A 115,343-nucleotide genomic window follows, 5' to 3' on the forward strand; every position below is an offset into this window, starting at 1 on the left:
GCATGCCCTCAGCTTGGGGTCATACTCGCCTACTGGAAACAGACTGGCGTTTAATCACCCAAGAATCCCATTGCTTTAGCTGTGGGAGTGTCAAATCTTGTTTTTATGGTAGATTCAAAAGCGAAGCAGGATCTACTAAAAAGCGCCAAGAGCCTCAGGATCACATACAGTACATTGGGTTTCAGAAAAACGAAGACGCTGGTTTTCACTGGTGAGGAAGGAACGTCCTGACAAGCTTCTTCTTGGGATATGTCAGACATTTTCTTTCATAAAATATGTGGTAGTAAAAGGAAATCCAGCAGAGTCTGATGCATCTGCTGGATTTTGTTTTTGAGAATCATGGATTAACCGTATCAGGAACGTGGACTTCAATGCAATCCAAAACAAAAATAGAGACCATTGCCAAATTGATAATTTTAAGAATTCCACCTCATTTCATCTAAAAAATTGTAAGAAATCATACTATCTCATGGTACAATTACATTAAATTATCACAATTTTTGATGATTCATTCATGGTGAAATAGGAGGTTCTATGAAAAGATTATTCGATGGCATGGTGAAGATGTTCCGAGGGATGCTCCTGGCGCTTTTACCTGCAACAGCACTTTCACTTTATCTATTTCGAGAAAAGGCACTGTTTCTGATTCTGGTGGGGGTATCAGTAGCTGTGTTCTCCGAAGCACTTTTTCAGTTCATTTTTAAAAGAAAGTATACGTTCAAAGATGGAGGTGCTGTGGTAACAGGTCTGCTTCTGGCACTGTCCGTTTCCCCATCTACACCTCTATATGTACTGGCTATTTCTACAGCGGTGGGGATGATTTTCGGGAAGCATGTATTTGGAGGTTTTCCGAAAAATTTATTCAACCCTGCACTCTTTGGACGATTATTCCTTGTGCTGGCATTTCCAACAGCTATGACGCCTTGGCTCTCTCCTGTGGATCTGCAGTCTACCGCAACACCTCTTCGAGTATTGAGAGACACTGGCTCCACATCCACTTCCATTTGGAACCTTTTCATCGGAAACATCGGTGGAAGCATTGGTGAAGTATCTGCACTGCTGCTGCTTGTTGGGGGTGCCTATCTCATTCGGAACAAGTATGCCAACTGGAGAATTCCAGCAGCGGTTTTGTCCACCATGGCTGTGGTTGCGGTCCTTAGTGGCCAGAACCCACTGTTTCATTTATTCTCCGGCAGTGCAATCTTAGGTGCATTCTTCATGGCCACAGATCCTGTCACATCGCCAAAGTCAGACCAAGGCAGATGGATATTTGGTATTGGGGTAGGGTTTCTCATCATGGCCATGAGATTATGGGGATGGGTGCCAGAAGGAACCACCTTCGCCATCATCGGTATGAACTACCTGGTTCCTTTCATCAATACTGAAATGACCAGATTGAAATCACCAAAAGCAGTGTAACCTTCGCTGTGGATCATACGCATGTAGTATACTGGTCACGCTTCGTGAAAATTAAAAATCCTTGGGCTCCCTTTTATAAAGGTCTGCCCAAGGATTTTTATGATTATCTATGTGAAAATGCTCTCCTAGAGAACGCCATCCCCACGTAAGAAGGCAATCTCTTCTTTATAGAGATTTGTTTTTTTATCCAGCCAAGGAGTTTCAAGAATCACAGGCTTCCCTTTAGCCACTTCATGATGGACGATGTACTTCAGTGCTTCTGCGCCAATCTGGTCTTTTCCTTTGGGGTTGTCCTCCAAAGCGCCAATGTTTGCATGACGGTCCTTTCTGGCACCTCTTTTGTTTAAGGATCCATTGATATGAAAAACCTTCAAGCGTTCCAGACCAATGATCTCGTCAAACTCTTTTATGACACCATCAAAATCATTGATGATGTCATAGCCGCTGTCATGGGTATGGCAGGTATCAAAGCAGACTCCTAGTTTTTCTTTATGATCCACCAGCTCGATGATTTTTGCAAGCTCTTCAAAATTTCTTCCGATTTCCGTTCCTTTTCCAGCCATGGTCTCCAGGCAGATGAAAGGCTGAGTGTCTTTGTCCAGCACCATATTAAGGCCTTCAGCGATCTTTTGGATACCGTAGTCCACATCCATATCGGTGAACGCACCAGGATGAAGCACCATATACTGAGAGCCTAAAGCTGTGGTCCTATCCAGTTCAATCTTCAGAAAATCCGTTGCCAGATTGAAGATTTCGGGTTTATAGGACGCCAGATTGATGATGTAGGGGGCATGGACCACGAAGTCGGAAAGATTATGTTCTTTCATAAAGGCATGGCCTTCCATGATTTTCATGGTTTCAACGGGAGATCTTCTGGTGTTCTGGGGGGCGCCTGTATATATCATAAAGGAAGTGGCGCCATAGCTGTAAGATTCCTTCGCAGCACCGATGAGACCATCCTTGATTGAGACATGGGATCCGATTTTCATATGCATTATTCCTCCTGAGATCTTCTATACATTCAGTATACCTCAAAAAATGAATTTTGTGTTATTGAATTACATGCTATTTATGTAACAGGAACAGAATCTTTAGCTTTTATTCTGTTCTTTACTGCCCATAGATTGGAGGAGAATGTTTTTCGGGGGAATCTCTTTCGTTCTTTTGCCATGTTGATATCTGATGAAATGGTGCGATAATAATAGTATAAACCTTGAAGGGTGTTTGAAGTCCTAGCATATCCTATTTGGGGAACCATCAAGTATTCGTACGAATAAAAGATCTTATTCTTTTTGTTTTTACAACTTGTTCTCTGACCTAGACTGTATTGTGGGACTGATTCACTGATTCAGTAAATAAATATTAAATCAAAAAAGGAGCGGATGAAAAATGTCAGCAAAAAAGAAATTCACGGTAGAAGAAGCAAGGGAGTATGGAGAAAGGCTCGGCATCGACTGGAAAAGATTTGACGTGGAGGAGTTCCGTGTAGGCATGGATGTGGAGCTGGAACATGGCAGAGCAGATGATCTCACCAATGTGACCAATGACGACCCCCTTACCACCGCAAAAATAGCCTTGGCACATCTTAATGAGTTCCCGGATTACTATACAAGGCTCATGAAGATGGAGAAAGAAGCGGAAGCCTACTGGGAAGGAAAATAGATAAGAGATCTGCACTAAAGTGATGCAATAGCACATAACAAAGAGGTTTGGAAAGTGCGGTTTAAAGACTAAAGATAAAGAAAAGAGAAAGAGAGGAATACCAATGAAGAAAAAAGAACTGTCTCAGTACTTGGACTAGAAGGCGGAAGAGGTGTTTTCTATTTCGCAGGATCTCTATAATTATCCAGAGATTTCTGGCGAGGAGAAGCAATCCTCTGAAAAGTTTAAAATGATTCTGAAAGAACAGGGATTCCACATCCATGAGTTTCCAGAAGAAGAGCTGAAGTATGCATTTTATGCAGAATATGGAAAAGGACACCCGATGGTGGGGCTTCTTGGGGAGTATGATGCGCTGCCAGGGCTCTCCCAGAAAGGCGGAAGCATGGTGAAAGAAGCAGTGGGCGCTTCTGAACCAGGACACGCCTGCGGTCATAACCTCATTGGAACCAGCGCCTACGCCAGTGCCCTTGCCGTAAAAAAATATCTGGAGGACACAGGCAAGGAAGGGACAGTGAGATTTTATGGATGTCCCCAGGAAGAGCTTCTGGATGGCAAAGTGCTCATGGCGAAGTATCATGCATTTGAGGGCTGTGACGCTGGTTTTTCGTACCATCCGTGGAATGCGAATTTTCCTGTATATCAGGGTTTTCTTGCCATGAACAATCTGAAATTTCATTTTACAGGAATCTCCTCCCATGCAGGACAGGCACCGGGGCAGGGCAGAAGTGCGCTGGATGCGGTGGAGCTTGCCAACATGGGCGTCAACGTCATGAGAGAGCACGTTATAAGCTCTGCAAGGATCCACTATGTCATCACAAACGGAGGAGAAGCTCCCAATATCGTACCAAAAGAAGCTTCCTCCTGGTATTATGTGAGAGCGCCTCACAGAAGGGATGTGAATGAGATTACGGACCGTGTCCTGAATTGCCAGAAGGGGGCTGCCCTAATGACAGATACAACCCTATCTTATGAGAAGGTGGGAGGCTGCTACGAAATCCTTCCAAACCATGTGCTTTTTCAGCTGGCCCATCAGAACTTCCATGAAATGGAAATGAGTCCCTATACCGAAGAAGAAAAAAATCTTGCGAAAGTCCTCTCCATGTCGCTACCAGAAGAGCAGCTGAAAAAGGACCGGGAAGTCCTGGGCATGGAGACTGAAGGAAGCTACATCCATAAAGAGACCTTATCCATAGAGGCAGCCAAGAGCTACCCCATTTCAGGTTCTTCTGATATTGGAGATGTCAGCTGGCTCATGCCGTTCAGTGCAATCTTTACAGCAGCCTGGCCCCTGGGCGTCAATGCCCATACCTGGCAGTCCGCCTCTGCTTCTGGAAGCTCCCTGGGGCAAAAGGGCATGCTCTATGCAGCAAAGATCATGGCAGGGATGGCGGTGGATCTCATGGAAAAACCGGAGATTCTTCGGGAAGCGCAAGAGGAGTTCAGAAGTCGTACAGAGGGAAATCCTTATGTCAGTCCCCTGGGGTAGTGGATGGACACCGTAGTCGGAAGTACCAGTTAAAATCATATTTAATATTGAAAATGAATCTAAGAACTGGAGTGGAAAGCGATGCAAAATATTGTCATCACAGGGAGTACCCGTGGGATTGGATTGGCCATGGCCATAGCGTTTTTGAAGAAGGGGTGCCAAGTGACTCTTTCAGGCCGTGGTGAAGAACTTGCACCGTCTGTAAAAGAGCAGCTGAAAGAGTTTGAAAAGAGCTGCCATTATGTATGCTGCGATGTGACGAAAAAAGACAGTGTAGAGAATCTCTTTGAGGAATCCAAGAAGAAATGGGGCAACGTGGAGATCTGGATCAACAACGCGGGACGGAACACGCCCCATGTGTTTTCTTGGGAGACTGGAAAAGAATATACAGACAGTGTGATTCTCACCAACCTTCTGGGGATGGTCTATGGCAGTCAGGTTGCAGCCAAGGGAATGCTGTTGCAGGGCCATGGGGCCATTTACAGTATGGAAGGCTTGGGTTCCAACAAGATGATCCAGGTGAAGACCATTCTGTATGGCACCACAAAATCCGCCCTGACGTATTTCATGAAAGGCCTCGCGAAAGAGCTGGAAGGTACGGGAGTGATCGCAGGCAGACTCTCACCTGGCATGATGCTCACGGATTTCATTACAAAGATGCCAGATGGGGGCACTGCTGAGCTTTTCCAGAATAAAGAGTTCAAAAAGATTTTTAATATACTTGCAGATAAACCGGAAACCGTCGCAGAGTTTTTCATCCCCAAGATTCTCACCAATAGAAAAAATAACGCAAGAATCACCTGGCTTACTGGAAGAAAATCTGCCTGGAGGTTCATGCAGGCGCCGTTTCGTAAAAACAGGCTCATATAAGAAGCATCAGATCATAGGGTGCTTTGCCTGGAGGGAAGTGTACGGTGTTTTGGTGATGAAACACCCAGGGAAAGGATAAAATATGAAGAGAACAGAAGTGACTGTAAGAAGACCAAAGAAAGAAGAGACTTTCCAAATAGAGGAGTTTATGAGAGTTGTTCTCGTGGATACCTATCGAAAAGAACAGATAGATGAGAAGATTTATGACCTTCAAGAGGAGCTGGCTTCAAAAAGGGCGTATCTGGCCTCCTATTTTGAAAGTGGAGGTGAGGATCGCTATTTTCTAGTGGCAGTTTCTGGCAACAATATTGTAGGCACCATGGAGTTTGGGAAGCAGAGCGCTCTCCTTAAGGAGCTGACAAAGGGAGAACTGAAAGAAGTGCCGGAAATGGGCACCGCTTTTGTCCATCCGGATCATCAGGGTCAGGGCATAGCCACAACGCTTTTGGAAGAGCTGAAAAGAGAACTGAGAAGGCGAGGCATCAGGGAGTTTTGCCTCGACAGCGGATATCAAAGAGCCCAGAGAATCTGGAAGAAGAAATTTGGTTCACCTCGTTATACGTTTGAGAATTACTGGGCTGAAGGCGTTTCTCATGAAATCTGGATTGTGAAGATCTGAAGAAGATAGAAACAGTAGATATTAGAGGAGAGCTGACGTTTCTGAAGCTTTGGTGCCAATGAGCATGCTGCTGCAGCTGGACTGAGAGTCCCTGGTTTTGGCCAGATTTGACAGAAAGATCTGATATTCGTATTACTTGGGAAGAGTCTTTGCAGGAGACCGCAGACGAGAGGATATTTGATTTGGCAATCTCTGGTTACCTCGATGATCTTCTTTTAGAAGACTGAAGAGAATTGAAAACTTAAGTAAGAAGCAGGGAGAGTGATCATAAATGATAATTCAGGATTTTTGGCATCGATTCTTGATTGAAAAGCGTTTGCCCCCAGATAGTACATACTTTGATTGTTTCCATTTTGAGATCACAGAAAAATGGGCAGAGGAGCTTCTTCGCTTGGTGCTCCTTGGGCAGAAAAAAGCCACGGCCAGCAGTCTTTACGCTTTTGAGAAGGAAAATCTGAGGCTTCCGGAAGTGGGAGATTTCAGCATTGTCACAAACTGGGCGGGGGAGCCCAAATGCGTTATCCGGATAAGTAAAGTACGGATTCTTCCGTTTCGTGAGATGACCTATGACATCTGCAAGCTGGAGGGAGAAGATGATACTCTGGCGTCCTGGCAGAGGGGCCACCAAAGGTTTTTCACAGAAGAAGGCCAGGAACTGGGGTATGAGTTTACAGAAGATATGCCCGTGGTTTTTGAGGAGTTTGAAGTAGTTTATCAGGAACCCTGATCGATTTACTTGAAGGAAAATATAAGGGGATGATGTAGTGGAATTTAAAACTCTTGATGAAGTACAGCTGGAGAAGATACACGAAGCTTTTGTGGATGCCTTTTCCGACTATCAGGTAAAAATGGACCTGCCTTTCTTAAAGTTTCATCATATGATGAATAGAAGAGGTTTTTCACCGGAACTCTCCTTGGGTGCTTTTTCTGATGGCAAGCTTGTGGGATTTGTTTTAAACGGACATCGAATTTATGAAGGGAAGAAGACCGTGTATGATATGGGCACCGGTGTAGTGAAAAGCCATCGAAGGCAAGGGATCACCACGAGGATCCTGAAGGAGCTGGAACCTGTCTTGAAAAACAGCGGCATGGAACAGTACCTGCTGGAAGTGCTTCAGGAGAACACCTCTGCTTATGATCTGTATCTGAAGCAGGGGTTTCAGGTGACAAGAAGTTTTCTTTGCTATCGTATTCCAAAGGACAAGGCAACGTGCCAGAGGACCCAGGAAGTGCAGCGCCTGTCCTTAGAAAATCTTGAAGAGATGAAAGTATTCTGGGATTTTATCCCATCCTGGCAAAACTCCATCGCGTCCATAGAAGCTGTGAAAGAGACCTTCTGCTTCTCCGTGGTGAAGGAGGAGGAGAAGGTGGTGGGATACGGGCTCATTGATAAGCTAACAGGTGATATTCCGCAGCTGGCTGTGAATAAGAGCCATCGGGGACAGGGCATCGGTGGCAGTATCCTTCAGGATCTTCTTCTTCAGACGGAAGCTCCACAGGGCATACTACTTAATGTAGAAGAAGGGGCAGGAAGTATGGTTCAATTTCTAAAAGCCTGTGGTGCTGAAAATACTGTAAACCAGTTTGAGATGGTGAAGATGTTATAACTATAAAGCTGCTCGTCAAGTCTTTCAGAAAGTGCAATTTTTGGAACGCAATCACGCATCAATCTGAGCCTTATTAGCTACTAGAAAAGGATGGAGGAGAGGCCCGTGTCAGATTTTTCAAAAGAAGTAGAAAGCTACAAAGAAGTCTTGAAGGCGTACAATGTGCAAGAAATTTACAAAGAGATCATTCTCTATATGAGATTCTTACGGCAGGACTTTCAAAAAGAGAATGAGAGCTTCAGGATAGGTGGTCTCTATGAAGGGCTCATGGACATGACCTATTTTTCCATTGCCACCGACAGGCTCCTTCAGAAGAAGCTGAAGCTGGCCCTGGTTTTTGTCCATGGAAAAGGAAGTCTGGAGATGTGGATTTCTGGTCAGAACCGGGAAGTGATGAAAAAGTACCGGACTTATTTTTCGGCGGATCCTGGATTTTTTCTGCCGGCCTTTCATGAAGAAGACAATGAAGATGCTCTCCTGGAGTTTACCTTGGCAGAGGGAAAAGACCTGCCGGAGAAAGAGGATGCCTATAAGGCAGTTGCACCGATGGTGAAGAATATCCTTGAACAGATGGAGAAGCAGTTAGAAAATCTGGACTGATCTTTTCGGCATCAAAGTTTCAGAAGAAAAGCCCTTGTAGAACAGGCACCACGGATTCCTTGCATTCCATAAAATGCAAGGAATCTATGAATGTATAAGGTTCAGTCTCAGGAGTTTTCGGGCTACTGCCCGTGTTTTGGATTCTTTTAGGATGAGGATAGAATTTAATGTTGACATATGTCAATATAAGAGCATACTAAAAAGGAATACTTTTACAGGATTCAAATCATCTATTCTAGAAAGAAGGTAACATTATGAGCGAAACCTGCAACTTAAACTGTGGCAGCTGTTCTGAGGATTGTGCAGAGCGGAAAGCAGACCCACAGGACTTTAGAGAAGAACTTCATGCCATGAGCAGTGTGAAAAAAGTCATCGGCATTGTCAGCGGCAAGGGTGGAGTAGGAAAATCCCTTGTGACCTCACTCCTGGCCGTCACCATGAACAGAATGGGCTATCAGTCCGCCATTCTGGATGCGGACATCACAGGTCCCTCCATTCCCAAAGCATTTGGGTTGAAAGGAAAGGCACCTGTTACAGAAATGGGGGTAATGCCTGTGACCACAAAAACAGGCATTGATGTCATGTCCATCAACCTCCTCCTGGAGAAAGAGACAGATCCGGTGGTCTGGAGAGGACCCATTCTTGCCAATACCGTGAAGCAGTTCTGGCAGGATGTGATCTGGAGAGACATTGACTATATGTTTGTGGATATGCCTCCTGGGACTGGGGATGTTCCGTTGACGGTATTCCAGTCCATCGCTTTGGATGGGATCATCGTTGTGACTTCTCCCCAGGAACTGGTATCCATGATCGTGGAAAAGGCAGTGAAGATGGCAGAGATGATGAAGGTGCCCATCTTGGGACTGGTGGAGAACATGTCCTACTTCCGGTGTCCGGATAACGGAAAAGAGTATCAGATCTTTGGGGAGAGCCATATAGAAGAAGTCGCTGCGAAGCATCATCTGGATGTGCTTGCAAAAATGCCCATAGACCCTCTGATTTCAGAGCACTGTGACAGAGGCTCCATCGAAGAGTATGAGGCCCAGTGGCTCTATCCAGTGGCAAGAATCATAGAATAACCGAGTAGTGAGAAGGGAAGCGGACAGAGCTTCCTTTTTTTTGCAGTCAAATAAGAAGTGGGAGCAAAAGGTCCATGGACTTCATTGACAGCCTTGTGTAGAATGATAGTAATAGAGAAAGAAGGAGAAGAAGCATGAGAGAAGAATCAAATAATGCCTACCGCTTTATCAGAGCGTATAATGAGCTGGACCATTTTATGGATGTGAAGCTGAACAGGGATAGAAGATTCAATTCCTATTATCAGAGAATCATAGAGCTTTCCAAAAGAGACAGCACCTTCAGAAAACATAAGCTGATCCTTCATTCCTTCGGGGAGCTGAGAAATGCCATTGTCCATGATTTTGGCAGGGACAATATGGAGATCATCGCGGAGCCACATCTGAAACAGGTGGAGCTTTTTGAAAGGATCCTTCGAGAAGTCATGGATCCTCCCAAAGCTCTGGATACCATAGCTATACGATTCAAAAATCTTTATACCGCTTCCTTGGAGGCTCCTGTCCATGAGGTGATGAAAACCATGACCAAGGAAGGATTCTCCTACGTTCCCGTCATGGAAGAAGGGAAAATGCTGGGCGTGTTCAGTGATGAGACCATTTTCCAGTATGTGAGACAAACGGGGCATCTGGATCTTCGGAACGGCTTCAGACTAAAAGATCTGGTTCCTTATCTTAAGATGGAAGCCCATGAGAAGGAGTACTTTCAGTTCGCCTCCAGAAGAGAGTCCGTGGCGGATCTGGAAGAAAGGCTGGTGAATTCTTCCAAAGGGGACAAAAGACTGGAAGTGGTTTTTCTAACAGAAAACGGAAGCCTAGACGAGAAGCTTCTCGGTATGGTCACCTTATGGGATCTGGCTAAAGGTGCGTTTCAGGAGAGTGAAGAGGATTCTTCGAAAAAATAACAAAGGATGGAGAAACATATGAGTATAGAAAATCTAGACCATCATCTGACAAGAAAAGAAGGGGAGAAGATTCCGCTTCTCATAGATTGTGATCCTGGCATCGATGATGCCATTGCGCTGATGATTGCCAGGGCCTCAGACGCATTTGAGATCAAAGGGATCACCTCAGTTTCAGGGAATCTTGATATTGAAACGACCACAAAGAACATTGAGCTCTTTGCGAAAGTTCTGGAGCTTGAAGCAGTCCTAGCCAGAGGCGCTTCTGAGCCTCTGGTGAAAGGAAAGTTCTCAGCAGAAGAGGTTCACGGAAGCGATGGACTGGGCGGCGCTTCCAGTCTTTTTGGGGTTTCTCTGACGGGAGATAGAATCCAGCAAAATGCAGTAGACACCATGCGGAAGCTTCTTCTGGACGAGGAGAGAAAAACAGCCATGGTAGCCATTGGCCCCTTGACCAACATCGCGCTGCTTCTAAAGACCTATCCGGAAGTGAAAGAAAAGATCCGTGTCATCAGCATCATGGGAGGAACCCTAGAGGGAGGCAATGTGACGCCGCTGAGTGAATTCAACTTTTATGTGGATCCCGAAGCAGCTTCCATCGTCTTTCAAAGTGGGGTGCCTTTGATGTTATCAGGACTTCATATGACCTTGGATGCAACCATTTCAGAAGAGAATCTGGAAGAAATCCGGAATCATCCTGGTGTTCTTTCAAAGCCTGCAGCCAATATGCTGAAGAACTATCCGGGCACAGCACATCCCTTGCATGACCCTTGTGCAGTCTTAGCGCTGTCCCATCCGGAGATCTTCACCTATGAGGATCTGACAATACATATTGACACCAGGGAAGGAGCTTCCCAGGGCATGAGTTATAAAGATGAAAGGCCCTGGGTGGAAAAAGAGCCAAACTGCAGAGTGCTTATGAAGATTCATCAGGAGCAGTTCAGGAGAGTGCTGGTGGAGGCTTTGGCTTTTTGAGCACCAAAATTGACTGTAGAACAAGAAAAAACTCTGAGGGCTTTATCCTCAGAGTTTTTTTAAGGTGTTAGAAAAACTTCACGCGGTTTTCCAGGGGAAGGAATGCTTTGGTAAAGGGTTCAGATGTAGGGGTGCCAAAGGGCATCTGGGCGATGAGCTTCCAGCTGGAAGGGATTTGCCACTCTTTTTTCACATCCTCTTCTATGAGTTCCGTATAGTGCTGAAGGGAAGCACCGAATCCTTCCGTCTCCAGGGTGTTCCAGATAATGAACTGGCTTATGCCGCTGGCCTGGTGGGACCAGACAGGGAAGTTGTCCTTATAGAGCTCAAACTGCTTCTGAAGAGATGTGATGACGTCCATATCCTCATAAAAGAGGACCGTTCCGTAACCGCTTTTAAAAGAATCGATCTTGTCGCTGGTTGCTTGGAACTGTTCTGAAGGGACTACTTTTTGAAGAGCTTCTTTTGTCAGGTCCCATAACTTGTCATGCTGCTTATTTGTGAGGACCACCACTCTTGTGCTTTGAGAGTTCATGGCTGAAGGGGTATGCTTCACTGCTTCCTCAATGAGGGACTTCAGTCTCTCGTCTGAAATAGGACTCTCATCCTTGATGCTGTAATAGCTTCTTCTTTTTGCCACGGAGGCAAGAAAATCGTTGTGCATATCTGATATTCTCCTATCGTTTCTATCTGCAAATTGCATTGCGTGTTATTTTATTTTATACAATATATTATACCGGATCTTTCAGTATTTTCAAGGGGAAAAGGCTCTAGTAGAGGGTTCTTTCAGGGTTTTTCTACTTTGATAAATGCAAAGGATTTCTTTTATGAAGATATTTTTCAGTTGACATATGATAAAATGGTATATATTGATTCTATGAGGCGCAATGCGCCTGGAAGAGAGTGAGAATGCATGAGAGTGGGTATTTTTGTCGGAGCGGTGGTCTTTATGGCACTGTATGTCATTTCCGTAATGTATCTTGGCAGACGGGTTCAGGAAGGCTTTTCTTGGATGCTGCCTGAAAAAAGCAGATGGATGTTCTACATGCTTATGATGGTACTGGCATTTTCCATGGTCTTTGGCATGCTGCCCATTTCCTATGGACTGAAACGGTTTTTTGGCACCCTGGGTGCCTATTTCATGGGGTTTTATGCTTATGGGCTGATGCTGTTTCTGGTAAGAGACGGACTGCGGATTCTTGGAAAACTCGTAAAAATAAAAGGAGAACTGGCTGGGGTGAACGTACTGGCAGCCTCTTCCTTCCTCATAAATGTCTTTTCCCTGGCCCTTGTTGTCTATGGTACGATTCATGCAGGAAACATCAAGACCGTAGCCTATGAGGTGGACTCCTATGCGCAAAGCCTTCCAGAAAAGATGAAAATTGTTCTTTTGAGTGATCTTCACCTGGGAGCGGTGGGCGGTGAGAAAAGGCTGCCGGAAATCTTAAAGAAGGTCCAGGCAGAAGAGCCGGACCTGGTGCTCATTTCGGGAGATATTTTTGATGATGACTTTATGCTTCTAAGAGATCCTGAAAGGGCAAAAAAACTATTTCAAGAGATAGAGTCCACCTATGGCATCTATGCTTCTTTGGGAAACCATGATGGCGGGAAAACCTATCCCAAGATGCTTCAGTTTTTAGAAGAAAGCGGCATCACGGTGCTCCAGGAGGAGCATCAGGTGGTGGCAGATTCCTTCGTCATCCTGGGAAGGCTGGACCCTTCACCCATTGGCGGTTTTGGTGGAAGAAAGAGAAAAGAAACGAAAGAGGTTCTTTCTTCACTTCCGGAAGGTCTGCCGGTCATCGTACTGGATCACACACCATCCCATGTGGAGCAGTATGGCAAAGAAGTGGATCTCGTGCTGTCGGGCCATACCCACAAAGGACAGATCTTTCCTTTCCAGCTGGGCACAAAGCTCCTCTTTGAAGTGGATTACGGATTTTACCAGAGAAATGAAGAAGCTCCCGTTTATATCGTCACCTCCGGGGCAGGCACCTGGGGACCTCCCATGCGAGTGGGCACCAACAGCGAAATTGCAAGTATTATGCTACAAAGAGTGAAATAGGAGAATAGATAAATGAGATGTGAGTAATATCAGAGAATGAAGGAGAGGATAAGATTGCATGATAGAAGAATACTAACGAAAGATGAAATAGAAAAACTTCTGGAAATCCTGAAAAACAGGTTTGAACGCAACAGCCACCTTCATAGAAGCTTAAAGTGGGAAGAGGTTCATCGCGCACTTCTTCATGATGCATCTGCCATGTGGTCTCTTTCTCAGATGGAAGCCACAGGGGGAGAACCGGATGTGGTGACGTTGGAAGAATCCAGCAGCACTTTGGTCTTTATGGATGTAGCCAAAGAAAGCCCGAAAGGCAGAAGAAGTCTCTGCTACGATACGGAAGCTCTGGAAAAAAGAAAAGCGAATAAACCACAAAACAGTGCCATGGGACTTGCGAAGGAGATGGGAATCGAGCTTCTCACAGAAGAGGAGTATAGAAAAGTCCAGGAAATGGAGAAGCTGGATCTGAAAACCTCCAGCTGGGTGAAAACCCCGGAGGAGATTCGCAAGCTTGGAGGAGCTGTTTTCTGTGACCGAAGATACAATACGGTGTTCACTTATCACAATGGGGCAGATTCCTATTATGGATCCAGAGGATTCCGGGGAAAACTGCGGATCCAGAGAACCTGAGGGTTCTTTGTAATGGGCTCTTCGGCGGAAGAGCCCTTAATTTTTCGCAAATTGTCATAAAAACAAACAGTTCCATCTGCCAAATTGACAATAGGGCTATACCTATTCTATTCATTGCATAATGTTTTCTGAATTCCTTGAAAACGGTTTATTTTTCGGTTATTATGTTAGTGAATTAACAAACAATCCTACGGGGTAGGGAACACAGAAAACAGGAGGGGAAAACATGAAAAAAATACTAGCACTGCTGCTTGCAGCCACCATGTCCTTAGGGCTATTTGCCTGTAAGGGAAATGAGGCGGAAACACCTGAAGAGACACCAGGTGGAGAGACCAAAACACTCACTGGTACTGGAGAAGGGTATGGCGGAGAAGTAAAAGTCACCGTGACCATGGAAGGAGACACCATCAAAGAAGTGGTGGCAGAAGGACCTAATGAAACCGAAGGTATTGGAACACCAGCTCTGGAGCAGCTTCCAGCGAAGTTTGTGGAAGCCAATTCCTGGGAAGTGGATGTCATCGCTGGCGCTACATGGACAAGCAACGGACTCATCTATGCCATGAAGAATGCGCTGGACCCAACTGCGAATCCATGGCCCATGGCAGAAGAAGAGGAAGAAGAAGGAAATGTGGAAGCATCTGACGTGTTCTTTGGTTTTGGCGTAGCGAATATGCCAAGAAAAGGACCTGGTGCAGATGACAAGGAAGTGCAGGTCTGGAGCATCAACCAAGTGCTGGCAGGGGCTCTTTTTGACGGAGACGGCAAGATCCTCCATCTTCTGGTGGACCAGGTGGAAATCGCCTCACCAAACTATGATGGAGCAGGTATGCCTCACATCAGCGGATGGCCAGGACAGACTGGATACAACATTGATGAAAACCACGATGAGAACGTGGATGGCGTCACCGAAAATACAGAAGACCTGTTCCTGAAGGAAGTTTCTGAGTGGATGACCAAGAGACAAAGAGGCTCAGACTATAAAATGGGCATGAGTACATGGGAAGAGCAGATGGACAGCTATCAGAAGCTCTTTACAGGTAAAACCGTGGAAGAGATTGAAGAATGGTTCACAAAGTATACTTCAGATCTCAATGGCAGACCACTGAAGGATGGATCCGACAAGCCAGAAGACAAAGCAAAGTATGATGCGCTGACTGCTGACGAGAAAGCCATGCTAGCAGATGTCACCAGCGGAGCGACCATGAGTCTTAATGACGGACACGGAAACATCGTAGAAGCCATCAAGCTGGCTTATGAAAACCGTGAAGGTCTTGAAATTACAGAAGCAGAATCCAGAGGATTCGGTGTATCCTTTATGCCTAGAGTAGGTCCAGGTAAAGACGACCAGGATGTGCAGGTATACAGTTTCAACCAGGTATTTGCCAGCACCCTGTTTGACAAGGACGGCAAGATTGTATCACTGCATGTGGATCAGATGGAAGTAGCAACACCAAACTATGACGGTGATGGCATGCCTCACTTCAGCGGATGGCCAGGACAGGGCGGCTACAACTACGATGAGAACCATGATGAGAAGGTGGATGGAAAGACCGAAGACACTGAAGAGAATTTCTTCAGTGAAATCCAAGGCTGGAAGACCAAGCGTGAAAGAGGTTCAGACTATAAAATGGGTATGAGCACTTGGGAGCAGCAGATGGATGCCTATGAAGAGCTCTTCATCGGTAAGACCGTGGATGAAATCGAAGATTGGTTTGAAAAGTACACTTCAGATCTCAATGGCAGACCACTGAAAGATGGTTCCGACAAACCTGAAGACAAGGCTAAGTATGATGCTTTGAGTGCAGAAGACAAAGCAATGCTTGCGGATGTCACCAGCGGAGCTACCATGAGCCTGAATGACGGACATGGAGACCTCATTGCAGCCATTAGAGCTTCCTATGAGAACAGAATCACCATCAATCTGTCTGTAAAATAAGCGAAATATCAAAAGTAACGGCTTCTTGTGAGGCCGTTCTTTTTATGATGGATGATATTTTGTATGGAACGCTTCGCCTTTTGGGGTATACTATAGAAAAAAAGTTAGGTGGAATGGTATATGGCAGAAACGACAACGGGAAAGGAAAACTTCATGGACCTCTTTATCCCTGAAACCAGGGAGGACCTGGAGGAAGTGAAGCAGCTGTTTCTTCAATATGAGAAATCAACAGGAGTCAATCTTTGCTTTCAAGGGTTTCAGGAAGAGCTGGACCATCTTCCGGGAAAATATAGAGAACCAGAAGGCGTCCTTCTCCTTCTGAAAATCTGCGGGAAGGCAGTAGGATGCTGTGCGTTGAGGCCCTTAGAAGAAAAAGTCTGTGAACTGAAGAGGCTTTATATTATGGAAGAACACCAGGGGAAAGGACTTTCCAGAATCCTCATGGAGAGAATCCTGAAAGAAGCGAGGGTCAGGGGATATGAGAAAATCAGGCTGGATACTTTGTCAGTCATGAAGCCAGCCATCCATCTCTATCAAAGCTACGGATTTCAAGAAATATCCGCCTACATTTACAATCCGCTTCCCGGTGCTCTCTATTTTGAGAAAGTGCTGGGAGAAGAAATTTAGACAGGCGAGGGAAGCTTTATGAAAACAAGACTGATCATACTGGATGGACCTTCTACAGTAGGAAAGTCCAGCCTTTCAAAAAGTATCTACCATCAGCTGAAAGAACGATATCACACAAAGTGGCTCCATGAGGAGTGCAGTGATCATCCAATCGGGACAGGAGAGTTTGAAAAGGGCGACCTGACCACAGCAGAAGGCATGGAGAAAAACAGGAAGCATATGATAACGAAATGGAGTGAACTGGCAAAGAGGATTCAGGAGGAAGATACGATCTATATTCTGGAAGGGTGCTTTCTGCACGCTCTGGACCGGTATCTAATTGGGAGTGTATGGACTGAAAAAGAAATCGATGCCTACTTTGTGGAAATTGGCAAGATTCTAGAGCCGCTTCATCCTTTCTTTGTGTTTCTTCATCGGGAGGACCTCAGACAGAGCTTTGAAAAAGCTTTTCAGGCACGGGGAAACTGGTGGAAAGATTTGATCCTGAAAGCGCCTGAGCCCTGCGGATATTTCAAAAATCATCCTTATACAGGAGAAGAGAGCATCTTTGAAAGTATCCATTATGAGCAGCAGCAGATGGACCGGGTGTTTCAAAGACTTTCTGGACACAAGCTGAAGATGGAAACTTCAGAAGAAAACTGGAAGAAGTATACAGAAGTGCTGTTGAAAGCCTTGGGGGTTCCCTATGAGGAGAAGAACCTCCAGTGCCAGGACATTCAAAGCTACGTGGGCACTTATGAGTCCCATGGAGGACACCGCTGGAGCATCTCATGGGATGCGGAGAAGAAGCTTCTCTATTCCTCTTTGTTCTGGCCATATATGCCCATGGAAGTTCTGGGAGACAGAACTCTGGGGCTTTTGTCTTTTCCCGTGACGCTTCGGTTCAGCGACACTCTGAGTACCTTTCAGGTGGAAGGGAATTATGATTGGGACCTGAATGGAGAACTCTACCATAAACGCTAGAACGAAAAAATCCTGAAGGCTCAAGTTTCGTCATGAAACCATGGACTTCAGGATTTATCAGGCTTCGGGTCAAGGAAGGAAAGAGGGAAGATCTGTTAAGAAAAATCCGATGGACTTTTCTCTTTTCTTCTGGTTGGACCAGCCAATGACATAAGCCTTCTTTGCCTTCTGTTTTTTTACAGATAGAAGCTTTTCATACCCTCGGATGGCGTTGTTACCGCCAAGGAAGGCAAATGGGAAATACTGCGTGACAAAAACATATACAGCCATGGATGGAGGCATAACGGTATTGTTGATGAAATACTGCATCACGGGAGACAGCTGGAATCCCCAGACAGGTGCTCCAAGGATCAGGGCGTCGAAGCCTTTCACTTCCGGCATGGATGAAAGTTTCACTTCAGACACCTTTGAAGCATCAGGATTCAGGGGAGAAAGGGGGAAGATCGTGACCTCATGACCACGCTTCAGGAGACTTTCTTTCGCTTTTTCTGCCACAGAAAGTGTATTGCCGGTTTTGGAGTGAATGACCAGGGCGATTCTCATTTTTATCCCTTCTTTATCAGTATTTTTTTAAAATTTCCTTATGATATTTTTACAATTACATCGTACACCAGAAGAGAGGAAAGTCAATGGGGCTGAGGAAGAATGAAGGAAATGGTGCTCTGATTTTTCCGTGCTTCTTCTTCAGAATTGCAGAAGAGTTCACGATAATTTGTGAAACTGAACAGGATTCTTCCTGATTTCCTTTGATTGACTAACAATTTCATAAAAATTTGTCTAAAGCATCACAATAAATGAAATCCTATTGCTGATTGAGCACAATAGTGATATGATTTTTATGAGCAAACGATTACAAACAAACCACAACGGCGTGGATTCATAGGTAAGCAATGGGGCTTCAGGAGATTACGTAATGTATTTTCTGAGCCATTTTTTATGGAAGGAGAAGCTTTGTGGTGGAAAACAAAACAAGGATCATACAAGAGTTTGTGCCGGGTAAGCAGATTACCATCGCGCACATCATCGCAAACCCCAGAAAAGAGATCTACCGGAAGATGGGACTTGTGGAAGAGTCCTCAGGGGCCATCGGCATTCTCACCATCACCCCGTCAGAAGCCTCCATCATCGCTGCCGATGTGGCTTCAAAAGCAGCCGGTATCGAGGTGGGATTCATTGACCGCTTCAGCGGAGCTCTTCTCATCACAGGAGATGTGGCCAGTGTGGAAGCTGCCATATCTGCCATCGTGGAGATTCTGGAGACGGTGATGGGATTTACGCCATCACCCATCACAAGAACTTAGGAGGACGAATCTTGAAAAAGATGATGCTCATTGGAAGAACAGACAGCGGCAAGACGACATTAGCGGATGTTCTTCAAAAAGGATACTCGGATGCAAGAAAAACACAATCCATTGAAACCGTGGGGACCATCGTGGATACTCCCGGAGAATTTGCAGAAAATAGAAGACTTTATCGAGCACTGCTCATCACGTCCTACGATACGGATGTGGTGGCCATGGTCATGGATGCGGGAGAGAATCATACGCTCTTCCCGCCAAACTTTGCCTTGGCCTTCAACCGGGAGGTCATAGGTATTGTCACAAAAAAAGACCTAAATTCTGACACCGCTTATGCAGAGTCTTCTTTGCTGAAGGCAGGCGCTGAAAGGCTTTTCATCGTCAGTGCCCATACCGGTGAAGGGCTGGAGGAGCTGAAAAAGTATTTGTCATATAAGGAGGAATCCAGTTGAGACCGAGAATTGTTATTGCAGAAGATGAATCCATCACCAGAATGGACCTGGCGGAAATCCTCACGGAAGCCGGCTACCAGATTGTGGGCCAGGCTGCGGATGGGTATGACGCCATTGAAATCTGCAGAAAGCAGAGACCTGATCTTGTGATCATGGATGTGAAAATGCCCATCATGGATGGGCTGCAAGCCACAGAAAACATCATGGGCGAACGGCTTGCCGGATGCATCCTGATGCTCACAGCCTATAATGACGGAGAATTTGTGAACAAAGCCAATGATCTGGGGGTCATGGGATATCTGGTGAAGCCCATCGAAGAAAAGACACTGATTCCGGCGGTGAAGATCGCGCTCCGAAGGCAAGAAGAGCTTCATCACTATAGAAGCAAGGCGGAAGAAGTGGAAAAGAAACTGGAGGAGAGAAAATGCATTGACCGGGCCAAAGGTGTCCTCATGGACAAGAATGGATTTACGGAAGAAGAGGCGTATGCTTATCTTCGGAACGTCAGTATGAAAAAAAGGTGCAGCATGGCGAAGATCTCTGAGATGATTCTTCGTTCTCATGTGTAGGAAAGGAGCAGAAGATCATGCTGAGAAATCTCTGCAAGACCCATACACAGCTCAGTGATGCGGAAATCACCTATCTGGAGGCTCTGGAAGGATTTCTGCCGCTCATTGCGGAGATGGTGGATGCAGATATCTTCATCGACTGCATGACAAGAAATCCGGATGCGGCCATTGTGGTGGCAGAGGCCAATGCCAAGCACTCCATGTATCAGGATACGGTGGTGGGGCAGCTGGCCTACCGTAAAAACGAACCCGCCGCTTTGCGAACCCTTGATATTGGCATTCCCACCTTTGAGCTGAAAGCCATCACCCAGGAAGACATTGCTGTGAAGCAGAATGTGGTGGCCATCCGGTATGATGGAAAAGTCATTGGGGTCCTCATCATGGAGCGGGACGTCACAAGAGACTATGCGGACAAGAGAAACATGCAGATACTTCAGGAGACTGCAGAGCAGCTGGCTCAAGCGCTGATGGTTCAGAACGCCGCCAGAAACAATGCAAATCATATCACAAACTATGTGGCGGATGCGATCCTCATTGCGGATCAGCAAGGCCACATCATCTATACAAATCCAGGGGCCCAGAAGCTGTACGAGTCTCTGGGATACCGGGACAATCTTGTGGGCATGCATTTTGACAATGTGGTGCTGGACAGCAGCACCCTTCAGGAAATCAGAGACAAGGAATATCTGGAGATTGATGAGGTAAGGATCGGAAGCCTGGCGCTGAACATCAAGTACTCCATCATGAAGCAGAACAATCAGGAAGTAGGGCTTGTGGTCCATGTGCGGGACATCACTGAGGTGAAGAACAAGGAGAAGGAACTGATATTAAAATCTGTGGCCATCCGGGAAATTCATCACAGGGTGAAGAACAACCTGCAGACCATCGCATCGCTTCTTCGGATCCAGTCCAGAAGAATCACCGACGAGAATGCAAAAAAAGCCTTTGATGAGAGCATCAGCAGAGTGCTTTCCATCGCTGTGACCCATGAGCTTTTAGCGCAGAACGGGGTGGACGATGTGGACATCAAGGACATCCTTACAAATATCGTGAAAGGAGCCATGCTCTTTTCAAACTCCATGCATTTTCACCTCAATGTGGAAGTGAGAGGAGACAGCGTTTCCATCAACTCTGAAAAAGCCACATCCATCGCTCTGGTGGTGAATGAACTGGTGCAGAACTGTGTGGAGTATGCTTTTGTGGGACGTTCGGAAGGAAATATCTATATCACCATTGAGAAGGGCGAGTATGCCTCCGTGGTCACCGTGGCAGATGACGGCATAGGATTTCAATCCAGCAAAGTAAAGATGGGCAGCCTTGGTCTTAGCATCGTGGAGCAGCTCATCAAAGACAAATTGAAAGGGGACCTCTTCATAGAATCAGGAGACTTGGGGACCCACATCCGGTTTGATTTCATGCATACCTGATGGAAGACCGCTGTATGGTGTTCCGCATATATAGAAACAGAACACAATGATGTGTTTAAAGACTGTGGCATAGGCGCCGCAAAAGAGTGAAGTACTGCTTTGCTTTTTTGCGGCTTTTTCTTTGTAGAGGAAAGGAGGGAGCACAATGTGAGAGAAAGTCTTGTCAGTGTAGGCATCGATGTCGGCACATCCACCACTCAGATCATTTTTTCGAAGATTCAGGTGGAAAATATGGCTTCAGGAGCCAGGGTGCCGGAGTTCAAAATTGTGGACAAAGAGGTGATCTATCGGGGAGACATTTATTTTACACCACTTCTGTCCAGAACTCAGATTGATGAGAAGAAACTCCAGGCCATCATTGCCAAGGAGTATGAGAAATCAGGCATACATCCGGAGAACGTGGACAGTGGAGCTGTGATCATCACTGGGGAAACCGCACGAAAAGAAAATGCGGAGAAGATCATGAAAAGCCTGGTTCATTTTGCCGGAGAGTTTGTGGTGGCCACAGCAGGACCGGACCTGGAAGGGATCCTTGCTGGAAAAGGATGCGGTGCAGCCCAGGTATCCGACAAGGAAGGAAAGTATGTGGTGAATCTTGACATCGGGGGCGGCACCACCAACATTGCAGTCTTTAAAGACGGAGAGCCTTTGGACACAGCATGTCTTGATATCGGAGGCAGACTCATTTACTTTGATGACGCCGGCCGAGTGGATTATGTGTCAGAGAGCATACAAAGACTCGCAAAAGAAAGAGAGATCCCTTTATATGAAGGGATGGTCCGGGATGAGAAGGTCATTACGGATGTGGTGGAAGCCATGGCAGAAGTGCTCTTTGAATCCATCACCCTGAAAAAATCCAGAACTCTGGATCTCACCATGAGCAGGAAAGGAAAACTTCTCCGGAAGGAAACCCCCATTGAGCTGGTGAGTTTCTCTGGAGGTGTGTCCGATTATATTTACTTCCATGAAGAAGAAAAGGAGATCTACCGGTATGGAGACATCGGGATTCTTCTGGGAAGGGCCATACGAAAACGCTTTGAGAAGAGCCATCTGGAACTGATGGTGCCCAAGGAGACCATCATGGCCACGGTGGTGGGCGCTGGAACCCAGACGATGGAGCTCAGCGGCAGCACCATCACCTTCACAGGAAACCTGTTCCCCATAAAGAATCTCCCCATCGTCGCCCTCACAAGAGAAGAGGAGGCCTCAGAGAATCTTCCTGAGATTCTGAAAGAAAAGCTCTCCTGGTATACCCTGGAGGACGGGAAAGACCTCATCGCCCTCTTTCTTCACGGCAAGAGGAACATGCCTTATCAAGAGGTGGAGAACCTTGCGAGAATCATCACAGAAGCGTTGGAAGAGCACTATCAGGACGCGGAGCCCTTCATCATCCTTGTGGAGGAGGATCTTGGAAAAGTCCTGGGTCAGAGCATACTGCTTCAGATGAAAAAAAGAAGGGACATCATTTCCATGGATGGCATCAAAGTCGCCAGCGGCGATTATATCGACATCGGAAAACCCATCGGAAATGGATCCGTATTATCGGTCATTATTAAAACCATAGTATTCAATTATTGAAAGAGGTGAATTAACACATGAATTTGAAAACCAAATTGTTCGGCACAGTCTATCAGTTCGGTTCTGTGAAAGAAGTCCTCGCAAAAGCCAATGAGGAGAAATCCGGCGACCAGCTGGCAGGCATCGCAGCTGAAAATTCCACGGAACGTGTTGCAGCCAAAGAGGTACTGTCCCATCTGCTGCTCAGCGATCTGAGAAACAATCCTGTGGTCCCCTACGAAGAGGATGAGGTCACAAGAGTCATTCAGGACGCTGTGAATGAAACCATCTATAACGAAATCAAAAACTGGACTGTCGGGGAACTTCGTGAATGGCTGCTCAGCTATGACGCTACCCCAAGAAAGATCAGAAGGATCAGCGCAGGCTTAACCAGTGAAATGGTGGCAGCTGTCGCAAAACTCATGAGCAACATGGACCTGATCTATGCAGCAAAGAAGATCCGGGTGCAAGCCACCTGCAACACCACCATCGGTCTGGACGGCACACTCAGCATCAGGCTTCAGCCTAACCACACCACAGACAATCTGGATGGTATCGCCATTTCCGTCTACGAAGGTCTCAGCTATGGAGCTGGGGACGCGGTCATCGGCCTCAATCCGGTGGATGATACGGTGGACAATGTAAAAAGAGTACTGGAGCTTTTCAAGTCCATTAAGGACAAATGGGAGATTCCTACCCAGGCTTGCGTGCTAGCCCATGTGACCACTCAGATGGAAGCCGTCAGGCAGGGAGCCCCTACAGATCTCATTTTCCAGAGCATCGCCGGTTCCCAGAAGGGAAATGAAGCCTTTGGTATTGATGTGGCCATGCTGGATGAGGCAAGAGCCCTGGTTTTGAAACATGGCACAAGCCATGGAGAAAATGTCATGTACTTTGAAACAGGACAAGGTGCAGAGCTTTCTGCTGATGCCCACTTCGGTGCAGACCAGGTGACCATGGAAGCCAGATGCTATGGACTTGCAAAGCGCTACAAACCATTCCTCGTGAATACTGTGGTAGGATTCATCGGCCCTGAATATCTTTATGACAGCAAACAGGTCATAAGAGCTGGTCTGGAAGACCACTTCATGGGTAAACTCACTGGAATTCCAATGGGTGTGGATGCCTGTTATACAAACCATATCAAAGCGGACCAGAATGACATCGAAAATCTGGCCATACTGCTCACCGCCGCAGGATGCAACTACTTTATGGGCATCCCCAACGGTGACGATATCATGCTGAACTACCAGTGCACCAGCTACCACGATGGGCCAAGTCTCAGAGAACTTCTCAATCTTTCCCCCATCAAGGAATTTGAATGCTGGATGGAAAAGATGGGCATCCTGAAGGATGGCAAACTTACAGAGCGCGCTGGAGATGCATCCATATTCTTGGATTGAGAGGAGGGAACTAGTAATGATTACAGATCAGGAATTAAGAGCAGTCATTGAAAAAGTCATGAGAGAAATGGGCAAAGAAGAAAGCAGCGGAGAAAAGAGTGCTCCTGTGGATGACGGCACCATCCGGGACATCACTGCAAAACCCATTCAGGAAGTGTTCTATGTGCCAAACCCCAAGAACAGAGACCAGTACATGAAGCTGAAAAAGAAAACACCAGCCCGTGTAGGAATCTGGAGAACCGGTCCCAGAAACACCACAGAGACGCTGCTCCGCTTCCGTGCAGATCACGCCGTAGCTCAGGATGCAGTATGGTCCCATGTGGATGAAAACTTCCTGAAGGAGCTGAATCTGCCCACGGTACAGACAAAGATCCACGATAAAGAAGAGTACATCACAAGACCAGACCTCGGCAGACAGTTTGATGAGGAGAACACGAAGAAAATCAAGGAGATTGCGAAAGCGAAGCCAAGAGTGCAGATCATCGTTTCTGATGGCCTCAGCTCCACGGCCATTGAAGCCAATCTCAAAGATATTCTGCCTGCCATCCTGAGCGGACTGAAAGGATACGGCATCGAGTGCGGCACTCCGTTTTTCATCAAATACGGCCGTGTGGGCTCCATGGATGAGGTCTCCCAGGCACTGGATGCAGAGCTCACCATTCTTCTCATTGGAGAAAGACCAGGACTTGCCACAGGAGAAAGTATGAGCTGCTATATGACCTACAGAGCTTATCCGGGAATTCCCGAAGCCAAGAGAACTGTAGTATCAAACATCCATAAGGAAGGTACACCTGCCACAGAAGCAGGTGCACATATCGCTTCACTCATCAAGATCATGCTGGAAAAGAAAATGACCGGTGTGGGTCTTAATCTATAAGAACAAGGAGGGAATAAACCGTGAAATACGATAAACTGCAACCCAGCATACTCAGTATGAAAATCATCCCCAATGTGAATCCAGATATGGTAAAGGAATTTAGTCTTCCCGAAGGCCATATGAGTCTTGGGCTCTTCACATCCGACTGTGATGATGTTTCCTACACAGCCCTGGATGAAGCCACAAAGAAAGCTGATGTGAAGGTGGTCTACGCCAAATCCTTCTATGGTGGCGCAGCCAATGCCAATACGAAGCTTGCCGGTGAAGTCATCGGCATCATCTCCGGACCTAACCCTGCTGAAGTGAGAAGCGGACTCAATGCCATCGTGGACTTCATCGAAAATGAAGCTGCCTTCTACAGCGCCAATGAGGATGACACCATCGCCTACTATGCGCACTGCATTTCAAGATCCGGATCCTATCTGTCCCAGGTGGCAGGTATTGAAGAAGGCGAAGCCATTGCTTATCTCATCGCACCACCACTGGAAGCCATGTATGCTCTGGATGCCGCACTGAAAGCTGCTGATGTGAAAATGGCCGCATTTTATGGCCCTCCATCGGAAACAAACTTCGGCGGCGGTCTTCTCACTGGCAGTCAATCCGCCTGTAAAGCAGCCTGCGACGCGTTCCAGGAAGCCGTCTGCTTCGTCGCCGACCAGCCTACAAAGTATTAGTTCAATAGGAAGGTGAAAAGATGAAAAACAGCGCACTTGGTCTCATAGAGACATATGGTTTTGTAGGCGCTGTGGAAGCGGCGGATGCAGCATTAAAAGCAGCAGAAGTATTTGTGGTGGATCTTGTGAAGGTCAAGGGAGGCATCATGACCCTGACCCTTCAAGGTGAAGTTTCTGCGGTAAAAGCATCGGTGGATGCCGGTGCAGCCTCAGCAGAAAGGCTTGGAGTTCTTCTTTCCAGTCATGTGATTCCAAGACTGGATGAGGAAGTATGGCCTATGGTTCTGAAAAAAGAGAAAGAAGAAGAGCCCTCTCCGGAAGATCCCGTGGAAGATAAGAGAAGTGAACCATCTCCCGCGAAAGAAGAAAGCGAAGAAGAACCACCTGTGGAGCCCATGGAAGAAGACGGAAGCCAGAATGTGGAGAAGTCACTTCCGAAACAGGAGCACTTCACAAAAGACATGATGGAGAAGCTGAAAGTGGTGGAACTAAGACGCATCGCCCGAGGCGTGGAAGGCATTGCCATCCCGAAAAATCAGATTAAATTTGCAAACAAAGAAACACTACTGAAAGAAATCATCGCAGCGCAGGAAAGGAGGGGTAAATCGTGACAGTATTAGATCGGGATCTGGCATCCCTGCAGGAGATGCGGGATCTTGTCAGAAAAGCAAAAACTGCGCAGAAAGAGTTAAAGAATTACAGTCAGGCGGAGGTGGACCGGGTGGTCTTTGCTCTGGCCAGACGTATGGACAAAGAATCGGAAGCCTTGGCAAAAATGGCGGTGGAAGAGACGGGATACGGCAATGTGCCGGATAAGACTGTTAAAAACCTGGTGGCTTCGAGACTCCTTTATGAGAGCATCAAGGACATGAAGACCGTGGGATTCATCCATGAGGATGCGGAAAAGAAAATCTATGAGATCGGCATTCCTGTGGGAATCATCGCAGGCCTTGTGCCTTCCACCAATCCCACCTCCACGGCCATCTACAAAGCCATCATCTCGCTGAAGGCGGGAAATGCCATCGTGCTTTCACCGCACCCTGCAGCCAAAGGATGTATCCTGGCTGCGGTGAACCTGATGAAGGAAGTCCTTCGGGAGGAGCATGCACCGGAAGATCTCATTGGATGCATCTCTATGCCCACTCTGGAGGCTACCGACGGCCTCATGAAACATGAGGATGTGAATCTTATTTTAGCCACGGGCGGATCCGCCATGGTGAAAGCTGCCTACAGCTCCGGAACGCCAGCCCTGGGGGTAGGACCCGGAAATGTGCCGGTATTTGTGGAAAGAACAGCAGATCTTGCTCTGGCCGCCAAAAGAATCGTTCAGGGAAAATCCTTTGACTACGGCACCATCTGTGCTTCAGAACAGTCTGTGGTCATCGAAGGCGCTGTCATTGAACCCATGCTGAAAGAGCTTCAGAAAGCGGGGTGCTATTATCTCAGTTCTGAAGAGAAAAAGCTTCTGGATCCTGTGGTGCAGACACCACGGGGGACACTGAACACAAAAATCGTTGGAAAGTCTGCTTTGGAGATTGCAGAAATGGCGGGACTGAAAGTGCCGCCAGAGACGAAAGTGCTCCTGGCAGAAGAAACAGGCGTGGGTAAGGACTACCCATTCTCCCGAGAAAAACTTTCCCCACTTCTGGCTCTCTATGTGGAACCGGACTGGCAAAGAGCCTGTCTCCGGTGCATTGAGATTCTGGAGTACGGTGGAGAAGGACACTCCTTAGGGATCCATTCCAATAATGAATCCATCATCAGAGAGTTCGCCCTTCGTAAGCCTGCATCCAGAATCCTCGTCAACACTTCCACCACCCATGGAGCTGTTGGCGCCACCACCAATCTCATGCCCGCATTGACCCTTGGCTGCGGAGCCATTGGAGGAAGTGCCACATCAGACAATATCTCTCCGCTCAATCTCATCGATGTACGCCGTATGGCCTATGGTGTGAGAGAGGTGGAAGATGTCATAAAGAGCTCAGAAGCCTTAGATAAAACTTCTTCAAGCGTAGCCAGTGATCTGGATCTGGAAGAAGTGGTCCGCAAGATCCTTCGGGAAATGACAAAGTAAATGAAAACCTGGTATCAAAACAAAAAAATAAGAAGTAGTAAAAATTAGGAGGAAATGAAAATGGCAAACACAAACGCACTGGGAATGATCGAAACAAAGGGACTCGTCGGAGCAATCGAGGCAGCAGATGCTATGGTTAAGGCAGCCAATGTCACACTCATCGGAAAAGAGCATGTGGGCGGAGGACTTGTGACCGTTCTTGTACGTGGAGACGTAGGGGCAGTGAAGGCAGCAACAGATGCCGGCGCAGCAGCAGCGGAGAGAGTGGGAGAACTGATTTCTGTCCATGTGATCCCAAGACCTCATCAGGAAGTGGAACTCATTCTTCCAAAGAAACAGGAAATCTAATTCACACAAAGACTGTGAAGAGGGACCGCTTAGGCGGTCCCCGGGTTCACAAAGGAAGGATGTGAAGAAATGGCCGTACTAACCGAATCGAAACTTCGGACAAAATGGAAAAATGAAAAATTCAAAGAATATGTGGCGGGAAAAGATGAAGTGATCACCCCTTCTGCCAGAGAATTTCTGAAGGAGAAGGGCGTGGCGCTCATTGTGAGTGAGGAAGCATCGCTGAAGGAGCCCCAGGCTATTCATAAAGTGCCCCATCCGGTGCACGAAAGAGAGGCCACCTCCAATGCTCCTGAGGATCCCAAGAAATACAAAAATTTCTATACGGGCGAATATTACAGCAAAAAACCGGAAGCCATGACCCAGCTTTATGCGAATCTTCTGGTGTATAAGGATGATCCGAGGATCGAGTTTCGAGGGCGGATTGACTCTCTGGAAGCAGAGTTCCTGCGTGGAATGCTTCTTCTAAATCATGAGAAAGACGAGCGTCTTTATAAGGGGCTGAAGGATGCTTACCTTCACCTTCGGAAAATCATGCGGGCAGAAGTCCTTGGAGATCCGCTGAAAAGTTTTGAGCTGCTCGGCATGGACTATGAGGAAGTAAGAAGAGTCACCCACAGACCCAGTGACTTCTTCAGTGGAGGGCATCTGGTGCTCACAGGAGGAGAAAGACCTGCGGTGATCCACCTGAACTGCCTCCGAACGAGAGTCCGTGAAGTGGAGATCATCGCGGTGAAAGCGTTCAAAGAAGAGCTGGAAACCCATAGAAACGACATCGTGGAGAGCCTCAACAGACTTTCCAGTGCAGTATACTATCTGATGCTTCTTGCCCAGTACGGGCAGGGAGAGTAATGTTTTTTGGAAAGGAGGAGGCAGCCATGATGGAAGAGATCATCCGGAAAGTGCTGGAAGAGCTGAAATCACTGGAAGAGAAGAATGGAATGAAAAAGAAAATGATGGTTCTTTCCAGAGACGCTGCGTCTTGTGAGAAAATCACAAACCGGTTTTCGGATACGTATATTGTGACCTTTGCGGAGAGCTTCAGAGAAGAGGATGCGCCGGATGCCCTGATGCTGAAGGACCTTTCACCAGATCATCTGATGCTTCTTGCAGAGGGAAAAAACGGATGTCTGGGACCGGTGATGGAATGGCTCATGGCCGGGAAGCCTGTATACCTGGAGGTGGACAGCCTGGTCCATGTGCAAAAGAAAGAAACCTGCAAAAAGGCGCTGTTTGATCTTTATGAGAGTGCTGTGAAGCGTCTGGAAAGTTACGGAGTGCTTCTGGTCAAAGAAGAGAAGAAATTTAGAGAAGCTCCAGGGTCAGGAAAAGGGACAGAAAGAACTCTCGTCACAGAAAGTGAAGTCAAGAAATGGATCTTGAAAGGGGAAAAGACGATTTGTGTGACAAAACAGACACTGATTACCCCTTTGGCAAAGGATCTCATGAAAGAATATGGTATCTGTACCGTAGTGAAGGAAGGAGGAGAGGACCATGCTGACAGGTAAAGTGGTGGGGAACGTCTGGGCCACCAAAAAAGAGCCCTCACTGAACGGACTGAAGCTTCTTATTGTCAGTCCTTATGACCCCCGAACAGGAGAAACATCCAGGGCTATTGTTGCCGCCGATGTGGTGGGAGCAGGCATTGGAGAGCTTGTCATTGTGGTCAGTGGAAGTTCTGCCAGAAAGATTCTCGGACGGGAGGATATGGCTGTGGACGCCACCATTGTGGGGATCATTGATGAAGTGGAAGTGGAGGCAGGTGATGGGATTTGAGTTTTCTTGAAAATATCTATTTGGCAGGAGTCATAGGAGAAGGTGGAGCGGGATTTCCCACCCACATCAAATATGCATCTTCCCCCAAATATCTTCTCATCAACGGTGCAGAATGTGAACCGCTGCTCTATACGGATAAGTTTCAGATGGAAAACTATTATAAAGAAATGCTGGCAGCCATACAGGCAGCAAAGATTTTTCTGAAAGCGGAACGTGCTGTGCTGGCCACGAAAAAAAGATATGAGGATCTCATCGGTCTTTTTACGCAGGAAATCAAGGACAAAAATTATGATATTGAAATCTTCTCCATGGAGAACTTCTATCCTGCAGGGGATGAGCAGATCACCATCTATGAGGCCTTTCAGAAGGCAGTGCCTGCAGGGGGGATTCCCCTTCATGTGGATATTGTCGTCTCCAACATCGCCACTATGAAAAGTATCTATGATGCCCAAAATGGCATTCCCGTGACAGATAAATACCTGACGGTCACCGGTGAAGTAAAGGAACCCAAGGTCGTGAAAGTGCCCGTAGGCACGCCCCTTTCAGAAGTCATTGAAAAAGCCGGCGGCAGTACGCTGGATGAGTATATGATTCTCACGGGTGGTCCCATGATGGGAAAATTTGTGACCCAGGAGGAAGCGGAGGATGTGGTGGTTCGAAAAACCACCGGAGGCATCCTCATCGTACCGAAGCATCATGCTCTGGTGCAAAGAGGGACCAAGTCCCTCACCGCCATCAAAAACGAAACCAGGGCAGCCTGTATACAGTGCAGTTTCTGCACCCAGTACTGCCCGAGATATCTCATCGGTCACCCGCTGCATCCCCATAAGATCATGCGTGCCTTTGGCATTCATGATGTGTATGATGAGCGGTTTGCGGAAGCGCTTCTCTGCTGTGAATGCGGCATCTGTGAGCTCTTTGCCTGCCCTATGAATATCTCTCCAAGAATTGTCAATGTGTTCCTGAAACAGGAACTGAGGAAAAACGGCATCCGGATGAGCTTTGAAACAGGACCGGTGCAGCCGGAAAGAGAAAACCGTTATGTCCCAGTGGACAGGCTTCTTTCAAGACTGGATATCAGAAAATACTATGATCTTGGAAAACCTTCCTATCTGGAGATAGAAACGGATCAAGTGAGAATCCCACTGGGCCAGTATATCGGGAAACCAGCTGTGCCTTGTGTGAAAGTAGGGGATTTTGTGGAGAAAGGCACACTCATCGGAGACCTTCCAATGACAGATCATGGATCCAGAGTGCATGCATCTATCTCCGGCAGAGTCACCGCAGTAGACGACGCCGTGACGATTGTGCGTGAAAGGAGGGAAAATGCATGAAAACCATCGGTATGCTGGAGTTCACCAGCATCTGCAGAGGAATAGAGGCCTGTGACGCCATGGTGAAGGCAGGGGATGTGACGCTCATCACAGCCAAGACAGCCTGTCCAGGTAAGTACATGATTCTTGTCACTGGAGATGTGGGCGCGGTGAAATCAGCCGTGGAAGCGGGAGAAGCTGTGGGGAAGCATTATGTGGTGGACCGTCTGGTTCTCGCCAATGCTCATCCGCAGACCATCAGAAGTGTACAGGGATTTCAGGATGTGCAATTCTTTGATGCCCTCGGTGTCATGGAGTTTTATTCCCTCACCAGCGCAGTGTCCGCGGCTGATGCTGCTGTGAAATCAGGTCTCGTCCAGCTCATTGAAATACGGCTGGGTATGGCCATCGGCGGAAAGGCTTTTGTGACCCTGACAGGAGATGTGGGGTCTGTAAAAGCTGCCATCGAGGCAGGGAAGCGTGTCTCTGCCAAAGAAGGGCTTCTACTGGAGTCTGTGGTGATCCCATCACCGACCAAAGAGCTCTATGATGCATTACTGTAAGAGACTAGGAGGGTACACCATGAAAAAATGTCTCGTTACAAAGGAAAATCTGAGAACACTTCTGAAGCCGGATGCCAAATGCTTTGTGGCTGAAAAGGGAACCATTTTAACCCCTGGAGCCATGGATTATCTGAGAGAAAAGCAGATCCGCATTGTCTATGGGGAAGAAGTGTCCGTAGAAAAAAAGGAGGAATGTCCCTGCGTGAAGGAAGAGGATCTTGCGCTGCGTATTGAGCGGATTCTCACGAAGGAATTTTCAGTCACAGACCCGGCACTTGCAGAAAAAATCGCTGTGATACTACGTAACAAATAGGGGGGATTAAAATGAATATCAGTACCATTATTATTTACATCATGGTGGTCTTCATGGCACTGGGTGCTTTAGACAAGATCATCGGCAACAAATTTGGACTCGGAGAGAAGTTTGATGAAGGTATCATGGCCATGGGTACTCTGGCTGTGGCTATGGTGGGTGTTGTTTCCATTGCACCGGTCCTGGCGAAAATTCTCGGACCCATCATTGAACCGGTCTACACTTTCCTTGGCGCTGACCCCGCCATGTTCGCCACCACTCTTCTAGCCAACGACATGGGCGGATATCCTCTGGCTATGGAACTGGCAAAAACCCAGGAAGCAGGACTTTTTGCAGGACTTATTGTAGGCGCCATGATGGGACCTACCATCGTATTTACCATCCCTGTCGCCCTGGGGATCATTAAGAAAGAAGATCATCCTTATCTGGCCAAGGGAATCCTTGCCGGTATCATCACCATTCCCATCGGTTCTTTTGTCGGTGGACTTGTGGCTGGGTTCAGCCTGGGCATGGTTGTTGCGAATCTGGTGCCCATCATCATCGTTGCAGCACTCATTGCAGTGGGTCTCTGGAAGATGCCTGACAAAATGATCCGAGGCTTCAACCGCTTTGGTCAGGGTGTTGTCATCGTCATCACCATTGCCACCGCAGCCATCATCATCGAGACCCTTACAGGTCTTGTGGTGATTCCTGGTATGGCACCCATTTCTGATGGTATTCAGATTGTTGGAGCCATCGCCATCACTCTTGCAGGTGCTTTCCCAATGGTTTATGTGATTACGAAGGTTTTCAAAAAGCCTCTTATGGCTGCTGGAAAACTTCTTGGCATGGGCGATGTGGCCGCAGCCGGTATGGTGGCGACCCTTGCCAACAACATTCCAATGTTTGGTATGATGAAGGACATGGACAACAGAGGTAAAGTCATCAACACAGCATTCGCCGTCAGTGCGGCCTTCGTTTTTGGAGACCATCTGGGGTTCACGGCTGGTGTCAACCGGGAAATGATTTTCCCAATGGTTGTGGGTAAACTGGTGGGTGGTATCACCGCGGTGATGCTGGCCATGATGCTGACCCCTAAAAATGCAGCAGCGGATCTAAAAGAAGAGTCCGATGTGAAGGAGTCTTAGAAAGCGAGGGATCAATATGCAAATCAGTCAGGAACAGCTGGAGGCTGTCATCCGTAAAGTGCTACAGGAGCAGATGGCTGGCCTTACAAAGCCCATGGAAAAATGTGTGGACAAAACGAGCGGTGTTCTTGTGGTGAAGGGAAGAAGCGTAAGACCAGAACCTTTTGACACAGGAAAACCAGGCACAAAAGTGTTTCTGTCTGATGTGATGACCCTGGAAGAAAGTCCCCGTCTTATGGCGGGCATCATGGAAATGGAGGAGTCCAGTTTTCCCTGGACTCTCCAGTATGATGAAGTGGACTATATCATCGAAGGGGTACTGGAAATCAAAATTGGAGATGCAGTGATCCGGGGAGAAGAAGGAGACATTCTCTTCATCCCCAAAGGCAGCTCCATTTCCTTTGTCGCACCAGGCAAGACCAGATTTATGTATGTCACGTATCCTGCCGACTGGGCAGAACAGGAGTAGATGTGTATGAGCAGGTATGAATTTCAGATGGGCCCCACAGTCTGGTACGGGAAATACAGCCTGCGGAAACTTTACGGCCTGTCTTTTAAAAAAGTATGCATCGTCACCGACAAATCCATGGTTTCTCTGGGGATGCTGAAGCCGCTGGAGAGAATCTTGAGAGATCTTAGTGTATCTTACCGCATCTTTGATGAGGTGGAGCCTGATCCATCATTAGACACCATTCTCAGCGGTCTTTCACATATCCTTGTGACCAAACCGGATCTGCTCATCGCTGTGGGTGGCGGCTCTGTCATCGATGCAGCGAAAGCCATCATGTTCTTTTGCCTGAAAGTGAAAGAAGAAGTGATCAAACCGGAAAAAATCCTGAAGCCTTATTTTGTGGCAGTGCCCACCACCAGTGGAACAGGGTCTGAAGTGACCTCCTACTCGGTGGTCACAGATACGAAAAACGGGCTGAAGATCCCTCTAAAAGATGCGAGGATGCTGCCGGATGTGGCGGTGCTCGATCCTATTTTTACAAGTACGCTGCCTCAAAAAGTCATCGCCTACGCAGGACTGGATGTCTTTACCCATGCCATAGAAGCCTATGTGTCCCGGGAACACCATCTGATGTCGGATCATTACAGCTTGGAGGCTGTAAAGCTCGCATCCGCCTCTTTGCCCGAGATGTATGAAAAGGTCAGTGAGGACGAGGCCCGGATGGAGGTCCATCTGGCGTCGTTCTACGCAGGGCTTGCTTTTGAGAACAGCGGCCTGGGACTTACCCATGGCATGGCCCATGCTCTTGGCGCCACCCATAAGATTCCCCACGGACTTGCCAATGCCATGCTGCTTCTTCAGATCATCCGGTACAACCGGCAGGAGGAAGTGTATGGCCATGAGACCGGCAAGCGGTATGACGCTTTAGGAAGCAGCATGGTCTTCAGAAAATCCCCGTTGTGTGAGGCAAAGGGGATGGAAGAGAAACTGAGACAGCTGAAGGCGTTTCTGGGGGTTCCAGGAAGCATCAAAGAGTGGGGCATATCGGAAGAGGCATTTATCAAGAGTATTCCGGGTATGGTGAAAAAGGCCATGGCAGATTTCACCACGGGAAGCAATCCAAGAAAACCAAAGCCGGAAGATCTCGTCAGGCTTTATCTCGAATCCTACTATGGCATCTGAACTGCTGAAAATATAAAAGGGTGATGAAATGGCGGAGAAACTGCAATCTGCAAATGAGAAAATCAGAGCACTGGAATCTGTGGAGAGAAACACCAGTCTTCCAGAAAAGAATGAGAAGATCAAAGTAGGCGTGGATCTTGGCACTGCCTATATAGTTCTGGTGGCGCTTGGAGAAAACAACAGGCCTCTGGCGGTGGAAATGCAGTATGCCCAGGTGGTCCGGGATGGACTTGTGGTGGACTTTGTGGGAGCACGTCAGATTGTCGTAAAACTCAAGGATAAACTGGAGGAAAGGCTCGGCAGAGAGCTTCATCATGCAGCCATTGCAGTGCCTCCAGGCACCCAGGAAGCCGACTGCAAAAGTCATAAATATGTGGTGGAAGGCGCAGGGCTCGACGTCATAGAGATTCTGGATGAACCTACCGCTGCCAATGGGGTGCTAGGGATTCTATCCGGAGCCATTGTGGACATCGGTGGAGGCACCACAGGAATCTCCGTGCTTCAGGAAGGCAAAGTGGTCTATGTGGCAGATGAAGCCACCGGTGGTGTGCATCTGAGCTTGGTGCTGGCAGGACACTATAAAATCCCCTACGAAGAGGCAGAGAACCTAAAGAAGGACAAGGAAAGGCACCAGGAAATCCTTCCAGTGGTGCGGCCGGTGCTGGAGAAAATGGCCAGTATCGTGAAGCGTCATGTATCAGGGTACGCCATTGACAACATTTATCTCGTAGGAGGCACCTGCTGCCTTACGGGCATGGAGAAGGTTTTTCAGGACTATCTCAGCATTCCTGTCCATAAGCCTCAAAATCCCTTCCTGGTGACGCCTTTGGGCATTGCACTGGGCAGTGGTGAGCAGTAGAATGAAATAAAGAAAAAGGTTCCCTCTGACCCATGGATGAGATCTATAGCATCCAGTCGTCAGAGGGAAATTTCTATGGTTCTATGTATTTATGTGAAGGAGTGCAAAGCCTTATGAATGTTTATAAAAAGCCCAATCTCATGCTTCCTGTCAGTCTGCATGATGCCCGGGTGGAAAAGATCACCTTTAAAGCGGGGGAGAACCCTTTGTCAGGAGAACTGATCCTGTATTTCCCAGAAGGATTCAGAGCAGAGGTGAATAAAAAGTGGATTGCCACGGGGCCTGGTGAAGTGCGCTTTGGCGGCATCGACTGGGACTTTTCAGCGATCCGCTATTATGAGGGAGACTCTGTCAAGGAGAGGTCCTTTGAGGAGTTTAAGGAGGATCTAACCGAAAGCAGCTGGGAGATCGTGGATGAAAGCTATGGTTATAACCGCAGTGTGTTTTCAGGGTACCGCTATCAGGACGGTTTTTTCAGGGTAGAGATGGAGATCTATCATTTCAAAGAAACAGAATACCACTATGAGGAACCCATGATGGAAAATGAGGTGATTCCTTCTCTATAAGTCTGTATTATTATGAAGAGAATCTGTAAAGACCGGAATCAGGACATCGCCAGATACAGGGGTCCATTTTGGATAACTTTGCATGAAAACTCTGGAATTTCTGTATAAAAGTGTCTTCAGATGAATTATTCATTGATTTATACAGAGGATTGAGAAATGCTTGCTGTTGTGGCCATTCTATAAATAAATTCTTAATGAAGTAAAAGTTATACATCCAAATGAAGAATTATGCATGTATATCGTTGTATTGTCAGGTCGTATATGGTATCCTAAGCAACGTTGTAAAAAAAGGAGGCCTATGCATGACAAATAAATTGAAATTTATCTTTTTATCCACCTTTGGATTCATTTTTTTCCTGATGCCATTTACCATACAAGGAGAAAATAAGATCCTCATCTCCCATATTGTCAGTTTTGTGACTGGAAGTTTTCTTGAACCTTTCATGATGTTCACACAGGCCTTTGCCTGGTTTGTGCTGCTTATGACTGCAGTTTTTATGTTCTATACGTCTAAGAATGAAAAATGGAATGAGATCTTTAAAGCGAGTCCATTCAATGTTTTATTAAGAATTGCCGGTTCTTTTCTCTACCTCATGGTGCTGAACGGCTGGTTTGAAGGAACTTCCATTGGAAACATGATCCTGGACCCCAATACCGGTGGTCTTATGGCAGGAGAAGGCGGACTTCTCACAACACTCTATATCACCTTTTTTGTAGGAATTCTGGCGCTTCCACTCTTGACTCATTTTGGTATCGTAGAGTTTTTGGGAGTCCTTCTTGGTCCCGTCATGGAGAAAGTTTTCCGCGTGCCTGGATATTCCACCGTGGATGCCATCGCTTCCTTTGTGGGAGATGGCACCATCGGTATTGTTCTGACAGACCAGCAGTACCAGAGAGGGTACTATAACAAGAGAGAAGCGTATATCATCGCCAGCAGTTTCTCCATTGTGGGCATCGCCTTTGCGTCCGCTGTGGCAGAAGAACTGGGATTCAGCAGTATATTCCCCATATTCTATGGATCCATTGCCCTCATCACAGTGGTACTAGCTTTCATCATGTCCAGAATGCCCCTGAAGAAATTCCAGCCAACTTATTATGCAGGGATGGAACCGAAGAAAAAAGAGGTGCCCCAAGGAAGCAGCATTCTGGCCCATGCATACGAAGAGGCTCTGCAGCAGGCGGATTCTGCAAAGATCTTCAAGGTGATTCTTGAAGCGCTGAAAAATATCCTGAACATCTACGTGGGCTTTCTGCCCACCATCATGGCCATTGGCACCCTTTCTCTGATCATTGCGGAATACACCCCATTTTTTGACATCATCAGTGTTCCGTTTTTATATTTCTACCAGTTCATTGGCTATGCCAAAGATGTGGCAGCTTCTATGGCGCCAGCCTCCGTGGCAGGATTTGCGGATATGTATCTGCCAGCTCTTTTCATCAGCGGGTCTGCCTCGGAAGCATCCAGATTTTTCATCGGAGTTCTGGCCTTCACCCAGCTGGTGTTCATGTCTGAAACCGGTATGATCTTAGTGAAGACCAAGATTGGCATGAGTTTTCTCGATGTGGTGAAGCTGTTCCTCTTCAGAACCCTACTATCCATACCGCTCCTGATCTTGATCACACAGATTCTGGGTGCTCTGGGGATCCTTTCGTTTTAACTGACCTTTGAAAAGAAAACATATACATTGAGATGATATTTATAAAAACGCAGTTCCTGTGCAAGAAAGAACTGCGTTTTTCGGCTGTCCGCAGGTTTTTATTGTGCGAGAAGGTATCAGAAAAGAATACATCCGATAGCAAATGGATGGCGCTGCTGATATAATGAAATCAATTGAAAACATGGAACAGAATACAGGAGGAGCACCAGCTCCAAAGGCCAGGAGCTTCCTGACAGTATGGTATTGGGGGATACGATGTATATTGCAAGACAGCCGATTTTCAAAGTGAATATGGATGTGTACGGATATGAGCTTCTTTTTCGTGCGAAAAAGGAGTCTGTAGCTTATGATGGGCTTTCAGCTACCTCCGCCACAGCCAGTGTGATTTCAGGTCTCATGGAAGAAGGGTTTTCCACCATAGTGGACAATAAAAGAGCGTTCATCAATTTCAATGAAGAGCTTCTCACGTCCGATGTGCTGGAACTTATAAATAAGGATACCCTTGTCATTGAACTTCTGGAAACTGTAGAAGTGAACGATTCCATCAAAAACAGAATGAAGGAGCTGAAAAGCGCAGGATATGAGATTGCCCTGGATGACTTTCAGGAAGACTACAAAGGGTATCCTTTGAAAGAATATGCAAAGATCATCAAGTTTGATCTTATACGGACACCTTTGGAGTCCATCCGGGAGAGTGTACGGGATGCTCTTTCTGAAGGAAAGATACTTCTGGCAGAAAAAGTGGAGACAGAATCGGAGTTTCTTCTGGCCAAGTCCATGGGATTCAAACTTTTCCAGGGGTTTTTCTTCTCCAGACCCACCATTGTGGGCAAAAACAAAGCAGTGAGAGCCAGCACTCAGAATCAGTATCTCAGGATATTCAAAGAACTTCAGAAAGAAGAGCCTTCTTTTCAGGTTCTCGCAGAAATCATCGAGAAAGATGTGGCTCTTTCTTATAAACTGCTGCGGGTGATCAAGGAGAAATCTCAAGGAGATCTGGTGTATTCGATTAAAAAAGCCTTAAGCTATATGGGACTGAAAGAGCTGGACCGGTGGATCAGAATCCTTATGATACAGGACCTGGGTTCAGAAAAGCCCAAGGAGCTGGTCTATGTCTCCCTCATCCGGTCGAAACTGGCTGAAGAGATTGCTGTATCCACGCACCTGAAAAATGCCAGATATGAGGCGTCCATGATGGGGCTTTTCAGTACCTTAGATGCACTTCTTGATATGGATATGGAGGAAGCGCTGAAAGGCGTGAATCTTTCACCGAGAGTCTCTTCTGCCCTCCTTCATTCCCAGGGAGAACTTTCCCTGATCAGGCAGATCATCGAATCTCAAGAGCGGGGGGAGTGGCAGAAACTGGATCTTCTGGCCAGTGTGATGAACGTAAAAGAGGAAGAAGTGTATGGGTACTATATGAAAGCAGTGCGATGGGCGAAGGAAGTCATGGAGCTTCTGTATGATTGAGGAGGGTTTAATGGAAAAGAGTAGAACTGTGCTTATTGGTTCTTTGATAAGCCTTGGTATTTTGGTTGTAATCTTCAGTGCCATAGCGCTGAAGATTACATTGGAAAAGCCGGTGGTGTTTCACCAGTATATGGAGCTGCCCTTGTTTCCACAGGACCGGGGCATGAAAGGAGAGTATTTCACCCTGGATCTTCTGCAGAACAGAACAGATGAGAGGAAGCTGCTTTTTCTCAGCTTTCCCGAAGCAGAAGAAGTTCAGGTGCATCTCATCAGTCCATGGAACTCCGGATTCTGGACCTTTCAGGGTACAGAAGAGATGGGGGGAGGGGTTGGGCCTTATCGGAAGACAACTTATGAGTTTCATATGACTCTTGAGTCTGTTCTGGAAGAAGAACTGGCCCTGACCAAAGTAAAACTTCACTTCAATGATGACAGTGTGCTGGAAACAGATCTGGGCAAACTGGTGCTTTTTCCTGTAAAGATGGACCAGGAAGACCCTGTAGGGATTTTCAGCAGTTCCAGCAGCAGTGACCGGGAGGAGATCCGTGAAGGCAGAGCCAATAGAGAATTTAAGATTCTTGGAGCATCCTCATCTCTTCTGGACGAGGCAGATGAGTACTTTCAGCTGAGCCTCAATGGGGTAAAACTGGAGAAAGATATGGCTCTTTCGATAAGATCCGGAGAAGCTTTGAGCTTCAAGGCCGAAGGCCTGGAGACAAAGGGCGCTGATCGCTATGTCATCTTCCGTATTTCTCCAAGATTCCACTATATGGACACCACCATGGAGGAAAAGAGCTTCAGGGTGGAGATGGTCCATGAAAGACTTATGAACCTGGAGACCTTCGACATCATACAATATCTAATAGAAAGGGGGGAGATCTAGATGGGAGAATCTTACCGCAAAATTTTCTGGGGGATTTTTATCCTTACATTCCATATCAATCTGGGACCTCTTCAGATTCTGCCAAACTTTGTAGGCTACTTTCTCATGGCTAGTGCCAGCACCATGCTCTTTGACCGGCATGGCATCTCTTCCTTTCAGAATGCAAAGCACATGGCTGCTGTTTTAGGTGTGCTCAGCTTGGTGGAGAGCCTGTTCTTTTTTATGGGGCAGACGGCTTTTGCCCCATTTACCTTCTTTGGACCGCTTCTTTTTGGCGTTCTGGAGCTGCTTTTCTTCTATCATGTACTTGGAGGCTATGCCTTTTCTCTGGAACATGATGGCCAGCAGGAGGAAGGAGAGCGGAAGCGTTCTTTACAGAGAAAAGTAACCGTGCTGTTGGCGGTCCAGACGGGTCTTTATTTTGCAGCATCGGTGCTGTATCTGACCTCCTTCCTGTCCTTCTTAGTTCTCTTATTCATCCTCATGCGGATCTATCTCATGAGCATTTTCGCACAGCTGCGTAGAGAAGAGGAGGGAAGAGGACTTGAAGCAAGAGAAGCGGAAGAGGAAACCTCTCCTATGAACCAAGGATGAATCTGGAAGAAAGCACACAAAAGAAAGGAGCACACATGAGAGAAGAACTGAAGAACCGATTTGCCATTCATGAAGAAGGGGAGGGGGAAGAGATCCTTTTGTTTCTCCATGGATTCGCATCGAGCAAGGAGACCTGGCAGTGGATCAAAGACTCCTTCCGGCAGGAATATAAGCTGGTGTTTCTGGACCTGGCAGGATGCGGCGCTTCTGATTACACAGCATATGATGTGAAAAAATATGCGACGCTGCAAGGGTACGTGGAGGATCTATTGGAAATACTGAAGGCATTCGACTATCAGAATGTGACCATCGTGGGACATTCCGTCGGTGGACTCATTGGTCTCCTCCTTTCAAAGGCTGCAGAAGGCCGTGTGAAGAAGGTGTTCATGATTGGAGCCTCTCCACGGTATAAAAATGACATTCCTGGGTATTTTGGCGGATTCACCGAAGAAGAAATCTATCAGGTGCTGGATCTCATGGAAGAGAACTTCCTGGGATGGGCCAGCTACATTTCAAGAGCGGCGCTGCCGGAATCAGAAGGTGCAGAGCATACCGCTTATGTGGAAGAACGTTTCAGAGCATCCCATCCAAAATTCACTTATCACTTTTTAAAAGTCACACTGCTTTTGGACCATCGGAGTGAACTTCTCAATGTGCCTTGTGAGATCATCATTTTACAGTGTGCCAAGGACAGCTTTGTACCCATGGAAGTTGCGGAGTACATGCATCGTAAGATTCCCGGCAGTACCCTTCATCTTCTTTCGGCCAGGGGGCACTATCCTCACATCAGCCATCCGGAGGAAACTGCTGCAGCCATCTTGAAATATCTGTAAGTGAGGTTTGAATGGAAAAGAGACGATGGAATGAAGCCGTTTGCGGCATTCTAACCCTAAACAGCAGATCAGAAATACGATCTGTGAACCAGTCCCTCTTAGCCCTTCTGGGATACGAGAAAGAAGAGGAGCTCCTTGGCAGGGAGTTTGAACTGCTCCTCAGCACCAGTGCCCAGTTTTATTTTTATTCGATGCTATACCCGAAAATCCAGCTGGAAGGGTACTGTCAGGAGATTTATCTCAGCCTCCGGAAAAAAGATGGACATGGGGTGCCGGTGATGTTTAATGCAAAGAGGTTCTATCTGGGGGATGAAGCTGTGATCGACTGTATCATCCTTCCCATGGAAACCAGGCGGGAATATCTGAAAGAAATCAAAACCATCAACAAAAAGCTGGAAACGGCACTGGAAGAAAAGATCCTCCTACATGAGGAGCTTTTGAAGAAACAGGAAGAGCTGGAAGAAATGTACAGAACTCTTCAGGAAATCTCCAGGCAAGATCCTCTCACAGGAATCCTGAACCGACGTGCCTTCATGGAGGAGATTCATCTGACGTCTCAGAGAGCTCTGAAGGAACCACTGACGTTTTCTGTTTGTATACTGGATCTCGATTACTTCAAAGCGGTGAATGATCTGTATGGACACCACAAAGGGGATGTGGTGCTGTGTTCTTTTTCAGAGCATCTGACATCGTTTTTTGGAAAGGATCATATTGTGGCTCGGTTTGGGGGAGAAGAGTTCATTCTTCTTCTGAGGTCCTTATCTAGAGAAGAGTCCAAAAATCAAATGGAGGCCTTCCGCTTGTCTATGGCGGGAAGAACCTATGGAGGACTGAAGGTCACAGCAAGCTTCGGCCTCTCCACCTGGATGGAGGGAGATGACCCAGACAAGCTCATTGTAAAGGCGGATATGGCCTTATATGAGGCGAAAAGACGCGGCAGAGACTGCGTGATGCACTTTGATGAAATGAATCAGAAACCATAGCACTCTGGGGGAAACTCCAGAGTTTTAAATTGCATCAAATGAATAATGATTATCACATTATAATGGCTATTTTAAAATTAATATCATAATAATAATGGCGATTTACATATAATCCGTTAAATATTATCATAATTATTAAAAGTTCATCAAAAAAGAGTTCGATAAAAAGCATAATTCCAAGTGGTCCACTATGGTTTAAAAAATACAGGATTGTACAGTTATTGACAATATTATGACAAAAGTGTACATTATTATTGTTAGCTAAGGTAAACTTTTGGAACACAATAAGAAATAAAGGATGGGAGAAGATGCATCTAACAGAATCGTCAGAAATGTATTTGGCTACCATCATGATTTTAGAGAAGGAACTGGGACATGTACGGGTAGTGGATGTAGCGGAAGAGCTTGAAGTCACAAAACCCAGTGTCACCAAAGCCATGAATCATCTAATGAAAGAAGGATATATCCATAAAGAGCTCTACGGAAACATTACCTTGACCCCGGAAGGCATTATAGTTGCCACGGAGGTGGTGAAGAAGAGAGCCATGATTGTCTCCTATCTTGAGAGATCCCTAGGACTTTCCCATGATGAAGCAGTCAAGAATGCCTGCAGGATGGAGCATGTCATATCAGAAGAGATGCTACAGGCAATAAAAAGCTTTCTGCAGGAAGAAAAGCACCCAGGCAGCAAGAACTAGGAGGAATGGAAATGGAAATGGCTTTTGTACATAAATTATTCAGCCGAAAATCAACCGCCGGGAAGGAGCAGTCCTTTCAGGAAAATAATCTCACCTTTGCCAAGAGAAATGAGCCCTATCGGATTGTAGGGGTTCATACAAAGGACCAGGCCATGAAAGATTTTCTTTTTACACTGGGCTGCTATGAGGGAGAAGAGATTACAGTCATCTCCATTCTGTCCGACAATTACATCATACATGTCAAAGGTGCAAGATATAGCATTGACAAGGAACTGGCCAGAGCGATTTTAATTTAAAAAATCGCTTCTGTCGCCAGAAATTTTCAGTATAATTGTTAGCCATGGCTAACAATTGGAATTATATTCTAGACATAAATTAGGAGGAAATCATGAGAATAGCACTTGCGGGAAATCCAAACAGTGGAAAAACCACTTTATTTAATGCCATCACGGGTCAGATTGAACATGTGGGCAACTGGCCAGGGGTCACTGTGGCAAAAAAAGAAGGAAATGTGAAAAAAGAGCTCTACGAGGGAGAGGAGATGCTCCGGGTAGTGGACCTTCCAGGTGCCTACTCCATTGCACCGTTCACCTCAGAGGAGAGCATCACTTCTTCCTTTGTGAAGAATGACAATCTAGATGCCATCATCAACATCATTGATTCTACAAACATCAGCAGAAGCCTTCTTTTCACCACGCAGCTTCTGGAACTTGGGATTCCTGTAGTCATTGCCCTGAACAAAAGAGACCTTTTGAGAAGAAAAGGGATTTCCATTGATACAAAGAAGCTTTCAGAGAAGCTTCACTGTGTGGTCATTGAAACAGCGTCCATCCGTAAAGAGGGACTGAAGGACCTTCTGAAAGCCGCTGCATCTTTAAAGGGAAAAGTGCAGAAAGCTCCTTTTGAAAACGTGAAAGAGTTCACGGCCATTCCCGAAGACCGCTATGAGGAAAAAGAAAAAATGCGTTTCCAGCTGGTGGAGTCCCTGGTTCGAGATGTGGAAATAAGAAAAGTGGAAAGTGAGAAGGAGAACCTCTCAGACCGTATAGACCGCATTGTAGCCCATAAGTATCTGGGCATTCCCGTATTTGCCTTGGTGATGTTTCTGGTGTTCCATCTGTCCCAGAGCACCGTTGGACCGTTTCTAGCGGACATCTTCACCGGATGGATGGATCAGCTCTATGGCGCTGTAGAAGGCATGCTGGGAGACAATGTTTCTCCACTTCTTAGTGCACTGCTTCTGGACGGCATCATCGGCGGTGTGGGTGCAGTGGTAGGGTTTTTGCCTCTCATCATGGTGCTCTTCTTCCTGCTGGCCCTTTTGGATGACTGCGGATATCTTTCCAGAGTGGCTGTGGTCATGGACCGCTACCTGAAAAAAGTAGGTCTTTCTGGAAAGTCCATCATCCCTATGGTCATTGGGACCGGATGCGCCATCCCGGGCATCATGGCCACCAGAACCATCAAAGATGAACGTCAGAGAAGAACCACAGCAATGCTTACCCCTTTTATGCCCTGCGGTGCGAAGCTTCCTGTCATTGCCCTGTTCTCCGGTGTGTTCTTTAAAAATGCCGGATGGGTGGGCACTTCCATGTACTTTGTGGCCATTCTCATTATTGTTTTAGGTGCCCTCATCATCAAGAAGATCACAGGAGAAACCCAGAACACTTCCTACTTTATCATGGAGCTTCCAGAATACAGGCTGCCCAGCATAAAGAGAGCTCTGGTCTCCATGATGAACCAGGGAAAAGCTTTTGTTATCAGAGCGGCCACCATCATTCTGCTCTGCAATGCCGCCATCCACATCATGCAGACCTTCAACTGGAATCTCCAGATGGTGGAAGAAGGGATGGAAAGCACCAGTATCCTGGCTTCCATCGCACAGCCTTTTGCCTTCCTTCTGATTCCACTGGGATTTGGCGCATGGCAGCTGGCTGCCGCCGCCATCACCGGATTCATTGCAAAAGAGAATGTGGTAGGTACTTTGGCCGTGGTATACAGCATCACCAATTTCATCAACACGGAAGAGCTGGTTCTGGTTTCCGGAGCCAATGATGTGGCGTCTGTCATGGGACTCACCACCGTCAGCGCTCTGGCTTATCTTGTGTTCAATCTCTTTACGCCGCCTTGCTTTGCTGCCATCGGTGCCATGAATGCAGAGATGGAAAGCAAGAAGTGGCTTCTGGCTGGCGTTTCCTTCCAGCTGAGCATGGGATATATCCTGGCATTTCTAGTGAACCAGGTTGGCACACTCCTCACAACAGGATCCTTTGGAACAGGTTTTCTTCCAGGACTCCTCGGAGTTCTTGCCATGGTTACTGTCATCGTCTACCTGATGTTTCGTAAAAAAGAAGGATCGATAGAAGAACCTGTAAAGGAGATGGCATAAATGGGAGATTTCATTGTTCTTGGCATCATTCTGACCATTGTGTTTTTGGCGGGATATAAAGTATACAGAGACAAGAAAAACGGCATCAAGTGCTCTGGATGCGCTCATGCGAAATCCTGCGCTACACAAAGCTGTGACAGCAATACCTCATCAAAAAGCAAGATGATTATCTTATAAGTAAAGTAAAACCACTTCTCCTCTTAATAAAAGGAAGAGAAGTGGTTTTTTCTCCGTCGTTATGAGAAAATGAAGGGAAATTGTGTTTTGAAAGGAGAAGGACAATGGTGATCAGAAAGTATGAGTATCACAGGGACTTTAAGAAGCTCCTGGAGCTTTTTAGAACCGAGGGATTTATCAAGGGGGAACTGCGAAAGAACAGGTCAAAAGAAACGTTAAGACAATCCCTGAACAAGTCTGTCACCTACGTGGCTTATGAGGAGGAAAACCTCCTAGGGTTTGTGAGAGTGCTGGAGGATCCGCCCTTTGAACCTTTGGTGAGAGACGTGTATGTGAAGCCTTCTTATCGAGGAAGAGGCATCGGCAAAAGCCTTCTTTACGGCCTCTTTGAGCGGCTCAGCTGTGAAAGAATCCAGGTGGCAACTTCAGATCTTTCCTTCGCACCGCACATGGGAGCGACACTAGAACAGGGCGCTTATTATTTAAGGAAACCTAAAGAGCCCACCACCTATCTTCTGCAGGATAAAACTGAAAGGAAGGAGAGAAGGAAAAAAAGAAAAAGCAAGAGAATCCAAGAAAGAGCGTACGATGAGGAAGACCTCTTCGGATCCGATGAGTTTCACTATATGATCATGGGGTACACCAGTGGAGGAGCTGCCTATGGCATCACTTGGGAAGAGGCTTATGAGGATGGGCTCATAGAGGAGGAAGAGGATTCCTTCGAAAGAAAGAGAGATGAAAAAGCCCATCTTTCTGATTCTTATGAGGAAGATGAGATCCCTTTTTAGAAAGAACTTATTAATCACGTAGAATTCTGTTCTCTTCGGAATGTGAAGGTGAATTATTCTTGTAAACCATGGAGCCGTAGGATAAACTGAATGTATTTGAGTAAGTAAAGAAACAAAAGATAGGTAAAGGGTGTTGTGATGTTGAAAAAGAAGTATCCCCTCATCATGGTGTTGGCTTTCATGGTCATTGCTGCGTCTGTGATGTTTGTGCATTTGTATTCTCATGAAAAGACGAAAGAAATCTTTCTGGACGAAACAGAGAAAGTGATCCTGCTTTTGAAAAAAGATTTTCTCAGTGATACGGTAAATAACCTCATCATGGAGATCGACAGCCTCAGAGAACAGAAGGAAGTGGTCTATCAGCTGAACACTGATGCAAGGCAAAGGCGATTTGTCGAAGAGTATTATGTGTCGGAGGAGGAGTTTGCTTCCTTTTACGAGAACAGATTTCGGGGAGACCAGAATCAGGATCTTTGGACAGCGGTGCTTATAAACGAGGAGACAGACGAGCTTCTTTATGCTTCAGAGCACCTTGAAGGGGACACACCCACTGAAGTGGTAGAAGAACTGGAAGAGACGCTCCTGAGCAAAGGAGAAGTCAGAAAGGGCAGTCTCAGAGGAATCTTTGGCGTGAGCATAACCTATGTGGAAAATCAGGTGAAGGAGGAGGTAGCAGCCTCCATCCGAAACCGCAGATTCTCTAATGAGTCCTACATCTGGGTCAATGAGGTGCTAAACTTCGAGGGAGGAGACCAGTACGCCATCCGACGAGTACATCCGAATCTTCCGGAAACGGAAGGGACCTATCTTTCCACCCATACGGAAGATCTCGCGGGCAATCGGCCCTATGAAGAGGAGCTTCAGGGCGTGAAAGAAAACGGGGAGCATTTTTTCAATTATTACTTCAAGAAGCTGAACTCTGAAGAGATTGGTGAAAAGATCACCTACGCCAAGCTGTATGAGGACTTTGACTGGATCATCGCCATGGGTGTTCATGTGGATGAAGTCCATGCCTATACTGAAAAAGTAACAGGAGAAATTGAAGGACTCACCAGCGAAAGCGTTTTTCAAATCCTTGGCATCCTACTTGTGATTCTTCTCAGCGGGCTCTTTTTGATACAGGTCCTGGAAAAAGCCAGAATGATGGAGAATCAGAAGACACTTCTGAATGAAGTGAACCGGGATCTGCTCACTGGTGCAGAAACCAGAAGAAGCGGCACGAAACATCTGGAAAAGCTCTTTCAGGAGTACCAGAGATCCCCTGGCAGCACTGCGGTGATGATGGTGGATATCGACCGGTTTAAGAACATCAATGATACTTACGGTCATGACATAGGAGATGAGGTGCTGAAGAAAGTCACCAGGACCATCCATCACATGATCCGAAATACGGATCATCTCATCCGCTGGGGAGGCGATGAGTTCGTTGCGGTCTTTCCGGGCATGAAAGAAGAGTATCTGAGAGAGTTTGGTGAGAAGATCAGTTTGGAAGTGGAGAAGATCCGCATCGAATCTTCGGAAAAACCTCTTAAAGTGACCTTGTCCATGGGGCTTACTGTTTTCAGATCTGAAGACAGAAGCTACGAAGATGCCTTAAAAAGAGCTGATCTAGCTCTTTATGAGTCCAAAAATCTGGGGCGGAACCAGGTATCAGTTTTCTAGAATAAAAATAAAAGTCCGGTGTATCAGAAACATCGGACTTTTACTTTTGGAAATATATCTGAAGCTCTTAATCTGGAGCCGTTTTCGCCGATTATGATTAGGAATACCAAGTTTTTAAAAACAGAAGAAAACCAAAAGAAGAGGAGCAAGTGCGATGTTTTCGAAAAAGAAAAAAGAAAAAGAACTTATTTTAAATTCAGTTGAACCTGTGACAGAAACGCGAAGTATAGAATCCGATGAAAATGCCAGATGTATCTCGGAGATGCTGAAAGAAGTCAATGATCTTCTTCAGTATATGACAAGGCTTGATTATGTCCGGGAAATGATCCTGGATGCGGAGCGCCAGGCGGACCTTTTAGGGAACGTTTCTGCCAGCAGTGAGGAAATGACTGCTGCCACGGAAGACATCTCCAATTATGTGGAGATTTCCAGCACCAACATGAAAAAGGCCATGGAAGAGACAGACTTAGCATTAAAACGGGTGGAGACCACCTTTATGAGCATAGAGAAGAACATGGAGGAGATCCATGGGGTGAAAAGCATCATGGTGGAAGTGACGGAGGAAACGGTGAAGATCAATGAACTGGTCAATGTCATCAAGTCTGTGGCAGACCAGACGAACCTTCTTTCCCTGAATGCTTCCATTGAAGCGGCCAGGGCAGGAGAGAACGGCAGAGGCTTCGCAGTGGTGGCGGATGAGATTAAGAAGCTTGCCCAAAGTACAAAAGAGCAAGTGGACATCATCCGAAGCATCGTGGAGAGCCTCAACGGGAAAATACATGAGGCATCCTCAGAGATTGACCGGGTGGTGGAGAGTTTTCAAGGGGCGAAGTCTTCCATTGATGCAGCCACAGGCGGAATCTTTGAAATCGGAGGCATCATGAACAGCATCGGTGCCAGTTTCATGTCCATCTCTGCCAATGTGGAGGAGCAGACCGCCACGGCACAGGAAATCACTGCCAATATCCTGGAAGTCCATGACAAAGCAGCGGTGCTGAAAGAAAAAACCCATCATACAGGACAGTCCTTCTATGACATCTCTGTGAGGATCGATGCGCTGAGAATGAAAGCGCTGTCCTTTGCGAAGAATGCGGACAGTGCCGTGATGCTGGATCTCACCGTAACGGATCATCTTCTCTGGAAATGGAGAGTCTACAATATGATCCTTGGCTATGTGCATATGGATGAGGCGTCTGTAGGAGACCATACCACCTGCAGGCTCGGCAAGTGGCTTGGTGCTCAGGATCTAAACGGATCTGCCCTCAGAACCCTTTTCCAGAAAATGGAAGGCCCTCATAAAGAGCTCCACAGTCAGGCGAAAAAAGCCATCTCCCTGTACAACAGAGGACAGGTGGAAGAGGCCATACTGCTTCTGCCCGTCATAGAGAAAAGCTCTCTACAAGTAGTGGAATGCCTTGAAAATTTAAAGAAAAAAAGTAAATAAATAAGAAAAGAAAAAACGTTCTGACGCCGGAATCTTCCGGTGGCTGGAACGTTTTTACTCTTTGATCTCTTTAAACAGCTCGTAGGCTTTTTTTCTGGCTTCTACAAGAACCTCTTCTCCAAGGGGGGTGCTTCTGTAGTATTTCCTGATTTTTCCTTCCACATTCCGTTCTTCCATCAGAAGCAGACCGGACTTTTCCATGGAATGAAGAAGAGGGTAGAGTGTGCCGGGGCTGATGTCATACCCGTGGTGATGAAGCTCTTCCATCATCCAGGTGCCGTAGATGGGCTCTTCTTTGGCGTGATGAAGAATATGAATCTGCATGAATCCCAGCAGGAATTTTCTCATGATTTTCTGTTGCATTTTGGTCCTCCTTTGTTTATAATTATCAATAACGAAACCCGATATCGAATATTGAATTCATCATACCACTTCTGGCTGAAGGATTCAAGGGTTCTCATGTGTCAAGTGAAGTTTTGTTAAATCCATGTGAAGATTGGAGGAAAAGAGATGAGTGAACTAGTAAATAAAAAAGAAAAAGTATCCTACAGGACCTTTCTCTGGGATGTGTTTTTATGTTCTTTAGGGGCCTACGGAGGTCCGGAAGCTCATTATGGCGTGTTCACGGACCAGATGATCAATAAAAAACATTATATTACAGAAGAGGAGCTGGTGGAGCTCATCGCCCTGACGGGTATTCTTCCAGGTCCCAGCAGCACCCAGACCATTGTGGCCATTGGACACAAAATGGGGGGACCAAAACTAGCCTTTCTCACCATGCTGGTCTGGGCTGTCCCTGTGGTGATCCTTATGATCGCTTTATCCTTTCTCAGTCAGATTTTAGGAGCATTTTCTTTGTCTGAAGAGGGGTTTCGCTACATAGGACCCATGGCCGTGGCTTTTATTGTTATGGCGGCCTATAAAATTGGCCGAAAAGTGGCAAAGGATTCCTTTACGGTGATGCTTCTTATTTTTGGAGCGGTGTCCACTTATCTTGTGAGAGAGCCGTATATCTATCCTGCAGTGCTGATTTTTGGTGGTATCCTCAGTGTGTTGACCTCCAAGGAGAAAGATGTCTGGAACCGTGTAAAACTCAGCCCGCCCTGGAAATATCTCATTGCTTTTTCGGTCTTTGCCGCAGGCGCTCTTCTTCTAAATGTGCTCTTCGACAATGTGCTTTTGGATATCTTTGAAAGTTTTTACCGGTACGGTTATCTGGTCATAGGTGGAGGACAGGTGGTGGTGCCTCTCATGTACAGTGAACTGGTGGAGCTGAAGGAATATATGACAAGCCAGGAGTTTCTTACAGGGTTTGGCCTGGTGCAAGGTCTTCCTGGTCCCATGTTCAGTTTCAGCGCCTATGCTGGAGGGATGGCAGCCAGAGGCGGCAGTGCCTTTTTCCAGGTCATGGGAGGCGTTCTTGGTGCCGTTGGGATCTTTCTTCCAGGTGTCCTTCTGATCTTCTTTGTCATTCCGGTTTGGGAGAAGTTGAAGACCATACGGGGGATCAAAATTTTTTTAAGAGGGGTTACAGCGGTGGCAGGAGGTCTTATTTTGACTGCGGCGGTGCTTCTTATGACAAAAAGTGGACTCACTTTGGATAACTTTCTGGTCATGGGCGGAACGCTGCTCCTTCTTCTGTGGAAGAAGATTCCAGCGCCTCTCATTGTCCTTGGAGTGATTCTTCTGGGATTTCTGACCTAATAAATCTTTTCCAAGTCAAAAGGACAGAGCGCTTTGCTCTGTCCTTTTGCAGCAGGTTCTTTTCCATTTACTCGTAGGGATTGCACAGAACATCTTCCTCGTGCTTGGGATTATTCTCCACCATTTGGATGGCTCTTACGAGAGCTTGGGTGATGTCGGACTGAAACTGATGATCCAGTTCCTTCATTTTCGTGAAGACGAGCCCTTTTCCTGTTCGGGTGTAATAGGGTTTCAGATTGTTCAGGGCAATGGCCTGAACATCCAGCTGACAGCAGCCACAAGCAGCGATGTGCTCATGGTGTTCCAGGAGTCCTTTTAGATGGCTTTCCACTAAAACTTCCATATGGTTTTTCAGCATTAAAATCCTTCCTTTCACAAGTATGCTTCAGCGCACAGACCTATTCTTTCCCCCAAAGTGTGCTTTGCATCAATATGTGTTTATCACTATAAATAACATATCATTTAATTAGATTTTTCACAATATAAACTTGTAAATAGAAAGAAATAAATGGGAAATCTTGAGTATTTCAGAAAGACCACTTAACAAAATATAAATGAAGTCGATAGTATGGAATAATGAAACTGATTGAAAGGGGATTTGGGTGGACACTTTTCATGCTGATGGCTCATTGGATGGAAAGGTTGTTCTCCTTGGTGTGAAAGATGGAGCACAAGGAAGACTTGTATTTTTTACTGAAGCTCGTGGGGGATGCCATAGAAAGCAGAGCCAACAAAAGGCTCAAACATTATGATATGACCCTGACACAAGGGAGGATCCTCTCTTTTCTTTATGAACGGTCTGGAGAAAAAGTAGCTCAGAAAGATCTGGAGGAATATTTCCAGGTCTCCCATGCAACCATTGCTGGTATTCTAAAGAGGCTGGAGATCAAAGGATATATCGGTTGTGAAACGGACCCGCTGGATAAAAGAATGAAGCTGGTTTCGCTGCAGCCGGAGTATAAGTCAAAATCCTTAAAAGCAGCGGCACTTCAGAGAGAGATTGAAGAAACTCTCACGAGAGGAATGGAAGAGCTGAAAGTGGATGAAGTGAGATCCCTTCTGCAGCAGATGCTTGTGAACCTAGAGACCTGACTTTCTAAGTAAAGTCAGGTCTTACTATTTTTTTCATAGAGTTCAGAACCATGAGAAGGTAAGGTCAGGGAAGCATCCTCATCATCTCATATCCAGGATCAATGACAGGCAAGGGGCTGCACTTACATAATGCATCATAAAAGTAGGAGAAGTGGGTGCATCCAAGGATCACCGCTTCACATCCTGCATTTTGATAAAAGCCCAGAAGAGCCTCTACCTGATACCGGCTGAGGATCTCTTCCGGTTTTAGTCTTTCTTCTACAGCGTTCACCAGCTTCAGCATGCCGGTGCCGATGACATGAACTGCTGGGTTTTCTGTCTGTATGGCCCGCTCGATGCCATGGGTGCTCTGGTTGTTTGCGGCAATGACACCAAGGGCCTGGTATCTGGCGCCCATCTTTTCATAGACCATCAGCGGTGTGATCAAAGGCAAGGACAGCTCCTCTGCAAGTTTTTTCAGGTCTACCGCCGCTGCCAGGGAGTTGCAGTAGACATAAAGCACTTCGGCGCCTTGGGTTTTAGCCTCTGTCATGACCTGTCTTACCAGGTTCTCCAGTTTTTCGGGATAAACCACCTGGAGAAGGCTCTGTTCCATCGGTGTTTTTGAGACAAAGTAGCCTCTGGATGTTCTTCCATATTTTTTCAAAAGGTCCACGCCCATTTGGGTATCTGTGGGCGTACCTGCGATGACTGCAATCATAAAAGCACCTCTTTTTGCATAATAGTTTAATTCTACACGACTTTCTCTATTTGTCCACTGGGTAGATGCATCTGTTTTCCAGGTATCTTATCAGTCTGAATGGTTGTGCTCCTTTCATGGAATAGGAATGTGAGGGAAGTAGAAGAAGTAGAAGAAATATTAATTTTTCATGGAATGTTTGAAAAAACACGGTTCTCATGATAAAGTATTTTTTTAATAGAAGGAAGGAAGTGTTTATATGAAAGATCTGATTCTGCTGCTTGTTCTGCAGCTGGCTTATGTGCCGATGCTGGCTTTGAGGACCATTTGTATGGTGAGGAAACTGAGTCTTCTGACGGCTGTGTTTGGTTTCCTGGAAAGCGTTATTTATGTCTTTGGTCTGGCCATTGTATTTACTGGGGAGCAGAGTCTTCTTCAGATGGTGGTTTATGCCGTGGGATTCTCCCTGGGACTTATTGTGGGGATTCAGATTGAAAATAAGATTGCCATTGGATACACTTCTTTTTTAGTGAACATCAAGGACAGGAATGACAATTTTGTGAGTGCGCTGAGAGAAGCGGGTTTCGGCGTCACCATCTTCAGCGGGGAAGGCCGCGATGGGGCAAGGTACAGGCTGGACATCCTGACCAAAAGAAGCCGGGAAGGGGAAGTGTTTTCTCTTATCAATGAATATGAACCCAATGCTTTTGTGCTGTCCTATGAGCCCACCAGATTCCGAGGCGGCTTCATGGAGCAGATGATGAAAAAAGAATCGGGCAAGTTCTTTGCCAAATCTCCCCATGGGAAAAGCTCATCCTGGCTGAAGAAGGAAAAAGAGAAGATTGTTCTGGAAGTGAAAGAACTGGTGAAGTCTGAGGAAAATATCGAAGAGTAACGAAGCGGAGCGTCTCCTGTCCTGTGAGATGCTCTTTTTTTTCTTCCATTTCTAGAAAGAGATCAAAAGTTGCGTTATGCTAGTAATAGAAACCGAGATAGAAAAGAAACAGGAAAGGAAGCGGGAGCCATGAGAGCATTTTTAGAAAGTCTGAAAGATCTGAAGAACAGTCATAAGCACTATATCTATTCTGGTCTCTTATATTTTATGGTCTCAGGTCTGTTTCTCGTGCCATTATTTTCTTATCTCCTGAATAGACTCTTATTATCTGCAGAGGGTGGCGTGCTGCTGAATCTGGATGTGTTTCAAATTCTTCTTTCATCAAATGGACTTTTCGTTTTGTCGGTGCTTTTTATCATCGTCATTCTGAATCTCCTGGTGATCTTGGGGACGCAGCTGATTTTGTCTTATCAGAAGATTCAAGGGATCGAAGTCACAGTGACAGAAGCAGTACTTACGTCCATCAGGGCTTTGCCGAGACTTGTTACTTTTGAATTCTTATATCTCTTTGTTTTTCTTCTTCTTCTCCTGCCCCTTCTGGAGCTGCAGCTCAGTCCATTTCTGCAGCGGTTTTTTGAGATGCCTCCGCTGCTTCTCACAAACCTTCAGGAAGTCCGGTTTGGGGTCCTTCTGTATTTCTTCCTTCTTGGTGGTGTTTTCTATCTTCTAGTTAGGTGGATCTTCTCTTTCCATGAGGTGTTTCTTGCCCGGAAACAGCTAAGAAAAGCCTTGAAGGTCAGCGCAGAAATGACAAAAGGGAAAAAGCTGGGACTGGTTTTATCGGTACTGGTGCTGAATGGGGTCTTATTAGGAGGTTTTTTTCTTGTTTTGTATGGTCTGAGTCAGCTGCCAGAGCTCTTTGACATCGTCCTTTCCAGAAAAGTCCGGGAGTATTTCATTACCCTCTCGGCCTCTGTATTTTTTCTCTATTTCCTTGTGCTGTTTCCCGTGAATATGCACTACCTGACAAGACTTTATTTTAAGTTGAAAGAAGTGCGGAACAAGGAAGAGATGCCTCCGATTAAAACGGTGCAGTGGCACTGGCTCATGGAGAAAGAGAAGCGTCTCTTTGAAAAGCCCCTTCGTAAGAGTTATACGGTCCTAGGATTTCTCCTTCTAGGATTCGTGGGGACATTTGTCATCAACAGCCAAATCAATGAATCTCTTTTATACAGCGGCCGTTCGCTTCATGTTGCAGCACACCGTGGAGATGCGGTGAGAGCGCCGGAGAACACCTTAAGCGCCATAGAGTCTGCCCTTGATCTGGGAGCCACTCTGGTGGAGATGGATGTGCAAAGAACAAAAGACGGAGTGCTGGTCCTTCATCATGACACCTCGCTTCTTCGGATGGCAGGGGTGCCGGAGCCAGTCTCTTTTTACACCTATGAGGAGCTCAGTGCCTTTGATGTGGGCGCGGGGTTCTCGGAGGCGTTTACCGGGGAGCGGATCCCAACATTAAAAGAAGCGCTTCTTCTGGTAAAGGGGAGAGGGGGCGCACTTCTGGATGTGAAAGTCGAAGACCATGAAGAGGAGACAGCAAAAGAGATCCTGGAGATCCTGGAGGACCTTGAGATGAAAGAACATACCTACATTCAGTCCTTTCAGTATGACTTTTTAAGAGCCATCCGGGCCATGGATGAGAAGATTCAGCTGGGGCAGATCATGTATGCGGCCCTGGGGAGACTGGAAGGACTTTCGGTGGATTTTTACACCGTTCGGAAAAGCATGCTGACGAAGAACTTAATCAGAAGAGCCCATGAGGCTGGCCGTGGTGTTTTTGTTTGGGTCATCGAAACCGAAGAGGATCTGAAGCAGGTGCTTTCCTACGATGTGGATGGGATCATCACGAAGGATGTGGCTATGACAGCAGAAGTTCTGGGGCTTTCCATGAATGCCTTGGAAGAGGAAGAGGAAGAGGAAGAGGAAGTCTCCCCGTAAACCAGTAAAAAAAGCAGCAAGTGGTTCCTTCCAATTATTAAACGGATTCTCAACACAGAGAAAATCAGTACAGATGATTGAATATGTGCTAAAATACTAGAATCAATGAACGTACAGGAAAGGGTCTGATGAATATGCAAGAGAAACCCCATGGACGATTTTTGAAGACGGCTGTGCTGGTCACATTTTTTGTGCTTTTTACCTATCTTCTGAAAAATTTCAATATCTTCGATGCCGAGGGTCTTCTTACAGATCTTCATGTCATGGTGACGCCCGGTTTGTGAAGCTTCTTTTTGTGGGGGTTGCCACGGTGCTTCTTATCTTCTTTGTCCCAGTGTCCACCGTAGCCGCCACTGCTGGACTGTTGTTTGAGCTGGACGGGATTCTCCTCATTACGGTATCGGGCCTTCTCAGTGCGCTCTTGTCCTATGGCTTGGCAAAGATCTTCAAGAGTGATGCTACCCGTTGGGTGGAGAAGCTCTACAGGATAAAAGAACGGGAGATTCCATTGGAAGAGCTCTATGAGAAGATCAAGGACCATGGATTCAGTTATGCGCTCTTTGTCCGGGCGCTGCCCTTTATGCCATTTCAGGTGGGAAATCTTCTTTTTGGTGTCAGCAGTGTGACCCTTTGGGACTACATGACTACTACCTTTATCACTGTGACCATCGGTCAGGGCATCACGGTGTTTCTTGTGTCCATGGCAGCGGATTTCATGGCGCAGAAAACAGGGACTGTCATCGGTCTGGTTCTGAAAGGCCTCTATTATATTGGCATCTATTACATCATGAGAAAAAACACCAGGGCCGAAGAGAAGGAAGAACTCCCATTATAATATTTATATAAGAATTAAAAACGGCAGCTTGGAGGCTAAATCACCTCATGGCTGCCGCTTTTTTCTTTTTTTCTTGATGCATCTCTGAATAGAAGCTTCGGATTCTTTGAACAATAGAAAGGAAAAGAAGTCCAGTGAACGCTCCTGAAGAGTCAATGAGCACATCTCTCAGTTCCCTGCTCCGGCCAGGCACAAATCTTTGATGAAGTTCATCGGACAAAGCATACAAAAAGCTGTAGAAGAGGCAAAGAACATAGTCCTTGAAGTTTTTTGCTTCCAGCCAAAAGGCAAAGAGCAGTCCCAAGAGGAGATAGGCTGTAAAATGTGCACCTTTTCTTAGAATAAAATGGAAGGTTTCCTCTGAAAGTGGAATCCGTAACCACTGGAGGATGGAATAAAGGACGTCGGAAAGACCACCACTGAGATGTCCAGAAGCGTTTCCGTCCTGAGAAGAAAGATAGAATATAAAACCCATCCAGAGGAGAGCAGGTACACTCCGGTAAGGGTGCAGTTTTTGTTTCATGGTAAGATCCTCTCTGTCAGTTTCTCAGTTCAGTCGTAAAACAGTTTGAACTGAAGTCTATTTTATCATAGATGAATAAAAAGTGTGTCGGAGAAGAGGAAAATGTCATCTTTCCAGCTTGGATCTTCCTTTAAGTGAGAGATCCTTCTGTAGTAGGAGAGATTTCCTTGGACAGTAGGTAAAAAGCCCTATTTATGAGGGTTTAAGGTACAGATTATTTTCGAACCCATCTCAAAGATTGATGTTTTTTGCTTTTGTTCAAAAGGGAAGTATTGTATAATGAGACCGTGAGATGTTTTGATATCGAATTCATAACTCATTATCACAATTGCAAATCTAATGTGAATGAATTGTAAAATAACTATTGGAATCCAGGGACTTTCAAAAAAATGCCCATAAGATTCGGGAAGTATTAATAAATCCATAGAATGGAACCATCAAAATTCAACATATTATAACTACTGGGGTTAAAATACGCAGCGAATTGCCGATAGATTGAGAAGTAGAGATCTTTCCATAATTAAGTGGAGAAGATCAGCGCTTTTTGAACAAAAGGTAAATGGCGCATTGGAGTTTTGAATGAAGAAAAGAATGAAGTCCAAGACCGTTGAATTGAAATATTTCGTGATTCCATTCCTGGTCATCACAATGGCGTTTTCTTACATTGTATACAGCGCCATGGTCAGTTGGATCAAAGACAATTATAACTATATAAAAGCAGATGCGCTCAATGTGGCCCGGGTCTATTCGCAGAACCTCCACAAGTCGGAGAAGGCGAAAGAGCTTCTCTATACGCTGATGGACGACCGGCTGACCTTCGCAGGAACGGTCCTTGGTCAGAGAACGGGAAGTCTTTCCAATGACATTCTGGCAAACTATGCAAAAGAGCTGAATGTGGATGTGCTCTACGCATTTTCTCCGGAAGGGGTTCTTCTCTTTGACAGCACCGGAGGGGCACCAGGATGGCAGGCAGAAGCCGGACATCCCATCCATAGCTTCCTCACCAGTGGAGAAGGTTTTTTTATAGAACCCATCCGGCTGGACTCCTCCAATGGCACTCTTTATAAATATGCCTATGTGAAGCTCCCCGATGGACGTTTTTATCAGGTAGGGATTCTGGCGGAGAGCATACAGGGGTTTCTCAATGATTTTGAAATGGAGAAGCTTCTGGGAGAAATCGGAGAAGCCTACAGTGTGGACTTTGCCCATTTCATCGACAACAACAATGTGATTCTGGAGTCCACCATGAAAGATCGGGTGGGAGACAGCATTTCTGATAAAAATGTGCTCCAGGCCATGTATCTCAACCAGGAGTACGATGTGATCTCCGATGTGGAAGGAAAAAATGCCTACCAGGTATTTGTGCCGGTCTTTGTGGAAGGGGAGAAGATTGGAACTTTGGCTGTGGGACAGAATACAGAAACCTTTCTTGCGGCAGCTTTTGGCGTCATTGGCAAGGGCATCTGGGTGCTTTTCAGTGTCATTGTGGTCATGGGCGTGCTCATTGTCATTACATACAACAAGAGCGCCAGTCAGCTGAAGCTTGCCTACTACGATCCATTAACGAATCTTCCCAACGATTCTTATATGAAGGAATATCTCTCCTCAAAGATCGCCCAGAGAAAGATCAAGAACAAAGCAATCTTTCTCATCAATATGCGTAACTTCAGGACCATCAACATCGCTCTTGGGTTTGAGGTGGGGGATCTCATCATCAGAGAAATCGCTGACCGTCTGGAAGAAGCTCTAGGAAAAAAAGGGATGCTCTTCCGTTTCACCGCAGACCGTTTTGTGTTTTATGTGGAGAACTATCAGGATGCCAAGGATCTGGAAAAAGTAAGCAAGATCATCGCTTCTGTGTTTGACAGACCCTTTGAGTATCTTAAAAGGAACAAGCAGATCCGTCCGGAAATCGGGATTGTTGAAATTTCAGACAGGTACCGCAATGTGGACGATTTGATGAAAGATGCCAGCATCACCATCACTTATCTTGCTAATGGCGTCACAGACCATATGATCTTCAATGCGGAGATGCGCACCAAGGTGGAGCGGGAAGAGGTCATTGAGCTGGAGCTCATACGCTCCTATAAGAACATCCATGATGACATTGTGCATCTGGAGTACCAGCCCAAGATCAACGCCAGAACCAACGAGATTGTAGGTTTTGAAGCACTGGCCAGAATGAACTCCAAAAAGCTTGGCTTTGTTTCTCCTTCAGAGTTCATTGACATCGCAGAGAAGAAGCAGCTGATCCTGCCCCTGGGCACCGCCATTTTGGAAAAAGCCTGCATCTTCACGAGAAAGCTCGTAAGTATGGGCTTTAAGGACATCCGTGTGGCTGTGAATGTTTCGGGCATCCAGCTGCTCATGGATGATTTCATCGACACTGTGGCGGATATCGTCAGAAGAACCGGCATTGAGACCAGAAACTTGGAATTGGAAATTACGGAAACCATCCTGCTGGAGAACTACGCCATGATCAACAATGTGCTGGAAAAGCTTCGTGCCATGGGCATCGAAGTCTCCATGGACGATTTTGGTACAGGATTCTCCTCTCTTGCAAGTATTGGAGAGCTGAACATCGACATCGTGAAGATTGACAGACACTTTATCATGAAAATCGTGAAGGGGACAGAAAAAAACCTCATCACAAACGACATCATCTCCATGGCTCATAAGCTGGGGCTTCAGGTCATTGCTGAGGGTGTGGAGACAGGAATTCAAAGGGAGTATCTGCTTCGGCATGGATGCGAAGTGATGCAAGGGTACTATTTCAGCAGGCCCTTAACAGAAAATAAAGCCATCGATGTGCTGCGGGCCACCGCGGCCCAGTAGAAGACCACTCATTCTGACTGTACCAGTCGGAAGCGAGGGTCTTCTTTGTTTTTGTGTTTTATGCGGAAACACGCGTAGTGATGCAAAAATCATTTTTAGAATTCACAGAATGAATGGATAATTCAGGAAATCTGTGAAGAATTATGATACCTCTCAGTTTTTGTTATATAATGACATTTAAGATTTTGTTATAATAGAAAAATGAGCACCTAAAAAATAACAGAAATCCTATTGTCAATGAATTTTTTAACAATAAATAAGAAAATATAAAAACGAAAACGTATTAAATTCAAAAAAATTACGAAAAAAACTTATTACATACTTATACATTTTAAAATTCGTTGCGTTAAAGGTTTTCATAATGCTATAATGGCGAAGTCAATAAAACATTAGGGAGGTAACTATGGCTACAGAAAACAAAAAGAGCAATGGTCTTTTAAAGAAGATCGAGAACGTAGGAAATGCACTGCCGCACCCAGCAATCATTTTTGTCATTCTCTGCGTTGCAATCGTTATTATTTCATTTATCGTAAACATGCTCGGTACTACCGTCACTTATTTTGATGCAAGACAAGGCAAAGAAGTCACTGTCATGGCTGAAAACATGCTTTCAGGGGCTGGACTTCAGTACATCTTCAACAGTGCCACAAAGAACTTCACCGGCTTTGCGCCACTGGGAACTGTTCTTGTTGCCATGCTTGGTGTTGGTGTTGCTGAATGGTCTGGACTCATCAATGCAAGCCTTAAGAAGCTGATGACGGGTGTTCATCCAAGTCTTCTTACTGCGGTCATCGTATTTGCCGGAGTTATGTCCAACGTAGCTTCCGATGCTGGATATGTAGTTGTTATTCCACTGGGTGCGGTCATGTTTGCCAGCGTCGGCAGACATCCGATTGCCGGACTTGCAGCTGCATTTGCTGGAGTATCTGCTGGATTCTCCGCAAACCTTCTCATTGGAACTCTGGACCCACTTCTAGGCGGACTGACCAATGCGGCTCTTGCCAGTGCTGGCATCAGCTATGAAGTAACTGCTACAGCAAACTACTTCTTCATGTTTGTTTCCACCTTCCTGTTGACCCTACTCGGTACCGTTGTAACCGAAAGGATAGTAGAGAAGAACCTTGGAAAGTATGATGGGGAGTATGTGCCAGACAACGCGAAGCTTACTGAAACAGAAAACAAGGGACTTCGAAATGCTCTGATTTCCCTGGTGGTTTTTGCTGTGGTGATGCTGGTCCTCACCGTTCCTGAAAATGCAATCCTGAAGACAGCAGATGCTGCAGGAAAGCTCACCATCAACGAATTCATGAACAACGGTCTGATCTTCATGATCCTTCTTGTTTTCATGATCCCTGGTTATGTGTATGGAAAAACTGTAGGTAAGATCAAGGATTCCAATGATCTTGTGGAGTCCATGACTGAAGCGATGAAGTCCATGGGAGGATATCTGGTCCTTGCGTTCTTCGCTGCACAGTTTGTATCCTATTTTGGAAAGTCCAATCTGGGTCTCATTCTTTCAGTGAAAGGTGCTGACCTTCTGGAAAGCGTAGGATTCACAGGACTGCCACTGGTCCTTGCATTTATCATGATCTCCGCTTTCATCAACCTGTTTATGGGTTCCGCCTCTGCAAAGTGGGCAATCATGGCTCCGATTTTTGTACCGATGATGTTCAGACTGGGTCTTAGCCCAGAACTGACTCAGGCTGCATTTAGAATCGGTGATTCCACAACCAATATCATTTCTCCACTGATGAGTTACTTTGCTATGATTGTAGTATTCGCGAAAAAGTATGACAAAAACAGCGGTATTGGAACCATCATTTCTACGATGCTGCCATACTCCATCACGTTCCTCATCGGCTGGACACTGATGATGGTTGTTTGGTTCTTCCTTGGCTTGCCACTGGGACCTGGAGCAGGACTGTTCGTATAAAACAAACCATAGAGCTTATGTAATCGTAAGCTCTATTTTTTTCAACATGGATTCTGGTAAAATAAAAAAAACACATGGAGGTAGAGAATGAATAAAGAAAGACTTCTGGAAAGATTTCTGAAGTATGTGAGAATCGACAGTCCAACCAAAGAAGAAAGAGACTTTGCTCTGGTGCTCATGAAGGAGCTGACCAATCTCGGTCTTGAGGTGACCATGGACGATGCTGGAGAAAAAACAGGCTCAAACTCTGGAAACCTCATTGCAAAGCTTTCTGGAGACAAAGAAAGAAGAAGCATCCTGTTCAGTGCCCATATGGATACCGTTTCTCCGGGCAGAGGCATCAAGCCAGTGATCAAAGACGGCACCATCTGGAGCGATGGCACCACCATCTTAGGGGGAGATGACAAAGCAGGCATTGCAGCGGTGATGGAAGCGCTCACCGTCATCAAAGAAGAAGGCATTCCCCATGGTGACATCGAAGTGATCTTTACGATTTTTGAAGAAGGCGGACTCTTCGGGGCAAAGAACCTGGAATACGCAAACCTCAAGTCCAAACTGGGCTTTGTGCTGGACAGTGGCGGAGACCCGGGAGACATCATCGTGCAAGGACCGGCGCAGAACAAGATTGATGTGACCTTCATCGGAAGAGAGGCCCATGCGGGCGTTGCACCAGAGCAGGGCATCAGCGCAGTGATGATGGCAGCTGAAGCCATTTCCAATATGAAGCTTCTCCGCATCGATGAGGAGACCACAGCAAACATCGGCGCCATCCTGGGAGGAGGACCCACCAACATCGTCACCAAGGAAGTGAAGTTCTTTGCAGAGGCCAGAAGCCTCAGTGATGAGAAGCTGAAGGTGCAGAGCGACCATATGGTGGCCTGCTGCGTCGAAGCCGCGAAGAAGTTTGGCGGAGAAGTTCTCACTTCAGTGGAAAATGCCTATGGCGCATTCTCTGTCCCCACAGACCATGAGGCAGTGAGAATGGTGGAGGAAGCCTGCAAAGAGCTGTCCATCAGAACCAGAACCACCACTTCCGGCGGAGGAAGCGACACCAACATCCTGAACCAGAACGGTATTGCTTCTGTGAACCTGGGAATTGGAGAAAGAAAGCCCCATACGCTGGAAGAGCATCTGCACATTAAAGATCTGGAAGATACCACAAGGATTGTTCTGGAACTGATGAAAAAAGCATAAGATCCAAAGGAACAGAAAAACTGCAGTCAGGATGATATCAATATCCAGACTGCAGTTTATTTTTATTCTTCGATGGGAAGGGAATCCGTGGAAAAATAAAGATCTTTGATTTCTTTTGCTGTGAGGGCTCTCATCTCACCAGGTTTCAGGTCCCCCAAAGAGAGGTGAAGGATCCGGATTCTTTTGAGCTTCATGACTTCATGGCCGAAAAAGCCTGCCATCCGTCGGATCTGCCGGTTCATTCCTTCTGTGAGGATGATGGAAAAACTGTTTTCCTCCAGTCTGTCTACCTGGCATGGTTTTGTGAAGCCGATGCCGATGTCAACGCCCTGAGACATCTTCTTCAGGGTGTCATCAGAGATGGGGGAGTCCACCCACACCTGATATTCCTTCTCCACCTGACCCTCCCCGTGAAGAAGCTTCTGAGCCAGGTCTCCGTCATTGGTGAGAATGAGGAGACCTTCTGAATCTTTGTCGAGCCTCCCCACAGGAAATGCATAGTGGGGCAGTTGAAGTGCGGCTGCCAGACCGCCCACCGCTTCCTCATCCAGAGTGCAGATGATTCCCGGAGGTTTATGATAGAGGAAATAAATGGAAGGTTTTTTCTTTACGGGTTCACCGAAAAAGAGGATGTGGTCTTCTTCCGTCACCCATTGTCCTTCTGTGGCGGGTACGCCGTTCACAAGAATCCCGCCTTCACGGATGTACCGGTTCACTTGTTTTCTGGAACAGTAACCATAATTAGAGAGCAGCTTGTTGATACGCACAGGAACATCCCCCTTTCACTTTTCTCATACTAGCACAGGATGTGGTAGAACAAAAGGGCTTTAGCCTCTTATGCATTTCAATATGTGTTAAAATTTGAAATAAGTTGGATAAAATCCATAGGCTATTTCAAATTGTGTTAGAATGAAAGAAAAAACGGGGAGTGTTATATATGAAATGGGTTAAGATGATTTCCTTTCTGGGAGTTCTTGCCATGACAGCAGTGTTGTTCTACGGATTCACCCAAGGAAACTTTTTTGAAGACGGCGGAAAACTGATGGAGAATCCCTGGGGCATCGTATCGTTAGTGGACCTTTACACAGGATTTGTTCTTTTTGCTGTTTGGATCGTCTACAGAGAATCCGGGCTGCTGCCGAAGGTCATCTGGGTACTGCTTCTCATGGTTCTGGGATTTTTCACCGCCAGTCTATATATGCTCATCGCAGCGTATCAGTCCAAAGGGGATCTTCTGAAATTCGCCTTTGGCGCAAAAAAAGAACAGGTACTGTCAAAATACCAATCATAAGAACAAGGAGGCGCTTCCATGTGGTATCAAGAAATACTGTCTGAACTGAAAATGGTCCTGAAGGGAAATACGCTGGATGCGCTTCTTCCTTCGCTATTGTTTGTCTTCCTCCAGTCCCCGCTAGGACTTACCACCAGCGCTCTGGTGGCAGTTCTCTCATCCTTTCTCCTCACAGGATACAGGATCGTCAGAAAACAGAAGAGTTTCTATGCTCTCTTGGGGGTTCTGGGGGTACTGTTTGCTGCTGGCTATGCGGCTTTTTCAGGAAGTGCAGAGAACTATTATCTGCCAAGGCTCTTCAATGGAACCCTTCTTGTGCTGGTTTCTTTTGGATCCATTTTGTTTGGAAAGCCCCTGGCTGCGCTTCTTAGCCACCTGTCCCGGGGATGGCCCATGGGATGGTTCCTGAGAAAAGATGTGAAACCTGCTTATCGGGAAGTGACCTTCATCTGGTCGGTGCTTTTACTTTTGAGACTTCTTGTCCAGTGGAATCTCTATCGGGGCGGGGATCTCACCAGACTCTTTTTCATCAATTTTTTCATGGGGACCCCTGCCACCATCGTGATCCTTGTCCTCAGCTATGTGTATGGCATCTACCGCTTGAAGAAACTGAAAGGCCCCTCGGTGGATGAATACCTGGAAAATGCACCCGGTCCCTATAAAGGTCAAAAGAAAGGGTTTTAAATCCGTTTTAACTGATTTTATAATTTCTGACGACAATATTCCGTTGATGTAGATTTCTGTAGAACGATAGCTACTGAATTGTAGACATACATGTGCTATAATGAGAAAAATAAAAAAGCATCCATGTATTTCTTTGGGCGTCAGGGAGTATGCATATGAAAAACAATAGAAAGCTGGAAACGCCGGATTTGAAGCCGTATCTAATTCCGCTGATTTTGCTCTGCGGAATTTTTCTCGTGACCAGCTTTTTTCTCATGTCTGGAATCCGTCAGCATTATTATGAACTGAAAAAAGAGGAAGCACTGAAGATTGCCAGAAGCTATGGTCAGAGTCTGGAAAAATTCAAGGAAGCAGAAGCAATCATCGAAGGGCTTCTGGAGGAAAAAATCAGAGTATCCTCCAGCATGGCCTCCGGTGCGGGAGAAGAGCTTTCCAGTGACCTGCTGGAAAAGATGGCCCTGGAGCTCGATATCGATGAACTGGACTACTATGATGAGGACGGAGTACTTCTTTATTCCAATCTGCCTGAAGTGATAGGATGGAAGATTTATGAGGGGCATCCCATCGACCGCTTTATAAAAAGTGATGCTCTCTTCCTGGTGGAAGATCTTCGCCAGGATGTCATCACTGGAAACTATTATAAGTATGGATATCTGAAAGTCCCTTCAGGGGGACTCATTCAGGTGGGGCTGAGAGCTGACCGGGTTCAGTCTTTTCTGGCTCAGTATGAGGTGGACCATCTTCTAAGCGAAATGAAGGAAAATCAGGATGCGCTCTCCATCAGTCTGCTGTCGGAAGAGCTGGCAGTCCTTGCCAGCACCAAAGAGAACAAGCACTTGGATATGACGGAGAAAGAACTTGCGATGATCAGGGCGTCCCTGAAAACAGAAAAAGAGTATGGTGCTGTCCTTTCAGAAGGGGAGCAGCTCATGTACAAGGTGTTTCTCCGATTGGATGAAGTGGAAAGCGGGGATACTCTGGCGGTTTCCTATACCATGGAAGAAACCCTGTCCACCATCCGAACGGTGACCACCTACGGACTGCTGGTGCTGGTGCTTGTTTTTTCCGTTCTCCTTTTCAGTATCCGGGTATCTTATGAGAAAAACAAGAAACTGCGTCGCATTGCCTTTTACGACAGCCTGACAGATCTGCCCAACCGGGAATACCTAAAGGAATGGAGCAGAAGGCAGGATCAAGGGACCTTTCAGGGCACCCTGGTGCTGGTGAACATTTTGAATTTCAAACACATCAATGTGGCCTACGGCTATGATTTTGGTGATCTTCTTCTAAAGGAAGTGGCGAAAAGACTTCAAAAGCTCCAGAAGAAAAATCTTCTCCTGTTCCGGTTTTCTGTGGACCGGTTTATCCTTCTATGCAGAGACGCCAATCAGAGGATTACCTATGACTGGATGGCCAAGAAGGTGCTGGAACTATTTGAGGAGCCCATGAGAATAAAAGATCTGGATTTTCCTGTGCAGATCACCCTGGGTGGAGCCCTTTCCACAGACAGAGGGGAGAAAATCACAGAGCTTCTGAAGTTTGCTACAGTGGCGCTGGAAGAAGGCAGAAAAAAAGAGCGGAAGGAAATGCTCTATGAAAAAGAGATGATCGATCTGTTCCGGCGGGAAGAGATCCTCTTAAAAGAAATGCGCGAGGCCATCGAGAAGAAAGACCAAAGCACCCTTTATCTGGCTTTTCAGCCCATCCTCTCCGGTAATGGAGAAGAGGTGGTTGCCTTTGAAGCTCTGGCCAGAATGAATTCCCAAAGCTTTGGACCGGTGTCGCCCATGGAGTTTATTGAGGTTGCAGAAAAGAATCAGCTCATTCAGCGACTCAGCGACTGCATCCTGGACTGCGCTCTGGACTTTATGAAGGAGCTTCGGCGCCAGGGGAAAAGCCACTTGAGGGTAGCGGTGAATGTATCTGGCTATCAGCTTCTAAAGGAAGACTTCAGTGAATCGCTTTTAAGAAGATTAAAATCAGAAGGGATCCGCCCCCAGATGCTGGAAGTGGAGATTACAGAATCGGTGCTTTTGGAAAACTTCCAGCACTTGAACGACAAACTCAAAAAACTGAGAGGCTCTGGAGTCCGCGTGGCTTTGGATGATTTTGGCACTGGGTATTCCTCCTTCATGAGGCTTCAGGAGCTTCATCTGGACACCATTAAAATCGATCAGGCGTTCATCCGAAGAATAAAGAATGAGAAGGAGGAAACCCTCGTCAGCGATATGATCCAGATGGCGCACCGGCTAAAGCTTCAGGTGGTGGCAGAAGGCGTGGAAGAAGAACATCAGAGGAAAAATCTCATCCATTTCGGCTGTGATGCCCTGCAAGGCTATTATTATGCAAAACCGCTGACACCGGAGGAGGCACTTCTTTTCGCAGACAGATTCAAAGAAGCAAAGGATTTCTTTGGATAACGAAAGTTATGATACTGTAGAGGGAAAAAACGTCATGGAAGAAAGTGCGTTAAAAAGTGAAGCAATACTTTAAGAAAACATGCTCATGGACCTAAGATAACGCCCGTAGTTAAAAATCAGGGAAAGAGAAGAGGATAGAGACCGATGAGATTTGGCAGACAGATGAAAAGAATGCTGAAAAAACCAAGAGAAGTGCAGGAACTGGCCAAGGGATCCATGTTTCTTGTGACTGTGGCTCTTTGTCTTGGTCTCATCATCATGTCCGCTGGTATCGAAAACTACTTTGTGAATGATTTGAAGATCAATGCAAGAAACCTTGCCAGAGGATACACCCACAGCCTGCGAAAAACTGTGGAGGCTAGTGGTGCAGTCCGTCAGCTCATCAGCGAGAAGCTTCGCTATGCAGTGGACATCACCTCAGATCTTTCCGGCAGCTTCTCCAATGAGGTCTTAAGAGACGTTGCAAAGGAGATTGATGTGGATGAGATTGATGTCTACAGTCCTGAAGGAAAGATCCTTTATTCCAATCTCAGCGCTTATCTTGGATGGGTTGCTCCGAAAGGACATCCAGTGCAGCAGTTCATCGCCTCCAGTCTTTCCTTTCACGTGGATCCTCTGAGGGAAAACACCATCAGCAGACAGCTTGTGCTCTACGGGTATCAGCGGCTGGAAGATGGAAGGGTCATCCAGGTGGGGAAAAATGCCAAACATCTGGAAGGGCTTCTTTCCGGTTTCGAACTGGAACGGATGATGGATGAAATGCGGAAGGATGAAGACGTCTCTTATGTGACTTATATCGATGAGGACCGGATTGTCCTTGGCAGCAGCACAGGCAGAGAAGCGGGCAGCTATCTGCCGATAAAAGACCAGGAAAACAGTCTCCTGGAATCTCTCCGTGGAGGTCAGATTCTGGGCGCACCTGTGGACTCTATTTATGAGGTGGAAGAACCGGTGCTGCTAAACGGTGTGGAATCGGGACGGCTTGTCATCGGTCTTTCCCTGGAAAGGACGAAAAGGGAGATCCTTCATCTCAACCGCATCTTCACCGTGGTCTTTGTGATGATTTACCTGGCGGCCATCCTGATGCTTTATCTGTATCATTACAAAAGTGCAAGGCTTCATACCATGGCCTATGAGGATGAGGTGACGATGCTTCCGAATCTCAAATATTTCAGAAGTGAGCTGGAGTATCTGTTCATGTCACCCAAGAGAGAAAAACTTGCGGTGATGCTTCTTCAGCTGCCTCGGTTTTCCAAAATTAGCATGGCCAGGGGCCATGAGCAGGGGGAGCGTCTCCTGGAGGAAATGGGGAAAACATTCAGGCAGATGGAGGAGGAACATCTTTCCTTTTTCAAGCACTCCGATGAAAAGTTTCTGGTCCTCATCAAAGACTATGAGGACCGGGAGGACCTGGTCAGGATTCTTTCCGCCATTTCCCGGATTTCTTCAACCAGAGAGCCGGAACAGATGTCCCGATTCAGCACACTGAGATTCGGTGTGGTGGAGGTGAGAGAACAGGATCGGTCCGTGGAAAAGGTGCTGAAAGAAGCCCTCATTGCGCTGAATCATGCAGAGCTTCACCAGGGACTCTATTACAGTTTTTTCGACCAGGACATGGAACAGAAAGTAGAACGGGAAACAAAGGTGGAGGCAGAGCTTCGGCAAGTGCTTCAGAATCAGGAGGAGGAAGATCTCTATCTTTTATATCAGCCCATCATCGGTGAAAAAGGGGAGAAGATTTCCTCGGTGGAAGCCTTGGCCAGGCTGAAGACGCCTGCCCTTGGAGAAGTGTCTCCCCTGGAGTTCATCCCTGTGGCGGAGAAAAATGGACTCATGGGTCTTTTGGGCCTGCGAATCCTTGAAAAAGCCTGCGTTTTCTCTAAGACTTTGGAGAAACGAGGAATTCCTTTGAGGATTTCCGTGAATATATCAGGACTTCAGATTCTGGAGGATGACTTCATCCGGAAGGTCCATGAGGTTCTGAAAGAAAAAGAGGTGTCAGCGGCGTCTCTATCTCTGGAAATCACAGAATCGGTGTTTCTTGGGAACTACGACATCATAAACTTGAAACTGAAAACCCTCCGTGAGATGGGTATGACCATTTCCATTGATGACTTCGGTACAGGGTACTCCTCCTTTGCAAGACTGAAAGAGCTTCATGTGGATGGGGTAAAGATTGACCGGTACTTCGTAAGAAGGATCACAAAGCTTCCAGAAGAGGAGCTCATCAGCTCAGACATCATCCGCATGGTGCACCGGTACGGACTTTATACGGTGGCGGAAGGGGTGGAGCATGAAGAAGAGCTATCTTATCTTCTGAAAGAAGGGTGCGATTTCATTCAAGGATATTATTACAGCAAGCCGCTTCCGGAAACGGAATTCATAGATTTTTGGGCGGACTTCAATAATGAGAAGTTGGAAGGTAGTGTATAAATGGAAATAAATTTCCTCAGTATCACAAATCAGGTGGTGCCCATGGAAGTGGTGGTGATGATTGTCGCTGCCGCCTTGGGCATTCTGGTTTTTCATACCATGCGTTTTCGGGATAGAAGAAAAGAGTGCACGGAGTACGTGAATCTGGCGCTGGATTTTTTTGAAGCCGATCACCGGTTTTTAACCTTTAAAGATGAAGAGAAGAGGTATTTCATGGTGAACCGGGCATTTCTTCTTCTCCATGGCAAGAAGCAGGAAGACTTCATCGGTAAAACTGATGGAGAGCTTCAGAGAAAGGATCTGGCAGAAACTCTGGAAAAGATGGATGACCATGTGCTTTCTACGGGCACCCCGGTGGAGGAAGTGGTGTATGCCCATGAAAGGGTATACCGAATCCGGAAATTTCCTGTGAGGCTTCCCGGGAAAAAGGCGGGTATTGGAATCAATGCCGAGGACATCACCGAGGACATTGCCTATGAAAAAGAGCTGGCAAGGATCATCCGGAGAAATGAGATCCTCATCAGCGCCTTTGCCAAAGACTTTGCTTCCTCCCATGAGCAGCTGGATTATGTCCTCTATCAGGCGTTGGAACTGACAGGATCAGACTACGGCTATATTTACCTCTTTGACGAGGAGAAAAAGCTCTTCTCCTTGGAAAATTTTGCGGTGAAAGGAAAGGTGTCTTCCAAAAGAAGATCCTACAAACAGAACTACCGGCTGGAAAACATGGGTCTTTGGAGTCAGTCGGTGAGAACCAAAGAAGCCCACATTTTTAACCGGGAAAAACGAAGCGCCAGGAATACTGAGGAGGAAGACTATTTTAACCTCATGACTGTGCCGGTCATTCTGGAAGACCAGGTGGTGGCTGTGGTGGGGGTTGCGAACAACCCCAAGGGGTATACGAAAGTGGATGCGGAAGAGCTTTCGCTTCTCATGATCGGCGTCTGGAACGCCAAGGACCGCCGGGAGTTCAGCTTGGCCCTTCGGGACATGAACGCGGACCTTCTGGAGAACAAGGAAAAACTCACCCTCATTCTGAACTCCTCTGCCGACGGCATCTACGGCATGGACACCAAAGGAAACTTCACCTTCATCAACCAAAGCGCGCTGACTCTTCTGGGGTATGAGAAAGTGTCAGATTTCATCGGCAAAAACTGCCATGAGATGATTCATCATAAGAGAAAGGATGGATCTTCTTATCCGGAAAAAGAGTGCCGAATCTATGATGCCATTCCCAAAGGGGAAACCGTCACTTGTGAGGACGAGGTGTTCATCCGAAAAGACGGAACGGCATTTTCCGTACAGTACTCTGCCCATCCCCAAATCAGAAACGACAGGATCATCGGTGCGGTGGTTACTTTTTCGGACATCACAGAAAGGAAGAAGCAGGAGGAGGATGTGCTTTATCTCACCTATCATGATTCCCTCACAGGGCTTCACAACCGTCCGTATCTCGAGAAAGTTTACCATGACCTGGAACAGGAGGAGAATTATCCTATGAGTGTGGTGGTGGGAGATGTCAATGGTCTGAAGCTTTCCAACGATATTTTCGGCCATCAGCGGGGAGACCAGTTCTTAAAGCGCATCGCAGAAGTCATAAAGCACAGCATCCGGGAGGAGGATCTGGTCTTTCGGGTGGGCGGTGATGAGTTTTATCTCTTCCTTCGAAGCACCCGGGAGGAAGATGCAAGGGTTGTCATGCATAGGATTCAGAAAGCTGTGGAGATGGAAGATTTTCAAGGTGTCCGGGGCAGTATTTCCTTGGGGCTTTCTGTGAAAACAGTGGATGGCCTTACCTTGGAAGAGGTGCTGAATGATGCAGAGCAGAATATGTACCGGGAAAAGACGCTGCGGGCAAAGATGGAAGGAAAAAAGCAGCTGTCCTACCTCATCTCTCAGCTCATGAGCTATCCCAAAGAAAGAGCCCATGCGGAAAATACAAGAAACTATGCCCGGGCCATTGGAGAAGCGCTAAAGCTCAGGCAGGATGAGCTGAAGGCGCTGGAAGATGCGGCGTATCTCCATGATGTGGGCAAAATACCTACAATCATTGGAAAAAACAAAGGAGAAATGAGCTTCTATCCCACAAGAAAAGACCATGCGGTCATCGGATACAGAATTCTCAATGCCTTTGAAGAAACCGCAGACATCGCCAAAGCGGTGCTGTCCCATCATGAGAAATGGAATGGTACGGGCTACCCTAAGGGACTGTCTGGAGAAGAAATACCACTTCTTTCGAGAATCATCGCTGTGGCGGAGAAGTTTGACAGACTCACAGGTATCAGTTACGGAAAACCCATATCCAAAGAAGAAGCGCTTCAACACCTGGACCGGGAAAAAGGGGAGACGCTGGACCCGAAGGTTGTGAACGCTCTAAAAGAAGCGGTATGATGATATAGAAGCAGATGCTTTCCCATTTTAGGGAAGAGCGCTGCTTCTTTTTTTTTATTTTTTGTTTATCCCGCCACTTTCCTCAGGTGAGTTCTACTATGGTAAAAACAATATCAATTTCCTAGCATCCTATGTTAAAATACCAGTAAGTGCTAAGAACTGGAAAGCAAGATGGAAAGGAGTCAGAACCTGATGATACGTAGCAAGATTTCAAAAACCCATATCAAGCTGTTTGTGCTCTCCTCCTTGGTGCTCACGGTGATCTTTCTATTCCTTGGATTTCTCATGCTGAGTAGCATTGAGCGTTATGCATTCCAGGAAAAGACCAGAAGCTCTGTGAGCACCGCAAAAGCCTATTCCTATAGTGTTTCCAAAAATATTGCAGCAAGGGATGCCCTCATTGCGCTGCTGGACGAAAAAATAGAAATTGCCGGAGAGACCCTTCTCATTCATGGAGGCCTTGCCGGGGAGGATCTTACAGATCTTGCCAAGGATCTCAAAGTGGACACCATTGATCTCTATAATCCGGAAGGGGAAGTCATCGCGTCCACGCTTCCTGGAAACATCGGATGGAAAGTCTATGAAGAACATCCGGTCTACAGCTTTTATAAAAGCGGGGACAGGAGTTTTGTAGAGGAAATCAGAACCAATACCATTTCCGGTCTGGATTATAAATACGGATACTTCCGTCTGCAGGATGGAGGGTTTTTCCAGGTGGGTGTTTCTGCGGAAACCATCAACGAGTTCATCAGCAGTTTTGCTCTCATGGAGGCTTTTGGGGAAATCAAGAAAAGCAATGCCCTCACTTGTCTTTGTTTCATAGACGAGTCCCATGAGGTGGTGGCAAGTACGGACCCGGAAAATGTCTCCAAGGTGGTCACAGATCCTCAGGTGCTGGAGCTTTTATCAAAGGATGTGGAAACTGGAAAACTATTTGATGTCAACGGGCAGGAGGTTTATCAGACCTATGTGCCGATATTTCATGAGGGAGAGAGATATGGCACCCTCATGGTGGGGGAGGATTTCACCTCCACCAGAAGACTCATAGACAGAGTCTCCTATGCGGGCACTGTGGTCATGGTGTCTCTTTATGCGGGGATTATTTTCCTTCTTCTATCCACCCAGAGAAAGAACAAAGAGCTGCTGGAAGCGGCGTATTTTGATGAAGCCTCAGAGCTTCCCAATCAAAGGCTGCTGCGGGAGATTCTGGAAGAAAGGAAAAGAGACGGTGAGCCCAAAAAGCAGGCAGTGGTTCTCATCCAGTCTCTGGAATACAAGAATCTTCATCACGAATATGGAAATGAGCATCTGAAGGATCTTGTGAAGGTCATGGTAAAAAGAATCACAGAAGAATGCAGGTTCAATGTGCAAGTCTTCAGCTACACAGAAGACCGTTTCCTGGTGCTGGTGGAAGGCTATGAGTCCAAAAATGAGCTGGTGGCCCTGACCAAGGAAATCACCAAGGTTATGGAGCTTCCGGTGAGAACCACCAAGGGCATTGATATCCTGAAAGTGAAATTCGGCATTACAGAGATCAGACCGGACAGCGCCAAAAGAAGTCTGGACCGGATTCTGAAGGAAGCTTCTGTGGCTCTTTCCACCATCAGCAAAGCAGATAAGGTGAACTATGCATTCTTCTCTGAACTTTCCGGAAGAAAGCTTCAGATGGAGGAAGTGGTGGAGCAGGAACTGAGAAGTGTCATTGCTGATGACTATATGACGTCCTTTTATCTGGTGTTTCAGCCTCTGGTATCCATGGAAGATGGCTCCATTGTGGCCTTTGAAGCGCTGTCGAGATTTGTCTCCAAGAAGTATGGCGAGATTCCTCCGGTGAAATTTATTGAGATTGCGGAGAAGAAGGATCTTATCCTTCCCATCGGTAAAATCATCCTGACCAAAGCCTGCAGATATGCAAAAAAACTGAAGGACAAAGGCTATGGTCACATCCGTGTTTCAGTGAATATTTCTGGCCTTCAGATTCTCAGTGAGGAATTTCTTAATGACACCCTAAAGACCATGGAGAAGGAGCAGGTGGACGGCAGCAGCCTGATGTTTGAGATCAGCGAGAACTCTCTGGTGGACCATGTGGACACACTAAATGAGAAGCTTCAGGTGCTTCGTGAAAAAGGCATTGTCATTTCCCTGGATAATTTCGGGGTAGGATCCTCTTCGCTTCATCATCTCAAAGGACTTCGGGTAGACATGCTGAAGATTGACAAGCTCTTTATTGGCCCTCTGGCCAAAGGAGACCCATCCACCCTCATCACCAAGGACATCATCAATATGGCCAAAGGCATGGGGCTTCAGGTGGTGGCTGAAGGCGTGGAGGAAGAAGGACAGCTGGATTATCTTGCAAAGCACTCCTGCGATCTGGTGCAGGGGTATCTCCTCAGCGCACCGCTAGAAGAGGAGGAGGCGAACCTTCTTCTCATTGCCAGTCCGTACACCCTATGGCCAAAGGTCATGGAGAAGAACAGAATCTATCATGGTGGATCCGGACATGAAGGGTATGATGTGAATTTTGATTTATAATTACTAGAAGAGCAGTAAAGTGCAGTACAACCACTTTAGTGCTCTTTCTCTATAAAGTGATATTTATACAAGAGTGTTTTATTTTATTAATTTTATATTATTAAAAATCCGTGGAAATTCGTCCCGATATTTTTTAATTTAAAACGAAAAAAATGAACAAAATATTGATAATTATTCTTAGGTGGTGGTATAATCGATATAAACATAATTTGTCTCCAATGAATAGAATTCATGTATTTACTTATTTAACAAAAAGATATCTATTCATGCACAACGTGAAGATATCGAATTTCAAATAGTTTGCTACGATTCTATAAGCTGCAATATACATAGGATTTCAGAAAACAAGATAGTATCCCGCATGATTTGTTTAAATGTGTCAGGAATTCTATTAATGAACTGAATTATTATGTGATGACTAAACTTATTATGAAAGTAAATGATCTGAAGGAGTCAACCATGGATTTTCTGATATATTTATACGTTTTTATACTTGGTACGCTCATCGGGTCATTTCTCAATGTAGTTGTATACAGACTTCCAAGAGAAGAGTCTCTAAGTTATCCACCGTCACACTGCCCTAAATGCAACACAAGGCTGAAATTCATGGATCTTTTTCCCGTTTTCAGTTATTTGTTTCTTAAGGGAAAATGCAGATATTGTGATGCAAGGATTTCCGTGAGGTATCCCTTGGTGGAACTGTCAACTGGTTTGATATATCTGTATACTTTTTGGAGCTTCGGTATCACTCGTGAAACGATACTTTATGTGATGATTTTTTCGCTGCTGATTCCTGTCTTTCTCATTGATTATGATCATACCATCATACCCGACCGATTGAATTTTGGAATCTTTATGGTGGCAGCAATGTACTTTGCATTTGAAATATATTATGGGAATCAGACATTTAGAAGTCTTCTGAATCCAATATATGGACTGCTCATAGGCGGTGGTTTTTTCCTTTTCGTGGCTGTGGTAACGAAAGGTGCCATGGGTGGTGGAGATATTAAGCTGATGGCAGCACTAGGGTTTCTATTTGGGAGCGCACAAACACTGCTCTTGATGTTTCTCTCTTTTATCATAGGAGGAGCCCTGTCATCACTGCTATTGCTTCTAAAAATCAAAAAGAGAAAGGACTATATCCCTTTTGGTCCATTCATATGCATCAGCGCTTTTATTGTTGTTTTCTGGGGAGATCAAATACTGAATTGGTACTTGAATTAGTGTGATAGGGGGAATGGCTGTGTTTTCAAATAATGACAAGGAAAGAATTGTTCTCGAAATCGGTTCTGGGTGGACAAAGGTTCTTGTCGGGACATCCAATGGGAAAAAGAAGAAAAATGGATTGGTTCGTGAGAGCATTCAGATTAAGGACACATTTCATATAGAAACACCTAAACTGAAATCTCTGGATACTACTGCACAGACAGAGCTGGATAAACAGTTTTCGCCAGATTTTGATAAGTTTCAGCTGATTCAGGAACTGAATGAAAAACTGCGGCAGAAGAGAATAAAAACAGAAAAAGTGATTCTGACATTAGGTGATCGCTCCGTCATATCAAGAGAGATGATCCTCCCAAAAGTAGATGAAGTGAAAATGAAGGGGATGGTCAGTTACGAGCTTCAGGAATTTCTGCCCATCGATCCACATCAGTATCTGATAGATTTTAAAGTAGTGGATCAGCTGAAGGTCGGTGAGATTGAAAAATACAAACTCATTGTTGCAGCTTTACCCAAGAAAGAAGGTCAGTATTACCATGAATTGGTACAGGAAATGGGAAAAGAACCGTTTGCTTTGGATATTTCCTCCAATGGAATCTCGAAGCTTTTTGACCATTCTATGAAGATTAACGGTAAATTAAGAGAAGTTGAAAGCAGAACCTTCGCTTATATTGATATTGGGTACTCCAGCCTCAAGCTGCATATTATAGAAAATGGAGTCCTAAAATTCACAAGATCCATCGATGGAGGAATTCAGCCCGTCTCAAATACCAGTGATGTGAAGTTTGATACAAGTGAAACATCTCTTGAGTTTGTGAGAAAGTGGATTGGTTCCTTGGAACAAATGTTTAAATTCTATACAAGTAGAGAGACCAATCGAAAGATAGACCATATATTCATTTATGGTGGTGGTGCTCTGATTCCTGACATCGACAAAATGATCAGTGAAGGCATAGGCGTGACTTCTGAAATTATCAATGACATCGAGAGTATTGACTTACATAAAGATTGTTCTTATTTTTCATTGCCAATCTATTTGAACTCAGTTGCATCATTAATCAGAAGGTAGGTGAAGTTGATGAGAGATTTTAATTTTTTTGAGGATTTAGCCGTTAATAGAAAAAAGGAAACTTCATCTTCCACCTATTTAATCGGAGCTGCGCTTCTACTGATTCTTACACTTGGATCGGTGACATATTATTATATTCTCCAGTTTCGGGCACTTCAGGAAGATAAGGTTTTATTAGAAAGCCAGATCAATGACCCAAATCATCAGCAGCAGTATAACACTTCACTTGCGCTTCAAGAAGAGGTGGCAAAGCTTGAAAAGGAAAAACTGGAGATTGAGTCCGTTCATGGAAAAGTGCTGGATTCGAGAATGATCAACAGCTTGCTTCTGAAGGAGATATCCTTGGCTAAACCCGATGCTGTGGCCATCAAGTCCATATATCTGACTCCTCAGGGAATCAGTGTGGAGGGTGCATCCATTAATTATGATCTGATCGCCAGGTTTGAACATAATCTGAGAGGAAATCCCCGTTTTGTCGGACCCTTTGTTCCAAATATTATTAAAGAGGATGATGATCACTACAGCTTTTCTTTGAACTTCTCTTTCAGTCAGCCTGTAAACAATCTTGAAGGGGAGGACATCGTAAATGGCGAGGGATAAGCGCATTAAAAACACAACCAAACAGTTCACAAAAAGAGAGATTTTTTTAATCATTCTTCTTGTATTTGCCGCACTCATTTATGTTTATGCAAACTTTGTACTGATGCCCATGCTGGACGAGATTGCAGTTCTTAGAACGGAGACAGATGCTTTGAATGCGGAGTATGCTTCCCGGGTATCTGTCATCTCACAAAAGAATAATTTAGAAGCAAAACTCTTGGAAAACAAAGAGATTACAGATAATTTCAAGGCTAAGTATTTCAGTACTACAAATCAGGAACATTTTATAAAGGTGCTGGAACTTCAGCTCATCGAAGAGGAACTGGAAGTTTTAAGCCTGACCTTTAATGAGCCTCAAACCAATGCTGAGTTTATCACAGAAGAGGGTCAAGCTTCGATTCTTGCTAGCAGCATCATCAGTTTCCCATTTTCAGGAACTTATGAGAAGCTCATGGAGCTTATTAGGAGAGTGGAGCAGTATGATCAGCTGATCAGAATCAATTCATTGGATATCACTTATGATGATATGCCTGAAAAAGCATTCTCCACCAGCAGTCAGTGGTTCCAGTCGGGATATCATGAAAAACCGATGTACCAAGGAAATATAACACTGGAGTTCTTTACCATTGATCAGGATTATGAGAGTCCTTACTACAGTACTTTGCCAGATTATGAACGTGCTTATGAGTTCAACGATAGCCTGTTCCTTTTTGATGATGGCGGACTGGGAGTTCCACCGTTCTTTGTGGAAAAAGAAGATGAATCTACTGGAAGTGGTTCCATAGTATCTGGTGGCTCTGACAATACAAATACCAATAGCGGAAGCGGCAGTTCATCCAATACAGGTAACACGGGTAATGGTTCCACCACTGGCAGTTCAAATAACGGCAGCAATAATTCAGGCACAGGATCCAATACAAACTCTGGAAATAATCCAACGGAAGACACTGATCCGGCTACTTATACAGTGAAGCCAGGAGATACACTTTTCAGTATCTCCATGCAGTTTTATCAGTCTTCGGACCCTGTTGAAGACATCATGAAGCTGAACAACATCACAGATCCGAGTACACTACAGAGTGGAATGGTACTGAAACTTCCATATTACGGTAAATAAAGTTTATGATTCATATCATAAATATCCTTCGATCACGTTATCCATGAGACATAATTGTGGCTATGTGTTCAATGCGAGAAAGAGTAGAATGATGAGGTGAAACTATGGCCACCAAAAAAAAATTGGGAGATCTGCTTCTTGATCTGGGGCTGATCACTGAAAGCAATTTAAAAGCGGTACTGGAGACACAGAAAGTGACCAAGAAAAAACTGGGAGAAATTCTGATTGAAGAAAAGTATCTGACAGAGCGTGAGTTTTTTGAAGTCCTTGAGTTTCAGCTGGGGGTCCCTTATGTGGATCTCGACCGTTTTTCTATAGACCCAGAGGTGCCTAAACTGATTTCAGAAAACATGTCAAGGCGGCACGTGGTCATTCCGGTTTCACAAGAAGGTCACAAACTGACCCTTGCGATGAATGATCCACTGGACTTCTTAGCCATCGACGATGTCAAGTTGGCTACAGGGCTTGAGATCAGTCCGGTGATTGCAGGGAAACTCGCCATTACTGACGCCATAGATTACTTTTATGAAAAAGAAGATGCGCAGAAAGCCATCGAAGAGTTTAGGAAAGAGTTTGATGAGGAAGAGTTTGAAGGTCTTGATGAGGAGATGATGAATGACATCAATAATGCTCCTGTGGTCAGGCTGATCAATTCCATCATCAACCAGGCGGTGAAACTGAAAGCCAGTGATATTCATATCGAGCCCTTTGAAAAGAAGTTGAAAGTCAGATGCAGAGTGGATGGAGATCTCATTGAAGTTATGAGGCCATCAAAGGCAGCTCACGCTGCAATCGTAACTAGAATTAAGATTTTGGGGAAGATGGATATATCAGAGAGAAGAAAACCTCAAGATGGACGTATGGAAAAGAACATTGACGGTCGGGTGGTAGACATGCGTATCTCTGTTCTGCCCACGGTTTTTGGTGAAAAAGTTGTTATTAGAATTCTGGATAGATCCAGTTTTATGATGACCAAAGAAGAACTTGGATTTACCGCAAATAATTTGAACCTTTTCAATAAAATCACTAGAAATCCAAATGGAATCATACTGATTACAGGTCCCACTGGAAGTGGTAAGTCCACAACGCTTTATACAGTATTGGCGGAAATGAACCAACCGGATAAAAATATCGTAACTGTGGAAGATCCTGTGGAGTATTCCCTGGATGGTGTAAATCAGGTTCAAGTGAATCCTAAAGCAGATTTAACTTTTGCCACAGGATTACGTTCTATTTTAAGACAGGACCCAGATATCATCATGGTGGGGGAGATCCGAGACCCGGATACAGTAAACATTGCCATTCGTGCTGCCATCACAGGTCACTTGGTGCTGAGTACTATCCATACCAATGATACAGCAAGTACCATCACCCGATTGGTCAATATGGGGATTGATCCATATCTCATTGCTTCTTCTGTTGTGGGTATTGTGGCCCAGAGACTTGTGAAAAAGATCTGCAACCACTGCAAGGTATCATATGATATTGACGAAAGAAATGCTATGCTGTTAGGCGTTGAAGAAGGTACAAAAGCCTATAAAGGGACAGGCTGTTCCAAGTGTAACGAAACAGGTACATCTGGAAGAACAGCAGTACATGAAGTGATGGTGGTGGACCGAGAGATCCGAAACATGATCAATGAAGGCAAAAGCATTGATGAGATCAAAGACAAGGCTGTATCAGCTGGCATGAATACATTAAAGGATGCCTGCAGAGAGCTTGTTCTAAAAGGAATTATAACAGTTGATGAGATGCTGAAGATTACCTACAGTACGGAAGTTTAAAGAAAGATGACTCTAGTTTGGAAGGAGATTTTGTGGCTATGATTGATATTAATGTGCTTCTCAAGGAAGTAATGGATCTCGGTGCATCTGACTTGCATATAACGGTAGCCATCAAACCCACGGTGAGAATACATGGGGACCTGATGGAGCTGGATTATCCGAAGCTTCTGCCAGAAGATACAGAGCATCTATGCAATCAGATTCTCAGCGGTCATCATAAAGAAATGTTTCTTCAGAATGGAGAGGTGGACCTTTCCTATACTTATCCAGGCATCGCACGTTTCAGAGTGAATGTTTTTAAGCAGAGAAACAGTATGGCCATGGCCTTGCGTGCAATCCCTACAGAAGTTCCTACCCTGGAGCAGCTGATGCTTCCGGATGTGCTTCACACATTGGCGAAGAAACGTCGAGGTCTTATACTAGTGACAGGACCTACCGGAAGCGGTAAGAGCACTTCCTTGGCAGCCATGATCAACTACATCAACAAGACGAGAAAAGAGCATATCATCACCTTGGAAGACCCTATAGAGTATCTTCACAGGCATGAGATGAGTATGGTGAATCAAAGAGAGATTGGCGCTGATTCCAAAAGCTTTTCTAACAGTCTTCGTGCCGCATTAAGACAAGACCCTGATGTGATTCTGGTGGGAGAGATGAGAGATCTTGAAACCATCAGCACAGCCTTAACAGCAGCTGAAACAGGTCATCTGGTTCTGGCAACGCTCCATACGGTTGGCGCGGCAAAGACCATTGACCGTATCATCGATGTGTTTCCACCGTTTCAGCAAGGACAGGTGAAAGTGCAGCTGGCTGGCGTTCTTGAAGGAATTATTTCTCAGCAGCTCATCCAGACCGTGAGTAAGAAGGGGCGGGTTCCCGCATTAGAAATCATGCTGGCCACACCTGCCATCAGAAATCTCATCCGTGAAGGTAAGACCCATCAGATACAATCCAGTATCCAGACCGGGGCAAGTCTTGGCATGGAGACCATGGATAAATCTCTGGTGAATCTATATAACGATGGGCTGATCAGTAAGGAAAATGTACTGAAGTACTGTGTGGATCTGGAAGCTATAAAGAGATATGTTACATTTTAATAGAATAAGATAAAGGGGGTGATGAAGTGGCGCTATATCGTTATAAAGCCGTCCAGTCCGATGGGAAAGAAGTCAATGAAGTGATGACAGCTGCGACAATCACAGAGGTTCAGGAGAAAATACGGGATAAAGGGCTTTATCTGATTCAGATTAGGGAGGATGTGGAGAAGAAATCCGCAGCGGAAGAGCTCAGCTTCGGTGGAAAAGTCACCGCAAAGCAAATATCCATCTTCTGTAAGCAGTTTGCTACGCTTTTGAAAGCTGGTGTGCCTGTTGCTTCAGGTCTTGATATTCTATACAGGCAGACAGAAAACAAAAAGTTTAAATCTGCCTTAGAAGATGTCTATACAGAGGTTCAGAAGGGAAGTCAGGTATCTACAGCCATCAGAAATCATCCTAAAGTGTTTCCTTCGCTTATGGTGAACATGGTAGAGTCTGGTGAAATGTCAGGTAATCTCGACAATATCATGGAGCGGCTTGCCATCCATTATGAGAAAGATGCAAAGATCAACTCCAGAATTAAAGGGGCCATGATCTATCCCATTGCTCTTTCTGTGATTTCTGTGGTGGTTGTGATATTTCTTATTACAGTGATTCTACCTACCTTTACGGGAATGTTCACCAGTTCTGGTACAGAACTGCCACTGCCCACAAGGATACTCCTTGGCATTTCTGATTTCATCAGGAATTACTGGTACATTGTCATAGGAGCCGTTGGATTTCTTATCTTTGTTGTGAACAGGTATTTGAGTAGTTCAGTGGGGCGTTATCAGTTTGATGCATTGAAGTTTAAGCTTCCAGTGGTCAAAGGGTCCATGGATAAAATTGTTACTGCAAGATTTACTAGAACACTTGGATCACTTCTTAGAAGTGGGATTCCACTCATAGATGCGCTGGAACTGGCTGGAAGTGTCACAGGGAATGTAGTTATTGAAGAAAAAGTCAATTACATTGCCAGTGAGGTGGAAAAGGGAGAAACATTAGGGGTAGCTCTTAAAAGAACACCAACTTTTGGACCCATGGTGGTATCCATGATACAGATCGGGGAAGAGTCTGGAAGCCTCGATCAGATGCTGGATAAAAGTGCAGACTTTTATGAGCAAGAACTGGAGGATGCCATCGATCGATTACTTAAGTTAATGGAGCCTTTGCTAATTGTAGTGATGGCTATAGTGATAGGTTTTATTGTGATTTCTATGGCATTGCCGATGTTTGACATGGTCAATACTATATAATCACTTAAATACAACATAAAATTATTGAAAGGGGTGATTCATGAGGTAGGATGTATATGTTATTCAATAAAAGAAATAATAATATATTTAAAGGAGAAAAAAGATGATTAAGAATTTATCAAACATGCTCAAAAAGAAAAATAGCAAGAAGGGTTTTACTCTAATCGAACTTATTGTTGTAATTGCAATTTTAGCAATCCTGGCAGCAATAGCGATTCCGAGATTATCTGGGTTTAACGATAAAGCCAAAGATGCAGTAGCTGATGCAAATGCTAGAACGCTAAATAGCGCAACAGCTATCTATGAAGCAAATGGTAACACATTGTTAGGTGCCGATGATGATTCAGATTTATATGATGCTTTAGTAGCTGGTGATTTAGTTCAAGACGATGTTGATCTAACTACAGTCAATTGGGATGGAGAAGTTTGGTTACCAGTAAAATAGCATAATATAACTTGGTTCTGTAAACAGTAAGTTATAGTTAACTTAGATTTAAGGAGAGCTGCAAATATCATTTGATAGACACAGCTCTTCTTGTGTCATATTATATAAATGAATCTAATTAAAATAATAATAAAAATTGAAATCAATCGTATGATATTTATTGAGTATTCATTATTTATAATTCAATCATAATAAGTTATTGCATTGATCAATTTCATCATTTTTTTATAAATAAGAATATTATAAATATGCTATTGAGAGGTGATGAACAGTGAAGCGTTTAAGGAATATGAAATCAAATGTCGGATCTGCACTTATAATAGTACTAGTTGCATTTATGTTTATAACCATTCTGATAGCTTCAGTCTTCTTTATAGCTAGTAGTAATACTAGCCAGCTAACATCTCAGAATTATGGAATTCAATCATATTATCTTGCTAGATCTGGTGCTGAATCTACTTACCAAGCTTTGACAACATCCAATCCATCTTTGCTAACACAGTTTGCTTCAGGTTCATTATCTAGAAGTGATACAATAAGTTTTGAAGAAGGCACTGCGGATATCACCGTGGTAGGGTATAACGAAGGAACTAAACGAAGAATTAGAATTACTTCTGTTGGTGAAGTGGATGGAACAAATGTAAGCAGAGTTGCAATTCTTGAGTTCAATTATGAGGATTATGGTGATATTAAATGGTCACGCTAAACAAAAAGAACGAACTTTCAGTATCTAAAAGTAGTGTTTTATCCACTCGAGGTATCACTCTAATAGAACTACTAATAGCAATGTCACTACTTACGTTAATAATTTCTGTCGCAGGTTCAATGATGATTTTTTCCAATAAATCACAGGCTACTGTTCAAATAGAGTACCAGATACAATCTGATATGAGATTAGCAAGTGAAAAACTCAATCAGGAGATTCGATATTCCTCTGCGGTATTTATGATGAATGAGAATCAATATAGAAACAGTGGTGACTTAAAGAGCGATTGGAATTATGTTGCTCTTAGCGACGATAAAACAGAAATTGTTCAATACATCTGGAATGATTCTACAGGCTTACATGATAAAAAAGTCCTTGTACACGCTCAGGATGGAATCTTATATGGTCTTAGTTTTAAGGGCGTCATTTCAGATTCAAAGCTGGTACATTTTAAGTTGGACGGTTTTACAAGTGGTAGTACAGATTCAAAAGTATCTGTAAGCACCACACTCAACGCTGTTAACTCAGCAGTTGTGGATGATTCTGGAACGAATCTCGCTCCTTCTCTTGCGCTTGCATATAGAGCAGATGATATACCCGATCCAGATAAAGTAACTGTTGCAGTGACGATGGTTTTAGACAAATCTGGCAGTATGGGATATCAGATGGGAGGAATCGGGAACGGCAGTACAGCAGTTAGAATGCAAGTCATGAAAGAAAAAGCAAAAGCGCTTATCGATATTTTTGCTGAGATGAATAACGTTTACATTTCCTTAGTTCCATTTAGTACGAACGCAAATAACCCAGGAAACTTCTTAAATGCCAGTACAAATAAAAGTGCACTCAAGAACGCAATAGATGGGTTAAATGCAAATGGAGGAACAAATGCTGGAGATGGAATTCGTAGATCCTATTATCAGCACGTTGACTTTAATAATTCAAAGACTGAACAAGTTATCAATTATACTATTGTGTTAATGGATGGAAATCCAACGTTCTGGCCATCTACAAATGGAAGCAACAGCTATTATGGTACAGGTAATATTAGTGATTCAACTAGTTTAATGGGAGGAAATGGGTCTTCCACGATACAAGGTTCTATGGACTATATTAAGAATTTCAGCAACTCATATATAAAGATAAATAATCACACTCAAGCAGCATTTTTAAAAACGTTTGTTATCGGATTTACTGGGGTCTCTGAAGAAGTTGAAAGAGCCGAAGAAATTGCCCAGTATCATAATCATCCTACAGATTCCCGTATTAAGGGAATGTACTATGCCGCTACAAATAGTGAAGAACTAGAGCAAGTTTTTACTTCCATCGCAGACTATATTTTGAGAGAAACATGGCATATATATGGACCGCTACCATAAGAATGGAGATGATGTAATGAAAAGACAAGAAGGATTAACTTTAATTGAAGTGATACTTGCAATCGCATTACTAGGTATTATTTCCGTTAGTTTTATCTCAGTGTTTGCATCACAGTTGAAAAACATAGTAGATGGAGGGCATATAACTCAAGATGTATTTGATGATCAAGGCTCTGTAGAGGAAATCATTTATAATACAAAGTATAAGATTCAACATGGAGAAGATTTATCTGATATTGAACAATGGACATCGATACCCAATATAGAAGTTTTTGGCCAGACGATTTCCATGGACAGAATTAAGTATCAAAGCACACATTCAAGCAATAGAAGTTTTTCAGTTTACCTATCTAGTATGCTTGCGGAAAAAGAGATAAATAACACCTTGGAGGTACAAGGGGTTTCAATTGGAGTAAGTAGTGACCCAAATAATTTGGTAGCGGATTTGACTACTGCGCCGACTCTTACTGCGGTGCATCATGATAATTCAAGTCAAAGTGGCTACTTCACAAATCTTTATAGGTGGTGGAGAACGCAGCCAGGAGTTGATCCAACTACGTTAAAATTTCCAGAGGATTACGTGCTCATATCAGTATCCCAGGATACAAAGGTCTTATCAGATTTACTAGATAATGTTGGGGCAAACAGCTATGTGATTTTAACTGTTACACCTGTTGATGTTAATGGTAACAGAGGGCCATCAGTCATGAGTAGTAATACAGTATATGTACGTGGCGCTGAATGGAGAGTTGGTGCGTTTCCTTGGGTTGACATGAATAACAATTATGAGTTTGATTCAGGTGACCATCAATTGGTGAAAGATAGTGTAGTCCATAGTTTGGATGCCCAAAACCCATACCCAAACCCAGCGGAACCATCTGTTAATTTGGATCTTAATGAAGGTAGCCTTTTTGTGCCAATGGGAGTTACACCAGTCAATATTTCTGAACCAGGAAACCAAGCAATTGAGGTAACGGGGCAAGAGCGAATCGAATGGTTTATTGAAAGAAATATCAATTTAGCAAAAGATTTCAACGTGGTTAATGGGTCTGATATTAATCTTGTTTCTGGACTAGGAACTAATGGAGGAACTATTTTTGTTCATCCGTATGTTAAACTTGATGCCGATGGAAATCCAGTTATTATTGGTGGAGTACCAGAACTCCTTAATTCTGGTGTAACGATGAGTACGACAGGAAATATTCGGTTTGAAACCGCAGGAAAAGGCAGTATTCAACTGTACAACAGAGCAGAAATGATTGGAAATAATATTTCTTTATTAGCTCGAGGTGCTATCGGTATTTCAAATTCAACTCTGAGATCTAATAATGATGTAACAATCAATAATAGTCTTGATACTTTCATACAAGGCTCTCGGAAGTTATCCTTGCTGGAGACAAATTTTGAAGGATTTACTGAAGGAAGTATAATTGCTCTAAACTCTCCTGAGGAAGTATACTTCAAAGGAGGCAGTTGGTCATCCAATCAGAAAGTAATTATTCCTAATGGAAAGTCCATATATTTCGAAAAAGGAAGTAATCGAGTTAATAATTTTGGACTTCTGGATTTAGGTAACACGGCTTCAGTTCGTTTTAAAACCTCTATGATTACAGACATTTCAAATCAGCTGCGTATAAGAGCAACAAAGAAGTCAAATAACGAATTTAAATTAATACCACATAATTATTACAGAAATATATCTTATTCATCTGCTGCAAATAATATTGTTTTCGATAGTTCTAATATTTGGAAGAATATTGGCGGTAGTAATAGTAATGTGGAGTTTTCAACCGCGGTTGTCTCTGGGAATGGAAGAGTGAATGATATCAAATACTCTTTTGATGGAACTGATTCCATTAAGATTCATCCGAACTCAACGACAGCAACGGATACCACACGAGTAAGAGTAGAGTTTAGAGATAAGTACTCAAACCGAGAAATTAAAGGTATTGGTTTTTTCTCCTATTCAATAGATTTTAATGGAAACATGACAATTATTGTTGAAGAAGAAGTTCCTATTGATACCTATACTATTACATTTGATAGCAATGGTGGTACACCTGTAAGTGACATCACGACTGAATATGGGGCTACAGTTACGTTACCTTTAGAACCTACTAGACAAGGATTCACATTTGCTGGATGGGAACCCTCTATGCCTGCCTATATGCCTAGTAACAATTTATCGACAAAAGCAATATGGATACCAAATGAATACAAAGTTACATTTGATACCCAAGGGGGAGTACCGGCTGAAGTTGTAAAAGATGTGGTTTATGGAAAGCCGTATGGAGTAGTTGCAACACCAATGAAAACTGGTTATAACTTTATCGGATGGTACACAGCACCAAATGGTGGAGAACAAGTAGATTTAACTAAAAACTATATCATTGTTGGCGATTCAAAATTATATGCACAATGGTCTATAGCTACGTATACAATTACTTTTGATTCGAATGGAGGAAGCAATCCTAACCCAACTTCATTAACAGTGACTTATGGTGGTACCTATGGTAAATTACCTGTTGTTACTAAAACTGGCTATAGTTTTGAAGGGTGGTATACAAGTACTGTAGGTGGAGACTCAATCGGAGAAAATACACAAGTAAGACCATCGAATCTAACTTTATATGCTAGATGGGAAACTTTGATTGTCCCATTAGAGTGTACTGGTATTCAATCAAATGGCAGAAATGATTTTGTGTTAAGTTTTAACAATAATTTAGTAAATATTGAATCTGCAAGCTGGCAGATTTATTTAGGACTACGACATAACGGAAAACAAGTCATCTATGATAGCTTCATAACAATTGAAGGCAAGTATTTTGTTGAGGTTAGGGATGAGTTCAATCAAACATTGATAGTTAACCTACAGCTTAAAAGAAGAGGACAATCCAATAACTATGATTGGATTATCACAAGCCAAGTTAGAAATTAAGTTACCCTTTTTCAATTAGGAAACTGTTAATTATGCTAATTTGAAATATTTGCTAACAACAAGGCTCTTTGTATTCATCTTTAATTAGATGTTTACAAAGAGTCTTTATACTGAAATTTTAGTCAGTAGAAAATATATCTAGAAAAAACAGCCTATATTCAAAGGATATAGTTGAACACGGTTAATATTTCAATTATAATTAAATGATGAAACATACTGACAACAGCATAGTTTGCGCATAATCAAATGAAAAATATCCGAAGGTGAATGCAGGAGGAAAGGAATGGAAAATAGAGACGGTCTCCCCATAGATTGGAAATGTATGATGGACTATTCCAGTGCCATAATACAGTCCATTGATCTACAGGGGAATTTCTTGTATTACAACGATGCCTTTAGAAAAACTTTAGGTTATACAGATAAAGAAATGAAGCTTCAGACTGTCTGGAAGCTTCTATCTCCATCCTCCAGAAGAACCTACGAGGAAGTGCTGCAGCTGGTGAAAGAAGGGAAAGAACCCGGAGAAAGAGAGCTGACCTTTGTCAGTGCAGCGGGTGGAGAAGTGGTTCTGAGCGGACTCATTTCCATATCCAAGTCCTCTACAGGAGAAATCTATGGCACCACAGAGTTTTATAAGGTCTATGCCTATGTGGATACGCCTTTCAACATTGATATCAGCTACAGAAGGGGACAGGATGGGCAAATAAGTCTGGACTATCCTCATGGTAGCTACGATGGCAATATGGTACTGGGCCTTGCAGATCTTGACAGCCCCGTCAACAGATTTTTAGACTCCATCTATGATTTGGTGTTCTTTAAAGACATCCATGGTGTCTACCGAGGCTGCAACAAGAACTTTGCAGAGCTTCTCAATCTGCCAAAGGAGCAGATTTTAGGCAGAAATGACTATGACCTGTACACCGATGAGATTGCAGATATCTTTGTCAGTAAAGATCAGCAGATCTTTAAAGATCTCACCCCAAGAAAAAACGAAGAATGGAACACCCGAAATGATGGTTCCAGAAACTATATTGAAACACTGAAGACCCCATATTTTGGACCGAACAACCAGCTCATGGGGGTTCTAGGCGTAAGCCGTGACATTACAGAGCGGAAGCTTGCAGAAGAGCGCCTGGAAGAGAACGAAAGACTTTTGGACATCTACTTTACCCAGAGTTTAAGCGGTAAATTTTTTATGATGCTGGACCATCCTGTGAAGTGGAGCCAAAAGAATCAGGACAGCGCTCTGAAAGAGATTTATCATAACCTGAAAATGAACCGCATCAATCCTGCCATGGTCAGTCTGTATGGCATTTCAGAAGATGCACTGCTGGAAAACACCATTGTGAAAGAAGTTTTTACGGATATCGAGGATGGGAAAGAGCATTGGCTGTCCCTTCTCCATAAAGGCCATCACCAGATGGTATTGGAAAAGAAGAAAAAATCCGGAGAAACTCTATATATTTCCAGTGATTATACATGTCTGTACGACAGCTATGGGCAAGTACTTGGCTTCTTCGGAAATCAAAGAGACATCACCAAGGAAATCCATGCGGAAGAAGAGAGAAAAACCAGGGAACTGTATCTTCAGAAGATTCTGGAGACCGCCACAGACGGATACTATGCAGTAAATGAGAAGCTGATCATCATCGATGTCAATGAAGCCTACTGCCGGATGTCCGGGTACACCAAAGAAGAACTCATCGGGTCTTCTATATTCATCCATACTGTGAAAGAAGAGGAAGAAGGGGTTCTGGAAAGAACCAAAAAAATCCTGGAAACTGGATCCGCGCTCTTTGAATCGAGACATCAGAAAAAGGACGGAACGGCCTTTGACGTGGAAATCTCCGTGTCTGTTTTAAGTGATCCCGATACCATTTTCATCAACTTCATCCGGGACATCACAGAAAGAAAACAGCTGGAGAGCTACTTCCTCATTGAAAAAGATCTCTTCAAGAACACCATCCATTCTGCGGCAGATGCGGTAATTTCCACTGACGATCACGGAAATGTAATCATCATGAACAGCATGGCCGAGCAGATGACTGGCTGGAATCAGGATGATGCCTACGGAAAGAAACTGGAAGAAATTCTACATGTGGAAGACCGCAACGGAAATCCCATCGGAGATATTGCCAAAGACTGTATCAGCAGAAGCGAGACCATAGAGTTCTCACAGGATCACCGGGTTGTAGCAAAGAATGGCAACGAAATTTTTGTGGAACTTTCCGCCTCACCCATTTCAGGCAGCGGAAATGAAACCATCGGTGCAGTGGTGATGTTTAAAGATGTCACCAGACGACGGGAAGAAATGAAAAACATAGAAGACCTCAGTTTCCGGGATGCCCTCACAGGACTCTACAACAGAAGATTCTTAAATGAGGCCATTGCGTCCAAAGAAGAACTCCTTGGACTTCCTCTCACCATCATGGTGGTGGATGTCAATGGACTGAAACTCACCAACGATGCCTTTGGGCATTCCGTGGGTGATGCGCTTCTGAAAGCGGTGGGCAGGATCTGTAAAGAAGTCACAAGACCTGGAGACATCATCTGCAGAACCGGAGGAGATGAGTTTGTCATCCTTCTTCCAAACAGTGACAGAGCCCAGGCCAAGGCACTGAAAGACCGTATCGTCTCTGTAGCCTCCAAGACCCATGTGGAATCCATGCATGTGTCTCTGGCCATCGGATACTCCGTCATGAGGCACCCAGAAGAGCATTTCGACGATCTCTTTGCAGAAGCGGACAACAACATGTACCGAAACAAGTTGAGATATGGAAAAACTGTCAAAAAGAGAACCATGGAAAAGCTTGTGCAAAAGCTCAACACAAAGCATCCAGAAGTCATCAACCACGCAAAAGAAGTCTCCAGTTACGCTATAAAACTTGGTCAGGTTATTGGACTGGAAGAAAATGAACTGGAGAATATTAGGCTTGCTGCCAGCTACCATGACATTGGAAAAGTCATGGTGCCCAAAGAGCTTCTGAAAAAGAAGGAAAAGCTCACAGATAAAGAAGTGAGCCAGGTGAGAAAGCACGCAGAGCTTGGATACCAGTTGCTGAAAGAAGTGGATGAGTACAAACACATTGCTGAAGTGGTCCTCAGCCATCATGAATGGTGGAACGGCACAGGATATCCACAGAACCTGAAAGGCTATGACATCCCTAGAGCGGCCCGTATCATTGCTGTTGCGGACGCTTATGAAACCATGACCGGCAAACACAGCTACAGGAAGCCTCTTTCCAAAGAAGAGGCCATGAAAGAGTTGAGAAACTTCTCCGGCATCCAGTTTGACCCGGATCTTGTAGAACTGTTTATACAGAAAGTACTAAATGAAGACTAAAGATACGCTCTGCTTTTAGAATGCATGCATTTTAAGAGCAGGGCTCTCTTTTTTGAATCTTGAAACAATTTATGAATCCTTGAACAGGGAGAACACAAGACAGTGCATTTGTTGTATGCTGAATATAGGAAAGAATAGAAGGAGGACATAATTATGAACGAGAAAACACCAACCTTTAGTTTGCGGATCATTGTCACGGTCACCTATCTTCTCATGATTCTCATGAACGCCCTGGCAAACATTCTGCCCATCAACGGAAAAGGCACAGGAGAAATCTCAGATTCCTATCCCAATCTCTTTGCGCCAGACGGCATCACCTTCGCCATCTGGGGCGTCATCTATCTTCTATTAGGACTTTTTGTGCTATATCAGCTGGGTGTCTTGAAAGGAGGGGCGAGAGCAGGAAACAGCAGGCTTCTTACCCGTATTGGCATTATATTTTCCATCTCCTCGGTTGCAAACAGCCTGTGGATTTTAGCCTGGCATTATGAAGAAATCCTCATATCTCTTCTTCTCATGCTGGTTCTCCTTCTTTGTCTCATCTACATCAATCTTCAGACAAAGTCTGCAGTGCTCAGTCTCCGCGAGAAGTTTTTTGTAAGGCTTCCCTTCAGTGTGTACTTCGGATGGATCACTGTCGCCACCATCGCCAACGTGACGACGCTTCTTGTGGATGTAAGCTGGAACGGCTTTGGGGTTTCTGAAAACCTCTGGACGGTACTGATCCTCTTTACAGGCGCAGCCATCGGCATTCTCACCATGTTTTCCCAAAAGGACATGGCCTATGGCGCGGTTCTGATCTGGGCCTATGCGGGGATTCTTTATAAGCATCTGAAACCCGAGGGATTTGACAGAGCCTATCCCATGATTCTCTTGGCAGCAGGCGCTTCCATCTTTCTCTTTGTCATGGCGGAAGGGTATGTATTCTTTTCCCAAAAAAGAAAGAGGAAATAGCGAGGACAGATTTATAGAAGGTTTCTGCAGACCTCTCTTAAAATGCATTATTGTCAGTAAAGTGACTGGATTATGCGAATTAATTAACAATGAAAACAGGAACCTGGCAGAAAAATGAAGATATAGCAATTCTTTAGGGGAAAGGTCCCTGCAGGGGAAATTTCACACTCCTTCGGAAATATCCTTATGAATCAGTCAAGAAAAAAAGGAAATATTTAAGATGATAATGTTTACATAAGCTTGGCTCAAGGCGTTCAAAGATTGAACATCCACTTTTATCCGGTATAATAAACCTATGAAACAGTGAAGAAGGGGTGTTGTTTGTGATCAAAGAAATCAAAATCCAGCTGAGAGATGATAAAAGAGAAATTCCTCAGGACATCAGTAAAGTGAAGTTTGGAAAAACTTTTTCAGATCATATGTTTTTGATGGACTACAACAGTAAAGACGGATGGCACGATGCAAGAATCGTACCACATGGACCCATTCCCATAGATCCAGGCGCCATGGTGTTCCACTATGCCCAGGAGATCTTTGAGGGAATGAAAGCTTACAGAAGACCTGATGGGGGAGTTCAGTTCTTCAGACCTTATGAGAACATTAAAAGAATGGCAAGATCCGGGGAAAGGGTCAGCATGCCAGCCATGGATGAGGATATGTTCATGGAAGCTTTGAGAAAGCTTGTAGAAGTGGACAAGGACTGGGTGCCGTCTGCTGCAGGATCTTCCCTCTATATCAGACCGTTTATGTTTGCAACAGATGTGGGTCTGGGCGTACACGCTTCAGACAGCTACCTCTTCTGTATTCTTACCTGCCCTGTGGCCAGCTACTACCCAGAAGGCATCAATCCCATCAAGATCATGATTGAAGATGAGGATGTGCGTGCGGTGCGCGGTGGTACTGGATTTGCAAAATGCGGTGGAAACTACGCAGCCTCCATCAGAGCCTCCAAGAGAGCTTCCGAAAAAGGATTCTCACAGGTGCTTTGGCTGGATGGTGTAGAAAGAAAGTACATCGAAGAAGTCGGCGCCATGAACATCATGTTCAAAATTGACGGTAAAATCATCACACCTGCGCTGAATGGATCTGTACTTCCAGGAATCACCAGAATGAGCAGCATGGAGCTTTTAAGATCCTGGGGATATGAAGTGGAAGAGCGCCTCATCAGCGTAGATGAACTCATGGAAGCCGCGAAAAACGGGAAGCTTGAAGAAGCCTGGGGTACAGGAACAGCCGCCGTGGTTTCTCCTGTGGGAAGACTCACCTATAAAGGGGAAGATTTCACCGTTCAGGATGGAGGCATCGGTCCTGTGACTCAGAAGCTCTATGACGGCCTCACAGGAATCCAGAGCGGAAAAGTAGAAGATACCTTCCACTGGATGGAAAAACTCGAAAAATAAACCCTCACGATAAAATCCCTCCTGTCATTTTGTTGACAGGAGGGATTGCCTTATTCTGAAGAAAAATAGAATAATAAATAATTGCCTACAAAAGGGCCGGACTTTTCAGAACTTGAGGCATGGGGAGGATTTCAGGCTGATGCTCATAAAGTGTGATGAATCCTTCATAAAGAAGTTCCAGATTCTCCATGCTGTAGAGATCGTCCGGTGCAATGAGCTCCGGTTCTTTATCAATGTCATAGACCTTGCTGTTGATGAGGATTTCTGACACAAACTGAGAACAAAAGTAATGATGCTTCCGTTTCAGTGGGATCCCGAACTTGGCACCCAAAAGTCCCAGAAGGTTATAGTGATACTTGTCCGCCTCGTTCTGAAACTTTGACAGCTCATGCTTTAAAGAATCATACTGCAGCGGTGTGACCTTCACTTTGTAGATGAGGCATCGGGCATCGGTAAATTTCTTATAGACGCCGCCCTTGAGGTTTTCTTCCACAAATCCGCCTGAAAAAGGATTGTTAGGATTCTTCCTGCCGAAGGAGTACATTTTTGTAAAGGTCTCATCAAAGCTGATGGAGGCATGGACATATTTCATGTCAGAAAAAGTAGCAATGGCTCTGGAAAGCCATGTGCCTGTTTTCGTAAAAACCAGGTAGATATATTTCTTTTCCATGTGATTTCCTCTCTTGTTTTAGTACTTTACCAGTATAGTATAGAATTCTTATAATTCCATGATGTTTTCATAAAATAGTAGAAAAATGAATAGTATCATTATAGTCTTTATTTTCCTCTTTGTGAATCCAGAAACAAAAATATTAATACACGTTGTATTTTGTATTTTGACTTTTATGGCGAAGGCTTCCTCCTTTAAGCCAATCTAGGCTGAATCTACTGGTGCATGCCTTCTCTCACCTTGTCAGAAGGCTCAACTTGAAAAACTTCAATGAAATGAAGAATGTTTCAAAAAGATGTTGGACTACTATATGGAGCACTCCATTTCGTGTTATGATAAAGGAAAGAGAACATACATTGGGGGAAGAAATACATGGTGGAAGAAAAACGCTTTGCAGTGCTCATTGACGCAGACAACGTCTCTGCAAAGTATATTAAGTATATTTTAGATGAAGTTTCAAATTATGGAGTATCCACATACAAGAGAATTTATGGAGACTGGACTTCTCCAGGATCTGCTTCCTGGAAGGACATCCTTCTGGAAAACAGTGTCACGCCGGTTCAGCAGTACAGCTATACCGTTGGGAAAAATGCCACGGACTCTGCCATGATCATCGATGCCATGGACATCCTTTATTCCGGCAACGTGGAAGGGTTCTGCATCGTCTCCAGTGACAGTGACTTTACAAAGCTTTCTTCAAGGCTCAGAGAATCGGGCATGCTGGTGGTGGGCATGGGAGAACAGAAAACACCTAAACCTTTTATCGCAGCCTGCAATCAGTTCAAGTATCTGGATGTTCTATTGGCCTCTGAAGAAGGTGCAAGGACACCGAAGAAAGAAGTATCCGCTGGCAGCGACGGAAAGTCCAAAGAGCAGACGCAGCCTGTAAAAACCAATGGCAAGACCGAAAAGCCTGAGGAAGAAAAATCCATGACAGATATGGAAGTGATTAAGTCCACCATTTTGAAAATGATGAATGAGGCAGAGACCCAGAGCATGAACATGGGTGAAATCGGAAACCGTCTGGTGAAAAGATATCCTGATTTTGACGTGAGAAACTATGGAGACAACAAGCTGTCCAAGTTCCTGAAAAAACTTGATTTTCTCGAGTTCCACACAAAAGGAGACGGCACCTCCGTGTGGGTCACTTTAAAAGGAGAAGGGAAGGAAGTTCAAGAAGAGGCAAAACCACAAGCACCACCGAAGCGAGCGGTATACCGAAGGAAAAAGAAAAAATAGAGAATCTGTGGGTGATGGATCTCTTCGAAGCATCATAGGAAAACTGGCCTCTGGTGCTTCGATTTACACAGAACAATCAGATTCAAATAGAATGTTCCAATAAACATAATCCTTGGGGAACACAGGAAATAGAGAAAAGCACTGGGGATCTCTTAAAGATTCAACGCCATTCCAGTAAAATATTTCCTGTAAAAACCTTGTCAAAATCTATTTCTTTGCTATAATAAAGAAGCAGGTTTAACTGCCTATGGGAGGATAACTCAGCTGGGAGAGTGTCACCTCGACAAGGTGAAAGTCGCAGGTTCGAGTCCTGTTCTTCCCACCATAGCGAGAAACTGGATTTCTTTTTTATTAAAAGAAGATCCGGTTTCTTTTTTTATGCTGATTTTTTTACTATACTGAAAGTACTAGTACTTTGAAGGAAGGGAAGAAGATGAAAAAGAATGGTGTTATCCATACATTTTTAGGGGATCTGATCCTCACAGAAGAAGATGGGTTTATTACTGCAGTGGATTTTGGGAGTGGTGAACTGAAACTAGAGATGAAGATGGAAAAGCCCACCACGCTCATGCTCCTGGCGAAAAAGCAGCTGGAAGAGTTTTCCGAAGGGAAGAGGGATCAGTTCACGCTGCCCCTCCATCCGGAAGGTACACCTTTCCAGAAGAAGGTGTGGGCAGTACTTCTCACCATCCCAAAAGGAGAAACCAGGTCCTATCAGGAGGTGGCCAAGCTTTGCGGCAATGAGAAAGCTTCAAGAGCTGTGGGGATGGCAAACAACAGAAACCCCATTCCCATCTTTATTCCTTGTCATAGAGTCATCGGGAAAAATGGCGCTCTAGTGGGGTATGGCGGAGGTCTTCCCATCAAGGAAGCTCTCCTTCGCCTGGAAGGGTCTCTTCTGTAGATTTCACAAATATGAACAGCAAGCATCGTTGATTTCACGAGTTTTTTACCCATTGGCAAAGATTTGTCCTCATCTCTTTGGTAAAGTCTTGGATAAGATCAGAAACCAATGGAAGAAAGGAGAATGAGGAAACAATGAAACAATATGCAGGAAGTTATAAAACAGAAGAAGAGGCGGCTTTGGCCATTAAAGATCTGGAGCCTCTACTGACAGACGATACAGAAGTGACGGTGCTGACACGGATCCCCTATGCATTCGAGAGAATCCGTAGCGGCCACGATGCCCGGTATTACACCGATGCACCCGTGGGAAAGATCTATCATGGAGAAAGCTTTCTGGAGGTGGTCACCGCACTGCATCAGGAGCATCTGGATGAAGATGCCATGAGGCATCTCACCGAAAAGTTCATGGATGGAGAGATTCTTCTCTTTCTGGGAGACAAGAAGCCAGATAAAAGCGAAGCGCCCATCACCCCGGGAACCTATGAGATGCCGGAGGAAGAAGGCAGTTTCATCAGACCGGATCTGAAAGAAACAGAGGTGCCTGACCGTGACCTGGAGGAGGAGGACTCCCTGGGTATCACCGAAGAAGAAGCGCTTCATAGGCTGGACAGCAACCGTGAACCTTATAATGGCAGTGTGGATGAGAGAAATCCCTTTGATCCAGACGAGCCAAGATTCATACCTTAAAAAGAAGGCACTTCATATGTGGAGTGCCTTTTCCCTTGATTGACTTAGATTCTAGTTTTCATGTAGAAGTGTCAGTTTACCATCCGCAGAAATCAAGAGTAAAGTGGATTCTCTCTTCTCATTGAAGGCTGGTGTTATGGAAGACACTGCAATGACTTCCTTTTCTTTATCGTGAAACTTAAGATTCAGGGTTCCGGGTTCTTCACTAAAGGTGAAAGAAAAATCGTCCCCTTTCTTGATAGGAGTTCCGTCAGCGTACATACCGCCTCCAGCTTCAGAGGCTTCTCCACCTTTTGAATAGGATATCTCATAGACTTCAGTTTCCGACTGATTTTCAATGGTTACCCGATAAGAAGCAGTATCCTCTTCACTTCCTTTGGAACTGCAACCTGATAAGAATAAGAAAGAAAGCGCTGCGAAAAGCAGGAGTGCCGTGAAGCAGATGTGGTTCTTAGATTTATATGTCATAAATTGACCTCCTAAAACGTGTTTGTTACTGTATCATAACATATTTTTATTGTTAAACAATAAAAATAACGCGAAATAGAATAAAATTTAACCAAATTTTAAATAGTACACATAACTTCTCCATAAACCTCTATATCCACAAATTGAAACGGAACTGCTGTTTTATTCAAATGCCCCTTTATTATCAACCTGCAGCTCCCTCATCGAAGAAATCAGACGATAACGGGACTTCTTTCTTTTCCTAAGGCCATAAAAGAGCAGAGAAAACAGCAGATCTCGATGAAAACCTAGGAGTCCTGTATTTTTTGTAAATCTTGTGAATTTCTAAACATTTTTCATCAGTTCTGGGTTAAAATAGAGTCATGTAAATGTTTACGAAAATATAGTGAGGTTGGAGGGAATGGTTGTGGAGAATACGCTATTGAAAGTGGGGCATCCCATGACAGACGATGCTGCGAAGCTGGACCAGGACAAGAAAGGATTCCTGAACTTTCTTACTCAGCATCTTGGCCGGAAAAAACTTCTGGTGGTGAGAGACACCGGCAATGAAGAGAGAATTCTTGCGGAACTGAAGGACTATGCAAAGAAAGAAAATTATACGCTTCTTTTTCTAAATGGAGCACAAATCACCGCCAAAGATGTGCGGGAGCTGTCAGAAAGAGGCGCAGAGAAACTGCTGGTGGTACTGGAAAACCTTTCTAAAGCAGAGCATCTTGGTGTCATTGAAGAAGCTTCGCTGTTTAGAGCCATTCTGGATCTTTCTGATCCTGGCAATGATGAATATCTCTTCCGGGAAGACAGTGCATTTCTCTTTCTTGCAGAGGATGACTTTCCCAGCACGAAGCTTTCCACTGTAAGCCTGACCTGGGCTTATGAATCTGCTTTTTATGATGACAGAGCCTTCCGGGAGAAAGTACTGAGCCATATGGAGAGATATCGGGAAAAGGTGCTGAGAATCAGAGAAGTGGGGGATGTACGGGGAAAAGCCTACGGTCATATCCTGCCGGAGAAGAACTATCATGAGAATTTCCTGCCCCTGGTGCGGGAAGACCTCATCACATCGCCCTATCTTTCCGGCATACACTGGCACAGATTTTCCCATCATCTCAATTCCTCCCAGGTTCTTGGTGTGAACTTCTTTTACCCTCTCCTGAAGAAAGGGGAACTGAAAAGCTTTCTGGATCTTTTCAGTCTGGAAGACGCCAAAGCCTACGATCCGCTGCATCTTTCTTTTTCGAAGCTCTCTCCTGTGGAGCCTTCAGGGAGAAGAAAATCCTGTTTTGACTTTTATATGGAGCTGCAGGACGGAGAAGAGCTCTATGTCCTTTCAAACTATACAGACGGATGTTTCGGCAGAGCAGAGAAAGAATCCTTTCTGGAGAAATATACAGCGGTCTACGGACCACTTCTTTCTGCCAGCGATATGATTGAAGAGAGCTTCAAGAATGAAGCCTTCTTTCTGGAAGAATACCGCTATATGAGAAGTCTTCTGCATCTTCAGGAGAAGAGCAGACTACTTGTTCTTCTCCCAAGAGAAAACTTCCAGCTGCGGGAAAAAGCACTGTATTTTAGAGACCATGTGCTCACAGAAAAAGGGAGAGAACACTTTTATCCCGTGGTCTGGGAAGAGGTCATCGACAGTCTTCTCAATCAGCTCTCCAATCCGGAGCTCTCCAGATATTATGAAACTGAACTGAAAGACAAATACTTCAGATACTGAGATCCAGCCAACAGCAAAGGAGATCGTCACTATGAATCAGGAGACTTTTACCAAAATCGAAACGTTCATTAAAAGAAATGCCAGGCCCTTGGATTACATTAGGTGGAAGATTCATTTTGAAGGAGAGGCAAAAGAGGAACTTCTCACCGTTCTTTCAGCCTACCAGAATGAGGATGGAGGACTGGGACATGGACTGGAGCCGGATTTTTTAAATCCCTACTCCACACCCATGGCCACCTGCCATGGCATTCTTCTTCTGAAAGAACTGGGGATAGAGGACAAAAACCATCCTCTCATTCAGAACATCTTCAGATATCTGGCCTCGGGTCATGGGAAACGTCATGGAAGATGGCTGTTTTCTGTCAAAGAAAACGAGAACCATCCCCATGCACCCTGGTGGAGCGCTGAAGAAGAAGACGGCACCTTCAGCAGCTATAACCCCACCGCACCTCTTCTTCGGTTCATTTTGGACCAGGGGGAGTATGAGACGGATCTTTATTATCTTGCCTTGAACACCTTAGAAGAGCTGAAAAAAGAGTTCATGGAAGGGGACAGCTTCTCCATGCATGATCTCATTGCGCTGGAAGAGCTTCGTCCGTACCTGGATGAAGAGCGGCTCAATGAGCTTATAGAAAAGAACATAGAGAAGAATCCCACAAACTTTAAAAACTACGTTTTAAGGCCCACCCATATCATTAAGTCTCCGAACCATCCTCTTTACAGAAAGATGAGAGATCTTTTAGAGAAGGATCTAGAGTTTTTGGAAGGCAGTCTTCAGGAAGAGGGATTCTGGGACATCAACTGGGCTTGGGGATCTTACGAGGACAGCTTTTACGTTTCCAGAAACTACTGGAGATCCGATCTTTGCATTCACAATCTCCTTCTTCTGAAAGCCTTTGGAAAAATTCCGTCCCAGTAAAGCTAAAAGGAAGGTACAGATGCATCTCTATCACAAGGAGAGATGCATCTGTTTTTCTTTTTCTTTCCTCTGGTATAATGGAAGATGAATTGGAGTGAAGAAAGATGGAAACATGGAAAGAAATGGAAGACTGCAGGATCTGTCACAGAGACTGCGGCGTCAATAGAAATCAAGGGGAGCTGGGATTTTGCAGAGTCCCTGCGGAAGTGATCCTCGCAAGGGCTGCTCTTCATCATTGGGAAGAGCCCTGCATCTCCGGGGAAAGAGGTTCTGGAACGGTGTTCTTTTCAGGATGCAATATGGGATGTGTCTACTGCCAGAACCATGAGATTGCCTTAGGTGTATATGGGAAGAAGGTGTCTGTGAAAAGGCTCTCGGAAATCTTTCTGGAGCTTCAGCATAAAGGAGCCCACAACATCAATCTGGTGACCCCCAGCCACTATGTGCCGCAGATCCGGGAGGCGATCCTTGCATCCAAAGGTCTTGGTCTGACGATTCCCATTGTGTACAACACCAGCTCTTATGAAAAAGTGGAGACCTTGAAGATGCTGGAAGGTCTTGTGGACATCTATCTTCCGGATTTCAAGTACTTTGACGAGAACTTGGGCCTTCGATACTCCAGGACCAAGGAGTACCGGACCATTGCCCTGGAGGCGCTGAAGGAGATGGTGCGCCAAACGGGGAAGCCAGTCTTTGATGAGGAAGGGATGCTCCTAAAAGGCACCATCATCCGGCATCTGTCTTTACCTGGAAGCTTAGGGGACTCTAAAGAGATCCTGATGCTTCTGAAAGACACCTTCGGAAACAGCGTCTATTTCAGCATTATGAACCAGTACACCCCCATGGAGGTATTGAGAAAATATCCGGAGCTTCAAAGAAAGCTCACAGAAGAAGAGTATGAGGAACTGGTTTCCTTTGCGCAGCTTCTGGGCATAAGAAAAGCATTCATACAAGAAGGAGAAACCCAGGACGAAAGCTTTATTCCTCCATTTAATGGAGAAGGACTTTAGTAAAAGGAGTTGATGCATTTTATGAAGCTCACAAAGAAGGAAGAAGAACTTCTCCTACGCTATATGGAGGGTATACTTGAGCATGAAGAAGTGCTCCGGATGAAAACATTTATTCAGCATGGCAACACCAGCACCTATGACCATTGTGTGGAGGTGACAAAGCTGGCCTTTCTTCTTTCCAGAAGACTGCCTTGGTCGTTCCATGAAAAAAGTGTTGTGAAAGGCGCAATGCTTCATGATTTTTATCTCTATGACTGGCATGTGCCGGACCAAAGCCGGAAGAGACTCCATGGACTGCACCACCATAGGACCGCCCATAAGAACGCCATGAAGCATTTCAGGTTAACCCCTCTGGAAGAAGACATCATCATAAAACATATGTGGCCCTTGACGATAAAACTGCCCAGGTACCGGGAAAGCTATCTGGTGTCTCTGGCGGATAAATTAATCAGCATCAAAGACACCTTGGGTTTCACAGACAGAAAGGAAACAGAATGACAAAACAAAATGAATTCGAGAAAACAGAAGCGCTCTTCTTAAAAGAGGGCTTTCAGAAGAAGATCCTGGACTGGTTTCAGGAGCATAAAAGAGCCATGCCTTGGCGGGAGAACCCTTTGCCCTACTATATCTGGATCTCGGAGATCATGCTCCAGCAGACCAGAGTGGATACGGTGATCCCATACTTTCACCGGTTCATCGAGAAGTATGATACAGTGGAAGCATTGGCCAATGCAGAGGATGAAACTCTTCTGAAGCTGTGGGAAGGCCTTGGCTACTACAACCGGGTACGGAACCTCAAAATCGCTGCAGGAGAAATCATGGAGCGGCACGTGGGAGAAATACCAGAGAACTATGAGGACCTTCTGAAGCTGAAGGGCATTGGAGAATACACCGCAGGCGCCATTTCCTCAGAAGCCTTCGGAAAGAAAGAAATCGCCGTGGACGGCAATGTGTACCGGGTCATGGCAAGACTTCTGGGAATCAGAGAAGATCTGAAAAAACCTGCTGTCATGAAAAAGATCAAAGAAGAGGTCCGAAGTCTCCTTCCTGATGTCATGGTGGGGGACTTCAATCAGGGCCTTATAGAACTGGGTGCTTTGGTGTGTATTCCCAACGGCAGTCCCCGGTGCGGGGTCTGTCCGGTGAAAGACTCCTGCACCGCTTACAAAGAGAATCTTCAGGAGGAGATTCCCCTAAAAGTCAAGAAGAAAGAGCGCCGGGAAGAAGAGCGTTCGGTGCTCATTTTCCGGCATGACGGCAGATATGGCATTAGAAAAAGAGAGGAAGGAGCCCTCCTTGCGGGTCTATATGAGTTCTACCATGAAGAGGGACATTACGAGGGGCACCTCATAGAGGAGTGGGTGGAGAACCTGGGCGGAAAACCTTTGGCCATCTATCCCTTAAAAGACAAGAAGTTTCTATTTACCCATATCCTCTGGAAACTGAAGGCTTATGTGGTGGAACTGGAAGCTCCCTTAGAGGATCTTCTGTTTCTCACAAGAGAAGAGATAAAAATGAGCTATAGCTTGGCCACAGCCTTTCGGGATTACTTTGAAGAACTGGGTGAAAATGATGGCCTATGAGAAGAGAGGGAAACCTCTCTTTTTTGACTTTGTGAAAAATATCTGCAATAATGAGGTACCTTTTGTGAATACAGTTCCAAGGAATGGAAAAGAATGTTAAAATGTAAAGGTAAACATGACTTAATTTTACAAATATAGAGGGGGAGACGAATGGAGACAACAAGAAAAGTAATGACCGGAAATGAAGCTGCCGCCAGAGGGTTCTATGAAGCAGGAGGACTTCTTGCATCCAGCTACCCAGGTTCACCCACCGTTGAGCTTTTGGAAGCGGTGAAAGAATACAAAGAAATCTATGCAGAATTCAGCGTCAACGAAAAAGTAGCGCTGGAAGTGGCCATTGGAAGCTCTTTTTACGGCGCCCGTTCCATGGTATCCATGAAACATGTAGGCGTCAATGTGGCCATGGACCCATTGATGACCTTCACCCAGACACCCACCCAGGGAGGCTTTGTCCTTGTGACGGGAGACGATCCAGGCATGGCCAGCTCCCAAAATGAGCAGGACAACAGAATCATCGGAAAATTTGCCAACATGGGCATTCTTTATCCTGGAAGCAGCCAGGATGTGAAAGATTCGGTGAAGTGGGGACTGACTTTGTCAGAACAGTTTGAAATGCCCTTCATGGTGGATGTGACATCCCGTGTCTGCCACGGACGCGGCATCGTGACCTTAAATGAACGTGAAGAACACAAACCAAAAGGATTCACACCAGACAACAACAAGTTCACCATGCTGCCGCCCATCACCCACGCCAGGCAGTATGCCATGAAGGAAAGACTGGAGGCTCTTGCGGAGTATGCCTATGATGCCCCTATGAATCTTTATCATGAGGTGGAGGGCTCTAAGGTGCTTCTGGTGGCTACGGGGCTTGTTTATGAGAACCTGAGAGAGCTTCAGGTGCCCTACAGCATCTACAGACCCGGTCTTGTGTATCCGTTAAGTGAGCGCAGACTGAAAGAGCTCCGGGAAAAATATGATAGAATCATCGTCATTGAAGAGATGATGCCATTTATAGAAAATGAGCTGAAGCTCATGGGCATACACTGCGAAGGTAAAGAGTGGTTCTCCTTCACTGGAGAGCAGAACTCCGAAGAAATTGAAGAAGGGCTTCTAAAAGCAGGTCTTCTCACAAAGAAAAGATTCCTTTCCTTAGACAAGGATCCTGTGGTCGTAAGACCGCCCATGTTCTGTTCCGGATGTCCCCATAGGCCTGTCTTTGATATTCTGAAGAAAATGAAAGTCACCGTCATGGGAGACATCGGATGCTACTCCATGTCTGTTCTTCCCGCCTTTGAAGCTTCCCACACCATGATCAGCATGGGTGCCACCGTGGGCATCACAAAAGGCATGAATAAGATCATGAGAATGGAAGGCAGTGAAAAGCCTCTTGTATCTGTCATCGGAGATGGAACCTTCTTCCACTCGGGTATGACCGGCTTTGCCAATCTTCTCCATCAGCTGGATGAGAAGGACAATATGACCTTCATCGTGCTGGAGAACGGCACCACAGCCATGACCGGAGGCCAGCAGAACGGATCCAGCGGTAAATACGATGTGAATGACGACATGCATATGGACATCAAAGCCATTCTGAACACCATGGGCATTGACAATGTGCAGTATGTGGACCAGTTTGACTACAAGCTCTTCCGGGATACCCTGAAAGAGGAAGTGAAGAAAAAAGGCATCTCCGTCATCATCGCCACTAGGCCTTGTGCTCTGAAATTCAAGATCAAGGAGCCCCATTACTATGTGGATCCCAACATATGCATCGGCTGCAGAAGCTGCGTGAAGACCAACTGTCCACCCATCCGCATGAAGGAATATCCGGGGATTGAAGGCCTCAAGTCCTTCATTGACCCTGAGATGTGTGTAGGATGCAGCGTATGCTCACAGGTCTGTCCTGTGGGCGCCATCAAACCATCCAGGAAGGAGGCATAATCTATGGAGAACATCAGTATCATCATTGCAGGCGTTGGTGGCCAAGGACTGGTCCTTGCCACAAGAATCCTTTCTGAAGCCGCTTTTTCCCAAGGCCTAGATGTGAAGACCAACGATGTGGTGGGTCTGTCCCAAAGAGGCGGCACCGTCTGGGGCAGCGTCAAGATGGGGGAGAAAATCTATTCCCCCAACATCCTGCCCAAGGAAGCGGACATCATTTTAGGCATGGAGCCTCTGGAGGCTCTTCGCTGGAGCCATGTGCTGAAAGAGGGCGGAAAGATCATCCTGAACACCAACAGGGTGTATCCCACACCGGTGCTTCTGGAGAAGGAGCCTTATCCGGAAGAGGCCATCGAAGCGCTTAAAGAGAAGTTTGAAGTCATTGAGATCGATGCCCAGAAAGAAGCGGAAGCTTCCGGGAACATCAAAGCCGCCAACACCATCCTCTTAGGACTGGTTTCTAAGTACCTGCCCATCGAGGATCAGGTCTTTGAAGTGGTTTTGAAAGCCCATGTACCGCCGAAAGCTGTGGAAGAGAACCTCACAGCCTTTTACAGGGGGAAGCAGTATGGAAACTGAGAAGAGAGTATTCATTGCCATGGAGCTGAACAGTGTGCACCGGGAGAATCTGAAAGAATCCCAGAGAAGACTGGCCAAGGATCTGGAAAAGGGTCACATCGTACCTGAGGAGAACTTCCATATGACCCTGGCGTTCCTTGGGGAGCAAAACGCGGATGCCATGCACCGCATTCTGGACGCCATGGTGGAAGTGGCCGTGAAAACGCCTATTTTTCTCACCTATATGGGAAATCTTGGAGAGTTCAGCTTTCCTAAGGGAGATACATACTTCATGGGCATCCGGAGCACAAAGGAGCTTCTGCTTTTGGAGGAGTCCCTCAAGGATGCCCTTGGAAGAAGAGGATTTTCCATTGAGGAGCGTCCTTTCCATCCCCACATCACCCTGGTGAAAAAGGGAAAACTTCTGCCACAATCCGAAGGTCTTGTGTCTATGAACGAGAAGAGCCATATGCCTAAACTGCCCATTCTGGTGGATAAGCTTATTTTATTCGAATCCATCGAGGATGGAGAAGGTACCCGCTATGAGCCTCTTCATGTGGAGCCTCTGGTAGCGAAGCGTCAGGAAGTCTAGATAGAGAAAAGAAAACATGGTAAAATAGTGAAGCTCCCCTTCAAAGAGATGAAGGGGAGCTTTCAAAAAGGGAAGGATATCATTGTTCACTCAATAAAACACGTCGAAATGGGGCAGGGAGGATCTTAAGTGAAGAAGAAAAACTATAGTGGAGTAAAGGTGCTGGCACTGCTGGTACTGCTGACGCTTCTTTCAGGCTGTCAGCTGAAAGAGAAGGAGGTTCACGGAGAGCCTGCCCGAAAAGAAGGAGATGTTTCTATTTTTGTCATCTCTGACCCACACCTTTTGTCTTCCCGAATTAACGACGAGGGAAAGGCTTTTGAGAGATACAGCCTTGGGGGAGACGGTAAAAATCTGCCGTATATTGAAGAAATCTTTTCTTTGTTTCTACAGGAAGTTCTGGAGAAAAAACCAGATTATCTTCTCGTCAGCGGAGACTTGACCAACAATGGGGAACAGGCCAGCCACGAGGATCTTGCGGTGTACTTTAAGACCCTGGAAAACCAGGGCACAGAGGTCCTGGTGACCCCAGGAAATCATGATCTTCTCAATCCTCACGCCAGAGGTTTTCTTGGCGACAAGCAGCTGAAAGTGGATACGGTGACGACAGAAGAATTCACAGAAATCTATAAGGACTTTGGATTCCAAGAAGCGCTTTATCGGGATGAAGCCTCTTTGAGCTATGTTTATGAAGCATCCAAGGATCTTTGGATCCTCATGATGGACACCAACAGATACAGGGAGAATGTAAAGCTTGGCTATCCCCAGGCAGGGGGCATTTTAAGTCTTTCCACCTTCCAGTTCATGAGACAGGTGCTGAAGGAAGCCAAGGAAAAGGGGGTGGAAGTCATTTCTGCCTCCCACCACAACAGCATCATCCATGCGCGCAATGCGGTGGAGGACTATGTGCTTGACAACAGCGAGGAGTACGTGAATATCCTGAAGGCGGGAGACGTGAAGCTGAACCTCACAGGCCACATCCACATCCAGGACATCCAGCAGGATCCTCACGGTGGTCAGTACTTCGAGATTGCATCTGGTGCCCTTTCCGTGTATCCCCATAAGTATGGGCAGCTTCTTTTTGGAAAGGAAGAAGGTCTCCGATACGAATCGGTGAAAGTACCCTTAGATACTGTCATGGCGGGAAGCTCTTTGCGGGAGTTTATAAGCCTGGATGCCCAGTCCCGAAGTTTTTTCGCAAAGAACAGCTCTGCCAGAATCTATCAGAGGCTGATCACGGAAGAAGGCGAAACAGAAGAGGATGCAAAGGTTATGGCAGAAGCCGTGGGAGAGATGAATGTGCTGTATTTTGGGGGAGATGAAGATCTTTTCACAGAGAAGCTTTTAGATCATCCAGGCGTGCAGCTTCTAAAAGAACGGGAAAACACCAGAACATCCCAGTATGTCACAAGGATGCTCGAAGAAGATGGTCCCGACGACAACAGACTTTTCATCCCCCTAAAGGAAAAAGATTAACAGATTGGAAATGGTTTTTCTTGTGGGATGGTTTTCATGTTCAGGAATTTCAGCAAATATCTAAGAGATTCATGAAATTCTGTTTTTTAGGTTGACAGAAAATGACCTGTGTCTTACTATAGACCTAACAATTGAATAGTGACCTCATCTTTTTCAGGTGAGGTAGAGGCGCGGTGTTTAAGAGACTGTAGAGGAGCTGAGGAAGCGATGATTCTACGGGGGAGGAAAAACCGCCGAAGTGTGGAATGCCCTCAGCTTTCCATGCTGGGACTGCAGCAAACAGCTGCTGGACTGTCCATAGGCCAAGACCCACGGCCCTATGGTTGAGCTATCTTATCAAGGGAAAGAAAGGGGAAAGTAGGATTGTATATACAATGCCTGAGTTCGTCTCAGGCATTTTTTTATTCAAAAAAATCAAAAATTCTAAAAGAAAAGGAGAAATTTATCATGAAGAAGATTGTATTAGGATTACTCATCAGCGCTGTGACAGTACTTGCAGGGTGCGGAACTAAAATAGATGCCAAGAACGACGGAGTGTTTAAAGTAGGAATGGAAGCAGGATATGCCCCTTTCAACTGGACTCAAAGTAACGATGAAAACGGTGCTGTGGCCATTGATGGCGGACAGGAATTTGCCGCAGGATATGATGTGGAGATTGCAAAAAGATTAGCAGAAGGTCTGGGCCAGGAACTGGTCATTGTGAAGATTGAATGGGATGGTCTCATTCCAGCTGTGAAGTCGGGCACCATTGATGCCATCATCGCAGGAATGTCTCCTACAGAAAAGAGAAAAGAATCCATCGATTTCTCCGACAATTATTACATGTCTGATCTGGTCTTGGTGGTGAAGAAGGGCGGCGCTTTTGAAAACGCAAAGAACCTTTCTGACTTTAGTGGGGCAAAGGTTACTGCTCAGCTGAACACCTTCCACTATGATGTCATCGATCAGATTCCATCGGTGGAAAAGCAGACTGCCATGGAGAACTTCGCGTCCATCAGAGTGGCTCTGGAATCCGGCGTCATTGATGCGTATGTGACAGAAAGACCTGAAGCGGTCAGCGCTTCCGCAGCCAATGAGAACTTTACCTTTGTAGAACTGGAAGACGGATTTGAAACTTCACCAGACGACACAGCCATCGCAGTTGGTCTCAACAAAGGAAATGAAGAGCTACTAGCAGAAATCAACGAGATTCTCGCAGGCCTCTCCCTGGAAGAGCAGCAGAGCATCATGGATGAAGCGATTCTTTCCCAGCCATCCCAAAACTAGTGATTTAGAACTTCTCGCTCCAAGAGCTCAGTTCCTGGAGCGGATTTTCATGAGGAGGACCCATGTTCATCGAAACGTTATATAATATCTTTATCAGCAACTGGCCCATGTTTTTAAGAGGCGCCCTGGTGACCCTTGAAATCTCCATCATCAGTACCATCTTGGGTACCCTGCTGGGGCTGTTCATCGGGATCATCAGAACCATTCCTCAGCCTGAAAAGGGCATGAAGAAAGGCTTTTTGAAATTCATCAACTGGATTCTTTCTGTATACATCGAAGTATTCAGAGGAACCCCTATGATCGTACAGGCCATGGTCATCTATTTTGGCGTAGCTCAGACCTTTGCCATCGATATGAATAAAATCTTTGCGGCGATACTCATCGTCACCATCAACACCGGTGCTTATATGGCGGAAATTGTAAGGGGAGGCATTCTCTCCATCGACAAAGGCCAGTACGAAGCTGCGCAGTCCATCGGCATGAGCCATTTTCAGACCATGATGAACGTGGTGCTTCCTCAGGTGGTCAGAAACATTCTGCCTGCCACCGGTAATGAGTTTGTCATCAACATCAAAGACACCTCGGTGCTCAATGTCATCTCTGTCAGTGAGCTCTTCTTTGCCACCAAGTCTGTGGCTGGGGTAAACTTCATGTATATGGAAACGTATCTTGTCACGGCAATGATCTATCTGGTGCTCACGTTCTCCATCACCCGTATTTTACGGTTTGTGGAGAAGAAAATGGATGGCCCTGAAAACTACAACCTCACCGGCAATCAGATGCAGGTGCTGAAACCTGAAGATCAGGTGAGACTTCAGGGGAAAGGAGGAAAGTAACATGGAAACTAAAGAAGCGATACTTGAGATCAGAGGACTGAAAAAGTCTTTCGGAGAACGGGAAATCTTAAAGGACATCAACGTTTCTGTGAAGGAAGGAGAAGTCATCTCCATCATCGGGTCCTCAGGATCTGGTAAATCCACGTTCCTCCGATGCATCAATCTCCTGGAGACTCCTTCCGGAGGGGAGATTCTCTACCGCGGAAAGAACATTCTTGGAGACGACCAGGATGTCAATGCGTACCGCACCAAACTCGGTATGGTGTTCCAGCAGTTCAATCTTTTTGAGAACCACAATGTGCTGTCCAACTGCATGGTGGGACAGATGAAAGTGCTGAAGAGATCCAAGGAAGAAGCGGAAGCGGTGGCCCTGAAGTATCTGAAGGTTGTAGGGATGGATCAGTATGTCAATGCAAAACCAAAGCAGCTGTCCGGTGGACAGAAGCAGAGAGTGGCCATTGCAAGAGCCCTTTCCATGGAACCGGATGTGCTTCTCTTTGATGAGCCTACCTCGGCTCTTGATCCAGAGATGGTGGGAGAAGTGCTGAAAGTCATGAAAGAGCTTGCAGAAGCAGGACTCACCATGATGGTGGTGACCCATGAGATGGCTTTTGCAAGAGATGTATCTGATCGAGTGATCTTCATGGACGAAGGCGTCATCGCAGAAGAGGGAGATCCAAAGGTGATCTTCAACAATCCCAAAGAAGACAGAACCAGAGCCTTCCTGCAAAGAACCCTCAGTGAGAACTAAGTAGATAGAAAAGAGACAAGAGCCTTGTGGTTGATTTTAATCCGCCCCCAGGCTCTTTTTCATTTACAGATTATTTACTTCGGTTTATCATAGGGTGTAAAGGTTTGTGATAGGCTTAAGAAAATGCAACAGAAAGTGAGGTGCATTGCCATGAGAGTTCTGGTGCTCAGTGATAAACCCTGTGAATCCAGAAATAAGAAAGAAGACCTGTTCCACGATCAGTTTATGGAAGAATCCGTCCTGTTCGTTGTGGAAGTTCTCAAAAAACGTCATGACGTGTCCTGCCTGGAAGCTGATACAGCACTGAAAGAGAAGCTGAAAGAAGAAAGGCCGGATCTGGTGTTCAACTTAGCCAATGGGGAAGGGCTGCCTGGAGGAATCACCTTTGTGCCCAATGCTTTAGATGAACTTGGCATCCCATACACTGGTTCTTCCGGAGCAGCCCATGGGAAAGCCTATGATAAAGGGCTCACCATGAAAGTATTGAAAAGTATGGGGATTCTGGTGCCAAGATTCATGGAAATTGAAGCACAAAAGGAGCTTTCTTCCTTTCATCTACCATTTCCCATTTTGATCAAACCCAAAGACGGCGGATACAGCAGAGGCATATTTAATGAGAATCTTGTGTTTAACAGGACGGAGTTAAGAGCCCAGGTGGAAGTGCTCCTTCGGGAGAAATACACCCCTCTTTTACTCACAGAGTATATAGAAGGAAGAGAATTCACGCTGGGAGTCCTAGGAAGCGGAGAGCACCTTCATGTACTGCCTCCCATGGAGATATCCTTCAAGAATTTACCGGAAGACCTCTACCCATTCTATAGTTTTGAGGCAAAAGTAACGTTTGAGGACCAGGTGAAAAATAAAGTGCCCGCGAAAATTACCGAGAGTCTTCATGAGAAGCTACAAGTATCCGCCCGCCATATCTTTCGGACCTTAGGTCTGTTCGACTATGCAAGGCTTGATGTTCGGGTGAGAGAGGAGAGAATTTATCTTTTGGAAGTGAATTCTCTTCCAGGACTTCACAAAACCCACAGCGATCTGGTGAAGATGATGGAAGCGGCGGGAGAATCCTATGAGGACCTCATCTATCACATTGTGGACTCGGCGCAGGACAGATACAAAAGGGGGGTGGCAGGCCGTCTCATCAGCGGAAGATAACTAAGTGCAAAAAAAGAGCAGCTTCTTATAAAGGCTGCTCTTTTTTCCATTCTGCATTAGAAATCCACTTGAAACACGGCTTTTCCAAGAAGTTTTCCCTCTTCATGAAGTCTGTGCACCAGAGGTGCATCGGCGATGGGCCAGGTAGATGTTCTGAGAGAGCTGATTTTATTCTCCTCCAGAAGTTTCGTGATGAGGGCGAGATGGTCTTTATTTCTTTTCGTCTGAACAGAATGAAGCCTGATGCTGCTGCCTTCCGGAAGATCCGGAACCCCCGTGGTACTGACAAAGGTGCCTTCTTCTTTAAGGATCGAAAGAAGAGGAACCATGTCTTCTTTTTTCAGCGGTGCCAGGTTTAAAAGCACATCCACCTTGGTGGGCATATCTTCCAAAATATTCTCCTTTTTGTAATCTATGATTTTCTGAAGGTCCTTTCCCTCCAAAAGAGATAAGCTTTCCGTCCCCGCCACTGCATAGATCTTCGCTTCCATGGTTTTCGCAAGGGCAATGGAGGCAAGACCCACACCACCCGTGGCACCATAGATGAGAATGGACTGACCCTGTTTTAGCGTGCCGTTTTTCATCAGCGCTTCATAGGCCGTGAGATAGGAGAGGGGGATAGAGGCTGCTTCTTCAAAGGTCAGTCCTGCTGGTATTTTGCATGCGTCCTCCTCTAAGAGCGTCACATACTCTTCATAGGAACCATTTCTTCGGATATCCAGATACCCAAAGACACGATCATCGATCTGAAAACGCTCTGCATGGGGGCCTTTAGCCACGATGAGTCCTGAAAAATCCACTCCGGGGACATGAAGTGGATCCAAGGAGATGATCTTCTTGAATGCGCCTTTTCTCATCAAAGCATCAGAAGGGTTAAAGGAAGCGCATTTTACTTTCACAAGAAGCTCACCTTCTTGGGGTTTGGGGACTTCCAGTTTCATGGGACGAAGCACATCCGGTGCGCCAAACTCAGTAAAAGCCATGACATTCATTTCTTCCATTCATCTCATCCTTTCGTTATTTATTAACTCTACTATAAATCAGGGGAAGGGCCGAAACGTCGCCGGATTGCATTATTTACAAAACCTTCTTAAATTAGAAATAATTGCGCATACAGCCCTGATATAATAGAAATGATAGCGAGGTGAACTTGAAGTGGCAAAACGCCTATATTTCATTCCAAAGAGTTCCTATCAGGGGCTCATTGTGGAAAAAACAGTGTATTTTCCTGAAATCAGAGGAGAGCGGGCACATTCCATGAAAAAAACCTTGGAAACCATGCTGCACGTGATCAGAGCAAAAGAGAGCGGTGGAGAGATTCTGGAAGTTTCTCCCTATGGCAATGCCGTGGGAAAAGCCTGTACCCCTGGGCTTCTGAAACTGAAAGGGGAGGATGGAGTGGCATATCCTGTGGCAGCGCTTTATGAAGCGGCCAAGGTATATGAAGAGGGAGGGCCCTATGAAGATCTGAAATCAAAACGGCCAGAAGAAATCCTGGGAGATCAAAGGCACCGCCATGCTGGAAGTCTCATGGGGTTTCATTTTGAGAATGAAGCTTTCACCACAAATCCCAGACATAAATTCTTTGACTACCTCTACATTCGCGCACTGAAAGAACGGGAGGATCTCCACGAAGCGCTTTTAAACGCTGAGATTGTCACGGACGTGACCTATCAGATGAGCAGTATGTATCTCAGTCCCGCCCGGTCAGTGTCCTATTTTATCAGCCTATATAGAGAAGGACTTCTAGATAAAGTACTTTCCTCTTCGGAAGAGTTCGATCGTATTTATACCATGACTTTTCCCTAGTGCACCGAAAGCTGTGGCCTGTGCCATGGCTTTTATCTGTTTAAAAACAATGAATTGGAGGCCGACCATGGAAAAAGTGAAATCCATCCCCATGAAACTGTACATCTATAGCGAGAAAAACTATCAGGAGAGGGAAGTTACCCTATCTCAGCTTGAGAGTGAAGAGAGTATATTCCATAGCACATCCATTGATCGATTCTGGCTCAACCTGGACGAGGAAGATCCTGTGCTATTAAAAAAAATCTGTGAACTTTTCAAAATCCATCAGTTGGTACAGGAGGATATCCTTCTTAAAGGACAAAGGCCGAAAGTGGAAGAATATCCTCATCATCTTTTCATTGTCGCTAAGATGGTATTTATTCAGAATGATGTCATGAAAATGGAACAGATCAGCTTTATTCTCGGGGAAAATTATCTCCTGACTTTTGGAGAAATAGAGGGTGATGTTTTTGACAGAGTACGGCAGAAACTGAAGAAAGAAGGAACTGAGGTTCGCGCCAAAGGAGTAGATTTTTTACTGTATCAGCTCTTAGATGCCTTAGTAGAAGGATATTACAGAACACTTGAGGTCATGGGAGAAAAAATTGATCAAATGGAAGAGGGGATTCTATCTAGACCGGGCACCGAGGAAATGAAAGCCATCAGATCTCTAAAGAAAGATCTGCTTTACCTTCATAAATATGCCTGGCCCTTAAGGGAAATCTCTTCTTATCTCTCTAAAGATGATCCTCTTTTCATAAATAAAGAAACTTCCATGTACTTCTTTGATATTCACAGTCAGCTCATGGAAGTCATAGATACCATTGAAACATACCGGGAGCTTCTGGCAGGCCTTATGGATCTCAGCCTTTCCAGTGTCAGTTACCGGCTCAATGAAGTGATGAAAGTATTGACCATCATTTCCACCATTTTTATTCCTCTTTCCTTCATCGCGGGTGTATACGGCATGAACTTCAAGTATATGCCTGAGCTGGAATCCCGGTATGGTTATCCTCTGGCCTGGGCCAGCATGGGGGCAGTGGCCTTAGGCATGTTATATTATTTCAAAAAAAAGAAGTGGTTCTGACTTGACTTAGGGAAAAAGCTCCTTTATGATAGAAATATAGACCCCCCCCCCTAGGGGTGGGGTAAGGAGGATACTATGGAACAAAGATATGATGTCACGGGCATGACCTGCTCCGCCTGTTCTGCAGCTGTAGAAAAAGCTGTGAAGAAGGTGCCAGGGGTTTCCCGTGTGAATGTAAGTCTCAT

At 45.3% G+C, this 115,343-nt stretch carries 110 protein-coding genes, 1 tRNA gene and 1 riboswitch (1 of these 112 running past the window's edge); of the genes, 100 read left to right on the top strand and 11 right to left on the bottom strand.

What is annotated here, in order from left to right; all coding sequences use genetic code 11:
- The first annotated feature begins 534 nt into the window (after positions 1-534).
- Positions 535-1,419: an RnfABCDGE type electron transport complex subunit D gene (locus BM243_RS00010; protein ID WP_074908627.1), complete on the top strand. Its 885-nt coding sequence runs from the start codon at positions 535-537 to the stop codon at positions 1,417-1,419.
- 125 nt (positions 1,420-1,544) lie between these two features.
- Here the strand turns inward: BM243_RS00010 and BM243_RS00015 are convergent, their stop codons facing one another.
- A complete protein-coding gene (locus BM243_RS00015; protein WP_242943486.1) occupies positions 1,545-2,414 on the bottom strand; it encodes a deoxyribonuclease IV in 870 nt (289 codons plus the stop codon).
- A gap of 394 nt (positions 2,415-2,808) precedes the next feature.
- Here BM243_RS00015 and BM243_RS00020 point away from each other — a divergent pair, with 394 nt between their 5' ends.
- The 10 genes from BM243_RS00020 (at position 2,809) to BM243_RS00065 (ending at position 11,213) form a co-directional block, all read left to right on the top strand.
- A complete protein-coding gene (locus tag BM243_RS00020; protein WP_031577821.1) occupies positions 2,809-3,081 on the top strand; it encodes a DUF5661 family protein in 273 nt (90 codons plus the stop codon).
- 151 nt (positions 3,082-3,232) lie between these two features.
- On the top strand, positions 3,233-4,567 hold the full coding sequence (locus BM243_RS00025; protein ID WP_083422506.1) for an amidohydrolase: 1,335 nt from the start codon (positions 3,233-3,235) through the stop codon (positions 4,565-4,567).
- A gap of 81 nt (positions 4,568-4,648) precedes the next feature.
- Positions 4,649-5,437: an SDR family oxidoreductase gene (locus BM243_RS00030; protein ID WP_074908636.1), complete on the top strand. Its 789-nt coding sequence runs from the start codon at positions 4,649-4,651 to the stop codon at positions 5,435-5,437.
- Positions 5,438-5,519: 82 nt separating this feature from the next.
- The gene (locus BM243_RS00035; RefSeq protein WP_074908639.1) at positions 5,520-6,056 is read left to right on the top strand and encodes a GNAT family N-acetyltransferase; all 537 of its coding nucleotides are present in this window, start codon (positions 5,520-5,522) and stop codon (positions 6,054-6,056) included.
- A gap of 271 nt (positions 6,057-6,327) precedes the next feature.
- Positions 6,328-6,783, top strand: coding sequence for an ASCH domain-containing protein (locus tag BM243_RS00040; protein ID WP_074908641.1), 456 nt, complete (start codon positions 6,328-6,330; stop codon positions 6,781-6,783).
- Between the two features lie 37 nt (positions 6,784-6,820).
- Positions 6,821-7,663, top strand: coding sequence for a GNAT family N-acetyltransferase (locus BM243_RS00045; RefSeq protein ID WP_074908644.1), 843 nt, complete (start codon positions 6,821-6,823; stop codon positions 7,661-7,663).
- A 105-nt stretch (positions 7,664-7,768) separates the two neighbouring features.
- Positions 7,769-8,263, top strand: coding sequence for a DUF7000 family protein (locus tag BM243_RS00050; RefSeq protein WP_074908646.1), 495 nt, complete (start codon positions 7,769-7,771; stop codon positions 8,261-8,263).
- A gap of 254 nt (positions 8,264-8,517) precedes the next feature.
- Positions 8,518-9,342, top strand: a complete 825-nt coding sequence (locus BM243_RS00055; protein WP_074908649.1) for an Mrp/NBP35 family ATP-binding protein — start codon at positions 8,518-8,520, stop codon at positions 9,340-9,342.
- Between the two features lie 134 nt (positions 9,343-9,476).
- Positions 9,477-10,241 (top strand): CBS domain-containing protein, encoded by a 765-nt coding sequence (locus BM243_RS00060; RefSeq protein WP_074908652.1) that lies wholly within the window; start codon positions 9,477-9,479, stop codon positions 10,239-10,241.
- 18 nt (positions 10,242-10,259) lie between these two features.
- Positions 10,260-11,213 carry a nucleoside hydrolase gene (locus BM243_RS00065; RefSeq protein ID WP_074910851.1) on the top strand — a complete coding sequence of 318 codons (954 nt, stop codon included), beginning with the start codon at positions 10,260-10,262 and terminating at the stop codon, positions 11,211-11,213.
- A gap of 67 nt (positions 11,214-11,280) precedes the next feature.
- Here the strand turns inward: BM243_RS00065 and BM243_RS00070 are convergent, their stop codons facing one another.
- Positions 11,281-11,877 (bottom strand): nitroreductase family protein, encoded by a 597-nt coding sequence (locus BM243_RS00070; protein ID WP_074908655.1) that lies wholly within the window; start codon positions 11,875-11,877, stop codon positions 11,281-11,283.
- Positions 11,878-12,126: 249 nt separating this feature from the next.
- Between BM243_RS00070 and BM243_RS00075 the strand changes: the two genes are divergently transcribed.
- From BM243_RS00075 to BM243_RS00095, 5 genes are all read left to right on the top strand, one after another.
- Positions 12,127-13,278 (top strand): metallophosphoesterase, encoded by a 1,152-nt coding sequence (locus BM243_RS00075; RefSeq protein WP_074908658.1) that lies wholly within the window; start codon positions 12,127-12,129, stop codon positions 13,276-13,278.
- Between the two features lie 54 nt (positions 13,279-13,332).
- Positions 13,333-13,905, top strand: a complete 573-nt coding sequence (locus BM243_RS00080) for a DUF4256 domain-containing protein (RefSeq protein WP_242943487.1) — start codon at positions 13,333-13,335, stop codon at positions 13,903-13,905.
- Positions 13,906-14,131: 226 nt separating this feature from the next.
- Positions 14,132-15,841 (top strand): FMN-binding protein, encoded by a 1,710-nt coding sequence (locus BM243_RS00085; RefSeq protein ID WP_074908664.1) that lies wholly within the window; start codon positions 14,132-14,134, stop codon positions 15,839-15,841.
- 120 nt (positions 15,842-15,961) lie between these two features.
- Entirely contained in the window at positions 15,962-16,468 is a 507-nt protein-coding gene (locus BM243_RS00090; protein WP_074908667.1) for a GNAT family N-acetyltransferase, read from the top strand.
- Between the two features lie 18 nt (positions 16,469-16,486).
- Positions 16,487-17,431 (top strand): P-loop NTPase family protein, encoded by a 945-nt coding sequence (locus tag BM243_RS00095; RefSeq protein ID WP_074908670.1) that lies wholly within the window; start codon positions 16,487-16,489, stop codon positions 17,429-17,431.
- Between the two features lie 69 nt (positions 17,432-17,500).
- Here BM243_RS00095 and BM243_RS00100 read toward each other — a convergent pair whose 3' ends face one another.
- The gene (locus BM243_RS00100) at positions 17,501-17,974 is read right to left on the bottom strand and encodes a flavodoxin family protein (RefSeq protein ID WP_074908673.1); all 474 of its coding nucleotides are present in this window, start codon (positions 17,972-17,974) and stop codon (positions 17,501-17,503) included.
- A gap of 413 nt (positions 17,975-18,387) precedes the next feature.
- Here BM243_RS00100 and BM243_RS00105 point away from each other — a divergent pair, with 413 nt between their 5' ends.
- From BM243_RS00105 to BM243_RS00270, 35 genes are all read left to right on the top strand, one after another.
- On the top strand, positions 18,388-18,732 hold the full coding sequence (locus BM243_RS00105) for a BMC domain-containing protein (RefSeq protein ID WP_074910853.1): 345 nt from the start codon (positions 18,388-18,390) through the stop codon (positions 18,730-18,732).
- Positions 18,733-18,752: 20 nt separating this feature from the next.
- A complete protein-coding gene (locus BM243_RS00110) occupies positions 18,753-19,181 on the top strand; it encodes a EutP/PduV family microcompartment system protein (protein ID WP_074910855.1) in 429 nt (142 codons plus the stop codon).
- Complete coding sequence (locus tag BM243_RS00115) at positions 19,178-19,750, top strand: ANTAR domain-containing response regulator (protein ID WP_074908676.1); 573 nt, start codon at positions 19,178-19,180, stop codon at positions 19,748-19,750. The genes BM243_RS00110 and BM243_RS00115 overlap by 4 nt, the downstream gene beginning before the upstream one ends.
- A 17-nt stretch (positions 19,751-19,767) precedes the next feature.
- Positions 19,768-21,177, top strand: a complete 1,410-nt coding sequence (locus tag BM243_RS00120) for a sensor histidine kinase (RefSeq protein WP_074908679.1) — start codon at positions 19,768-19,770, stop codon at positions 21,175-21,177.
- 147 nt (positions 21,178-21,324) lie between these two features.
- A complete protein-coding gene (eutA, locus tag BM243_RS00125; protein ID WP_074908682.1) occupies positions 21,325-22,755 on the top strand; it encodes an ethanolamine ammonia-lyase reactivating factor EutA in 1,431 nt (476 codons plus the stop codon).
- A gap of 17 nt (positions 22,756-22,772) precedes the next feature.
- The gene (locus BM243_RS00130; RefSeq protein WP_074908686.1) at positions 22,773-24,137 is read left to right on the top strand and encodes an ethanolamine ammonia-lyase subunit EutB; all 1,365 of its coding nucleotides are present in this window, start codon (positions 22,773-22,775) and stop codon (positions 24,135-24,137) included.
- Between the two features lie 16 nt (positions 24,138-24,153).
- Complete coding sequence (gene eutC / locus BM243_RS00135; RefSeq protein WP_074908689.1) at positions 24,154-25,014, top strand: ethanolamine ammonia-lyase subunit EutC; 861 nt, start codon at positions 24,154-24,156, stop codon at positions 25,012-25,014.
- A gap of 20 nt (positions 25,015-25,034) precedes the next feature.
- Entirely contained in the window at positions 25,035-25,688 is a 654-nt protein-coding gene (eutL, locus tag BM243_RS00140) for an ethanolamine utilization microcompartment protein EutL (RefSeq protein WP_074908692.1), read from the top strand.
- A gap of 20 nt (positions 25,689-25,708) precedes the next feature.
- Complete coding sequence (locus tag BM243_RS00145; protein WP_074908696.1) at positions 25,709-26,299, top strand: BMC domain-containing protein; 591 nt, start codon at positions 25,709-25,711, stop codon at positions 26,297-26,299.
- Positions 26,296-27,762 (top strand): acetaldehyde dehydrogenase (acetylating), encoded by a 1,467-nt coding sequence (locus tag BM243_RS00150; protein WP_074908700.1) that lies wholly within the window; start codon positions 26,296-26,298, stop codon positions 27,760-27,762. The genes BM243_RS00145 and BM243_RS00150 overlap by 4 nt, the downstream gene beginning before the upstream one ends.
- A gap of 60 nt (positions 27,763-27,822) precedes the next feature.
- The gene (locus BM243_RS00155) at positions 27,823-28,110 is read left to right on the top strand and encodes a BMC domain-containing protein (protein ID WP_031577848.1); all 288 of its coding nucleotides are present in this window, start codon (positions 27,823-27,825) and stop codon (positions 28,108-28,110) included.
- Positions 28,111-28,179: 69 nt separating this feature from the next.
- Positions 28,180-28,962, top strand: a complete 783-nt coding sequence (locus BM243_RS00160; RefSeq protein ID WP_074908704.1) for a hypothetical protein — start codon at positions 28,180-28,182, stop codon at positions 28,960-28,962.
- Entirely contained in the window at positions 28,962-29,618 is a 657-nt protein-coding gene (locus tag BM243_RS15085; RefSeq protein WP_143093514.1) for a hypothetical protein, read from the top strand. Before BM243_RS00160 ends, BM243_RS15085 begins: the two co-directional genes overlap by 1 nt.
- Entirely contained in the window at positions 29,605-29,886 is a 282-nt protein-coding gene (locus BM243_RS00165) for a EutN/CcmL family microcompartment protein (protein WP_074908706.1), read from the top strand. The genes BM243_RS15085 and BM243_RS00165 overlap by 14 nt, the downstream gene beginning before the upstream one ends.
- A complete protein-coding gene (locus BM243_RS00170; protein ID WP_074908709.1) occupies positions 29,883-31,220 on the top strand; it encodes a 4Fe-4S dicluster domain-containing protein in 1,338 nt (445 codons plus the stop codon). The genes BM243_RS00165 and BM243_RS00170 overlap by 4 nt, the downstream gene beginning before the upstream one ends.
- Positions 31,217-31,762 (top strand): BMC domain-containing protein, encoded by a 546-nt coding sequence (locus tag BM243_RS00175; RefSeq protein ID WP_074908711.1) that lies wholly within the window; start codon positions 31,217-31,219, stop codon positions 31,760-31,762. Before BM243_RS00170 ends, BM243_RS00175 begins: the two co-directional genes overlap by 4 nt.
- Before the next feature lie 19 nt (positions 31,763-31,781).
- Positions 31,782-32,075 carry a hypothetical protein gene (locus BM243_RS00180; RefSeq protein WP_074908714.1) on the top strand — a complete coding sequence of 98 codons (294 nt, stop codon included), beginning with the start codon at positions 31,782-31,784 and terminating at the stop codon, positions 32,073-32,075.
- 11 nt (positions 32,076-32,086) lie between these two features.
- Positions 32,087-33,202, top strand: coding sequence for an ethanolamine utilization protein EutH (gene eutH, locus BM243_RS00185; RefSeq protein ID WP_074908717.1), 1,116 nt, complete (start codon positions 32,087-32,089; stop codon positions 33,200-33,202).
- Between the two features lie 16 nt (positions 33,203-33,218).
- Positions 33,219-33,671 carry a cupin domain-containing protein gene (locus tag BM243_RS00190; protein ID WP_074908720.1) on the top strand — a complete coding sequence of 151 codons (453 nt, stop codon included), beginning with the start codon at positions 33,219-33,221 and terminating at the stop codon, positions 33,669-33,671.
- Positions 33,672-33,677: 6 nt separating this feature from the next.
- Positions 33,678-34,835 (top strand): 1-propanol dehydrogenase PduQ, encoded by a 1,158-nt coding sequence (locus BM243_RS00195; protein ID WP_074908723.1) that lies wholly within the window; start codon positions 33,678-33,680, stop codon positions 34,833-34,835.
- A 28-nt stretch (positions 34,836-34,863) separates the two neighbouring features.
- Positions 34,864-35,694, top strand: a complete 831-nt coding sequence (gene eutJ, locus BM243_RS00200; protein ID WP_074908726.1) for an ethanolamine utilization protein EutJ — start codon at positions 34,864-34,866, stop codon at positions 35,692-35,694.
- 113 nt (positions 35,695-35,807) lie between these two features.
- Positions 35,808-36,260, top strand: coding sequence for a hypothetical protein (locus tag BM243_RS00205; RefSeq protein WP_074908729.1), 453 nt, complete (start codon positions 35,808-35,810; stop codon positions 36,258-36,260).
- Positions 36,261-36,562: 302 nt separating this feature from the next.
- Positions 36,563-37,918: a YjiH family protein gene (locus BM243_RS00210; RefSeq protein WP_074908733.1), complete on the top strand. Its 1,356-nt coding sequence runs from the start codon at positions 36,563-36,565 to the stop codon at positions 37,916-37,918.
- Between the two features lie 255 nt (positions 37,919-38,173).
- Positions 38,174-39,388 (top strand): EAL and HDOD domain-containing protein, encoded by a 1,215-nt coding sequence (locus tag BM243_RS00215; protein ID WP_177213425.1) that lies wholly within the window; start codon positions 38,174-38,176, stop codon positions 39,386-39,388.
- 10 nt (positions 39,389-39,398) lie between these two features.
- Positions 39,399-40,271, top strand: coding sequence for a hypothetical protein (locus BM243_RS00220; protein ID WP_074908740.1), 873 nt, complete (start codon positions 39,399-39,401; stop codon positions 40,269-40,271).
- Positions 40,272-40,865 carry a hypothetical protein gene (locus BM243_RS00225; RefSeq protein ID WP_074908742.1) on the top strand — a complete coding sequence of 198 codons (594 nt, stop codon included), beginning with the start codon at positions 40,272-40,274 and terminating at the stop codon, positions 40,863-40,865.
- Between the two features lie 35 nt (positions 40,866-40,900).
- Positions 40,901-41,698: an alpha/beta fold hydrolase gene (locus tag BM243_RS00230; protein WP_074910856.1), complete on the top strand. Its 798-nt coding sequence runs from the start codon at positions 40,901-40,903 to the stop codon at positions 41,696-41,698.
- A gap of 11 nt (positions 41,699-41,709) precedes the next feature.
- Positions 41,710-42,681, top strand: coding sequence for a sensor domain-containing diguanylate cyclase (locus tag BM243_RS00235; RefSeq protein WP_074908745.1), 972 nt, complete (start codon positions 41,710-41,712; stop codon positions 42,679-42,681).
- A 308-nt stretch (positions 42,682-42,989) separates the two neighbouring features.
- Positions 42,990-43,379 carry a metal-dependent transcriptional regulator gene (locus tag BM243_RS00240; RefSeq protein WP_074908748.1) on the top strand — a complete coding sequence of 130 codons (390 nt, stop codon included), beginning with the start codon at positions 42,990-42,992 and terminating at the stop codon, positions 43,377-43,379.
- A gap of 11 nt (positions 43,380-43,390) precedes the next feature.
- Positions 43,391-43,675, top strand: coding sequence for a FeoA family protein (locus tag BM243_RS15010; protein WP_242943488.1), 285 nt, complete (start codon positions 43,391-43,393; stop codon positions 43,673-43,675).
- A 92-nt stretch (positions 43,676-43,767) separates the two neighbouring features.
- Positions 43,768-45,768 carry a ferrous iron transporter B gene (gene feoB / locus BM243_RS00250; RefSeq protein WP_074908750.1) on the top strand — a complete coding sequence of 667 codons (2,001 nt, stop codon included), beginning with the start codon at positions 43,768-43,770 and terminating at the stop codon, positions 45,766-45,768.
- On the top strand, positions 45,769-45,945 hold the full coding sequence (locus BM243_RS00255; protein ID WP_083422511.1) for a FeoB-associated Cys-rich membrane protein: 177 nt from the start codon (positions 45,769-45,771) through the stop codon (positions 45,943-45,945). It abuts the gene before it with no gap.
- A 104-nt stretch (positions 45,946-46,049) separates the two neighbouring features.
- Complete coding sequence (locus BM243_RS00260; RefSeq protein ID WP_074908753.1) at positions 46,050-46,733, top strand: GNAT family N-acetyltransferase; 684 nt, start codon at positions 46,050-46,052, stop codon at positions 46,731-46,733.
- A 138-nt stretch (positions 46,734-46,871) separates the two neighbouring features.
- On the top strand, positions 46,872-48,395 hold the full coding sequence (locus BM243_RS00265; protein WP_074908756.1) for a sensor domain-containing diguanylate cyclase: 1,524 nt from the start codon (positions 46,872-46,874) through the stop codon (positions 48,393-48,395).
- Between the two features lie 154 nt (positions 48,396-48,549).
- The gene (locus tag BM243_RS00270; protein ID WP_074908758.1) at positions 48,550-49,839 is read left to right on the top strand and encodes a methyl-accepting chemotaxis protein; all 1,290 of its coding nucleotides are present in this window, start codon (positions 48,550-48,552) and stop codon (positions 49,837-49,839) included.
- A gap of 54 nt (positions 49,840-49,893) precedes the next feature.
- On the opposite strand, the gene BM243_RS00275 is transcribed toward BM243_RS00270, so the two are convergent.
- Positions 49,894-50,202 (bottom strand): PadR family transcriptional regulator, encoded by a 309-nt coding sequence (locus BM243_RS00275; RefSeq protein ID WP_074908761.1) that lies wholly within the window; start codon positions 50,200-50,202, stop codon positions 49,894-49,896.
- 147 nt (positions 50,203-50,349) lie between these two features.
- On the opposite strand from BM243_RS00275, the gene chrA reads away from it, so the two are divergent.
- Positions 50,350-51,543 carry a chromate efflux transporter gene (gene chrA, locus BM243_RS00280; RefSeq protein ID WP_074908764.1) on the top strand — a complete coding sequence of 398 codons (1,194 nt, stop codon included), beginning with the start codon at positions 50,350-50,352 and terminating at the stop codon, positions 51,541-51,543.
- A 67-nt stretch (positions 51,544-51,610) separates the two neighbouring features.
- Here chrA and BM243_RS00285 read toward each other — a convergent pair whose 3' ends face one another.
- Entirely contained in the window at positions 51,611-51,901 is a 291-nt protein-coding gene (locus BM243_RS00285) for a late competence development ComFB family protein (protein WP_074908766.1), read from the bottom strand.
- 305 nt (positions 51,902-52,206) lie between these two features.
- On the opposite strand from BM243_RS00285, the gene BM243_RS00290 reads away from it, so the two are divergent.
- On the top strand, positions 52,207-52,635 hold the full coding sequence (locus BM243_RS00290; protein ID WP_074908769.1) for a MarR family winged helix-turn-helix transcriptional regulator: 429 nt from the start codon (positions 52,207-52,209) through the stop codon (positions 52,633-52,635).
- A 64-nt stretch (positions 52,636-52,699) separates the two neighbouring features.
- On the opposite strand, the gene BM243_RS00295 is transcribed toward BM243_RS00290, so the two are convergent.
- Positions 52,700-53,335 (bottom strand): aspartate/glutamate racemase family protein, encoded by a 636-nt coding sequence (locus BM243_RS00295; RefSeq protein WP_074908772.1) that lies wholly within the window; start codon positions 53,333-53,335, stop codon positions 52,700-52,702.
- Between the two features lie 238 nt (positions 53,336-53,573).
- Here BM243_RS00295 and BM243_RS00300 point away from each other — a divergent pair, with 238 nt between their 5' ends.
- The 4 genes from BM243_RS00300 (at position 53,574) to BM243_RS00310 (ending at position 56,982) form a co-directional block, all read left to right on the top strand.
- Positions 53,574-54,209, top strand: coding sequence for a DUF2179 domain-containing protein (locus BM243_RS00300; protein WP_074908775.1), 636 nt, complete (start codon positions 53,574-53,576; stop codon positions 54,207-54,209).
- Positions 54,210-54,338: 129 nt separating this feature from the next.
- Positions 54,339-56,147 carry a glycerophosphodiester phosphodiesterase family protein gene (locus BM243_RS00305; protein WP_143093515.1) on the top strand — a complete coding sequence of 603 codons (1,809 nt, stop codon included), beginning with the start codon at positions 54,339-54,341 and terminating at the stop codon, positions 56,145-56,147.
- Between the two features lie 128 nt (positions 56,148-56,275).
- Positions 56,276-56,431, top strand: coding sequence for a hypothetical protein (locus tag BM243_RS15150; protein ID WP_177213426.1), 156 nt, complete (start codon positions 56,276-56,278; stop codon positions 56,429-56,431).
- The gene (locus BM243_RS00310; protein ID WP_074908781.1) at positions 56,428-56,982 is read left to right on the top strand and encodes a TVP38/TMEM64 family protein; all 555 of its coding nucleotides are present in this window, start codon (positions 56,428-56,430) and stop codon (positions 56,980-56,982) included. Before BM243_RS15150 ends, BM243_RS00310 begins: the two co-directional genes overlap by 4 nt.
- 40 nt (positions 56,983-57,022) lie before the next feature.
- Here the strand turns inward: BM243_RS00310 and BM243_RS00315 are convergent, their stop codons facing one another.
- The gene (locus tag BM243_RS00315) at positions 57,023-57,505 is read right to left on the bottom strand and encodes a VanZ family protein (protein ID WP_074908783.1); all 483 of its coding nucleotides are present in this window, start codon (positions 57,503-57,505) and stop codon (positions 57,023-57,025) included.
- Between the two features lie 579 nt (positions 57,506-58,084).
- Here BM243_RS00315 and BM243_RS00320 point away from each other — a divergent pair.
- From BM243_RS00320 to BM243_RS00330, 3 genes are all read left to right on the top strand, one after another.
- Positions 58,085-60,340 carry a bifunctional diguanylate cyclase/phosphodiesterase gene (locus BM243_RS00320; RefSeq protein WP_074908786.1) on the top strand — a complete coding sequence of 752 codons (2,256 nt, stop codon included), beginning with the start codon at positions 58,085-58,087 and terminating at the stop codon, positions 60,338-60,340.
- A 403-nt stretch (positions 60,341-60,743) separates the two neighbouring features.
- Positions 60,744-62,273, top strand: a complete 1,530-nt coding sequence (locus tag BM243_RS00325; protein ID WP_074908789.1) for an AbgT family transporter — start codon at positions 60,744-60,746, stop codon at positions 62,271-62,273.
- A gap of 87 nt (positions 62,274-62,360) precedes the next feature.
- On the top strand, positions 62,361-63,467 hold the full coding sequence (locus BM243_RS00330; protein ID WP_074908792.1) for a M20/M25/M40 family metallo-hydrolase: 1,107 nt from the start codon (positions 62,361-62,363) through the stop codon (positions 63,465-63,467).
- Positions 63,468-63,529: 62 nt separating this feature from the next.
- Here the strand turns inward: BM243_RS00330 and BM243_RS00335 are convergent, their stop codons facing one another.
- Positions 63,530-64,234, bottom strand: a complete 705-nt coding sequence (locus BM243_RS00335) for a pseudouridine synthase (protein ID WP_074908795.1) — start codon at positions 64,232-64,234, stop codon at positions 63,530-63,532.
- Between the two features lie 170 nt (positions 64,235-64,404).
- Here BM243_RS00335 and BM243_RS00340 point away from each other — a divergent pair, with 170 nt between their 5' ends.
- The 20 genes from BM243_RS00340 to BM243_RS00435 all read left to right on the top strand — a co-directional run bounded on the left by BM243_RS00340 (position 64,405) and on the right by BM243_RS00435 (position 94,503).
- Positions 64,405-64,758, top strand: a complete 354-nt coding sequence (locus BM243_RS00340; protein WP_074908798.1) for a DUF1475 family protein — start codon at positions 64,405-64,407, stop codon at positions 64,756-64,758.
- A gap of 18 nt (positions 64,759-64,776) precedes the next feature.
- The gene (locus tag BM243_RS00345; RefSeq protein WP_074908801.1) at positions 64,777-65,442 is read left to right on the top strand and encodes a DUF3159 domain-containing protein; all 666 of its coding nucleotides are present in this window, start codon (positions 64,777-64,779) and stop codon (positions 65,440-65,442) included.
- A 155-nt stretch (positions 65,443-65,597) separates the two neighbouring features.
- Positions 65,598-67,862 carry a putative bifunctional diguanylate cyclase/phosphodiesterase gene (locus BM243_RS00350; RefSeq protein WP_074908804.1) on the top strand — a complete coding sequence of 755 codons (2,265 nt, stop codon included), beginning with the start codon at positions 65,598-65,600 and terminating at the stop codon, positions 67,860-67,862.
- 144 nt (positions 67,863-68,006) lie between these two features.
- The gene (locus tag BM243_RS00355; protein ID WP_074908806.1) at positions 68,007-70,295 is read left to right on the top strand and encodes a putative bifunctional diguanylate cyclase/phosphodiesterase; all 2,289 of its coding nucleotides are present in this window, start codon (positions 68,007-68,009) and stop codon (positions 70,293-70,295) included.
- Positions 70,296-72,686: a diguanylate cyclase gene (locus BM243_RS00360; RefSeq protein ID WP_074908825.1), complete on the top strand. Its 2,391-nt coding sequence runs from the start codon at positions 70,296-70,298 to the stop codon at positions 72,684-72,686.
- A 192-nt stretch (positions 72,687-72,878) separates the two neighbouring features.
- Positions 72,879-75,218 carry an EAL domain-containing protein gene (locus BM243_RS00365; RefSeq protein ID WP_074908828.1) on the top strand — a complete coding sequence of 780 codons (2,340 nt, stop codon included), beginning with the start codon at positions 72,879-72,881 and terminating at the stop codon, positions 75,216-75,218.
- A 459-nt stretch (positions 75,219-75,677) separates the two neighbouring features.
- Positions 75,678-76,442, top strand: a complete 765-nt coding sequence (locus tag BM243_RS00370; protein ID WP_074908831.1) for a prepilin peptidase — start codon at positions 75,678-75,680, stop codon at positions 76,440-76,442.
- A gap of 19 nt (positions 76,443-76,461) precedes the next feature.
- Positions 76,462-77,508 (top strand): pilus assembly protein PilM, encoded by a 1,047-nt coding sequence (pilM, locus tag BM243_RS00375; RefSeq protein ID WP_074908834.1) that lies wholly within the window; start codon positions 76,462-76,464, stop codon positions 77,506-77,508.
- Positions 77,509-77,517: 9 nt separating this feature from the next.
- Complete coding sequence (locus BM243_RS00380; protein WP_074908836.1) at positions 77,518-78,108, top strand: PilN domain-containing protein; 591 nt, start codon at positions 77,518-77,520, stop codon at positions 78,106-78,108.
- Positions 78,095-79,225 carry a LysM peptidoglycan-binding domain-containing protein gene (locus tag BM243_RS00385; RefSeq protein WP_074908839.1) on the top strand — a complete coding sequence of 377 codons (1,131 nt, stop codon included), beginning with the start codon at positions 78,095-78,097 and terminating at the stop codon, positions 79,223-79,225. The genes BM243_RS00380 and BM243_RS00385 overlap by 14 nt, the downstream gene beginning before the upstream one ends.
- 104 nt (positions 79,226-79,329) lie before the next feature.
- Positions 79,330-81,009 carry a GspE/PulE family protein gene (locus BM243_RS00390; RefSeq protein ID WP_074908841.1) on the top strand — a complete coding sequence of 560 codons (1,680 nt, stop codon included), beginning with the start codon at positions 79,330-79,332 and terminating at the stop codon, positions 81,007-81,009.
- A 38-nt stretch (positions 81,010-81,047) separates the two neighbouring features.
- Positions 81,048-82,106 carry a type IV pilus twitching motility protein PilT gene (locus tag BM243_RS00395; protein ID WP_074908844.1) on the top strand — a complete coding sequence of 353 codons (1,059 nt, stop codon included), beginning with the start codon at positions 81,048-81,050 and terminating at the stop codon, positions 82,104-82,106.
- Positions 82,107-82,132: 26 nt separating this feature from the next.
- Positions 82,133-83,341, top strand: a complete 1,209-nt coding sequence (locus BM243_RS00400; protein WP_143093516.1) for a type II secretion system F family protein — start codon at positions 82,133-82,135, stop codon at positions 83,339-83,341.
- A gap of 103 nt (positions 83,342-83,444) precedes the next feature.
- Positions 83,445-83,786 (top strand): prepilin-type N-terminal cleavage/methylation domain-containing protein, encoded by a 342-nt coding sequence (locus BM243_RS15465; protein ID WP_074908846.1) that lies wholly within the window; start codon positions 83,445-83,447, stop codon positions 83,784-83,786.
- A 271-nt stretch (positions 83,787-84,057) separates the two neighbouring features.
- On the top strand, positions 84,058-84,492 hold the full coding sequence (locus BM243_RS00410; protein WP_074908848.1) for a hypothetical protein: 435 nt from the start codon (positions 84,058-84,060) through the stop codon (positions 84,490-84,492).
- On the top strand, positions 84,480-85,868 hold the full coding sequence (locus BM243_RS00415) for a VWA domain-containing protein (protein WP_074908852.1): 1,389 nt from the start codon (positions 84,480-84,482) through the stop codon (positions 85,866-85,868). The genes BM243_RS00410 and BM243_RS00415 overlap by 13 nt, the downstream gene beginning before the upstream one ends.
- A gap of 16 nt (positions 85,869-85,884) precedes the next feature.
- Complete coding sequence (locus tag BM243_RS00420; RefSeq protein WP_074908855.1) at positions 85,885-88,806, top strand: InlB B-repeat-containing protein; 2,922 nt, start codon at positions 85,885-85,887, stop codon at positions 88,804-88,806.
- A 283-nt stretch (positions 88,807-89,089) separates the two neighbouring features.
- On the top strand, positions 89,090-92,149 hold the full coding sequence (locus BM243_RS00425; protein WP_074908858.1) for a PAS domain S-box protein: 3,060 nt from the start codon (positions 89,090-89,092) through the stop codon (positions 92,147-92,149).
- Between the two features lie 153 nt (positions 92,150-92,302).
- Positions 92,303-93,103, top strand: a complete 801-nt coding sequence (locus tag BM243_RS00430) for a lantibiotic ABC transporter permease (protein ID WP_074908861.1) — start codon at positions 92,303-92,305, stop codon at positions 93,101-93,103.
- A gap of 326 nt (positions 93,104-93,429) precedes the next feature.
- Complete coding sequence (locus tag BM243_RS00435) at positions 93,430-94,503, top strand: branched-chain amino acid aminotransferase (protein WP_074910861.1); 1,074 nt, start codon at positions 93,430-93,432, stop codon at positions 94,501-94,503.
- A gap of 85 nt (positions 94,504-94,588) precedes the next feature.
- Here the strand turns inward: BM243_RS00435 and BM243_RS00440 are convergent, their stop codons facing one another.
- Positions 94,589-95,173, bottom strand: coding sequence for a hypothetical protein (locus tag BM243_RS00440; protein WP_074908864.1), 585 nt, complete (start codon positions 95,171-95,173; stop codon positions 94,589-94,591).
- A gap of 372 nt (positions 95,174-95,545) precedes the next feature.
- Between BM243_RS00440 and BM243_RS00445 the strand changes: the two genes are divergently transcribed.
- The 4 genes from BM243_RS00445 (at position 95,546) to BM243_RS00460 (ending at position 98,005) form a co-directional block, all read left to right on the top strand.
- Positions 95,546-96,412 carry an NYN domain-containing protein gene (locus BM243_RS00445; RefSeq protein WP_074908867.1) on the top strand — a complete coding sequence of 289 codons (867 nt, stop codon included), beginning with the start codon at positions 95,546-95,548 and terminating at the stop codon, positions 96,410-96,412.
- Positions 96,413-96,661: 249 nt separating this feature from the next.
- A tRNA-Val gene (locus BM243_RS00450) sits at positions 96,662-96,737 on the top strand.
- A gap of 108 nt (positions 96,738-96,845) precedes the next feature.
- The gene (locus BM243_RS00455; RefSeq protein ID WP_074908870.1) at positions 96,846-97,316 is read left to right on the top strand and encodes a methylated-DNA--[protein]-cysteine S-methyltransferase; all 471 of its coding nucleotides are present in this window, start codon (positions 96,846-96,848) and stop codon (positions 97,314-97,316) included.
- Positions 97,317-97,450: 134 nt separating this feature from the next.
- Positions 97,451-98,005: a hypothetical protein gene (locus BM243_RS00460; RefSeq protein ID WP_074908873.1), complete on the top strand. Its 555-nt coding sequence runs from the start codon at positions 97,451-97,453 to the stop codon at positions 98,003-98,005.
- A gap of 51 nt (positions 98,006-98,056) precedes the next feature.
- Here BM243_RS00460 and BM243_RS00465 read toward each other — a convergent pair whose 3' ends face one another.
- A complete protein-coding gene (locus BM243_RS00465) occupies positions 98,057-98,473 on the bottom strand; it encodes a hypothetical protein (RefSeq protein WP_074908877.1) in 417 nt (138 codons plus the stop codon).
- Positions 98,474-98,879: 406 nt separating this feature from the next.
- Here BM243_RS00465 and BM243_RS00470 point away from each other — a divergent pair, with 406 nt between their 5' ends.
- The 13 genes from BM243_RS00470 (at position 98,880) to BM243_RS00530 (ending at position 112,283) form a co-directional block, all read left to right on the top strand.
- Positions 98,880-100,193: a PGN_0703 family putative restriction endonuclease gene (locus BM243_RS00470; protein WP_143093517.1), complete on the top strand. Its 1,314-nt coding sequence runs from the start codon at positions 98,880-98,882 to the stop codon at positions 100,191-100,193.
- Positions 100,194-100,224: 31 nt separating this feature from the next.
- Positions 100,225-101,112: a hypothetical protein gene (locus BM243_RS00475; RefSeq protein ID WP_074908882.1), complete on the top strand. Its 888-nt coding sequence runs from the start codon at positions 100,225-100,227 to the stop codon at positions 101,110-101,112.
- A gap of 104 nt (positions 101,113-101,216) precedes the next feature.
- Entirely contained in the window at positions 101,217-102,122 is a 906-nt protein-coding gene (locus BM243_RS00480; RefSeq protein ID WP_074908885.1) for a radical SAM protein, read from the top strand.
- 21 nt (positions 102,123-102,143) lie between these two features.
- A complete protein-coding gene (locus tag BM243_RS00485) occupies positions 102,144-102,620 on the top strand; it encodes an HD domain-containing protein (RefSeq protein WP_074908887.1) in 477 nt (158 codons plus the stop codon).
- Positions 102,617-103,705, top strand: coding sequence for an A/G-specific adenine glycosylase (mutY, locus tag BM243_RS00490; RefSeq protein ID WP_074908889.1), 1,089 nt, complete (start codon positions 102,617-102,619; stop codon positions 103,703-103,705). The genes BM243_RS00485 and mutY overlap by 4 nt, the downstream gene beginning before the upstream one ends.
- A gap of 150 nt (positions 103,706-103,855) precedes the next feature.
- Positions 103,856-105,646, top strand: a complete 1,791-nt coding sequence (locus BM243_RS00495) for a thiamine pyrophosphate-dependent enzyme (RefSeq protein WP_074908892.1) — start codon at positions 103,856-103,858, stop codon at positions 105,644-105,646.
- A gap of 3 nt (positions 105,647-105,649) precedes the next feature.
- Positions 105,650-106,225: an indolepyruvate oxidoreductase subunit beta gene (locus BM243_RS00500; RefSeq protein ID WP_074908895.1), complete on the top strand. Its 576-nt coding sequence runs from the start codon at positions 105,650-105,652 to the stop codon at positions 106,223-106,225.
- Positions 106,215-106,796 (top strand): RNA 2',3'-cyclic phosphodiesterase, encoded by a 582-nt coding sequence (gene thpR, locus BM243_RS00505; protein WP_074908897.1) that lies wholly within the window; start codon positions 106,215-106,217, stop codon positions 106,794-106,796. The genes BM243_RS00500 and thpR overlap by 11 nt, the downstream gene beginning before the upstream one ends.
- Positions 106,797-106,925: 129 nt before the next feature.
- Positions 106,926-108,272, top strand: a complete 1,347-nt coding sequence (locus BM243_RS00510; RefSeq protein WP_074908900.1) for a metallophosphoesterase — start codon at positions 106,926-106,928, stop codon at positions 108,270-108,272.
- Positions 108,273-108,427: 155 nt separating this feature from the next.
- A riboswitch (Lysine riboswitch) is annotated at positions 108,428-108,611 on the top strand.
- A 108-nt stretch (positions 108,612-108,719) separates the two neighbouring features.
- Positions 108,720-109,538: a transporter substrate-binding domain-containing protein gene (locus BM243_RS00515; protein WP_074908902.1), complete on the top strand. Its 819-nt coding sequence runs from the start codon at positions 108,720-108,722 to the stop codon at positions 109,536-109,538.
- A gap of 62 nt (positions 109,539-109,600) precedes the next feature.
- On the top strand, positions 109,601-110,374 hold the full coding sequence (locus BM243_RS00520; protein ID WP_074908905.1) for an amino acid ABC transporter permease: 774 nt from the start codon (positions 109,601-109,603) through the stop codon (positions 110,372-110,374).
- 1 nt (position 110,375) lies between these two features.
- Positions 110,376-111,125, top strand: a complete 750-nt coding sequence (locus tag BM243_RS00525; RefSeq protein ID WP_074908907.1) for an amino acid ABC transporter ATP-binding protein — start codon at positions 110,376-110,378, stop codon at positions 111,123-111,125.
- A 150-nt stretch (positions 111,126-111,275) separates the two neighbouring features.
- On the top strand, positions 111,276-112,283 hold the full coding sequence (locus BM243_RS00530) for a D-alanine--D-alanine ligase family protein (protein ID WP_074908910.1): 1,008 nt from the start codon (positions 111,276-111,278) through the stop codon (positions 112,281-112,283).
- 56 nt (positions 112,284-112,339) lie between these two features.
- Here BM243_RS00530 and BM243_RS00535 read toward each other — a convergent pair whose 3' ends face one another.
- The gene (locus tag BM243_RS00535; protein WP_074908916.1) at positions 112,340-113,284 is read right to left on the bottom strand and encodes an NADP-dependent oxidoreductase; all 945 of its coding nucleotides are present in this window, start codon (positions 113,282-113,284) and stop codon (positions 112,340-112,342) included.
- A 154-nt stretch (positions 113,285-113,438) separates the two neighbouring features.
- Here BM243_RS00535 and BM243_RS00540 point away from each other — a divergent pair, with 154 nt between their 5' ends.
- The 3 genes from BM243_RS00540 to BM243_RS00550 all read left to right on the top strand — a co-directional run.
- Positions 113,439-114,092: a DarT1-associated NADAR antitoxin family protein gene (locus BM243_RS00540; RefSeq protein WP_074908919.1), complete on the top strand. Its 654-nt coding sequence runs from the start codon at positions 113,439-113,441 to the stop codon at positions 114,090-114,092.
- A 67-nt stretch (positions 114,093-114,159) separates the two neighbouring features.
- Positions 114,160-115,158 (top strand): magnesium/cobalt transporter CorA, encoded by a 999-nt coding sequence (corA, locus tag BM243_RS00545; protein WP_074908923.1) that lies wholly within the window; start codon positions 114,160-114,162, stop codon positions 115,156-115,158.
- 75 nt (positions 115,159-115,233) lie between these two features.
- Positions 115,234-115,343: the 5' portion of a heavy metal translocating P-type ATPase gene (locus BM243_RS00550; protein ID WP_074908926.1), read on the top strand. It continues 2,170 nt past the right edge of the window; only the first 110 of its 2,280 coding nucleotides appear in the window; it begins with the start codon at positions 115,234-115,236; the stop codon falls past the right edge of the window.

Origin of the sequence: Proteiniclasticum ruminis, assembly GCF_900115135.1 — a bacterium.
Lineage (GTDB): Bacteria > Bacillota > Clostridia > Clostridiales > Clostridiaceae > Proteiniclasticum > Proteiniclasticum ruminis_A.

Excerpts from the sequence above, each read along its gene's own strand:
- BM243_RS00465 (WP_074908877.1), bottom strand. The coding sequence starts at position 98,473 with ATGACATATAAATCTAAGAACCACATCTGCTTCACGGCACTCCTGCTT.
- mutY (WP_074908889.1), top strand. The coding sequence starts at position 102,617 with ATGACAAAACAAAATGAATTCGAGAAAACAGAAGCGCTCTTCTTAAAA.
- BM243_RS00055 (WP_074908649.1), top strand. The coding sequence starts at position 8,518 with ATGAGCGAAACCTGCAACTTAAACTGTGGCAGCTGTTCTGAGGATTGT.
- BM243_RS00515 (WP_074908902.1), top strand. The coding sequence starts at position 108,720 with ATGAAGAAGATTGTATTAGGATTACTCATCAGCGCTGTGACAGTACTT.
- BM243_RS00075 (WP_074908658.1), top strand. The coding sequence starts at position 12,127 with ATGAGAGTGGGTATTTTTGTCGGAGCGGTGGTCTTTATGGCACTGTAT.
- BM243_RS00300 (WP_074908775.1), top strand. The coding sequence starts at position 53,574 with ATGAAAGATCTGATTCTGCTGCTTGTTCTGCAGCTGGCTTATGTGCCG.
- BM243_RS00485 (WP_074908887.1), top strand. The coding sequence starts at position 102,144 with ATGAAGCTCACAAAGAAGGAAGAAGAACTTCTCCTACGCTATATGGAG.
- BM243_RS15150 (WP_177213426.1), top strand. The coding sequence starts at position 56,276 with ATGAATATGCAAGAGAAACCCCATGGACGATTTTTGAAGACGGCTGTG.
- BM243_RS00225 (WP_074908742.1), top strand. The coding sequence starts at position 40,272 with ATGGGAGAATCTTACCGCAAAATTTTCTGGGGGATTTTTATCCTTACA.
- BM243_RS00210 (WP_074908733.1), top strand. The coding sequence starts at position 36,563 with ATGACAAATAAATTGAAATTTATCTTTTTATCCACCTTTGGATTCATT.
- BM243_RS00445 (WP_074908867.1), top strand. The coding sequence starts at position 95,546 with ATGGTGGAAGAAAAACGCTTTGCAGTGCTCATTGACGCAGACAACGTC.
- BM243_RS00235 (WP_074908745.1), top strand. The coding sequence starts at position 41,710 with ATGGAAAAGAGACGATGGAATGAAGCCGTTTGCGGCATTCTAACCCTA.
- BM243_RS00015 (WP_242943486.1), bottom strand. The coding sequence starts at position 2,414 with ATGCATATGAAAATCGGATCCCATGTCTCAATCAAGGATGGTCTCATC.
- BM243_RS00500 (WP_074908895.1), top strand. The coding sequence starts at position 105,650 with ATGGAGAACATCAGTATCATCATTGCAGGCGTTGGTGGCCAAGGACTG.
- BM243_RS00255 (WP_083422511.1), top strand. The coding sequence starts at position 45,769 with ATGGGAGATTTCATTGTTCTTGGCATCATTCTGACCATTGTGTTTTTG.
- BM243_RS00380 (WP_074908836.1), top strand. The coding sequence starts at position 77,518 with ATGAGAGATTTTAATTTTTTTGAGGATTTAGCCGTTAATAGAAAAAAG.
- BM243_RS00345 (WP_074908801.1), top strand. The coding sequence starts at position 64,777 with ATGTGGTATCAAGAAATACTGTCTGAACTGAAAATGGTCCTGAAGGGA.
- BM243_RS00290 (WP_074908769.1), top strand. The coding sequence starts at position 52,207 with ATGGAGCACAAGGAAGACTTGTATTTTTTACTGAAGCTCGTGGGGGAT.
- BM243_RS00320 (WP_074908786.1), top strand. The coding sequence starts at position 58,085 with ATGAAGAAAAGAATGAAGTCCAAGACCGTTGAATTGAAATATTTCGTG.
- BM243_RS00530 (WP_074908910.1), top strand. The coding sequence starts at position 111,276 with ATGAGAGTTCTGGTGCTCAGTGATAAACCCTGTGAATCCAGAAATAAG.
- BM243_RS00165 (WP_074908706.1), top strand. The coding sequence starts at position 29,605 with ATGCTGACAGGTAAAGTGGTGGGGAACGTCTGGGCCACCAAAAAAGAG.
- eutJ (WP_074908726.1), top strand. The coding sequence starts at position 34,864 with ATGGCGGAGAAACTGCAATCTGCAAATGAGAAAATCAGAGCACTGGAA.
- BM243_RS00035 (WP_074908639.1), top strand. The coding sequence starts at position 5,520 with ATGAAGAGAACAGAAGTGACTGTAAGAAGACCAAAGAAAGAAGAGACT.
- corA (WP_074908923.1), top strand. The coding sequence starts at position 114,160 with ATGGAAAAAGTGAAATCCATCCCCATGAAACTGTACATCTATAGCGAG.
- BM243_RS00360 (WP_074908825.1), top strand. The coding sequence starts at position 70,296 with ATGGAAATAAATTTCCTCAGTATCACAAATCAGGTGGTGCCCATGGAA.
- BM243_RS00355 (WP_074908806.1), top strand. The coding sequence starts at position 68,007 with ATGAGATTTGGCAGACAGATGAAAAGAATGCTGAAAAAACCAAGAGAA.
- BM243_RS00230 (WP_074910856.1), top strand. The coding sequence starts at position 40,901 with ATGAGAGAAGAACTGAAGAACCGATTTGCCATTCATGAAGAAGGGGAG.
- BM243_RS00535 (WP_074908916.1), bottom strand. The coding sequence starts at position 113,284 with ATGGAAGAAATGAATGTCATGGCTTTTACTGAGTTTGGCGCACCGGAT.
- BM243_RS00270 (WP_074908758.1), top strand. The coding sequence starts at position 48,550 with ATGTTTTCGAAAAAGAAAAAAGAAAAAGAACTTATTTTAAATTCAGTT.
- BM243_RS00395 (WP_074908844.1), top strand. The coding sequence starts at position 81,048 with ATGATTGATATTAATGTGCTTCTCAAGGAAGTAATGGATCTCGGTGCA.
- BM243_RS00195 (WP_074908723.1), top strand. The coding sequence starts at position 33,678 with ATGAGCAGGTATGAATTTCAGATGGGCCCCACAGTCTGGTACGGGAAA.
- feoB (WP_074908750.1), top strand. The coding sequence starts at position 43,768 with ATGAGAATAGCACTTGCGGGAAATCCAAACAGTGGAAAAACCACTTTA.
- BM243_RS00240 (WP_074908748.1), top strand. The coding sequence starts at position 42,990 with ATGCATCTAACAGAATCGTCAGAAATGTATTTGGCTACCATCATGATT.
- BM243_RS00275 (WP_074908761.1), bottom strand. The coding sequence starts at position 50,202 with ATGCAACAGAAAATCATGAGAAAATTCCTGCTGGGATTCATGCAGATT.
- BM243_RS00145 (WP_074908696.1), top strand. The coding sequence starts at position 25,709 with ATGAAAAACAGCGCACTTGGTCTCATAGAGACATATGGTTTTGTAGGC.
- BM243_RS00205 (WP_074908729.1), top strand. The coding sequence starts at position 35,808 with ATGAATGTTTATAAAAAGCCCAATCTCATGCTTCCTGTCAGTCTGCAT.
- BM243_RS00495 (WP_074908892.1), top strand. The coding sequence starts at position 103,856 with ATGGAGACAACAAGAAAAGTAATGACCGGAAATGAAGCTGCCGCCAGA.
- BM243_RS00460 (WP_074908873.1), top strand. The coding sequence starts at position 97,451 with ATGAAACAATATGCAGGAAGTTATAAAACAGAAGAAGAGGCGGCTTTG.
- BM243_RS00295 (WP_074908772.1), bottom strand. The coding sequence starts at position 53,335 with ATGATTGCAGTCATCGCAGGTACGCCCACAGATACCCAAATGGGCGTG.
- BM243_RS00180 (WP_074908714.1), top strand. The coding sequence starts at position 31,782 with ATGAAAAAATGTCTCGTTACAAAGGAAAATCTGAGAACACTTCTGAAG.
- BM243_RS00325 (WP_074908789.1), top strand. The coding sequence starts at position 60,744 with ATGGCTACAGAAAACAAAAAGAGCAATGGTCTTTTAAAGAAGATCGAG.
- BM243_RS00155 (WP_031577848.1), top strand. The coding sequence starts at position 27,823 with ATGGCAAACACAAACGCACTGGGAATGATCGAAACAAAGGGACTCGTC.
- BM243_RS00220 (WP_074908740.1), top strand. The coding sequence starts at position 39,399 with ATGGAAAAGAGTAGAACTGTGCTTATTGGTTCTTTGATAAGCCTTGGT.
- BM243_RS00100 (WP_074908673.1), bottom strand. The coding sequence starts at position 17,974 with ATGAGAATCGCCCTGGTCATTCACTCCAAAACCGGCAATACACTTTCT.
- BM243_RS00215 (WP_177213425.1), top strand. The coding sequence starts at position 38,174 with ATGTATATTGCAAGACAGCCGATTTTCAAAGTGAATATGGATGTGTAC.
- BM243_RS00420 (WP_074908855.1), top strand. The coding sequence starts at position 85,885 with ATGAAAAGACAAGAAGGATTAACTTTAATTGAAGTGATACTTGCAATC.
- BM243_RS00065 (WP_074910851.1), top strand. The coding sequence starts at position 10,260 with ATGAGTATAGAAAATCTAGACCATCATCTGACAAGAAAAGAAGGGGAG.
- BM243_RS00175 (WP_074908711.1), top strand. The coding sequence starts at position 31,217 with ATGAAAACCATCGGTATGCTGGAGTTCACCAGCATCTGCAGAGGAATA.
- BM243_RS00285 (WP_074908766.1), bottom strand. The coding sequence starts at position 51,901 with ATGCTGAAAAACCATATGGAAGTTTTAGTGGAAAGCCATCTAAAAGGA.
- BM243_RS00385 (WP_074908839.1), top strand. The coding sequence starts at position 78,095 with ATGGCGAGGGATAAGCGCATTAAAAACACAACCAAACAGTTCACAAAA.
- BM243_RS15465 (WP_074908846.1), top strand. The coding sequence starts at position 83,445 with ATGATTAAGAATTTATCAAACATGCTCAAAAAGAAAAATAGCAAGAAG.
- BM243_RS00390 (WP_074908841.1), top strand. The coding sequence starts at position 79,330 with ATGGCCACCAAAAAAAAATTGGGAGATCTGCTTCTTGATCTGGGGCTG.
- BM243_RS00425 (WP_074908858.1), top strand. The coding sequence starts at position 89,090 with ATGGAAAATAGAGACGGTCTCCCCATAGATTGGAAATGTATGATGGAC.
- BM243_RS00455 (WP_074908870.1), top strand. The coding sequence starts at position 96,846 with ATGAAAAAGAATGGTGTTATCCATACATTTTTAGGGGATCTGATCCTC.
- BM243_RS00370 (WP_074908831.1), top strand. The coding sequence starts at position 75,678 with ATGGATTTTCTGATATATTTATACGTTTTTATACTTGGTACGCTCATC.
- BM243_RS00120 (WP_074908679.1), top strand. The coding sequence starts at position 19,768 with ATGCTGAGAAATCTCTGCAAGACCCATACACAGCTCAGTGATGCGGAA.
- BM243_RS00340 (WP_074908798.1), top strand. The coding sequence starts at position 64,405 with ATGAAATGGGTTAAGATGATTTCCTTTCTGGGAGTTCTTGCCATGACA.
- BM243_RS00160 (WP_074908704.1), top strand. The coding sequence starts at position 28,180 with ATGGCCGTACTAACCGAATCGAAACTTCGGACAAAATGGAAAAATGAA.
- BM243_RS00430 (WP_074908861.1), top strand. The coding sequence starts at position 92,303 with ATGAACGAGAAAACACCAACCTTTAGTTTGCGGATCATTGTCACGGTC.
- eutH (WP_074908717.1), top strand. The coding sequence starts at position 32,087 with ATGAATATCAGTACCATTATTATTTACATCATGGTGGTCTTCATGGCA.
- BM243_RS00475 (WP_074908882.1), top strand. The coding sequence starts at position 100,225 with ATGAATCAGGAGACTTTTACCAAAATCGAAACGTTCATTAAAAGAAAT.
- BM243_RS15085 (WP_143093514.1), top strand. The coding sequence starts at position 28,962 with ATGTTTTTTGGAAAGGAGGAGGCAGCCATGATGGAAGAGATCATCCGG.
- BM243_RS00040 (WP_074908641.1), top strand. The coding sequence starts at position 6,328 with ATGATAATTCAGGATTTTTGGCATCGATTCTTGATTGAAAAGCGTTTG.
- BM243_RS00350 (WP_074908804.1), top strand. The coding sequence starts at position 65,598 with ATGAAAAACAATAGAAAGCTGGAAACGCCGGATTTGAAGCCGTATCTA.
- BM243_RS00305 (WP_143093515.1), top strand. The coding sequence starts at position 54,339 with ATGAGAGCATTTTTAGAAAGTCTGAAAGATCTGAAGAACAGTCATAAG.
- BM243_RS00260 (WP_074908753.1), top strand. The coding sequence starts at position 46,050 with ATGGTGATCAGAAAGTATGAGTATCACAGGGACTTTAAGAAGCTCCTG.
- BM243_RS00520 (WP_074908905.1), top strand. The coding sequence starts at position 109,601 with ATGTTCATCGAAACGTTATATAATATCTTTATCAGCAACTGGCCCATG.
- BM243_RS00070 (WP_074908655.1), bottom strand. The coding sequence starts at position 11,877 with ATGCACAACGATTTTCTTGCCTCCGTGGCAAAAAGAAGAAGCTATTAC.
- BM243_RS00010 (WP_074908627.1), top strand. The coding sequence starts at position 535 with ATGAAAAGATTATTCGATGGCATGGTGAAGATGTTCCGAGGGATGCTC.
- BM243_RS00020 (WP_031577821.1), top strand. The coding sequence starts at position 2,809 with ATGTCAGCAAAAAAGAAATTCACGGTAGAAGAAGCAAGGGAGTATGGA.
- BM243_RS00095 (WP_074908670.1), top strand. The coding sequence starts at position 16,487 with ATGAAAACAAGACTGATCATACTGGATGGACCTTCTACAGTAGGAAAG.
- BM243_RS15010 (WP_242943488.1), top strand. The coding sequence starts at position 43,391 with ATGGAAATGGCTTTTGTACATAAATTATTCAGCCGAAAATCAACCGCC.
- BM243_RS00190 (WP_074908720.1), top strand. The coding sequence starts at position 33,219 with ATGCAAATCAGTCAGGAACAGCTGGAGGCTGTCATCCGTAAAGTGCTA.
- BM243_RS00525 (WP_074908907.1), top strand. The coding sequence starts at position 110,376 with ATGGAAACTAAAGAAGCGATACTTGAGATCAGAGGACTGAAAAAGTCT.
- chrA (WP_074908764.1), top strand. The coding sequence starts at position 50,350 with ATGAGTGAACTAGTAAATAAAAAAGAAAAAGTATCCTACAGGACCTTT.
- BM243_RS00480 (WP_074908885.1), top strand. The coding sequence starts at position 101,217 with ATGGAAACATGGAAAGAAATGGAAGACTGCAGGATCTGTCACAGAGAC.
- BM243_RS00110 (WP_074910855.1), top strand. The coding sequence starts at position 18,753 with ATGATGCTCATTGGAAGAACAGACAGCGGCAAGACGACATTAGCGGAT.
- BM243_RS00030 (WP_074908636.1), top strand. The coding sequence starts at position 4,649 with ATGCAAAATATTGTCATCACAGGGAGTACCCGTGGGATTGGATTGGCC.
- BM243_RS00365 (WP_074908828.1), top strand. The coding sequence starts at position 72,879 with ATGATACGTAGCAAGATTTCAAAAACCCATATCAAGCTGTTTGTGCTC.
- thpR (WP_074908897.1), top strand. The coding sequence starts at position 106,215 with ATGGAAACTGAGAAGAGAGTATTCATTGCCATGGAGCTGAACAGTGTG.
- BM243_RS00315 (WP_074908783.1), bottom strand. The coding sequence starts at position 57,505 with ATGAAACAAAAACTGCACCCTTACCGGAGTGTACCTGCTCTCCTCTGG.
- BM243_RS00090 (WP_074908667.1), top strand. The coding sequence starts at position 15,962 with ATGGCAGAAACGACAACGGGAAAGGAAAACTTCATGGACCTCTTTATC.
- BM243_RS00440 (WP_074908864.1), bottom strand. The coding sequence starts at position 95,173 with ATGGAAAAGAAATATATCTACCTGGTTTTTACGAAAACAGGCACATGG.
- BM243_RS00415 (WP_074908852.1), top strand. The coding sequence starts at position 84,480 with ATGGTCACGCTAAACAAAAAGAACGAACTTTCAGTATCTAAAAGTAGT.
- BM243_RS00060 (WP_074908652.1), top strand. The coding sequence starts at position 9,477 with ATGAGAGAAGAATCAAATAATGCCTACCGCTTTATCAGAGCGTATAAT.
- BM243_RS00265 (WP_074908756.1), top strand. The coding sequence starts at position 46,872 with ATGTTGAAAAAGAAGTATCCCCTCATCATGGTGTTGGCTTTCATGGTC.
- eutC (WP_074908689.1), top strand. The coding sequence starts at position 24,154 with ATGATTACAGATCAGGAATTAAGAGCAGTCATTGAAAAAGTCATGAGA.
- BM243_RS00330 (WP_074908792.1), top strand. The coding sequence starts at position 62,361 with ATGAATAAAGAAAGACTTCTGGAAAGATTTCTGAAGTATGTGAGAATC.
- BM243_RS00130 (WP_074908686.1), top strand. The coding sequence starts at position 22,773 with ATGAATTTGAAAACCAAATTGTTCGGCACAGTCTATCAGTTCGGTTCT.
- BM243_RS00085 (WP_074908664.1), top strand. The coding sequence starts at position 14,132 with ATGAAAAAAATACTAGCACTGCTGCTTGCAGCCACCATGTCCTTAGGG.